Here is a 115,343-nt window from a genome sequence, read left to right on the forward strand (position 1 = left end):
TTGTAAATCAAAGAGGGAACTTTTATAATTCAAAAACGTTATCGAACCAGATAACGGATATGATAAAAAAGACCAATTTAGAATTTCTGCAGTATCGTGAAAACCCAGTAACGGCGCATACATTCCGTCATGCTTTTGCAATCATGGCAGTTGAACAAGGAAATGCAGACTTATATCATTTAATGCAAACGCTAGGGCATGAGAATATCCAAACAACAAAAATCTATTTAGAGAAGCATATGAAACGGAAGAATAATGTAGGTACTTCCTTTGCGGATATGTTGCAATAAAAATTAGTATTCTTTATCAATTATTCGTAAATAAACAAGATGTCTACTTGCTGATAATGAAATTGTCAAGTAGACATCTTGTTTATTGGATAATTTCACCTTAATTTTTGATATACTTAGCATAAGGAAAGTAGTTATGAAATACTGCGAGACAAGTTATTCGCGGAAAATGTAAGAAATATACGCTTGTTAAATTGATATAGTGAATTGTTACTATATTATTAATCATAAAGTAGGTGATTTTCGATGATGATTCTTGAAAATGTCAGTACGATAGGGGCCCTTGCTTTTTTATTTCTAATGATTTATCTTGCGACAGATCCTAAAGACGTAAGCTTGCTAACAATCCCGGCTTACTTTGGTGGAATGTGGGTCACTAACTGGCTTACTGAAAATGGATTTCAGGGTACATATATTTATACGAGTTGGTTAGTAGTCTACGTAATTATAATGATTTACCTTATCTTCGCTTCAATTCGTCTAGGCATACATAACGTAAAATATATTAAAGAAAAACTAAGAAAGCGTAGAGCTTTAAAAAAGTAACTCAAAAAGAAACCGTCCTCACAGGCTGTTTCTTTTTGAGTTATACTGAAATGCAATGTATATGCTCTGTGATGTATTATTTAACATTTGATGAGGGCTAATTATATAGTATTCAAGGATCTACACATTAAGAAATGGTCAAGAAAAATCAATAAAAGTAGAGTTTTGGCGTTCATTTCTAGAAGATATGAATGTTATATGAATTAAGGATTCGTATGTGTTTCAAATTCAATTAGTGGAATGTGGGAAAGAGAAAAAGATTTCCCCTAAAAATACTAGAAGAAAATAGTTTACCCATGCATAAATATCATAATTAGGCACATGTTATATACAAATATGATGGAGGTGCAATTATGAATATTCAAAGACACGAAAATAATACAAATGAAGTTTTTATTTCTGCCGCCGCAAGTGCTATTGAGCAAATGAAGTATGAAATTGCTCGTGAATTAGGAGTCACACTGGGGCCTGATACTTCAGCGCGTGCAAATGGCTCTGTCGGTGGAGAAATTACAAAACGCTTAGTTCGAATGGCTGAAGAACAGTTAACAGGTCAATACAGTTTACACTAAGTTAAAGCAGTAATAAAAAAAAGAATCTGTAATGCGGATTCTTTTTCCCTTTTATTTACAAAAAATAAAAAGTGCAATTGTGAATTTGAAAAAACGGACCCTCAGATTCCTTTTTAAGAGGTTTTACTAACGAGGGTAATACGATAAGTATAGAGATTTTTTTGGTTTTATAAAAATGAAATGAATAACGTTTAACGTAATGTTGGTTTATTTCGTAATTTCAAGTGCATAATATATATAGCCAATTTTAAAATTGTCATTCCTTACTATATCCCGATTGTTAGGTAAATAAAGGATTATCCTTGAAACAAATAAGTATTTCTAAGCTCTAAACTTTATAAATAAATTATTAAAGACATTTGATAATTTGAGTAGGCACTTCCTTTAATAATTCACCGTGCTATGCATATTAGGGGGTATTTGGTTTAATAGAATAGTTAAGAGCCTGTTTTTAATATATATTATACTTATAATTTATAGTTTAGTATGTTTTGTTATAATCTTCTTTTAAAATAGTGGATATTGCCAAAGTATTACTTTAAGTTAAGATTATAAGAAGAAGTTCCTTTTTTCTGAAAATAGATATTTATGCATAATTAATCATTAATATTCGAAATGGTTTTATAAATAATTAATGTATTCCTTTCCATCTACATTAATCATTTATTGCAACAGCTTTCACATCTAAAATAAGATGTTTCAACAAAGGAAAGTATAAGTATCTTTATACTGATTTTCCAATATAATCAATGTGTTAATGAAAGGAACTCTGTGTCATTTTTGCATTTCTATTAACTAATACAGCTTCAAACAAAGGACACAATTGCTACATGCCAGGTGTAATTTATTATCCATTCAAGATTCTGTTTATTCGATATTTCTGAAGATAAAAAAATATTATATTCATAAATATACAAGTTATAATGAGGGCGTCGAGAGATAATCTATTACCTCTAGAGAAAATATCAAACCTAGTTCTGGTGCAAAAATTCTAAAGACCTTGCAAGTAACTTTCTAAAATTGAACTTACTGATACGATTACTCTACGAAAGGTGTGTGATCAGAAGAGAAGTTTATTCAACTTAAAAAAGAAAGCGTTATCAAATGGATCTTATTTTGAATTAATCATTTTAATAACTCAGATTCGACTGCAATTAAAAATAACAAATTATGGGGGTGCTTATATGAATATAAATGTAGCATCTATTAAAGAAAAAAAGGTTGTTAAATACAAAAGTTGTTTTGATGTGATTGGGCCCATAATGATAGGTCCTTCAAGTTCACATACTGCAGGTGCTTTGGCTATTGGAACAGTAGCCAATAAATTATTTCAAGGTCTTCCAAAAAAAGTCGTGGTAAGGTATTATGAATCATTTGCTGAAACCCATAAAGGTCACGGAACTGATTTTGCAATTATTGCTGGGATATTAGGATTTGCTGCCGATGACAGCAAAGTGCCAGATGCTATTGAAATAGCAGAATCTAAAGGAATTGAAATTACCTTTATTGAAGAAGCAGGTGATAGTCCTGCTGGCCATCCAAATACGGCAGATGTATATTTAGAGGATGAAAATCGAAGTGTTAGAACGATGGGGATTTCGGTTGGCGGTGGATTAATTGAAATCAAACATGTTGAAATTGACGGATTTAGCTTAGACCTGCAGGGGCCATTGCCAGTTATTATTGCGATTTCTGAAAGAGCTGACTTTGAATTTGTCTTACGCAGGATCTTTAAACAATATGATGTGGAAATAAACAACTTTCATAGTTTAGAAGAAAACAGGAAATATTTATATGCATTCGCTTTGGATACGCTATTGCCTGGTAATGTCCAGGAGGAATTAGGAAATTTAAGCAATATAGCTAAGCTCATTATTCTTTAGTTACATTAAGGAGTGAAAAAATATGTATATGGCCATAAAAGAAATTGTGGATGCAGCTAATAAAAGCCAAAAGATAATTTATGAATTAGCAATTGAACAGGAAATTGAACAAACTAAATCTACTTATGAAGAAGTTTGGAGTAAAATGGAACGAAATTTAGCGACTATGCAAAATGCTATAAATAAAAGTATCGAGGGCGACGGTGTATTTTCTCCAACTGGTTTAACCGGAGGTGATGCTGTTAAAATTAAAAACTATCGAGAAAATAGGAAAACCCTTTCTGGAGATTTGATGGTGTTAGGGATCCAAAGTGCTATCGGTGTTAATGAAGTAAATGCTGCATTAGGAGCTATTTGTGCAACTCCAACAGCAGGTGCGAGTGGGACGATTCCGGGAGTCCTATTTAGTATTAAAGATACGTTGCAGTTAAGTCATGAAGATATGATTCATTTTCTATTTACTTCAGCGTTATTTGGAACGATAGTCGCAAACAACGCTTGTATTTCAGGAGCGTACGGAGGATGTCAAGCTGAAGTAGGCAGTGCCTCAGCGATGGCGGCTGCAGCTGCGGTAGAAGCTGCAGGTGGAACGCCACAGCAATCTTCTGTAGCTTTTTCGATTGCATTACAAAATTTACTCGGTTTAGTTTGTGATCCGGTCGCTGGTTTGGTAGAAATTCCTTGTGTAAAGAGAAACGCCATTGGAACGGCAAATGCTTTAGCAGCAGCGGACATAGCATTAGCCGGCGTAAAAAATATCATCAATTCTGACGAAGTTATTGAAGCGATGTATAGAGTTGGAAGACAGATGCCTCGCGAATTAAGAGAGACAGGTTTAGGCGGAATTGCGGCTACACCTACAGGGATTGCCATTAAAAATAAGATCTTTGGAGAGAAACAATCAAATCAATAAACAGTTGTCGGATATATTGTGAAATAGTTAACAATCCTAGTCTCTATTGTTCACCTAAGGATATCTGTACATTGAGAGTCACTCTCACTATGATGTACTGCTAAATAATTTGTATATTTTGTAAGTACAAATAAACCTGTCAGTTTGATAACTAGCTAATTTATCGATTTTAATTAACTGAATACACTATGTGGTGCACATTGTAAGCAATTCATTTTTCAAGACCAATTTATATTCCTAAGCCCTAAAAAGAGACGTAAGAATAGAACACAAGGAGGAATTATTATATGAATGGGAATACTGCAAAAAACATAGAATTTCAAGCTGAAAATACTGCAGTAAAAAATGATAAATATCCAGACCCTAAAAAGTGGCATAAACAGGATACTACCTGGGCATTGAGCCTCTTTGGAACAGCAATTGGAGCAGGAGTACTCTTTTTACCGATTAATGCCGGTTCAGGTGGTTTATTATCATTACTGTTAATTACATTACTTGCATATCCAGTTATGTATTACTCACATAGGGCACTTGCTAAAATGATATACGCTTCTAATTCTGCTGATGAGGGGATTACAGGTACAATAAGAGAGTATTTCGGAAATAAGGCAAGTATCATTTTTAACATAGTATATTTCGTCTCAATTTATACGATCGTGCTGATGTATTCGGTTGCACTTACAAATACTGCAAGTAGTTTTATTGTGCATCAATTGCACATGCCGGAGCCTCCAAGGGCCATTTTATCACTTGTATTAGTACTCGGTCTTATCGCTATACTAAATTTTGGTCAAGATATTACTGTAAAGATAATGAGCATGCTAGTATACCCTTTCATTGTTTCTCTACTTTTTATCGCAATATCTTTAATTCCACAGTGGAATACGTCAATGCTTAGCTTTTCAGCTGTTTCTACTGCTTCAACAGGAACAGGATATTTGGGAACGATATTGATGATTCTACCAATCATCGTATTCTCATTTAACCATTCCCCTATGATTTCGTCATTCGTTATGAAACAGAGAGCTACGTATGGAATAGACGCTACTGATGCCAAGTGTGCTCAAATACAAAAAGTTTGTTATATCATGACATTCGCTGTTGTTATGTTCTTTGTTTGGAGCAGTACTTTAAGCTTGACTCCAGATGATCTTAAGGTGGCAAAAGAACAGAACTTATCAATCCTTTCATATCTTGCTAATGAGCTTAATTCGCCAGTAATCACTATTGCAGCTCCAATCATCGCGTTTATGGCTATTACAAAGTCTTTCCTTGGCCATTATATAGGAGCGTATGAGGTAATGCGTGACATGATTATCAAGTCCGGTAAAAAACGTGGGAAAGATTTAGGAGAGAAAACAGTTAAGACAATGATTCTTACTTTTGTCGTATTAACATGCTGGTATGTTGCTTATACAAATCCAAGTATTCTTGGAATTATTGATGCCCTTAGCGGTCCGTTAGTTGCTGCTATCTTATGCCTATTACCAATGTATGCAATTCGTAAAGTGCCTGTACTAGCTAAATATAGAGGGAAAATGAGCAATGTATTTGTCATTGTTATAGGGATACTTACTGTTCTTGCAAGTATTAAGTCATTATTCTAGGTCACTATTGTTGGTTCTCATGCAAAAATAATGGGATATGAATAAGGACGAAAGATTCCTAGAGGAATTGCAATTTATATTGTTGAATCAAAGAGATCATGGTTTTGGACAAACTTCTCACCTTGGAGAGTTTGTCCTTTTTTGATTATATGGGGCACCACGAGCATTTTGGAAAAACCCCACGCTAAGCAAAAAATAAAATAAGCCATCCATTTGGACAGCTCATTTACATAATTATCGTTACAGGAAGTTATCAAAGTTATTCAATTAAACCAACTATATCAAGAAAAATTATAGTAGTTATCATTGCGATAACTGCTATAAGGGGTACCGTCAGGAAAATGCGGATTTACAACGCTAAGCAAATTCCAATATTAAAAACCCCAACTTCTCCGTAAATTTATAGAGAAAATTGGGGTTTGTATTACTTCATTAAAGCTCCCTTTTCTTGAATAAGGCTGATAGTAAAACCATCTTCAAAAGTCCTTTTCAATACGAAAATATATACAAATTAGTTAATCCAATGAGAAGGTCGATGTATATGAGAAGGTAATGATGTCTTTACATCACCTTTAGCCGAATTAATCTGCATTTGGGTCAAAAACATACTGGTGGACAGATTTGCACCACTAAAATTAACATCTCGCAAATCCGCACCAATAAAATTCACTGCCCTTAAGTCCGTATTTCTCATGTCCGCGGCAATCAAATAGGCTCCCCTAAAATCAGTTGCTCTTAAATCTTTTCCCTTTAACTTTTTACCCATCAAATCTGCTCTCGCATGATTAAACTCTTTAATTTTTCGAAGACTAGGTATTTTATCGATTGTATTTCTTCTGACAAAATCACTTGCTGAAGTAAGCAGTTCATTTAAAGAAAATCGATACATCACCAAATCAAGTGACAATAAATTATCTGCGTCCAACTCCGTTAAATCCTGCAATTCCTTTAACTGTTTTCTCAATTTATCAGCTAAATCATCCGGTATATTGTAAGACAGAGCTTCTGCCACGTACGCTATCATTTCATGTATTTGCTCCATGATGGGAAACACTTGAAACATTTTCTTCCCGATGTCAGGGTTTTCTCGCCAACTCTGACCGTTAAAAGTAACTTGAGAAACGACTTGTCCAGCACCCAAACAATCAAATACTGTACAGCCTTTGAATCCTTTCGCCCTCAACTGACTATGAATTTGGCAACTATAATCAGACTGCAAATTCATACAAGGAGTGCCTGCCGATTTGTTAATCGGAAAATCACTTGATGCTACAATATTAAGTGCTGTGCAGCAAAGTCCAAAGCACTTCGTACAATCAGCTGTTAAATTTTCTCTAATATTTTTAGCTGTTTTATTATCCATTTTCTACCTTCTATCCTTTAGTTAAAAAACTTTTTAATTTATTATATAAGACTTGAAGAATATGCTCCTTTAATGGAATAAGGAATGACTATTTGTTCCCTTCCGATAGCTTTCTATATAATGAAGCCCTGGATACATTTGTAATTTCGCAAATTTGATTTACAGTCATTTCTCCCTCTTTATATAGCTTTACGGCATAATTCATTCCTGCGTGATTTTTATGATATTTCTTTAACCGGCCTTTAAACTTTCCTTCTTTCTTAGCCAGATCAATCCCTTCACGTTGACGCATGCGGATAAGATCTCGCTCTAATTGGTTAACACCAGCCATTACTGTAATTAAGAATTGGCTGTATGGATTATCCTCTGATAAATCTAGCCATGAATCCTTGATTGATTTTAAGCTTGCCTTTTTACTTCGTATTATATCAATCAATTCAAATAAATCCTGCGTACTTCGAGTGATCCGAGTTAGATCTGTAACATAAACAATGTCATCTTTCCGTAAATCCTCTAACATTTTTTGAAGGTGCTCACGCTCCTTTGTTGCTCCAGAAACTTTTTCTTCAAAAATAATATCCATTCCTATTTCGTTTAATTGCTGAAATTGCCTTGAAGGATTTTGGCTAGTCGAACTGACACGTATATAGCCGATTTTTCGCAAAATATCACCTCTTTTTTGAGACAAGTCTTATGAGACACTCTTAACTATGATTTTATCATTCTACTGCACTTGTATCAATAGAGTACATCCTATTGAGAAGGTAGACATGCAATTATGCATATTTGTATTTTTTATTTTAATAGTAATAAAATCTAATATATAATTAAATGGTTTTTCACGAATTGATAAGGAGATGCGAGTATGAAGAAAATCATAGGACTTATATTATCATTATTTTAATTATTTTCTACCTATGCACCAATGTTTACAGAGGAAGCCGAAGTTTTAAATAAGTGCTGATTTTGAAATTATATCTTTAACAATTGAATAGGAGGTCTATTGTGAATACAATTAAAAAATTATTTTTGAGTTCTATGGTATGTATTTTATTATTCAGTACATTAGGAACAGCTTATGCAGAACAAAATAATCAAGAAACTACATTATCCTTTATCGATGTGCCAAAAACAAATTGGGCGTATAAAGAAATGATGTACATGGCTGAAAATAAAATCATTACTGGTTATGGGAATGGATATTTTGGTGCCACGGATCAAATCACACGCGAACATCTTGCAGCCTTTTTATATAGGTGCTTAAAACCGCAAGACAGTGCCAATAACCCATTTGTAGATATTAGTGAGAGCAATTTCAAAAAAGAAATTTTGGCTCTTACAGCACGGGGGATTTTCAGCGTAAATGCTGAGAAAAAATTCAATCCGAAAAATAATATGACACGTGCTGAAATGGCCACTGTGCTAGTAAAAACATTTGATTTAAAGCCGCAAGGAAATTTTGAATTTACGGATATGAAGGATCACTGGGCCAACGAATATGTCAACATATTAGCTGGTAACAAAATAACAAGTGGTACAGGTGACGGCAATTTTAATCCAAATGGAATTGTCACAAGAGAGCAATTTTCTATGTTCTTATATAGGGCGATTATGACAGTATCAGGTATAAAAAATAATGAAGCGGTTGGCTGGGTTGTAGAGGGAGAAAAGAAATACTATTATGATAAACCAGGCGTGAAACATACCGGATTATTGCGTTCAGGGGATGATACATATCTCTTCGATAAAAATGGTAATCTAGCGGCGGGATGGAATACTGTAGACGGAAAGGACTACTATTTTGATAAGGTAAGTGGGGCCGCAGAAAAAGGATGGTTCTCTCAAACTACCCATTGGTATTATGCAGACGATAACGGTGTTATTCAAAAAGGCGATGTAACCTACAGAGGAAAACAATTCCAATTTGACAGAACAGGTAAAATGGTAAAAGGGTGGATAACGATCCAATCCCTTGACCAAAATATCTATAAATCAAGAACAGTTGTAAGAGGATTTGACCCTATAAAAATTGGAGACGATGAAATTCTTGAAGTGGTAGGGGAAGACGGTCCTCTATGGTTTAAGGTGAACTATAATGGTCAAACATACGTTGTGCAAAAATTATTTGCAGTCGTATTTGATCAATCCTTATCTAATAAAATAGATACGATTCGTCAAGATATTGGAGATTTAAAAACTTCTGCTGAGTTGGTAAAAAAATATTCCGAACGCTTTAAAAAAGCAAAAGAAACTAAAAATGATGATGTGGCTATAGTTGAATCAAGTGAACTCGCGCAAAGTATCTCAGAATTACTAACGACACTAAAACAATCTGATTTAAAAAATACAGTAGATAAGATTTACGAAAAAGAAGCTGATCCAGCTGTAAAAGAAAAATACAATTCTACCATCGCAACTTTAGAGATGATGAATGAGGATTTTGGAAAAATCCACAAATTAATGCTACTAAAAGATAGCATTATGGTGATAGATAAAGTGAATCAGGATTCAGGTAATATTATTCAACAAATTCAAAATGGTAAAGACTTAGCACAACAAGATAAGATCAAGCTTCAAAATTATGCTAACGATATGACGGCGTATAAAAAGCAAATGGTCGAATGGTATGCAGATGCTTTGACCGCTGTAACTGAACTCACGATAGCGCTGATTGACCAAACGAATTTTTACTGGCTTACAATCAATGATACATTTGTTGAACCAGCAGAAAAATGGGTTGGCACATTACCAAAAGGTGAAATCAGTAAATTTGCAGATGGTGTTCGAGACTACGGACAGCAAGTTACAGCTATGCATGAAGGGTTTAAAAGCAGATTACCTGAATATAAACAAATGGCTTCTGATTTACGTGTTGTAAATCAAAGTTTCCTTAAATTTGGTGATTCTGTACAGAAGGCTGGGGCATCACTTCATAAACAAGCCGTAATGGCTGATGAACTAATTAATAGTGTCTCAACGCATGTTGCAGAAGCCCAACAAACATTCCCAACACTACATACAGATATAATGTCTGGATTAGATGCTGCCAATAACATTATGGACTCTGCTAATAAGATTGCGAGTTATAAAATTGATGTACCTGCAGCATCCAAAAACATTGGAAATATTGAATTGAATAATGCACTACTTGATTTAGGTGCTGACCCATCTAGAGTATATGATCGTAAGAATGATGGAGATTTATCATTCATATTGGGTCTTTCACCTATGATTGGTACAGCAAAAGAAATTGGACAACTCATAAAAGGGGAAGACTTAGTAACAGGTCAAAAATATGGTCCAGACGATTATGTATGGGGGACACTGGCCGTCGTATCTGGTGGTACAACACGAGTTGTTGGTAAAGTTTTTGGGAAGGTTGCCGATCTTGAGAAAAAGGCTAAGAATCTCGGTAATGTAACAAAAAATGTATCTGAAGGTTCTTTCGATGTAGCAGCCTTTGATAAAAAAATTGCAAAAATGAATATAAATGAAAAAGCTGCTGAAATAAAAATAGCCTCAAAAGGCATTGCAAATCAAAACGGTTGGGAAAAGAGCAATAAATTAAGCAAACTTAATAAAAGAGACGTATATGTTGATTCAAAAACAAAAAATCTTTATGCTTTAGATACACAACATGGAAGATTTGAAGTACTTAATAGGAATGGAAAACACCAGGGGGAAGTAGATTTCAATTTAAACTCAACAAAACCTGCGGATAAATCTGGGGGACATGATTTGAGAATGGGTTAAGAAAGGATTTATTTATGAAAGAATTAGTAAAAAAAACAATACAACGTTTTTATATAAATGGTGACGCAAATGAATATTTATTTAGGTGCGAAAAAAGAATTGAATTACCAAAAGAATTAACTGTATTTATTAATAATGCACGCATTCAAACAACACCTTTCTACAATGATGATATTTGGCCAGCGGAAAAAATTATATTCAAATTTGAACCTTATAAAAAAGATAATTTACAAGTAAAATACAGCAGTACTTTATTAATTTCAAAATTGGTGCCCGTGTTTTACTTACAACATGAATTTTCAGTTGACTGTCCTGATGATACGTCACTCATGTCCACTTTAGATGGAGATAGCACACAGGCCTATACGATTCAACAATTGGAATTCGAACAACAAGTCATTCAATCTTTAACATCGAAAAATTATACAGAACTATCCTATGCAGAAGTAAATGAGGTTATTATGGATCTCAAATTCCCAGAGGGTGTAACTTTCTTTGGCCCTCAGGTGACTGTAGAATATGCTCTTTTTCATGATGTTTTAGATATTTGTCCAGATTAATGAAATTTTAAATAGTAAAAAGTCGTAGGTAATAGTTCCTACGACTTTTATTAGGGGTCCTGCCGACAAAACGCGGAAATTATACGCTAAGCAACTTCTAGCAAAGAAAAAACCGATTTCCTGTACGCTAAGGAAATCGGTTTTTAGCTTAGTGATGAATTTATAGTTGTTTTCTTAACCTGGGGCCAAACAGCTACTTTGGTATAAATTGTGGTTTCAAAATATGGATGCCCTTATAGAGTATATAGCTAGTAGTAGAGCGAAATTATGCTATTATCTTTTTAGCCATTCGATAATTAGTTAATTTAATGCCCTTACGTTCTATAATTTGTGAACAGATTACTTGGTACCCTTTGTGTTTAAAGAATGACTTGGCAGTAATACTGGCCTCTGTGATAATCTCTAAAAAGTTTAATCTTTTTGCCTCTAACTCAAGCATATCAACAAAAGCTGAAGCTATACCTTTCCCTTGATAATCTTTATGAACATAAAGCCTATCAGGGGTTCAGCCGCATGCCCATCAACTTAAGAGTGTAAACAAACTGAACTCTTGTTCAGGAGGGTTAAAACATTCTGAAAATAGAAGTATATTCTTAAAAATGCGCATACCAAATAAACCCTAACGGGTTTCACTTTTTTAATTATGCAATTTTCTTTTGTTTTCTCAATCCATTATACTCATAGACAACACCCATAATATCAAAGACTGTCTTCTTCTCATATCTGTGAGATTTCCGTCCATTCTTCTGTAGAAGATGGAACAGGCGGATTAAAATCTTTGTTATTTCTCGGGTGTTTTGCTGTATAGCTTGATAAAGAATGTATAAATGGTCTTGAATCATTCCAATGGCTTTATATTCGCTTAATTCTCTTTTCTTCTTTTGTAAAATTAATTGTCTCATCTTAAACATAGTAGAAGAACATAGAAAAATAGCGATGAGTTTTCCATAAATGTGGCATTCTAATCGCTCTCGTTTGATATTGTGCCAATTATGAATTTGAAATAAGGATTTCCAAGTTTTAAAGATAATTTCAATTTGCCAGCGGAGGGAATAAAAATCATGTATTTGTTCCATCGGAACCCATTCCAAAGGTGTATTGGTAACATAAATGTTCATACCAGCCAATCGTTTGCTTTTCTCTGAGTACGTAATACCCTTTTTACTTTCCGTATACACTTGTTTTTTCTTACGTTCTCGAAGTTGTTTTTCAGTTAATCGATATATAATAACTCGTGTAAATAGTTTTTTATCCTTTCCAATATAAGCATCTGTTATTTCATAGACCTGTCCTGGTTCTAAGGTATTCATAATGTGTTCTAAATCAACTTTGATGTACTGAGACTGTTTTTTTACTGTCCCATTTCGAAAGTATTCAGGAAACTCATTTTTGATATACACCATATTATTTAGTTTAAGCCGCGATATATAATACACGCCTCGTTGGTCCATTTGATCTAAATCGTCCAGTGAATAATAGCCTAAATCCCGAATACATAGATCGCCAGGCCGTAATGTCGCTAAACATTCTGTTCCAAAGGTCTTATCATTATTCTTCCCCGGTTCAACTTGAAAATTTAAAAACTGTCCGCTATGTAAATCATATTCTAATTGAATCTTTATACCCGCTGTTTGTGCACAACCACCTGATCCAGGATACACACTAGCTAAATGTTTTGGCACTTGAAAAATCGTCGCATCTAAAATACGAATCCGTTGAAAATAGGTGATTGAAGAGCTTGGAATCACTGATGTTTCATAAATTTTATTTTTTAATAATGCAGAGAAAATATGTTTTAACAAGCAAACAGCTTTTTTATTGAAACGTTTATTGAGCCCTTCTGGACTCATAAGAGTTCCTGTAATAGCATGAAGTTGGCTACATAGCCGCACTAAAGAATCACTCGCTACTCGTTGACTTATCCAGACACAAATAGTAGCTAAATCGTGACCTGAAAACTTACGCTTTCGTTGTACAAAAGCTAGTTCTCTAGCAAGCTTTTCTAAAAATGAAGGAGTAAGATGTTGATGTAAAGCTTCAGCAAATAATTGTAGTTCATCTTGAATCGAAAGATTCATAAAAAACGCCATCCTTTCTGCATATTTCTACAAAAATAATAGCGTTTTTTTGATTATAGGGAGACAAATTTATCTTAACTCGATGTGCATGTTGTCATACCTCAATAAGATATACATATTTATTTATGATAAAATAACAAGAGAATGAACATTTGGTTGATTTACAAAATTGTAACAATATATGAGCGGAGGTTATACGAGAGAAATGGAACAACAGTATATAAAAGGGATACCATTTTGTAGTTTGGAGTATAAACAGATAGTAAATTTATTAAAAGATTGGCTACCTGAAAAAACAGATAAACCTAGATTTGTTGTTACGGCTAATCCTGAAATCGTGATGTTTGCTCAACAGACCTCGTTTGAATCAGTGCAGTTTAAAAATATTCTATTATCTGCAGATTTAATAACAGCTGATGGAATAGGTGTTATACTTGGTTCCAAAATTTTAAATGGAAAGTTGAAAGAACGAGCTACAGGTGCAGATTTAACTCATGATTTAATAAATCAATGTAATCAAAATCGATATCGAGTGTTTCTTTTTGGGGCTGCGCCAGAAAATAATGAGAAAGCAATAAAAAATTTAAAAACGTCCTTTCCTCATGCTATTTTCCAAGGACATCATGGCTTTGTAAATCAAGAACAGATGGAAGAGGTCAGCGCTCAAATACAACAGTTTCAACCAAATTTATTACTAGTAGGATTAGGATCTCCAAAGCAAGAAATATTTATTTATGAAAATCTTCAAGAATTAAACGTACCTTTGTCTATCGGGATTGGGGGTATGATTGATATCTGGTCAGGTATGGTAAAAAGAGCACCTAAAGTTATGAGGAATACAGGAACAGAATGGTTATATAGATTGATAACACAGCCTAAGAGGATAAAAAGACAGCTTGTACTTCCAAAGTTTTTGTTATCAGTTAGTGCAGAGAGGCTTAAAAAAACAACTAATTAATTTCTTTTAATTGGGTCACCATACATGTCTATCTCCCGAAAAGAGGGAATAAGAAAAAAGTAACCTTTCTTAAAAAGAAAGGTTGCTTTTTTCTTAGATTGTTTAGAAAGAATAACGTTTTTTTGTACTTAGGGGTAGTAAAAATTCTTAAGTTGATGGGCATGTGGTGGGACCCCATCGCTATCAAGCTAAGCTTATGCAAAGTCAATTTTAGGCGAGATTGTTTCTTTTTCTAAAGGGCAAGTGTAGGTGATTGAAAGATTTGCATACGAAATAAACCCTAACGGGTTTCACTTTTTTGAATTAAGCGGCTTGATTATCAGACATGGTACAATTGTAAACGACACCTAATATATCAAAGACCGTTTTTTTCTCATATCGATGAGATTTCCGCCCGTTTTGCTGTAGGAGATTGAACAGGCGGAGTAACACCTTTGATAGCTCTTGGGTGTTTTTTTGTATAGTTTGGAATAGAAGAAGAAAATAGTCTTTAATCATATATATGGCTTTATACTCACTAAGCTCTCGTTTTTTCTTCATGAGGAGCAATTGGCGCATTTGAAACATGATAGAAGAACAGAGTAGAATGGCAATCAATTGGCCATATAAATGGCACTCCAATCGTTCTGATTTTATCTTTTTACAATGATGGATTTGAAAGAATGACTTCCACGTTTTAAATAAAATTTCGATTTGCCAACGCAAAGAATACCAGTCATGTACCTGTCCCATCGGGACAATATCTGTAGAAGTGTTTGTCATATATACATTGATACCACTGAGTCGTTTACTACGAGGAGAATACTTCATTCCTTTCTTTTTTTCTCTTACAGCTTGATCTTGTAATCGTTTTTGTTGCTGTTGTTTTGTTAATCGATGGACAATTACACGAGCTGACACTTTATCAATCATTCCTACATAAGCATTAGCTATTTCCCATGTTTGTCCTGGCTGAAGGGAGTTCATTACCGTCTCCATATCTAACTGTATATACTCTGTACCTTTCTTAATTCTTCCATCTTGAAAATAATCAGGGTTAGGATTTTTTTGATACATACGTGTATTCGACTTGATACGAGAAATATAGTAGGCCTCTTGATCTTGTATATATTGAAGGTCTTTTAAATGAAAATAACCTAAATCTCGGATACATAAATCATTCGCTGCCACAGTTGGGGCACACAGAGAGCCGTAAGTGCGATCATGTTGTTTACCTGGACCTGTATGAATATGTAGGAACTGTCCGCTTAACAAATCATACTCAAGCTGAATTTTTATCCCAGCTGTATGGCTGCATCCTCCTGCACCTGGATAAACCGATGAAAATACATCCGGGAGTTGAAATGCAGTTGAATCTAAGATACGAATACGCTTGAAAATAGAAGTATATGGAGAAGAAATTAGCTTAGCTGAAGATAACTTTTGGTTTAGAAGTTTGGCTAAAACTTGTTGTAGAAACTGGACGGCTGCGGCGTTAAATCTTTGATTTAGTCCTTCAGGACTGATGAGTACTTCTGTTGATACTTCTAAACAACTACATAACTGGGTTAAGGAAGTTTTTGCTACACTTTGGCTTAGCCATACGCATAAAGCTACTAACTCTTGTGCTTGATACTTACTTGTTCGCTGTACAAATCCAACATCTCTAGCTAGATTCTGTAAGGTATTTGGGGATAAAAGACTCTTTATCTCCTGTGCAAATAATTGTAAGTCGTCAAATACAGAATTAGACATACAAAAAACGCCATCCTTTCCTATAATTCTACAGTAAGAATAACGTCTTTTTTGCTTAATGAATAGTGTGAAACCTTAGCTTTATGGTAATGTGACCGTACCTCATGTAGTCACAGTTTTTATTTGTATTAAGACATTCGAAATGATTTGCCACGTAAAGCTGCTATGTAGCAAATAATAACTACTAAGCATAGGCTAACCATCACCAAATACAATTGTGGTGCAAAATGGATAATCAACCAGCCACCAAGCACTGGGCCTAAGAAGCCACCTAAGTTTTGAAATTGCATAAAACCAAGATATGTTGCTTTTTGATGCGCGGGTGCAATCATTTCGACTATAGCACTCGTCATTGGGAAAACAAAAATTTCACCAAGTGAGAACACAACCATACCGACAATAAAAAGTGTCCAATTATCAGCGAAGTGGAAGATTAACATACCAAGTGCTAATAGTCCGCCCCCGAAAATAAGACTTGTTTTGATTGCTACTTTTTCGCTTAAAATGCCGAGTGGCAATTGAAGAATTACGATTGTTGCAGCATTAATCACAATTAGAACTGAATATAATGCTACTCCGTCTGCCATAGTTAAATTAAGCAATTGTGGCATTGTTGCCTCTGTTTGCATATATACGAAATTGCAAATAACACTCGCAATAATGAGCAACATAAGTGTGCTATCTTGTAAAAGAACACGCATCAAGTCGCCAATATCTTGCGTAACATTGACCGTATTCTGCTCCTCTATACGTCGTAAAGTGATGACTAAGAAAATCGCATACAATAAGTACATCGTTGCAGTAATAAGGAATGGAAAACTTATTGATGATGCTTTTGAAATGACAATACCGAGCAAAAGGCCGATCACAGCTGATAAATTGATGGCAGTATATCGAATTGAAAATAGGCGACGACGCCTATCTTCGTCAGTATAGTCAATCATCAAAGCTTGTGAAGCTGGTTCAAAAAATGCACGACAGATACCGTTGAGAGCATTGCATAGAACGAATATCCAAACAGAGTTTGCGAATGCAAAGCCATAAAAGACTATACTCCAACAGAACATCGATATGATGATAATTTTTTTTCGGCCAAACCGGTCAGTAAAGAAACCACCGAAGAAGCCACCAAATGTCGCAGTCAATTGTGAAATACCGACTGCTAAACCAATCATAATTGGTGAGGCATGTAAATCATTTTGTAAATAAAGTGCTAAAAATGGTATCGTCATAAAGCTAGCTGTGCGGGCGAAGGTCGTACCACCGAGCAGCTGCCAGACGAGGGGGTGAAAATAATCCATAATAAAAACCTCCTGTATTAACATGCGTTTGCTTATGCTAGTATGAAGTGTGGAGTTAGTCTATAGTCAAGAGGAGTTTTTAACTTGGAGAGAAAAAACCTTAAAACCTTAAGTACAGGAGAATTTGCTAGTTATTTTGGGGTGAAAAAAGACACCTTGTTTTATTATGATAGAATTAATCTTTTTAAACCTGCCGGTAAACTTCCCAATGGTTATCGATATTATACCTACGATCAAATTAATACATTCTCAACACTCCAATCTCTTCGGAAAGTGGGAGTTTCGATTGAGGAACTAAAAGAATATCTTAATTCTCCCAACACTTACAAACTTGTTGAAATGGCAAAACAGCAGACAGTTCTGGTGGAAGAAGAAATTGAGAAATTAATTCAAATTCGTCGTTTCTTTAAGGGTATTATTTCAATGGAAGAAGAAAGAAAAAACGTTGAAGTTGGGAAGGTTTATATCCAAAAGACACAGAAAAAATCTATTTTCTTAAGCGATGTAAATTCGAAAAATAGCATGACCGATTTCGATTGGGTAAAACATTTTAGCAAGCAAATAGGCTTGTTTGTTCCTGCTCCTATTGGATCTGTGATAACAAGAGAGAGCCTGATTCAAGAAAGATATGAGGAGGTAGATCACTTATTTTGTTATAGTGATTTAGAAACAGGTCAATCAAAACCAGGAGGAATTTATGTCATATATTATCACCAAGGATCTTATAAAGATATTGAATCCGCATACCACAATATCACGGAATTTATCAAATCAGAGGGCTATGTTATTGAAGGAAATGCCTATGAAGATTACTTCTACAATCCATTAAGAACTAATAATAAGGAGGAATATCTTACTAAAATTAGTATACAGGTAACAAAGTGTTTAAAGAGTTAAAGCTATAATGTTATCTTTGTTTAGTAAAAATTAAAAATAGGAAAAACAATTGCAGCGAGTACTTTTAAAAAAAGTGATAAAAAGAGAATCGAACTTTATGTTTAGTAGGGCATACCCCATCATCAAGTTGAAATTTTAAAATACCCCCAAAACGAGAAAATTGTACGTTTTAATCTGGAGACGTCAATTTTCTCATTTTCGGGTATTTGCTTTTCTTAGCTTGATGGTGATGTGGCGGCACCCCATCGCTATCAAGATAACAAGGACGAGTTACCCCAAAACGATAAAAACGATTAACATGTAAAAAATTCGTTCTGGGGGTATTATGATATCTTAACTTGATGGGCATGTGGTGGGACCCCAATTAAGGGATACACATTATGATGAAGCAATATTTAATTGATATATATAATAAGTGAAGCATCCAGAGGGATGCTTTTTCTTTTGGCATAGAAATCCCCTTGTTGACTATATTTTAAATATAATTAACAAATACGATACGTGAAATTTTATATAGTGTGTAGAGATGAGATTACATTTAATAAACTTAGGGAAGAATGGCATATTAGGGTATGAATTAAATGTATTTACTTTTATACAAATGGAGGAGTGTTATGAACGCAGTTTTTAAAGAGTTTAAGCAGTCCTTAAACGTATTAAGTGCTGCCAACACATATTTAGATTGCTTAGTGCAAAATAAAACGTATCTGCAGCTTCTAATACTTATCATATTTTGTATTATTTCAGTTTACATACCTTTCCCTTCATTTACGCTTAATTATATAAATGAATTAGATATACTGATGCAATACATAATTAAATCAGTTTATTTTTCTTTTCCTATTTCATTAGTTTTTCTATTTATTATGTGGGATCAAAGATTTTTGTTTTCTAAAAAAATCACTTTCCAGCAGCTAAAAATTTCTTTCTTCAGTGCTTTCATTATTTATGCTATTATGTTGTTATTTTTAGCCGTACTAATATCTTTTACAACATTCAAAGGAACATCTAATCCCATTGGGAATGAAGGGATTACTAATATGCTTCACAAAACGCCTGGGATTGCAATTCAATTAATCGGAGAGAACATTATGTTTGTATCTATATTGTTCTTTTGGCACAAGATCATACGCTCCTTCATAATAAGCCCCATTACTTCAATTACAGCCTCTTTAATATTGTCTGGAAGCTCATTTGGAGTACTCCATCTTTCTACGTATAATTATAATTGGGTACAATGTTTAACTATCATTGGTATACCAGCTATCGCGCAAATGATTTTCTTTCTAATATTTAAAAATATTCATATGGGATACATACTTCACTTCAATTACAATTTAATCATTATACTTTTTAACTATATAGCTTTTATTTAAAATAATTTACCACTAAAAATAAAAGAAAAGGTACCCCTGCTGCAAGGTACCTTTTCTAAGGGGTATAACTCATTAGCTAAGCGGCCGTTGGTCAAACCGCCTAGACTATTACATGAGTTATGTTTATATTATACATTAATCATATCAAAAATATTATCATTAGTGAAATTAACATTCATTATTTTTTAATTTTAAAGCTGCCACCATAATAATAATTTTCTCCAAGTTTCATAACAGCTACATATGATCCTGGCGTATAAACTGATGTAATAGGTGTTACAAATCTACCATAATTATGCTCAGTACCAGTATCATAAATTGTTTTATATCTTTGCATATTTACTACTTCATTCTCATCTTCACTTAATCGATATATCTTTACAATACCTGTATCTTTACCACCTGTATAAATTGTAATGTCAAAAGTATCTCCATGCTTCAAATCACCAACAGCTAATTCTTGTAGAAAGTCTGCATTATGATGGAGTAAAAAATAGTTTTGCCATTGCCAGTCATCGAAAACTGGTGATGCTTTCTGTATAAATTGAGATTCAGCAGAAGCAGGGGTAATGCTTCCAACAGTATAGGAAAATACACTTCCTCCAATAGTTAATGCTCCAATAATAGCTACTTTCCCTAAAAGTTTCATTTTTAAGCCTCCTAGTTTATTAAGAACTTTAAAATCTTACTCATGAAAAACAGCTGTCTAATCATTAGATGGTAATATTTTCTATTTAGATTTTAACATATACAGATTTTCCTGCCAATCAATCGATAAAAAAGAATTTTTAACTAGTGTTTCATATTTATTTATCCTGAAATGAAAAACCACCTTTTAAAAGAACGTTAGTTCGTATATAATATACACAGAACAAACGTTCTTTTGAAGGGGATGTATTAATTATGTATGACTATTCCCTTTTAACTAACCGCAAAATTTGTTTCGTTGACCTTAAGGGTTTTTACGCATCAGTTAGTTGCGTTAAGACCCTCGATACACAAAACTTGCTGTAGTGGGGGATGTTAATCGTAGCGGTTCAATTGTACTTGCGGCAACTCCACCATTAAAAGCATTAGGTGTCAAAAAAATGGATAGGAGCTGGGAACTACCTAAAAGATCAGATATTATAGTCGTTAACCCTAATATGGAAACTTATATTAAATGTTCTAATTACATAACCAGTTTAGCATTACAATATGTAGCACCTGAGGATTTTTTTCAATATAGCATCGATGAATTTGCATTAGAATTGGATTTATCACTACATTTATTTGCTTCAACACCTTATGAATTCGCTGTTAATTTTCAAAAAGAAATATATAGTAAAACAAGACTAGAATGTACAATCGGTATAGGACCAAACATACTCATGAGTAAGCTAGCACTTGACCTGGAGTCGAAAAAAAATGAAACTGGGATCGCACAATGGGGATACGAAGATATTCCAACTAAGCTATGGCCTATACGCCCTTTAAGTAAATTTTGGGGAATTTCACATAAAACAGAAGCTAAATTAAATCAAAAAGGGATATATACAATAGGTGACTTAGCGAATTATCCTCTTCATTATCTAAAAAAATCATTTGGCAAAATGGGGGAAGAGTACCATTTACATAGTAATGGCATAGATTTTAGTTGGATATCTGAGAAATACGTACCTGCAACGACTTCAGTTGGTAAGAGCCAAATTCTATTACGTAATTATAATATAGATGAATTCTCAATTATATTATTAGAGCATATTGAAGAAGTTTGTTATCGTCTCCGTAGACAAAATAAACTTGCTCAAACGATACAGTTTTCAGTAGGGTACAGTGCAGAATATGGAGGGGGCATACGAAAAAGGCATACAATGAATAGAGCAACTAATTTGACCATGGATATATATAACATCTGTAAATACTATTTACACGCACTGTATACTGGTGAGCCAATTCGATCAGTTAGTATTTCACTATCAAATTTACTAAATGAGGGAGAGGAGCAGATTTCATTATTTGATAACATTGTACAACGTGAAAAAGAAGTTAAACTAACAAAGGCAATGGATGAAATTAGAGATCGCTTCGGAAAGAACAGTATACTAAGGGGAATATCATATACAAGCTCAGCTACGGCTAGATATCGAAATACACTACTGGGGGGCCATAAAGCATGATGAATTCAAAGATACCTAAAGGACGATTAATGGTCAAGTGGCAGGCATTTGCGGCAAAGATATGCTTCCTCTATACAAATAGATAGATACATCCACTATTCCTAACAGCAAGAAATATCTATTTTAACAGTTATTATTTGTTAGCAGACTTAATTTACGCTCATTTGTTTCAATAAAGAGTGAATCGTATCATCAAGACAGGTATATTAAAAAGACCATTTCATTAATGAAATGGCCTTTTTAATAAAACATCTGTCAGGATAACTCTTTTGAATCAGTCATATGTTAAATAAACCAACTAGTTAAAAATAGGTGTTCAATATATACGGATTGAATCCTAGAATGTATTTATTCCTTTACTTATTCTCACTTATCTCTTTATTCACCATTTCTATCAGCTGCATTGGAATGTTAAAATGATTTTGTGCGAGATGAAGTTCGGTTAGCTCCTCTTCTTCACTTGATTTTAATTCGCGTACTTCGTGATGAAGAGCTTCCATTTTCAAATCTAATTCGGTCGCAACTATAGCGGCTTCTTTTAATTCTGACGTGAGTCTTTCAGGAACTGTATTGTTATATTTATAGTAGATTTTGTGTTCCAAACTTGCCCAAAAGTCCATGGCAATCGTCCTGATTTGTATCTCTACATAAACTCTTTCTTCTCTGTCTGACATATATACTGGTACTTTCACGATTAAGTGTAGGCTTTGATAACCGTTTGATTTTGGCTCTTTTATATAATCCTTACATTCAATAACCTCAATATCCTTTTGATTGCAAAGCATCTCACTCAGACGGTAAATATCCGATCTAAATGAACACGTAATTCGAATACCTGCAATATCTTTCACTTGATCCTTTATTGCTAGAAAAGATAACTCGATGTTTTTTCTTAATACTTTATTAAAAATACCTTCGGGAGATTTTAAGCGTGAAGTTGTATGTTCGATTGGATTGTAATCGTGAATATGCTGAAACTCCTCTTTTAAAATATTTATTTTCGTATTCATTTCATCCAAAGCAAATTTATAGGCCAGCATAAACCTTCTCAATTTCGCTTTTATTGCATTCAATTTATTTATCTGGATGGGTTTATTCATAGTTATATTCATTCCTTTCGTTCACGGCACAAAACGGAAGGGGATTCGTTCGCTTTGTGCGTTTTTTTATATTCCTAAATTACAGAGATACCAGAAAACTACAAATCATGTGGAGGTGAGTGGTCGCCCTGTTGCAGGATGATCACATAGTTATATGAGTAGATTACTTTCCTATGCACAAATAAATCGCTTAGAGCACTGCAGATTTATCTTTGATAAACAACTCGTTTGTAGCTGGGCAATCAGCCTCTACTGACTATCTCAGTACATCATACAAAGGAGTCTCGGTATGGCTTTAAAAAGGAAACTTCCTGAACTGGAACCTGTGATTGAGGGGCACCTAGCTTTGTATAAAAAATCCGCCGCGCATCTAGTAAACCGTGAAACCACAATAAAACAAGTTGCTAAAGATTTTAGACTTTCTCCACTCTTTCGTAACTTGAAGCTTACATACTAACAATTATCTTTATCTCAAATACGTGAGATTATGCTATTAATGGGATAAAGCCGAGATACGTGTAAAAACAGGTCATATTCTTACTTTTATTATTCCTTACTGAAATTTTCCAGGAACTTTCTGGCCAATGAGGACATGTAACGGTCCTTAATCCAGATTGCCGCGATCCTGGTCTGGAGGGAAGGACTGTTGATTTCCTTATAGATCATACTACTGTGGTTCGCCAGCTCAAACGCGGATTTCGGGATAATTCCGATTCCGAGGCCGGCATTGGCCCATAGTAGGGTGGTACGTGCATCATCATTTTTACAGAATAGGTTTGGCTCGAAGCCGGCTTTCTGACAAGTCTCGCGAATCAGCTGTTCGAATCGGCGGTAAATGACCAGAGGACGCTCGTGCAGCTCTTCGATTTGGATTGCATCCCGCCCGCTGCTCCAATCCAGCTCCGGGGTCATCACGGCGATCATTGGCTCGTTTTCCGCACATTTGTATCCCATCCCCGCATTATGAAAGGGAGTTCTGACGATTCCCAGTTCGATTACCCCACTCTGTAGCAATTCAATGACCCTGAACGTGTTTCCTTCATGGATTTCAAATTTGATCCCGGTGTAAGCTTTGTGAAATTCGGATAATCTATCCTTTAATAACGTTGCTCCGGAGGAGGAAACCGTTCCAATTGCCAATGTTCCCTTCAATCCTTTGGCAAAGTCACTGACCTCTCTTGACGTCGAATCTGTTAAATCTACAATTTGCTGCGCTCTGCGGCGCAGAATCTCCCCGGCGTCCGTGAGTCGGATACTGCGCGCACCGCGCTCTACCAGCTTTACGCCAAGCTCCTCCTCCAACAGCTTAAGCTGCTGGCTGAGCGGGGGTTGAGCCATTTGCAGTTTTTTGGCGGCCGAGGTAATCTGTCCTTCTTCCGCAATCATCAGGAAGTATTTCAATTGCCTAATGTCCATAAGGTTCTCCTTTTGAATTGCCATATTAATTTCATATAGATTAGATACTAATCAAATATTATTAATATGGAAGATGTTGTGTTATTTTTTAATCATATCCTGTAAATAAATTTCGTCAAACCTTTTGAATTGCATTAAATTGAATATTTTAGTCCAAGTTCAGAATGGCCGCTTTTTAGTACTGAGAAATTTGGATGAAGCTAGGCTGCGAGGAGCGGAGCGTACACAGTTTGTACGTGAGCGCCGGAATGCCCAGGTGAATTCAAGATTCGATATCGAAATCACTTCATAATCAAAAGCGACCTTTATAACAATTATGATGGGGATGATACTTTGTTTAGACTCACAACATTTTTAAAACCTTACAAGAAGGAAAGTATTCTTGGCCCTTTCTTTAAGCTGGTGGAAGCAATTTTCGAGCTTCTTCTGCCGACGATTATGGCCCTGATTGTGAACCATGGAATAGGCAGGCATGATATCGCTTATGTATGGAAGATGGGTGGTTTAATGGTCGTCATGTCGATACTGGGCTTCGGTAGCTCGCTGATTTGTCAATATTATGCAGCCCGGGCATCACAGGGGTTCGGTACAACACTACGTAATACGCTGTTCCGGCATATCTCGACGCTGTCTTATACTGAGATTGACCGCTTTGGGACACCATCATTGATCAACCGTATCACAAATGATGTCAATCAGCTCCAGATTGCAGTAGCGATGCTGATTCGGCTTGTGATTCGTGCCCCGTTCATTTGCATGGGTGCAATCATTATGTCGATGCTGCTTGATTTTAGACTATCGCTTGTTCTGATTGCGGCAACACCAGTGTTTGCTATTATTCTATATTTGATAATTACCAAAACAGCACCTATGTATCGGTTATATCAGAAGAAGTTGGACAGAATCACACTAGTATTGAGCGAAAATTTGACGGGAGTTCGCGTCATCCGTGCGTTCGCCAAGAGACAGGCCGAGAAGGTGAGATTTCGCGAAACTTCCAACGACATTACGGCCACTGCAATCCGAGTAGGGCGGGTTTCTGCGCTGCTTAATCCGGCAACGACGGTTGTTGTCAACGGGGCAATTATCGCTATTCTATGGATTGGTGGTTTCCATATTAATGCGGGGACATTATCTTCTGGCGAGGTCATCGCCTTTATTAACTACGTAACGCAAATTTTGCTCGCTTTGATCGTCGTGTCGAATCTGATTATTATTTTTACCAAGGCAGCGTCCTCAGCATCACGGATAAATGAGGTGTTCGAAACCGTTCCTTCCATCGCTGACCTTGCGCCTGAGGAGCGAAAACAGTCTGTAGCGAAAATAGAAGACAAGAAGGATGGTCCTGCTGTTACATTTAATCATGTTTCCTTCGGATATAGTACAACGAGTGAACCGGCACTGACAGATATATCGGTGGAGATAAAACATGGCGAGACTGTGGGAATTATCGGTGGTACTGGTTCAGGCAAATCTACATTTGTGAACTTGATTCCGAGATTTTATGACGCTACCTCCGGACAAATACTCGTCAACGGAATTGATGTAAGGGATTATAGTCTACATGAACTACGCGGCGAGATCGGGATCGTTCCGCAGAAGGCACTGCTCTTCACAGGGACGATTGCCGATAATATCCGTTGGGGCAACGAATTAGCTTCGGATCAAGAGGTCAAGCGGGCAGCTATCATTGCCCAGGCCGATGAATTCATAACGAAAATGCCAGAAGGCTATAACACTCTTGTGTCCAGGGGCGGACTTAATCTGTCGGGTGGGCAGAAGCAGCGCTTAACAATCGCCCGGGCAATTGTTGCCAGTCCCGATATTCTCATCCTTGATGATTCTTCGAGTGCACTTGATTTTGCCACAGATGTGGCGTTAAGAAGGTCGATCCGGGAAAACAGCCAGGGAATTACGGTATTCATCGTCTCGCAGCGGGTTAGCACCGTGCAGCAGGCGGATAAAATCATAGTCATCGAAGACGGACGGATTGCTGGCATCGGCACCCACGCTGAACTCAAGCGAGATTGTAGTGTCTATCAAGAGATTTGCCGCTCACAGTTCTCTAATGAGGAGGTAGGACAACAATGAACATGAAGCAAACATGGGGAAGACTACTAATTTATACAGGAAAATATAAAAGGTATACAATCTGGGCCTTCATTAGTGCGATTATTAGCGTAGCTTCCAGCTTGATCGGTCCATTTATGATTGGGATTACGATCGACCATATGGTCGGCAAGGATGCTGTTGAGTTCGCGGACATATTCAGACTGCTTATCCAGCTTAGTCTGGTGTATCTCATCGGAGGCTTGTTCGGTTGGTTGTTGACATATCTTACGAATCGACTTGCTAATCAAACAGTAAATGATTTGCGCAGCGAAATGTTCGACAGGCTGAATGTACTGCCACTGAAATATCATGATAATCATCCGCAAGGGGACAGCATCAGCCGATTCGTAAACGATATGGATGCCATATCGGACGGGTTGCTGCAAGGATTCTCCACATTATTAACCGGTGTTGTTACAATCATCGGGGCGATCGCGCTCATGTTGTATACGAATCCGCTCATGACCGTCGTCGTGCTGTTATCTGCACCAGTGACTTTCTTCGTAGCGCGGTTCATCACGATGCACTCCCAGCAGTTATTTCATGATCAGGCCCGTATATTGGGTGGGCTGAATGGCTATGTCGAGGAGATGATCGGCGGGCAGAAGGTTGTTCAGGCCTTCCGTTATGAAGACCACTCTTTTGCGGAGTTTACAGCGCAAAATGATGAATTGTATCACACCGGGGTAAAATCACAATTTGTCAGCTCTCTGTCGAATCCATCCACCCGTTTCGTGAACAATGTTACCTTCTCAATCATCGCATTAATTGGGAGTATTATGGTCATTATGTCTAGAATATCGGTCGGGGGACTATCGAGCTTCCTGATTTATGCCAATCTGTTCGCTAAACCGTTCAACGAGATTACCGGAATAATTACACAGTTGCAATCAGCTACGGCCTCGGCACAACGTATCTTCCAGGTACTTGATGAATCGGCGGAGTCATCGGACGCTGAAGATGCAGTTCATATCTCAGCTAAGCAGGGGACGATTACATTCCATCATGTGAAGTTCGCTTACCAGCCTGACCGTCCCCTTATTACCGATTTGAACCTAGTTGTCGAACCAAGCACACGTGTCGCAATTGTGGGACAGACCGGTGCTGGCAAGACAACGCTAGTGAATCTGTTAATGCGATTCTATGATGTTGATTCCGGCGAGATTATGATAGACGGTATTAACATTAACGACATGGCCCGTGACAGCTTACGCCATACCTTTGGGATGGTGCTACAGGATACTTGGTTGTTTGGCGGGACAATTCATGACAATATCGCCTACGGGAAACCGAATGCTAGCCAGGAGGAGGTTATCGCTGCCGCTAAGGCAGCTAACGCCCACAGTTTCATCAAGCGGCTGCCGAAGGGCTATAATACAGTAATCAACGGTTTCGGCGACAGCTTGTCCCAGGGACAGAAACAGCTCTTGACGATCGCTCGGGTTATGCTGGTTGATTCGCCTATGCTAATTCTCGACGAAGCGACGAGCAGCATCGATACGCTGACGGAGATACGTATCCAGGCGGCGTTCCTGAAGATGATGGAAGGCAGAACGAGCTTCGTCATCGCCCACCGTCTGTCGACGATCCGTGAGGCCGATATGATTCTCTACATGAAGGACGGGGATGTTGTCGAGAGTGGCAGTCATGAACAGCTGCTGGAGCGCGGCGGGTACTACGCTAATCTGTATAACAGCCAATTCGCGGCTGTTAATGGTTAGTAGACCACCATTCCAAAAGTGCGCACAATGCGTGGAAAGGGTCTTGGCCTAACTAATCTCCACCATTTAATAACTATATTTATCATATGTGTTAGAAGATAGTGCAACATCAAAAATTACCCCTGATACAGTATAGTCATATTGTATCAGGGTTTGTATTATTTTATAAAAAACATAATATTCAGTTGAATAAACTTTGTTTTAATGAGTGATAAGAGTAATCAATATGTCTCTTTAAATTTCTCATTATTGTCATTGGCTCCTGAAGAAAAATAAGATTCCAATTGTGTTATGTTTGCTATTACTAATTCAAGTGTAAATAAATACATAAACTAAAAACTTCAATATGAAATCCTAACTGAACCGCTTATAGAAATTGCATAAAGTAAAAGAATTTGGTTTTTTATGGGTACCGCCACATCGATATCAAGCTAAGACTTTAAAGTACCCCCTAAACGATAATTTTGTGTTTTTTACAGCGCCGAAGTTCATTTTTATCGTTTTGGGGCAACCTTTTCTGTTAGGTTGATAGATATGGGAGGCTAAGTCATAAATGTTTTAAAAAGAGCTCGTTCTATCTTTTCTGTACGAGAAACAAGATGAATTGACCTCGTATTGTGGAAATCTTTGATGGGTACAGAACAAAGAGATAAATGACCTATGTCTTCTGAAATTGTTCGAAACACGCTCTTACTTTATTTAATTGATTCATTCTTTTATAAAAAAGTCTGTTCATTTCTATGATCCCTCTTCCATTAAAGCACCCTATAAATGAAAATTACTCTTTATGTTTTGTTAGACCTTCTGATAAACATTCGATCATCTTTTTCATCATCTTCGAAAAAGTCGGTTCTCCAATCTCTTGACGATGTAATGGAATAAGTATGGTTGTCCGAAAAAGGCCAATAAGTACTTCGGGATCATCTTCTGTAACACCTTTTTCCTGTAAAAATTTCACAAACTCTAAAGAACTATTTAAATCTTCCTTTGCATGTTTATCTAGAAGTTCCTTAGGAAGTCTTTTCACAATTCGATCATATTCACCTCTTTGATAAAGACTTTGTAAAAATGAATTTTGTTCTATAGTTTTAAAAGATAATTCAAAGAAACGAATTAAAAGTTCTTTTGGCGGTAGAGACTCACACATAATTTCTGAAATAATTGTACTTTTTATTTCTTCCTCTTTTCGCAATACTGCGTAAAACAATTCTTCTTTTGATGAATAATATGAATAAAAAGAACCCTTTGCGATTCCACATGCATTTACTATGTCATCAATACTAGTTTTAGAGAATCCATATTGAATAAACAGTTCTTTACTCTTAACGAGAAGATTTTCATGTATCTGTTTTCTCTGCTCAGATGAAATTCTTGCCATAATGTATCCCCACCTATTTTTATTTGACTATTTATAGACATTTAGTCAAATATCTGATAGGTTTATTTTATTGAATTATTTGTATTTTGTAAATACATAAATGTTAGCTGTGATAAAAGGTCAAATTATACCAAATAAAGGGGAGAAGACATGGCAAAAAAAAATAATATATTAATTCATGGATTTGTTGCACCGGGATTTGAACTGGTAAAGGATGAGTTCATTAGAAACTTTAGTGAGAGAGGGGAAGTTGGAGCGGGCTTTTCTGTATACATTAATAATGAAGCAGTCGTTGATTTATGGGGTGGATATCGAGATCGACAAACTCGTGCGGAATGGGAAAAAGATACACTTGTTCAAGTGTTTTCAGCTACAAAAGGTTTTGCTGCATTGGCTTTAAGTTTAGCGCATTCGAGAGGTTACATTAACTATGATGAGAAAGTGTGTTCATATTGGCCTGAGTTTGCTCAGAATGGAAAAGACAAAATAACCGTTAGACAGCTCTTAGCACATCAAGCTGGCTTGTCACCTCTCAATGAACTTAAAATTGATATGTTAGAAGACTTAGATACCTCTCGTCTATCAAATTTCCTTGCTGCAAGCAAACCTGCTTGGGAGGTTGGGAAAATTCAAGGCTATCATGCCTGGACAATTGGAACCTTAATTGGAGAACTGATTAAAAGAACAGACCCTAAACATAGGACCCTAAAAGATTTCTTTCAAGAAGAAATCGCAGAACCACTAAAAGCAGAGTTTTATATTGGTCTTCCTAAAGATATTTCTGAAGAGAAAATAACAACTATTGAAGGAATAAATCACCCCATTCAATTACTTAAGGGGATGACAAAGTTACCTATAAAAATGTTACTTAGTTTTCTTAATACAAAGTCATTAGTAGCTAGAAGTTTAGTAGATCCAAAAAAATTCGTAGCAAATGATAATTTTAATCATCGTCCTATTTTATCTATAGAATTCCCTTCTGGAAATGGTGTGGGGCAAGTAAGAGCAATGGCAAAAATTTATGGTGCTTTTGCTAGTGGTGCAAAAACTCTCGGATTAAGGGAAGAAACAATAAATGAATTAAGGAAAAGGGCTATCCCTCCGACATCAGGGTATTATGATCATGTGAATTGTATAAACATAGCCTATTCTTTGGGATTTTGGAAACACTTTTCAGATATGAAATTCGGGCGAAGTGAAAGCTCTTTTGGTCACCCAGGCGCAGGAGGATCATTCTGTTTTGCCGATCCAGATGAAAAGTTAGGTTATGCTTACGCGATGAACAAACATGGATTTGGCATGGCCAATGAACCAAGAGAACTTGCACTAAGAAAGGCTTTATACAGTTGTCTATGAAAAAATTAAAGATACGTGAAAATAGTTAGGGATATTTTCATTTTGTATAGTTTTTTGGCTATGAATAGTGGAGTAAATATTAAGTATAAAGCGAGCCATCTTTTTTCTTAAAATGTGGGCGGTACGCCTTATAATAAAACCTATAATATTATTATTTTTCGACGTACTGATAAAATGAAACATCATAAAGAATATGTAGCAATGATAGAGGAGAGTATGATGTACCCAATTGGACAAGTAGCTAAATTTTTAGGTGTATCCAGAGATACCTTAAAATTTTATGAAGAAAAGGAATTAGTAAAGCCTAAACAAAATATTGAGAATGGGTATAGAAAATATAATCATTTTGATATATATGATATAACAACAGTAAATTTCTATAGAGAAATTGATATTGAAATTAAAAAAATCCAGGAATTAAGAAAAAGTAAGAGTATAGAGGGAATAAAATCATTATTAGAAGAGAAAGAACAAGATGTTTTAGAGGAAATAGAATATAAAAAGCTTCTTTTAAAAAAGCTTCAGGTAGTAAAAGAAGATTGCGAAAAAATTAAACAATTCTTAGGAGAATACACAGTAAAAGAAATGAAGCCTTTAGAAATAAAAGGGGAAATAGAACATTTTACTGCGTATGATGAATATGAAACTCTAAAAAAGAACACAGACAGCTTAAAAAAAGCAGTTACTCTAACATCATTAAGGAGAGTGATAAGTTTCAATGAAGTGGGTATTATAGAAGATAAATTTATAATTGTAAGAAAAGTAGAAGACTTTGATAAAGAAATAAAAGGTGAAATTCTATCTCATCCAAAATGTATTTATACAGTTATTGAAGATGGAAGATGGTCAACTGATGGGAAAAGTATTGATCATAACGTAGAAGCTAGTTTAAGAAAAGTAGCAATAGAAAAAGGGTATGAACTGTTGGGGCTAGTTTATATAAATCTATTACTTACCACTTATGAAGATGGACTTGAACGTATATTTTTAGAAATTTATGCACCTATAAAATAATGCAGATATGTATTGACCTGTGAGTAACCCCTAGGTTTAAGCTGAAGGTATTAGTAAATATGAGCGTCAATATATTTACGAAATACTTAGTTTGAAGCGGGGATTATGCATGAATAGAGAAAAGAAACTAAAAAAACCAGTAACAAGTTTTATTCTATTAACCAATATCATTTTTTTGCCACTTTTTTTTCTTGTAGGGGTCATAAGCATGTTAGGATTTCCTGCATGGGTCTTTGATGTAATGTTCTGTATATCATCTTGGTCCTCAACCTTTGCTTTTGCAGCGCTATTTAAAAAAATCTATCCTGAGCAGAGTTTTATACAATTTGTAAAATATAAATTCAAGAATAAACTTAAATTTTCTGTGATTCTTACCGTGAGTATGATTCAAGCCTTCATATTTTTGATGATTTTGTTTCTCGTATCTAATAATAGTGAAGTAGACTCTATTTTTACTATATCTTCATGGGGAATACTGATCTATTTCTTTTTTAAAAATTTTCTTGCAGGGCCACTAGGAGAAGAAATAGGGTGGAGAGGTTTCGCTCAAATTGAGCTTCAAAAGAAACATTCGCCTTTAAAGGCTTCGATAATCATAGGATTTTGGTGGGGGATGTGGCATCTACCTATATGGTTTACTACAGGGTTTGTGGGCATTGATTTAATCAAATATATTCTATTCTTTATGATTTCAATCATATCCATTAAGATCGTCATGACAGCATTTTATAACTTGAATCAGAATTTAATCATCCCAATCATCATCCATCAATTCTTTAATTTTTTTATTGGCATAATAAATGGAAACTTAATAGATTTAATCATGTATAACGCAATTTTTTATTTAGCAGTAGCAGTTTTAATCATCATTATAAATCCAAAGAAAGTATTGTATGGAAATATACCTTAAGTTGATGGGCATGTGGTGCTACCCCATCACTATCAAGCTAAGCTTATGCAAAGTCAATTTTAGGTGAGATTGTTTCTTTTTTCTAAAGGGCAAGTGTAGGTGATTGAAAGATTTGCATACGAAATAAACCCTAACGGGTTTCACTTTTTTGAATTAAGCGGCTTGATTATCAGACATGGTACAATTGTAAACGACACCTAATATATCAAAGACTGTTTTCTTCTCATATCGATGAGATTTTCTCCCGTTTTGCTGTAAGAGGTTGAACAGGCGAATTAAAATCTTTGATAGCTCTTGGGTGTCTTTCTGTATAGCTTGGAAAAGAAGAAGAAAATAATCTTTAATCATATATATGGCCTTATATTCACTCAGTTCTCGTTTCTTCTTCATAAGAAGTAATTGCCGCATTTGAAACATGGTAGAAGAACAGAGTAGAATGGCAATCAGTTGTCCATACAAATGGCATTCCAATCGTTCTCGTTTTATCTTTTTACAATGATGAATATGAAAAAATGATTTCCATGTTTTAAATAAAATCTCGATTTGCCAACGTCAAGAATACCAATCATGTACTTGTCCCATCGGGACAATATCTGTAGGGGTGTTTGTCATATATACATTGATACCACTGAGTCGTTTACTACGAGAAGAATACTTCATTCCTTTCTTTTTCTCTCGAACAGCTTGATCTTGTAGACGTTTTTTTTGTTGTTCTTCTGTAAGTCGATGAACAATCACACGAGTTGGTACTTTATCAGTCATTCCTACATAAGCGTTGGATATTTCACATGTTTGTCCTGGTTGAAGAGAGTTCATTAAGATCTCCATATCTATCTGTATATACTCTGTACCTTTCTTGATTCTTCCATCTTGAAAATAATCGGGATTGGGATTTTTTTGATAAATACGTGTATTCGACTTGATACGAGAGATATAGTAAGCCTTTTTATCTTGTATATGTTGAAGATCTTTCAAATGAAAATAACCTAAATCTCGGATACATAAAATCATTCGCTGTTACAGTTGGGGCACACAGAGAACCGTAGGTTCGATCATGTTGTTTACCTGGACCTGTATGAATATGTAGGAACTGTCCACTTAATAGATCATACTCAAGTTGGATCTTTATCCCCGCCGTATGGCTGCATCCTCCTGCACCCGGATAAATGAATGCAAAGGGATCTGGAAGTTGAAATGCAGTTGAGTCTAAAATACGAATACGCTTGAAAACAGAAGTATATGGAGAAGAAATCGGCATAGACGAGACCAATTTTTGGTTTAGTAGTTCAGCTAATATGTGTTGTAAAAATTGGACGGCCGCTTTATTAAATCGTTGATTCAGTCCCTCAGGACTGATGAGCACTTCCGTTGATGCTTCCAAACAGCTAGATAACTGAGTTAAAGAAGTCGTAGCGACATTTTGGCTCACCCATACACATAAAGCGACTAAATCCTTGGCTTGATACTTACTGGTTCGTTGTACAAAACCAACATCTCTAGCAAGATCTCGTAAGATATTTGGAGATAAAAAGCTTTGAATCTCTTGAGCAAATAGTTGTAGTTCATCAGATACAGAAATAGACATACAAAAACGCCATCCTTTCCTATGATTCTACAGAAAGAATAGCGCATTTTTTCATTTTAGAGGGTATTTGTATTGTTTATTTTGATTGACCCTTAAGAACACATTGTTAGTTAGTATTTTAAAAGCTGGTTTCTAAGAGACCAGTCTTCACTATTATTTCACTCCAATTCTGCAGCCACTTCATCCATTACAAGTTTCATTAGGTATAAAAATGTTGCTTCCTATGCAAATTTCTCCCTATACTATTCTTTCGATTTTCGTAACTAATATTTTTTTCGATAATAAATATGTAAAAGGTATCGCAGTCAGTGATGCTAGGAAAGGTGAAATTATTTCATTTAAACCTACTAAGTCAACTAAAATATAAATGCCGATAGTTGTAACTGCAATATTAACAGCATATGTTAATGGGAATTGTAAAAATTTCTTTAAAGTCGGTTTTGTTTTGTAAGTAAAGTACGTATTCAGAAAAAAAGAACCTATTATGCCTATTACAGTAGCAATAATATGTGCTGATAAATAATTTAACCCTATTAATTGGCTTAATAAAAGATAGAATATGTAATAATTCAGGGTATTTGTGCATCCCACTAAAATAAAACGAAGCACTTGTTTATTAAACACTTTCAATTTAATCTTCTCCCTATCTACAATTTAATTAGTCCTTTATAAACTCAATATACTAATACACACTGAGAAATATCCAGGGCTATAATTAAAAACAAACTTTTTGATTTTCCTTTATTTTCTAGATACTATTATATACTAAATGGTTAAATTAGGTACATTCCAAATTTAATTTTCCAATATACAGGAAAAACTCTACAATAGGAGGCAGTTTCGTAGGAGGGTTTTATAAATCATTGAGAAGTTACACACAGACAGCCAACTTTTTTTATTACAAGACAGTCTAAAAATTTCGTTCTGGGGGTTGCAATAAATCTTTAGCTTGATAGCGATGTGGTGCGACCCCATGCCCATCAAGCTAAGGTTGGGTATTCCATGAACTTCCGTTCTTGTTACCTACATGCTTGATATTTTGTTTATTTGTTTTTAAAAATACGCATTCCAAATAAACCTTAATAAGGTGTATTTTTAAAAGTTATGCAATTTTCTTATTTAGATTGGATATAGTGCACTGATAAACAACGCCTAAAATATCAAAAACTGTCTTTTTCTCATATCGATGGGATTTCCGTCCGTTTTTCTGTAAGAGGTCAAACAGACGAAGAAAAATTTTTGATACTTCTTGAGTGTCTTGTTGTATAGCTTCATATACTAAGTACAGATGATCTTGAATCATATAAATTGCTTTATATTCACTTAATTCTTTTTGTTTTTTCTGTAGTAACAGCTGTCGCATTTTGAACATAGTGGAGGAACAAAGAAAAATAGCGATTAACTGTCCATAAAGATGACATTCTAGACGCTCTCGCTTAATATTGTGACAATGATTGATACCAAAAAGAGATTTCCATGTTTTAAATACAATCTCTATTTGCCAACGTAGAGAGTAAATCTCGTGAACATGTTCCATCGGAACAATTTCCCATGGGATGTTGGTAATATAAACATTGATTTCTGTTAAACGTTTACTTTTTTCAGAGTATGTAACCCCTTTTTTCTTTTCAACATAAGTTTGCTGTTTCCTACGTTTATGAACTTGAGTTGATGTGAGTCTATATATTACAACCCGTGAGGGTAATTTTTGTTGTCCAACATAGGCATTCTGAATTTCATAAGTATCTCCTGGTTTTATCTGATGCATGACATGTTCAAGGTCAAGTAAAGCATATAAAGATTGCTTTTTTACTGTCCCATCCCGAAAGAATTCTGGAGATTCATTTTTCACATATACTCTATTATTTAATTTCAACCGTGAAACATAGAATACCCCTCGTTGATCCATCTGATCTAAATCTTTTAGAGAAAAGTATCCTAAATCTCGGATACATAAATCTCCTGGTCGTAAGGTATCCAAACATTCTGTACCAAAGGTTTTATCATTATTTTTACCTGGTTCCATTTGAAAATTGAGGAATTTCCCACTATGTAAATCATACTCTAGTTGAATCTTAATACCAGCTGTCTGTGCACATCCTCCTGAACCAGGATAAATAGAAGCTAAATGATTGGGTACTTGAAAAATAGTAGCATCTAAAATACGTATACGTTGAAAATAAGAGGTGTATTGATTTGAGATTTGAGACGAATCGTTTAATTTGCTTTTGATTAAAAGGGAAAATACACGTTGTAGAAATAAAACAGCACATCGGTTAAAACGTTGATTAAGTCCTTCTGGACTTATAAGTGTAGCTGTATTTGCATAAAGCTGACTACATAATCGAGTAAGAGAATCGCTTGCTACCTGTTGACTGATCCAGATACATAAGGCAGCCAAATCTCGTGCGCCATACTTACTTTTACGTTTTACAAAACCTGTCTCTTGTGCGAGTTGTTGAAGAATATGTGGAGATAGATATCGCTGTAGTTCTTCAGCAAACAAATGAAACTCATCTTGAATCGATAGATTCATACAAAAAACGCCATCCTTTCTGTATATTTCTACAAAAAGAATAACGCTTTCTATGAATTATGGGTATAAATTCATCTTAGGTTGATAGTAATGTATGGTGGCCCCTAATAATAAATTACTAGCCACGTCTTCTCATTAATTTTTTTACAACAAAATAGAACACAGCAAGAGCCACTGCAGTAATAGCAAAATATTTAATATAGGGTCCTGCTACTTCATTTATATTCTCCCACTTTTCACCCAGTTTCCAGCCTAAATATACAAATAATGCCGACCAAGGAATAATTGCAAGTGTAGTAAGCGTAATAAATCTAACATGTGACATTTTAGCAATACCTGCAGGTATTGAAATAGCATGGCGTACAAAAGGAATGAAACGTGCTGTAAATATTACACCAGTTCCATAACGATTGAACCATGCTTCCGCATGATCAATATGCTTTTTTTGAATGAAAATATATTTTCCATAACGCTCAAGTACTGGTCTACCTCCATAACGACCAATCCAGTATATAAATAGTTGTGCTATAACTCCACCAATTGTACCGAATACAACAGCACCGAAAAACGATATACTTCCCGATGATACTAAATATCCAGCATAAGCTAGCACAATTTCACTTGGGATTATTTCAATCATTAGTCCAAGCATAACTCCCCAATAACCAAGTCCTTCTAAAAAAACTAAGATTGAATGGATTAAATTACCTAACATCTTTACACCTACCATATACAAAATTTTTAAACATACTAAAAAAATAAAGAAATACCTTATTCCGGGTACCTCTTTATTTTACATAATATACAAATTATTCATAGTAAAATATGATAAAGATTTCTTTGTTATGTACTGGTCTTCTTTTACATAGCACCCATTATCAGTTGTAAAACAAAAAACTCATTCCTTCTAGGGTTAGTACTAATGTCCATCAAGCTAATACTTTGAAGTCTCCAAAAAACGTAAAATTTTATTATTTTATAGTTATTTATGAGAATTCAACTTATTTTTTTCGTTTTGGGGAACAACCAATTTCTTAAGTTGATGGGCATGTGGTGCTCCCCCTAGTAGGGGAAGTGTCAGTTTTTTTGTCATAGCCCGCATAGAAGCAAAAAGATTTTATCGTGAAAATGAAGAACTTGTGAGTGTAGAATTTGATGTTTTTTTTGATGCGTATGATCATTTAGATCAAGAATTAAAACAAGTTATTTCAAAAGAAGATAACAATCCTTCATTGCTACATACCAGACTTGATAAATTTCAGCAGAAAATTGAAAATGTAAATGACTTAATAAAAGTATTGGAAAATGCTCGTTAATAAATGTTTTTCTTTATTAAATAGAAATTACGCATTAAAAACACCTTAGAGATAATGCGTATTGCGAATGTGAGAATGGTGTGCAGATTGGTTACGAATAGAATTACTGATACTTTTTACGAGAGAGCACTTACTGAGGAGTGCTCTCTTTTTATTAATCAAATAACAAGAAAAAAAGAAATTCAAAAGAGCATTGCTACTGAGATTTTATATTCACTGTTGGATACCGGTGTACCTGTATACCTTATGTCAGCTACATGTGATTCAGCTTGGTCCTTCCATGTCACTCAAAAATCCAATCAAAAAAAGAGGGTGAAGGCATTTTTTATTGAAGTTTGTTTATATTAGCTTTTTAATCTGTTAGGGGGGATCATAAAGTAGAATATTAATCTCTTTGATAATTTTAATTTTCCTTATAGAACATGGCATGCTGTATTAAAAAATCTTAATTTTGAAGGGAGAATTAATAAATATGAGCACGAAAAAGAAAATAGGGAATAAGTTATTACTTGTCAGTGCCATTTGTGCAATAACTATTCCTTCAGTTTCATATGCGGAGGAAGTAATTTCACCTAAAAATTTCGCGAGTTCTTCAAGTTTGTATGAGGGACGGAATATGGATGTATTGAAATCAAGCTTATATCCTGGTACATATAAAAATCCATTCTATCACCAATTTATTTCGACATTAAAGGAAACAAACACAAATATAAAAAAAATAGGCAATACTGACGATGAAAACCCTGTTATAGCTACTACCCTTTCATTTATCCGTTATCTGGATACAGAAGATTATAAATCTGCAATTGATTTAACTTCTCGATCATTACAGAAAATAATATCCGAAGAATGGCTGAAGAGCTATTGGAAGGGACTCCCTGTGCAATTACAAGCAGGTACTTTTATGGGAATTGGAGAGGTAACACAAAAAGAGACAAATTCCGTTCATACAAATGTAGAGATTAAATTAGCCTTTGAACAATTTACAGTACCTTTACTAATTAGACTAGATCCATCTGGAAAAATAGATGATTTTCAACTTAGCATGTCGTATAGTCCTGTTGCAGAGCGTCCATCATATAGTAAGCCTGAATCATTCATTGATAAAGAAGTAGTAGTTGGAAGTGGTGCGTTTCCATTACCAGGAACATTGTCTGTTCCGAAGGGAAAGGGTCCTTTCCCAGCAGTTATTCTTGTGCAAGGATCTGGAGCAACCGATCAGGATGAAACAGCGTTTGCTTTAAAACCATTTCGCGATTTGGCTGAAGGTCTTGCCTCGAAAGGAATTGCTGTCCTTCGCTATAATAAACGAACTTATGAACATGGATTGAAAACACAGTCCAGTCCTTTTTATACAGTTGATAAAGAGACAACAGATGATGCTCTTCTTGTGACTCATTTTCTTCAAAATGAACCTATGATAGATAAGAATCAAATTTATATTCTTGGTCATAGTCAAGGTGGAATGATGCTTCCGAAAATGATTGAAAAAGACCAAAATCAAAATATTGCTGGGGCAATCGTGATGGGAGGACCAGCCCGTACGATCCAAGATGTTGTTTTAGATCAATTTGAGTATCTTTTTTCCGTTGGAGCAATGAAACCGGATGAATATAAATTTTACAAATCGCAATTTGAATTATTAAATGATCCCAATTTCTCTAGTCAGAATCCTCCAAAAGATTTTTATTTAGGATCAGCAGTATTTTGGGATTCTATTCGTAAAATTAAAGCAGCAGAAATGTCAAAAGAACAAAAGACACCGCTTCTTATTATTCAAGGAGAAAGAGACTATCAAGTTCAATCAAAAATCGAAATTCCTCTTTGGAAAGAACAATTAAAAGAGCGAGATAACGTTGATTATCGACTATATCCAAAGTTAAATCACTTCTTTACAGAAGGAGATGGGGAGTTAAGTAAACCGGATGAATATTATAGTCCTGCTAATATCCCTGAGTATGTTATAAATGATATTGCTGCTTGGGTGCAAGGAAGATCGAAATAAAATTAGCAACCATATTTTTTAATAGAGGTCACGATACATGCCTATTAACTTAAGAATAGAAATTAAATGGTTTTTGTTCAAAGAAACTAAATAAAGGGGTGTTCTTTATGTGTACCAGTTTGACATTACAGACCAAAAGCGGTCAGCATCTTTTTGCAAGAACGATGGATTTTACATTAGATTTCAATCAAGAAGTAATAATAGTTCCTCGAAGTTATCAATGGAACAATATAACTGGTGAAACCATCGAGGCGAAACAAGCTGTTGTAGGGATGGGGATTAACCATCAAGGAAGGATCATCCTGGCGGACGGAGTAAATGAATCAGGTATGACATGTGCAACACTCTATTTTCCAGGATTCGCAAGTTATAGTAACAGTATAGATGAAAATCAAACGAATCTGGCTCCATTTGATTTTGTGGCATGGAGTCTCACACAATTCAATTCTGTCGAAGAATTAAAGAACTCTGTAGATAGTATTTCCTTTTTGGATGTACCATTACCTGTTTTAGGGGTTACTCCACCGCTACATTGGATTTTAGCGGATAAATGGGGAGATTGTATTGTACTAGAGCCGACAACTGAAGGAATAAAAATATATGATAATCCTCTTGGGGTAATGACCAATAGTCCTGAGTTTAACTGGCATCTACAAAATTTAAGACAATATATCGGTCTTAAATCGCAGCCATATGCGCCAACACAATGGGGGGATGTACTATTAAGTGCTTTTGGACAAGGTTCTGGTTCGATGGGGCTCCCTGGGGATTTCACCCCACCATCAAGGTTTGTTCGGGCAGCGTATGGCAAACAAAATATTCAAGGTATAGATAACGAAGAAGAGGGCATATCGGCCATTTTTCATATCTTATCAAATTGTGAGGTTCCAAAAGGTGGAGTAATAACGGAAGAAGGTACATTAGATAATACCATTTATACAAGCGCAATGTGTATGGAGTCTGGTACATATTATTACCATACCTATGATTGTAGGCAAATTATAGCTATTCATTTATTTCATGAAAATTTAGATACAGATGAAATTAAAACTTATCCGTTCCAGCGGAAACATAAGATATTTTATGAAAACTAATCGGATTTGGAATAACATAAAAAAAGAAAACTTAATTAAGTTTTCTTTTTTTTATAGGCGATACGACAATACAAAAGTGGTCCAATGAAATTCAATATAAGAAAAATAACAAGTCAATATATTTCTAATCATTTTAGGTGAAGGGTATGTGATTGAGATGAATAATACATATAATGAAAAGACACATACATCGATTAAACAATCATTTAATAAGTTTTCACCAAAAGCTCCTGCCTTTTATGGTATTAAAATTAATATTCATACAGTTAAAAATCTAATTAGAAATTATTTGAACATAGATTGCTCAATGAGGTTAAATTTTATAATCTCCAAAAAATAGAATTATATAAAAAATTACATATTGTAATTATTAAACCTAATTTTATTGAAAATTGAAATATTAAGCAATATTCCTATTGCTATTAAATTGACCATTAAAGAACTTCCACCAAAACTAACAAATGGAAATGGGGTACCAGTAAGAGGGAATAGTCCCGTAATACCACCTAAATTTACAATGGATTGCATACCAATCATACATCCTATACCAATTGCTATAAAACTTCCGAATGGATCTACACATAGTTGTGCAATTTTTAAGGAACGAAGAACGATAGTTAAAACCCCTGCCAATACAATAAATACACCAATAAACCCTAGTTCTTCAGAAACTATTGCCATTATAAAATCAGTATGTGGTTCTGGAAGATAACCGGTTTTTTGAATGCTATTTCCGAATCCACGTCCAGTAATTCCTCCAGAGCCAATGGCAATAAAAGAATTTACAAGCTGATATCCTTTTCCTTGCGCATCAACAAAGGGATTGAGAATTGTAGTAATACGTGTCTTTTGGACTTCTGACAAGCTAAATTGAATTAAAAAGTATAAAAAAGGTAACCAAAAAATAGAACTGATTATAATTCTTTTAATTAATAGATTTACATTTATTCCAGAGCAAAGAAATATGCTAAAACCTATACCTAATATTAAAAGTGCAGATCCTAAGTTTGGCTGTTTATAGATTAGAAAAAAAATTGCAGCTAAAAAAAATAAAAGTTTTCCGCTACCACTCCAAATCTTTTTAGCTTGTTCTTGTCGTAATGCAAAAAAACGGGCTGTTACAAGTATTGTTCCTAATTTAAGAAATTCAGCTGGCTGTATTCCAAAGATCCATGATTGAGCATTATTTACCACTTTTCCTTTCCACAAAACCATAATTAATAAAAAAATTCCCCCAACCATAATACAGATAGAGACTATTCGTTTTTTCCATATTTCATATGGGAGAATAGCACAAACTATTAACCCTATTGTTCCTAAAAATAGCTTTGTTAATTGAGAATCAACAAAATGCCTACTGTTATAACCGTAATGTTGAACAGCAACAATGGAGCTCGCGCTATACATCATGATAATACCTAAAGTACATGTTATGAATAGAGGGAGGAGCAATAGATAATCGAGTTTTAATATTTTTTTCATTTTAATATCCTCCTGATTTACATTAACACTTAATATTACATTTGCTAATGAGTAGAAACTTGTTCTCATCAACTACTAAATAGTATTTTTGTTTTGAAAGATTCTATCGCTTACACCCAGTTTTCTTACGCAAAAATCCCCCCTAGTTACATACTAGGGGGGATTTAAATTGGCATGACTAAATAAAGCTTTCCTCCCCCTAGTAGAGCTTTGGCACTATACAACGTAAAGTAATGGAAATTGATTACTTAGCTATCTTAAGAAGAGCCTTAATCCGACAATTCCTGTTCTACCCATTGGCGTCTTTCGACATTTTTGGGCAATAGCCTGTGTTTGTATAGGAGCCTCACCTAACAGGTTTAGCAATATAAATTTTATGTATTTGTTTCGTGTAGCCAGCATAAATATTTTTTTTTTGCTTGTCAAGTAAGCATATTGCTAATTTTATATTTTTTACTGTTTTATGAATTTTGAGAAATAATAGGAGGAAATGTATTTAATCATCTCGTATAGATACATATTTTCAGCCTGTAGTGTATAATTTGATTGAGTAGTTTAACCATATAAATTTGATAAACAGTAAAGAAGATTTTAATCATAAAATAAGATTTTTGAAGAATGTTCTTTTGAAGTACGGTATGACTAATGATTCAACTCCTGCTATAAAGTTACAAATTGATCATAAACAATAAGTTTCCTATACGAAATTTCATATATTTTATAACGTTTCTTCGAACTAATTGTATTTAAATTTTATATCTTTTAAGTTGAATTTCAAATTTACAATAGAATTGAATTACATTTCTCTAAAAAAGAATGTATTATAAATCGAATCGAAAGTTAGTTGACAAATATTAAATTCTGGTTTAAATTTTGAAGTAATTCAATAATCTTTGTTAGGTGAGGCTCCTGTATAGAGAAACGCTGCTGCCCAAAAATGTCGAGAGACGCCAATGGGTCAACAGGAACGGTCGGATTAAGGCCCTTTTTAATGTAGCTGGTTATAAAAACCTATGCTATACAGTGCTAAAACTCAACGAGGGAGTGGTATACGATTTGATAGAAAGGCACCTCTGGGATTTTTGCAGAGCTGTCTTAATAATCATTTATTTGTATTGTAAAAAACCTTTACTCCTTTTTGAGTAAAGGTTTTTTTGTTTAATGTTATTTATTTTTATCTTGTCTATATTCAAAAAGGAGGTAGTTCTAAATAATAAATTGATTGCAATGTAACTATTAATGCTCTAATAAAAATTTTAGACAGATAAAATAACACAAAACCACTCATGAAACTCTAGAGTCTCCCTTAGCAATATAAGGAGGAGTTAACATGAAGAAATTATTAAATGAATTACTTGTAACCCAAAATAATTTGGATGCAGAGAAAGTTTTACGTCATCCGTCGTATGATGTTGCGCAAGAAGTAAAACGGTTTTCAATTGAAGATCAAGTCATATTACTAGATAAGATTCCTGTATTAAAAAGCTCAAAAATCCTTCAACATTTGAGTACAGAAGAAAAATATAATATCTTAATTCACTTATCTGAAAACAAAGCTAAAAAGTTACTAGATTTACAACCGATTGATGAAACAGTAGATCTACTTCTAGCGGTTCATCCGGAAAAACAAGCTAAATTAATGGCGTATTTAAATAAAATTACAAAACATAATGTAAAAAAATTAATGGCTTTCAAACCTGAAACGGCAGGAAGTCTTGTCACAAGTGATTTTGTTGCAGTTAGAGGGAATTGGTCAGTAAAAATGACATTGAAGTACATTAGGGAACATTCTGAAAATGTAGAATCAATATCTTATATCTATGTTCTTGATAGTCATGGTTATCTTAAGGGAATCGTTTCCATACATGAGTTATTACTAGCAGCAGATGAAGAGATATTATCTACTATCATGATTCAAGAGGTAATTTCAGTACACGCTGAAGTTGATCAGCAAGAAGTTGTAAAAAAGCTACTGAATTATAATTTAGCAGCATTACCCGTAACAACAGCGAAAAATGAAATGATTGGTATTATAACATTTGATGACGTAATGAATGTTATGGAAGCAGAAGCTACAGAAGATATCCAAAAGTTAGGCGGAAGTGAACCGTTAAATCAATCTTACTTTGAATCTAGTATTTGGAGCATTTTCTTCAAACGTCTACCATGGTTATTGCTTCTTTTTGTTGCTGAAGCATATACAGGTACAGTACTAAAGTATTTTGAAGACGAAATTGAAACAGTAGTTGCCTTAGCTTTCTTTGTACCGTTATTAGTAGGTACTGGAGGAAATACAGGAACACAGGTTGTAGCAACAATTACTCGTGCAATCGGTATTGGAGAGGTGAAATTTAAAGACATTTTCCGTGTAATGAAAAAGGAACTTGCAATTGGCATGCTTCTCGGACTTGCACTTGGGGTAGCTGGGCTCACTCGTGCTTATATGCTAGGAGTTGGAACAGAAGTTGCACAAGTTGTAGCAATCACTTTATTATTTATTGTTATTTGGGCCTCTATTGTTGCAGCTGTTTTACCCTTGATTCTGAGAAAATTAAAATTAGATCCTGCAGTCGTTTCTGGTCCATTTATTACAACATTTGTTGACGGAACAGGATTAGTAATTTATTTCATGGTTGCAAAAACGTTATTAAATTTGTAAATATACACTGAAATAAATACGAAATGTAGAATAAGTATTTTGCTTTGCTTGCAAAGACATAGTGGGGAACTCGGGAATGAGGGAAACAAACACTTTTGTCTTTAGGAAAATAATATCTTAAAGGATTCATTGAATGTAATTAATGCCGGAGGAGAAACCTATGAAACATCTAAGAAAAATCTTCAAACGAATTTTGCTTCTTTTTTCTATTTTCATGCTTATTGGCATAGGAATATTATTTGGTACTAACTATGGCCGAGATCTTCGTGTAACAATTGCTGGGAGTATACTAACTTCTCAGCATCCACAATATGCGAAATATACATTCCTATCCCAAAAGGAACTAGATAAACTGCAAGATAGAATTAATCATCCAAAATGGTCAAATAGTGATGAGGCTATTTATAAAAAAATAGCAGGAAAAAGATTAGAAGAATTAAAAAATCAGCCATTAGAAATTGATGTAGAAACAATTAAAAGTAATAAAGATAGTCGTTTTCTTTTCGAAGGAAAGTTAATTACCATTAGCAATCCCTTCAATGTTAAACTTGTTAGCCATCAAGGAACACAAGGAGCTAACAGGGGAGAAAAAATTAGTGTAATGGCAAAACGTAATCATGCACTTGTTGCTGTGAATGCAAGTGGATTTGCTGATGAGACAGGAAGAGGTGGAGGAAATGTTGCAACTGGAATAGTAATAGAAAATGGAAAAGCTATTGATACAAATATAGATAAAAATACCCCTACAATTATTACCGGTTTAACAAAGTTTGGACAAATGATAACAGGAAATTATTCTACCCAACAACTTTTGGATAAACAAGTCGTTTCAGCAGCAGGATTTATGCCACAGTTAATTGTAAATGGAGAAAAAATGATCACAGAAGGAGACGGTGGTTGGGGTTCTGCTCCACGAAGTATTATGGCTCAAAAAGAAGATGGCACAATAATGTTTCTAGTGATAGATGGTAGACAAACACATAGCATAGGAGCCACGTTAAAAGAGTGTCAAGATATTCTATATGAAAAAGGAGCAATAAATGCAATGGCAATGGATGGAGGTTCTTCTGCTACGCTATATTTAGGAGGAAAGGTTATAAATTCACCTTCTACATTATCACATGAAGATCGTTATTTACCAAATACTTGGGTGGTAACAGCAAACCAAAAACAAAAAATAAAGATGACAATAGATGGGAAAAAAATAGATACTAAAAAATCAGATGAATTTGATGCAAATATTTCAACTGATTTATGAATTCTTAAATAAATGAAGGATTAATTAAAGTTTAAAAACTAACATACAAAGAGTGTAATTAAAGAAAAGCGTAAAGAGATACTCAATTATATGGAAAATCTCCAAGAAGTTAAAAGAAGGATAAATAATGTATACAGTTTACACTCATATTCAATTATATGCTTTTAATCTTATAGTATTTGCTACAGCTATGTGAAATGGACAACCTGTAAAAATAATTGTTGTGATCAGATGAGTAAAGATTAATGCGCAGAATGAATTAGTAATCATACCTGAAAACATTTCATCAAACATCAAAGCAACACATTAGTCGCTTTGATGTTTGTAATGATAAAAGGGTGATAAAAAACATAAACAATAGGTGTATCAAGCAAAGGGATAATACACCCTAAAACTACATTGTTAAACAACATGCGTCGTCGTGTAGTATATCTTATTTATCTTTAATTATTTTAGGTCAGTATTACATCTTATAGATCGTTTTTTCTATGATTTCCTAATTTCCAACTCTCGTCTTTTTATTCAATCATAATTACTATTTTAAGGATGTTAAAGTAACTCCAATACTAAACGTAAAAGGAATAATAAAAGCATGGCATTTTGTGTCACTCTTTTTACACTTCATAACAAATAAGGATAAAAGAACAAAGTAAGTTATGCTTTAAACCTTTACTGATGGGAGAAAATGTTTGTATAGACCCACACACTTATTATTGGGTAATGTATGAAAGAAATTAAAATGATGAGACATAGACTTATAACTACACAATTGAATTAAACAATAATATTTTGAAACAAGAGTAAAGTTAAGGTGGGGATAACTATGAATGCTAACCAAAAAACGTCCTTATTGGCAGCATGGATTAGTGTAATTAGCAATATATTTCTGACTCTCATCAAAATTATAGTCGGTTTACTTTTCAAAAGTCAGGTATTATTAGCCGACGGGATTCATAATGCTGCCGATGTTGTAGCATCCTTAGCCTCATTGGGATCAATGAAAATTTCAAACCAGCCAGCTGATGAAGATCATCCTTATGGACATGGTAAAGCAGAAGTTATATCATCAGGAATTGTAGCTGTGATTTTAATTTTAGCGGCTTTATTTATGGCTTATGAATCAATAAAGTCATTATTTGAACCAGCGACAGAACCCCATATAATTGCTTTTATAGCAGCGATTATTTCATTAATATGGAAGCAAATTTTATATGTATACACAATACGAATTGGTCGAAAAACAAGCAGCAAAGGGCTTATAGCAACTGCTTATGATCATCTTGCTGATGTTTATGCCTCAATTGCAGCTGTAATTGGAATTGGTATTGCTTTGATAAACAATATCTATTCCATTCCATATGCAGCATATGGGGATCCTTTAGCTGGTATTATCGTTTCCTTTTTCGTATTAAAGTTAGCGATTAGTATGGGGAAAGAATCAATATATATATTAATGGAAGGTGGTATTCATACCGAGAAATGTAGTGAATATAAGAGAATAATTCAGGCCCATCCTTTTGTAAAAAGAATTGATAGAATGCGCGCACGTGATCATGGTCACTATGTATTAATTGATATTAGAATTAGTGTCCCGGCACATTTAAGCATCCAGCATGGACATGATATTTGTAGGGATATAAAAACTACTATTATAAATCAGAACCCAGAAATATATGAAGTACTAATTCATTTAAACCCATGGTATGAGGAGAAGTAGGTTTATTTAATTATAGATAGATATAAGTAAGTAGTTAAACCGTCCTTTTTAGATATTGGAGAATTGGTCGACTTGTATAATGTCCATAATTAAAAAACATTTATAGTTATGAGTACAATACATCTCAAATACATTATTTATAGAAGAAAAAACGTCCTATTAAAATATAGGACGTTTTTATCTATGATTTACTAATTTCCCAACCTTCGCGTATTTGGGGTTCAGCCGAGATACGTGTAAAAATGGGTCAAAGACTGGATTTTATTTCCATCATTGATTTTTCAGCTGAAAATAACTACCTCACGTTAAACAAAAAGCCAATTTCCTGTACGCTAAGGAAATTGGCTTTTTGCTCAGCTAGTTATTTAGGTTATCTCCAATCCAATGATATAAATTCATATTCTTGAAAAGAAAAATCAGAGATTCATCACAAGTTATTAGTTTTTAATTAGTAAGAAAATCATTAATGAAGAAACACTTTTGCTTATAGGGGTACCGCCACATCGCTATCAAGCTAACAAAATAAAATCCCCCCTAAAATGAAAAAATACGCTATTCTTTCTGTAGAATCATAGGAAAGGATGGCGTTTTTGTATGTCTATTTCTGTATCTGATGAATTACAACTATTTGCTCAAGAAATTCAAAACTTCTTATCTCCAAATTTCTTACGAGATCTTGCTAGAAATGTTGGTTTTGTGCAAAGAACCAGTAAGTACCAAGCAAAAGATTTAGTCGCTTTATGTGTATGGATCAGTCAAAAAGTCGCTAAAACCTCTTTAACTCATTTATGTAGCTGTTTAGAAGCATCAACAGAAGTGCTCATCAGTCCCCAAGGACTGAATCAACGATTTAATGCCACAGCCGTGCAATTCCTACAACAAGTGTTAGCCGAACTTCTCAACCAAAAGTTATCTTCAACTAAGATGCTCACTTCTCCATACGCTTCTATTTTCAAACGTATTCGTATCCTAGATTCAACTGCCTTTCAACTTCCCGATGTATTTTCATCTGTTTATCCAGGTGCAGGAGGATGCAGCCATACAGCTGGGGTGAAGATTCAGCTTGAGTATGATTTATTAAGTGGACAGTTCCTACATATTCATACAGGCCCAGGTAAACAACATGATCGAACCTATGGTTCTCTATGTGCCCCAACTGTGGCAGCGAATGATTTATGTATCCGTGATTTAGGTTATTTTCACTTGAAAGATCTTCAACATATACAAGATAAAAAGGCTTACTATATCTCTCGTATTAAATCAAATACACGTATTTATCAAAAAAATCCCACTCCTGATTATTTTCAAGATGGAAGAATCAAGAAAGGTACAGAGTATATACAGATAGATATGGAGGTCTTAATGAACTCTCTTCAACCAGGACAAACATGTGAAATATCCAACGCTTATGTAGGAATGACTGATAAAGTACCAACCCGTGTGATTGTTCATCGACTAACCAAAGAACAACAACAAAAACGATTACAAGATCAAACTGTAAGAGAAAAAAAGAAAGGAATGAAGTATTCTACTCGTAGTAAACGACTCAGTGGCATCAATGTATATATGACAAACACACCTACAGACATTGTCCCGATGGGACAAGTACATGATTGGTATTCTTTACGCTGGCAAATCGAAATTTTATTTAAAACGTGGAAGTCATTCTTTCAAATTCATCAGTGTAAAAAAATAAAACCAGAAAGATGGGAGTGCCATTTGTATGGACAATTGATTGCCATTCTACTCTGTTCTTCTATCATGTTTCAAATGCGTCAATTACTTCTTATGAAAAAGAAACGAGAACTGAGTGAGTATAAGGTCATATATATGATTAGAGATTATTTTCTTCTTCTTTTCCAAGCTATACAGAAAGACACCCAAGAACTATCAAAGGTTCTATATCGCCTATTCAATCTTCTACAGCAAAACGGGCGAAAATCTCATCGATATGAGAAGAAAACAGTCTTTGATATATTAGGTGTCGTTTACAATTGTACCATGTCTGATAATCAAGCGGCTTAATTCAAAAAAGGAAACCCGTTAGGGTTTATTTCGTATGCAAATCTTTAAAGCACCTACATATAGACTTTCGAAAAAAAGAAACAATCTCGCCTATCATTGACGTTACATGAGCTTAGCTTGATAGCGATGGGGTACCGCCACATGCCCATCAAGCTAAGAAATTCATTGTTCCCCAAAACGAAAAAAATGACCTAAATTCTCATAAATAATGGTTGTAGTTATATAAAATTTTTGTTTTAGGGATACCTCAAAGTGTTAGCTTAATAAGAATAATCCTTAGCCTCCTTTAGATAAAAAAGGGGCTTTTTTACATATAAAATCACATGGGTCTTGATTGAAACTGAACTACCAATAACATTTGAAATAAAATCCCTTTTAATAACTAATGTAGATATATTAGCGAAATATATGAGAGCAACCGCTCAAAAGTAAAATGGTGATTTAAGTTAGCAAAAAGTACTCATCTGAGTACTTTTTCGCTCCATTTACGATGATATAAAGGGGGTTGTAATATACGTATTAATATTTCTTGTTGCTGAATATGTTTAAAAGAGATCGTTCTGCAATTCACAGAATGGTTAAATGAAAATACTTTTATATACGATTAATTTTAGTAATCATTCAACTTGGAAGATGTTAAAATATACCTATATATCTTAGGATATGAAAAAAGGCGGTAATTTATAGATAGTGGGATATACCATTCGAAATTAAGTATATGTATGGAGGGATAGTTTGAAAATATTAAAAGTACTTTACCGTATTTTACTGATAGTATTTCCGGTATTTCTATTAATTTTTTCTATATTGAATCTCAGTGCAAGAGCCTTTGGTCAACCAGCTAACTTTGATTACTATTTAATATGGGTATTAATTTTTTTACTTTTAATAGGGTATATTGTTCAGTTCTTTTCAAAATATAGAATAGTTGGATTTATAATTATTTTGGTTTCACCCATAATAATTATAAGTTGCTCGGTCTTTTTTCATCAATATTAGGGGTCCCGCCCCATCGCTATCAAGCTAATATTTTATAGTACCCCCAAAACGAAAAAAACGACTTTGTATTAAAGTTGCAAACAATTTTTGCTCTGCAGTATTTTTCTTTTTTTAGTTGTTAGATGCGAATCATATGTCTTAATAGTTTTTTTATTATAAAAAAATTCAGATATTTACATAGATACCAATAGGTGATATTATATAAAAAATAAATGTGATGAAGAGAAGAGTAAATAAAGTGAATTCTATACAGAGAACCCTGGTAGCTGAAAAAGGGTTAGAATTTCTTTATTGAAGCAAGCCTCAGAGCAGCACGTCGGAACCTTTTAGGAGGGGGTGATGTGACGGGAGCTCCCGTTATAGAGCTAAGGTATAAGCATTTTTAAATGCCGTACCTGATAAGGTTAATATGGCGACATATTAATAAACTAGGGTGGCACCGCGATGATAAATCTCGTCCCTAAGACTTCAAGTCTTGGGGGTGGGATTTTTTTATTTTGTTTTAAGTGTTGCATTCTATCTGATTATATTTTAGGAGGAATTCAATTGATTTTTAAAAAAACATTGGAAACTTGGCGGTATCCATCTATCTTATTGTTTAGTATTGGTGTTTCAAGTGTTGGAAGTTGGGTTTACTTTATTGCTCTAAACCTAATCGTTCTTAACATAACAGAATCGGCAATTGCTGTCTCTGGTTTATATATTATTAGGGCTTTATCAACATTGTTTACTAATATTTGGTCAGGAAGTCTTGTAGATCGTTCAAATAAAAAATATCTCATGATAGCACTAGGTATCTTTCAGACTGTGCTAATTGCATTATTACCTTTCTTCTCTTCTTTAGGGCTTATATATGCTATGGTCTTTCTTATTACAATAGCGAGCTCTATGTACCACTCAACATCGGTAACTTATATTACAAAGTTAATACCAATAGGACAAAGAAAACGTTTCAACTCTTTACGTAGCCTACTTGATTCCGGAGCATTTTTGACTGGACCAGCAATAGCGGGAATGATGTTTACAATTGGTACACCTAATATGGCTATTTATATCAATGCTGGAGCTTTATTTTTATCTGCATTAATTACAGTAGGAATGCCTAATGTTGAATCCTCTGCACAGTTAGAAAAAACATCAGATACAACAAAATTATCTCTTAGGTTATTAATAGATGATTGGAAGCTTGTTATTGGATTTAGCCGTAAGTTTCTATATGTCATGATAATATATCTTTTATTTAGTGCGATGGTAGTCATGATGACAGCTACAGATTCGTTGGAAGCTGCTTTTGCAACTAGGATACTTTCTTTATCTGAAGGTGAATATGGAATTTTAGTCAGCATTGCTGGAGCAGGAGTATTGGTAGGTTCTTTATCTAATGCAATAATTAATGAAAAAATACCTATCTCATGGCTTATGGGTATGGGTTCCTTAATAACTGCAGTAGGTTATATGATTTTTACATCTTCTAATACCTTTTTTATAGCATCTGTAGGGGTTTTTGTTTTATCATTTGCTACTGCCTTTTCTAATACCGGTTTTTACACATTTTATCAAAACAATATACCTGTTGATGTGATGGGCAGAGTTGTCAGTATTTACGGGTTTATTGAGGCTTTTTTAATTATTACAGTTACTGTAATCTTTGGTGTTTTTTCAGAGCTTATATCTATACGATTTGTTGTAGTTTCAGGAGCATTTTTAATGTTTTTGATATCTATCATACTATTTATTTGCAGTGTTCAACCATCAAAAGCAAAATTCTATTCTAATTCAACTGAGCTTAAAGATTCGTTTCAATAAATTCCTTGTTTAATAAATAAAATTAAATAATAGTGATGAAATAAAAAGGATCCTTACTGAAAGATTCTTTTTATTACCGATAACGAAGGTCATGTAAACATAGTTAAATAACAGAATCAATTATTAAACGGCTATATAAAGTACTGCTATAAAGCTAAAGTTTTGCACTATCCATAAAACTAAAAAGACGTTATCCTTTCTGTAGAATCATAGGAAAGGATGGCGTTTTTATGTCTGTTTCTGTGTCTGAAGAATTACAACTATTTGCTCAAGAGATTCAAAGCTTTTTATCTCCAAATACCTTACGGGATCTTGCTAGAGATGTTGGTTTTGTACAACGAACCAGTAAGTACCAAGCAAAAGATTTAGTAGCTTTATGTGTATGGTTGCAAGATACTCAAAAGCTGCTCGATTATTAAAAACATATGTGAAAGAAAACAATCTTAAATTAGTAAGAGCAAACTTTTTATGGAAAAAAATAGAATTAATGACTATCGTCCAACAACAGGTGTCATTAGTGAAATTATTCACTCCTTGGATCTTATGCAGTGGATAAATTTCGATTCTCAATTAAACATAAAAAACATTCAAGGAGTGTAATCAGATTAATCGATATCTGGTGATGCCGTTCCAGACAGTGTTTCCATTGTAGGCGAAATTAATGGAGCAATAGTTACTGGGTACAGTAGCTTTGTGAATTTATTTAGAAGAAGAGAGTTAGACTTTGTATTTATTGATAATGATGACCGCTTAGTTTTTTCACAACTTGCTTTTGATACACCAAACTGGTATGAAGATTCTCTAAGTATTTGGACAGAAACTGATAATCAAAAAGAGATAGTATTGGATTTTAATTATCTAGATGAAGATTATGTTGGTGATAGAAAGTTAGAAAGAATCATTAATGTTGTAAGAGATATTACTGACTATGTGATGTTAGAACAAGAACCTTCTTATGGATTTCCAAATTTAAAAGCTGCGATGTGCTTACAAGAATTACTCAATAAAATTGATTCTTGTAAACTGGACTTTTATACGGTGACATATAACCATTCAGATAATCGGGTTTTATTAAGCGAGCAAAGTGGATTTGGAAGATTAGGATAAAAAATAGCAAGGAACTATATCGAGTTCCTTGCTATTTTTATAAATTCTTGTACATAGTGCTCCTGTGTAGGAGTATCCATAGTTGGAATTGGATGTGAAATGTATATGTTTCTATAGTGCCTATCTGGAAGTTTGTGAATTTGTATATGCTCAAAAGATTTTAAAAATAATTTTGGTCCTATAGAAATTCCTATTCCTAAATTAACCATTTTCACAATTGTATTGCAGTCACTTATGTGTGAATGGATATTTGGTACTAAGTTATGCTTATTTAAAAAGTTTTCAACTTGTTTTCGATAAGGTGCAGCTGGCATAATGATAGAATTTTTTTGAAAGAAATCACTTAATAAACTATCATTCTGATAAATTTCTACACCGTTGGGAGCTGCTATGACTAATTCATCTTCTAAGAAAGGAATGGATACTAAATTTGGATTTTCGGTAATGGTAAATCCAAGGTCTATAACTCTATTTAATGCCCAATCTTCAATTTCATCATATGTGCCCTCAAAAATAACAAGTTCAATAAAAGGATATAAGCTATTAAAATTTTTAATTATTTGGGGCAAAATATGGTTTTTGATACTTGTAAACGTTCCAATTGTAAGTGTTTTGGGCAATCTTGACGGATCAGAAAAATCAGTTTTCACTAACTTTCGATTTATTGTAAGTATCTCATTAATATACTCATACGCCTTTGCTCCATTAGGGGTTAATGTAATGCTACGTCCATTTCTTGTGAACAAAGAAGTTCCTAATTCTTTTTCTAAGTTAGAAATTGCATGACTCACTGCTGATTGAGTCATATTTGAAATTTCAGAGGCTTTAGTAAAACTTCCTGTTTTGATTACTGCTTCAAAAATTTCATACTTAATGATACTCATGAGTTGTTTTCATCCCTTGCATTAATATTATTCATTTTATTTAATTACCCCTATTTTGTATACTAATATTAACATATTAAAGCAAAAAGAGTAACACTTACCCCCCTGGATTTATTTAACCAAATCTGCAGATTTTTTAATTTTAATAGCGTTATTTACAGGGGATTTTTAACTCAATTAGTAATCTAGAAATCCTAAATAGTGATTAAACTTAATATTGATATTTTATATTTTCGAAATTAATTATTTTAGTTACAAAATTAAGACTTTCGAAAAGCAAACTATTACAAATACTGTGCTTATAGAGGTTTATTTTAGAAATTCTCTTATTTTTAAATATGTAAAGGTGGTTTATTTATGAAAAAAGTTCTATTTTTGGCGATTGGTATGTTTGCCTTAGGATTTGATGCCTATATTATTGCAGGGCTTGTTCCTGGAATAAGTGAGACTTATCAAAAAAGTGCTTCCCAGGTGGGACAAGCTGTAAGTATATTCACACTATGTTACGCAATATCTGCTCCATTATTTGCGTCCCTCTTAGCAGGAAAACCTATTAAAAAAGTTTTATTAATTTCCATAGTAATCTTTGGGCTTGCTAATGCATTGACAGCCATAGCTCCAAATTTTTCTATTTTCTTGGTATCAAGAGCAATTGCTGGTATCGGAGCAGGCTTATTTTCACCATTGGCGGTAGCAGGATCTACCATGTTAGTTCCAGTCGAAAAAAAAGGTCGGGCATTAGGATTAACAATAGGTGGTATGAGTATGGGAACTGTATTGGGTGTTCCTATAGGTCTTTATATTGCCAATCAATTTGATTGGCAGTTAGCAATGTGGTTTGTAGTTGTACTTAGTGTTGTTGCTGCTTTAAGTATTCTTAAGTTTCTACCTCAGGTTCCAGTTACAGCACCACCTGCTATGAAAGAAAGGCTTGCAATGTTCTTAGATAAAAGAGTAACAGTAACTGTATTAATAACATTCTTTGCAAGTATCGCGAGTTTAGGTTTATATACGTATTTATCACCTTTAATTCATGACCTAACCGATTCAAACGAGCTAACAGTTTATTTGTGGGCATGGGGATTAGGCGGATTATTTGGTAGTGTATTAATTGGATACTTAATTGATTACTTTAAAAAACCGAAAACATTAATGGCAATGATTTTAATTATTTTGACATGTTCTGTAATATGCATTCCGTTAATGATTAATCTCTCTATAATAAAGTACTTACCATTCTTCATCTGGGGAGCTATGGGATGGGCATCTGGCGCACCTCAACAACACATTTTACTATCTTATCAACCTAAACACGGTAGTGCCGCGGTTGCTCTAAATAGTTCTATTAACTATTTAGGGAGTGCAGTAGGAGCTACACTAGGTGGAGTAGTTATATCTTTGGGAATGGGAACTATAGCATTAATATACTTCGCAATCCTTTCGATGGCTATCTCTTTAATCCTTCAATTTTATAGCATGAGAAAAAACGCTTTTGGTGTAGTAAAAGCTAAAAAAGCAGTTTGATTATGATTATATGAATTTCCTTGATTTTAAAGGGAAATTAAAGCATTATTCTTATAAAAAAACGTCCTTAAGTATTACTCAAATTTTCGATAAAGCCTATTCGGATTTCCAATTTGAATAGGTTTTATCATTGATAAACTAAAGTTGTAAAAGAGGCATGAATTTTTACATTTCCATTATGGATAGCACCCCATCGCTATCAAGCTAATAAAAAGAAATGCCCCCTAGAATGAAAAAATACGCTATTCTTTCTGTAGAATCATAGGAAAGGATGGCGTTTTTTATGTCTGTTTCTGTGTCTGACGAATTACAACTATTTGCTCAAGAGATTCAAAGTTTTTTATCTCCAAATACCTTACGGGATCTTGCTAGAGATGTTGGTTTTGTACAACGAACCAGTAAGTACCAAGCAAAAGATTTAGTCGCTTTATGTGTATGGGTGAGCCAAAATGTAGCTATGACTTCTTTAACTCAGTTATCTAGCTGTTTAGAAGCATCAACAGCAGTGCTTATCAGTCCTGAAGGACTGAATCAACGATTTAATAAGGCGGCCGTCCAACTTTTACAACACATACTAGCTGAACTACTAAACCAAAAACTGATCTCATCTATGCCGATTTCTTCTCCATATACTTTTGTTTTCAAGCGTATTCGTATTTTAGATTCAACTGCATTTCAACTCCCGGATGTATTTTCATCGGTTTATCCAGGTGCAGGAGGATGCAGCCATACAGCTGGGATAAAAATTCAACTTGAGTATGATTTGTTAAGTGGACAGTTCCTACATATTCATACAGGTCCAGGTAAACAACATGATCGCACTTACGGCTCTCTGTGTGCCCCAACTGTGACAGCGAATGATTTATGTATCCGAGATTTAGGTTATTTTCATTTAAAAGACCTTCAATATATACAAGATAACGAGGCCTACTATATCTCTCGTATCAAGTCAAATACACGTATGTATCAAAAAAATCCTAACCCTGATTATTTTCAAGATGGAAGAATTAAGAAAGGTACAGAGTATATACAGATAGATATGGAGACGTTAATGAACTCCCTTCAACCAGGACAAACATGTGAAATAGCTGATGCTTATGTAGGAATGATTGATAAAGTGCCAGCTCGTGTAATTGTTCATCGATTAACAAAACAACAGCAACAAAAACGATTACAAGATCAAGCTGTAAGAGAAAAAAAGAAAGGAATGAAGTATTCTCCTCGTAGTAAACGACTCAGTGGTATCAATGTATATATGACAAACACCCCTACAGATATTGTCCCGATGGGACAGGTACATGACTGGTATTCTTTGCGTTGGCAAATCGAAATTTTATTTAAAACGTGGAAGTCATTCTTTCAAATCCATCATTGTAAAAAGATAAAACCAGAACGATTGGAGTGCCATTTATATGGTCAATTGATTGCCATTCTACTCTGTTCTTCTATCATGTTTCAAATGCGCCAATTGCTCCTCATGAAGAAAAAACGAGAGCTTAGTGAGTATAAAGCCATATATATGATTAAAGACTATTTTCTTCTTCTATTCCAAACTATACAAAAAAACACCCAAGAGCTATCAAAGGTGTTACTTCGCCTGTTCAATCTCCTACAGCAAAACGGGCGGAAATCTCATCGATATGAGAAAAAAACGGTCTTTGATATATTAGGTGTCGTTTACAATTGTACCATGTCTGATAATCAAGCCGCTTAATTCAAAAAAGTGAAACCCGTTAGGGTTTATTTCGTATGCAAATCTTTCAATCACCTACACTTGCCCTTTAGAAAAAAGAAACAATCTCGCCTAAAATTGACTTTGCATAAGCTTAGCTTGATAGTGATGGGGTACCGCCACATGCCCATCAACCTAAGAAATTCTTTTCTCCCCATAACGAAAAAATAATCCCAATTCTTATAAATAGTGGTATTTTTATATTTGAAAAATTTAAGCCCAAGTACAAAAAACTAGGGGATTCATAATGTATAATTTCATACATTCAAATAAAAAGTTATTGCTCAATATATCGAAACGATATATAATTTAGATATAAAGTTGAGGTGACAAAATGCTTGAATATATCATATTAGGTTTGTTACATGAGGAATCGATGAGCGGCTATGACTTGAAGAAGAATATCGATCACTCTATCGGTTTTTTCTACAAGTCCAGTTTTGGTAGTCTATATCCCGCACTTAAAAGGCTCGAGGAAAAAGAATGGGTAAGTGTAAAAAATGTGAAGGGTGATAGTAAAAACAAAAAAAATTATACGATACAGAATGCAGGAAAAGTTGCACTTTTCAAATGGCTTGAGCAGCCTTTACAAACTACTAAAAATGAACACTTAGTAAAAATATTCTTTATTGATTATCTAGAGAAAGACAAACGCTCGAATCTTTTAAAAGAATTTTATTATCATTTAAAAAATCAAAAGTCTAAGCTTCAACAAGTCGAGGAAATTGTTGCAGTACAAACGTCTCAGTCAAGTAATTCTGAAGAATTTTACCATCGTTCTTCACTCCTCGATTATGGCGTTCGTCATTTAGAAATGGAGATAAGCTGGCTAGAATATCTTATGAAAAGAAAAAACAATACATGTAAGTAACATCTTTAGTTAATGGAGGTTCAAATGAAGACAATTTTGTTCGAGAAACGTCCCTTTCTTGAAATGGTGATTTTTGTAGTCGCTATGTTAGTCAGTACTTTTTTTATTCCACAAATAAAAGGATTAGTATTCATACTACCGATTGTATATTTTTTAATAGAGAGAATGGCTAGAAAAAGGACAAGGGAAAGTATTGGATTTAATCGAAAAAATATCTTGAGCGATTTGAAACATTCTTGGCCACTTGTAATATTGGTTGGCGTGATTTTACAAGTGATTTATTTCCTTTTGTATAAAAATATATTTCCAGAAGTGTTAGATCATGTATTAGAAAGAGCTGATTTCATTGAAGCAATTAATGGGAATTTACTTTTCACTTTACTAATATTAGCTTTAGGAGAAGAAATTACTTTTAGAGGTTTAGTGCAAGGAAGACTTAACTGGCTTATAAAACCTGTTTATTCGATTTTATTATCATCTATCATTTTCACATTGATGCATATATCTATTGGGAATTTTATTGTGGTTTTAATAGATTTAATAACAGTATTCATAGATAGTATGATTTTTGGGGTTATTTTCTATAAAACGAAGAATATCTATATTTCTTGGATAGCTCATGCATCTGCCAATATCGTTGCTGTTTTACTTATGATGACTATTTAAATTAAAAAAATCCATTCTATATTCATTAAGCTGAGATAAATTTGTATTCAAATTACGAAAAAAACGCTATTCTTTTTGTAGAATTATACAGGAAGGATGGCGTTTTTGTATGAATTTATCGATTTTAGATGAACTAGAATTGTTTTCTAAAGAACTACAACGATATATGTCACCGTATGCTTTGGAACAGTTAGCTAGAGAGATAGGATTTGTTCAACGAAAAAGTAAATACCGCGCACAGGATTTTGTGGCTCTATGTGTTTGGTTAAGCCAAAATATAGCAAATACTTCATTGACACAACTATGTAGCCGATTAGAAGTTAACACAGGTATTTCTATGAGCCCAGAAGGACTCAATCAACGCTTTAATTCCCAAGCTGTACAGTTGTTACAACAAATATTAGCCTCTTTACTCCATCAACAATTTTGTTTATCTAGCCAAATTCCAACATCGTATACAAACTATTTTCGTCGGATTCGTGTATTGGATTCTACACATTTTCAGGTTCCAGATAAATTTGCCTCTACATATCAAGGTTCAGGAGGTAGTGGTCAAAGTGCTGGTGTGAAAATTCAATTAGAGTACGATTTACTAAGTGGTCAATTTCTACATGTTCATGTAGGATCGGGAAAACACAATGATAAAACGTATGGATCCACTTGCCTAACGTCTCTTCAACCACACGATGTATGTATACGTGATTTAGGATACTTCGACTTAAAAGATCTACATATTATAAGCGAGTGTGATGCTTATTTTATTTCACGATTAAAGCTCAATACTCGTATATATCAAAAGAATAGGGAACCTGAATACTTTCACAATGGAACGATAAAAAAGCATTCTGAGTACATTCAACTAGATATGGAGCAATTTATTGACCAATTACAGTCTGGTGAAACATATGAGATTCCTGAGATTTATATCGGAATGTATCAAAAACTTCCTGCAAGACTTATCTTATATAAATTAACTGAAACACAAATGAAACGTAGGCAAAAAGATTTAGCATCTAAAGAACATAAGAAACAAATCACCTATAAAGAACGCAGTAAGCGGCTTAGTGCAATAAACTTTTACATTACGAATATCCCTTCGGAATATCTACCAAAGGAACAAGTATACGATTTTTACTCCTTACGATGGCAAATTGAATTGATATTTAAAACATGGAAATCATTTTTTCGTATTCATCATTGTAATTCTGTAAAATTAGAACGGCTAGAGTGTCATTTATATGGGCAATTAATTAGTATCCTTCTTTGTTCCTCCACTATGTTTCAAATGCGTCACTTACTCCTCGTCAAAAAGAAACGAGAATTAAGTGAATATAAAGCGGTCTATATCATTAAAGATTACTACCTACTTATATATCAATCTCTACAACAAAACACCCAGGAACTATCAAAGACCTTCCTTCGTTTGTTCAATCTCTTGCATAAAAATGGGCGGAAGTCTCATCGATATGAGAAGAAAACAGTCTTTGATATATTGGGTGTCGTGTACAATTATTTCGTTACTCACAATCATGTAGCTTAATTAAAAAAATGAAACCCGTTAGGGTTTATTTGGTATGCAGATTTTTAGAAAGCTGATATCAACTCTTTAGAAAATAGAAAAAATCTAGTTGACGGACTTTTACTTAATCTTAGCTTGATGGCGATGGGGGATACCCCTATTTAATCAAGTTATCTAGTAAATTAGCTCCTTACCTTATTAAGTGAAACGAAAGTAGAATAAATAAAACATTTAAGAAATTTTTTTAAATAATAGTTTTAATAGATAACTGATGTACTTCTTCTATAAACTATAAAAGGGGGGTCTTCCACATCACTATCAAACTAAGACTTAGGAAATTTTCAGGGGAGTGGTGTAGATTATTTAAGAATTTACATACATCATAAATCCTAATGGGGTTTGTTTTTTTCAATTAAGCCGCTCGATCTTTAGAAATGGTACAATTGTAATTGACACCTAATATATCAAAGACTGTTTTTTCTCTTATTGATGAAATCAAATTGGTTGAAAGCGCAGGTTACCTATTAGAAAAGGAAAAAAGGATCATATAAGGAATTGTTGTACTGCACTGATAAATTATACCTGTTTTTAAAAAGAACATAGAATTTATGCTTAAATTATTAAAGAGCGCAAATGTCGAGCTGCTCTATAAAAGTTATATTGCAAATGGCTCTTCATAGTAAAGGAGGATTAATAAATGAGAAAAATAACGAAAGTATCATTGATTTTAATTTTTTGTATAGCGATCGGTGTTTTAACAGGTTTTAAAGTTGGGGATTACCTCGGGAATCACAAAGAGGAGGAAATGATCAACTCGGTTAAAGGGGAAAAAGTCGAAGTGGCAGTGGAAGCTGAAAAACGCATAAATGATACAATGCTCAAAATGACTAATCAAAAGGTGTTATCCGATAAGAAAGAGGGCTTTATCAAAATGAGTGCCGAGAATATTCAAGAAGTAAAAGAGGCAATCACTAAAAGCACTCCAATGTATGTAAAGCATTTAGGAGAGTATCGTATGATCATCGATCGATGGGAACACGGGGATTTTTCTCAAATAGTTAAAGAGCATAATATGTTGAGTAAGTGGAAAGATGGGAACGACGGTAAAGCATATAAAGAGGCTACGCCAGAGCAAGAAAAGGAGTATCTCTTGAAACAAGCAAAAGCTGAATTAAATAAATAATCTACAACAAACAAAGGGTGAAAAAATCGCTCTTTGTTTGTTTTTAGTGTTTATAGGTGAAATGTTGCAAATTTCATTTTCGTTTGAAATTTATTTAAAATATAAGCTGTCCATATACCAAATTCTTAGAGATTAAAAGAGGAACATTAGTTGTTCCTCTTTTTATTTTAAACAACAAGAAAGCAGAATAGCCAATGACAAACACAAATAGAGAGATAGGTCGGATTTAATATTTTATATTTATACACATTTATATGTATATTTTATTTGTATAGATTATAAACCAATAAAAATATATACCTTTCTGTAAGAAGGCTACATTCTTCTCTATTTACCTATGCATATATTTTAACTAATTTATTATGAAATGTATGTTGATTTAAAGTGTTTTATTCAAAATGTATAATTAGAGTTTTTATGGAGTCAAGATCGTTGTTTGTTATTCTTTTCTAAATTCACATAATTTTCAAATATATAAAGGTCATATATTAATATTTTTTGTATACTATAATCAACCCGTGGTTATAGTGTTTGCTCCGATTCAAATTATGAGATAGTTTGTTTTAACTTTTTTACATTATTTAAAAAAGAACTTGTAGGGATTCCTACAAGTTCTTTTTGTCCTTCGGATTGACGAATAGTAAGTGTTATTGGGGATACCGCTAACATTTCGAGAGTCGTCATATTTTCTTATGACAAAATGCTGTAGAAAGCTTAAGAATTCTTAAGAACTTTTGCCCCTTTTTCTTAAGGTTTGGACTCTAGAGTATGATTATAAGTTCAAACCTGTGGGATGATTAGGTATGAAAACAATTCGCTTTCTTATTTCTGTATATAATGCACTAAAAATCAGTTGGTGCAGCCATTCCAATTTTAAGGTTTCTTGGAGACAAAATAATTGAAGGAATTGATTTGAAGAAAGTAAATTACATTGTCAAATATGGACTGAGTACAGGTGTATTCACAGAAAAATTAATTAAAAGAAGAAATCTCAAGACAATTATTTTATTAGTGGAAAATAATATGGAATTTTATTTTTTTACTAAAAGCAAAAGTTAAAGAAAAAGGGAACTTATTTATTGTATATGGATCAGTAGTAAATATTGAACAATATATTAGGGAGAACGATATTACGTATATACATTATGTTATTTCTTGTCTTCCGTTTGCAAGCTTAAGAAAAAGAGAAGATAGAAATGTCTCACCTGCTCATGTCTTTAGCTGTTTAATACGAGAAAAAATATGGAGGAATCATATGGAGTCAAAAATTCTTATTGTCGATGATGATAAAGAGATTAGAAATCTTATCTCTGTTTATTTGGAAAATGAAGGTCTGAAAACTCAAAAGGCAGAAGATGCTATGGAAGCTTTACAACTGCTAGAAGAAAAGGAGTTTGATCTTATAATATTAGATATTATGATGCCTAATATGGATGGTATTGAAGCATGTATGAAGATCAGGGAAGACCGCAATATTCCTATCATTATGCTATCTGCAAAATCTGAGGATATAGACAAAATTCACGGTCTAGCCTCTGGTGCAGACGATTATTTATCAAAACCGTTTAATCCATTGGAATTAATCGCTAGGGTAAAATCCCAATTAAGAAGGTTTAAAAAATACAATACGTCAATAAATCATAATAAAAGCATCCTAGAAATTGGTGATTTAACCGTGAATACAGATACACGTCAAGTATGGGTAAGGGGAAAGGAAACAAGGCTAACTCCAAAAGAGTTTGATATACTCGAACTACTTGCCGGTAACAAAGGGATTGTCCTGAGTGTTGCAAAAATATATGAAGCCGTTTGGAAAGAGGTTTTTTATAAATCAGATAATACCGTCATGGTGCATATTACAAAAATAAGAGACAAAATCGAAGAGGATTCTAAACATCCCATTTATATTAAAACTGTTTGGGGAATTGGGTATAAAATATGAAGAGGGTTAGTTTTAGAAATAAAATAATTATAAAACTTCTTGTTGCAGTTGCAGTTAGTTTTTTTGCTTCGTTTGGTTTAACAATCCTCAATTTTCTATACATCATAGTACCATTATTTATAAAATACGACCGTTTGGGTATGTTTGCATTCTATTTCGCAATATTCTTCTTAATCGCGTTCGCAATCTTTACTTTTATAATAATTTTTTTGATATTGGTTCGAAAGAAAATAGTATATTTGAAGCTCATTTCTGATAATGTGAATGATATTGCCAATGGAAAACTGGGTTTGACAATTGGGATTAAGGGGAAGGACGAATTGACCCAACTTGCTCAAAATATAAATTATATGTCTAAGGAATTGGAGCATACATTTGAACAGGAAAGGCGATTGGAACGTACCAAAAATGAACTTATAACCAATGTATCTCATGACTTACGCACACCGTTGACATCTATTATCGGCTATGTAGATTTATTAAAAAGAGGGCAATACGACAGTAAAACACAATTACAGGAGTATCTCGAAACCACATATTTAAAATCACAGAGATTGAAATATCTAATAGATGAACTATTTGAGTATACCCGTTTATCAGGCATCGATACTAAGTTAAACTTTAATGAAGTTGATTTATCAGGTTTGTTAGAACAAATAGTTGGAGAATACATTCCTATATTTGAAAAGGAAAGTTTAATCGTTCAAAAATCAATCACGGAAGAAACAATACCTATCTTCATAGATATAGAAAAAATGGTACGTGTTTATGAAAACCTGTTTATGAATGCGATAAAGTACAGCATGAAACCATCCGAATTATCAATAAGTCTTGAACTAATAGGTAACAAAGCAATTTTAAAAGTATCAAATAAAGTCGAGAAGCCACCTGTTAGCGATCCAAATAAATTGTTTGAAAGGTTTTTCAGGGGAGATAAGGCAAGAAAAGATGACCAGGGAAATGGTCTAGGACTTGCTATCTCAAAAAGAATTGTTGAACTTCATCATGGTAATATACATGCAGAGTATAAAGACGGCTGGATGTCCTTTATTGTTGAACATCCAATCAAATAGAATGGCTTATGGAATTACAGGTTCCATAAGCTTTTTTTTATAAAACCTTAAGAATTCTTAAGGTTTTTACGGGGTGTTTTCTAATTTTCATAGTTTATCATGTATATATTGAAAGCGATGAGGTGAGTGAAGTAGATAAAGAAGAGAGTTTTCATTTTAGCTTTAAGGTGGATGCAACATGAAAATTTTATTAAAAGCAAATAAGAATAGCAGCTTATTTTAAAGAAATGAAAAAACAAACGTAGGAGGATATATATGACAAAACCAGTTGTAGATGTGAAAAACGTCCAAAAAGTGTACGGTAAAAAAGGTGAGAATCACTCACACGCGTTAAAAGGTGTTTCATTCTCAATTCAAGAGGGTGAGTTTGTCGGAATTATGGGACCTTCTGGTTCTGGTAAAACGACATTATTAAATGTAATTTCAACGTTAGATAAAGCAACGGGCGGCGTTGTTGAAATTGCAGGAACGGATATTACGAAAATGAAACAAGGTGAGCTTTCTGATTTCCGTTCACAAAAGTTAGGATTCATTTTCCAAGACTTTAACTTATTAGAGAACTTATCTATTTACGAAAACATCGCTCTTCCACTTTCACTTCAAGGTGTTTCATCACGAAATATTGGACCGAAAGTAGAAAAAGTAGCTGATATGTTAGGCATTTCAGCAATACTTCAAAAGTATCCATCTGAAGTATCTGGTGGACAGAAGCAACGTTCAGCAGCAGCACGTGCGTTAGTGCATGAACCAGCAATTATTTTAGGGGACGAGCCAACAGGATCGCTTGATTCTAAAAATGCAACGAGTTTACTGGATGCGATGACAAACTTAAATAAAGAGCAAGGGGTATCTATTATGATGGTTACTCATGATCCATATAGTGCAAGTTACTGTCAGCGTATTTTATTCATTCAAGATGGTGAGCTATATAAAGAAATTCATCGCGGTGGTACACGTGATGAATTTTATAAAAAAATTTTAGACGTGCTTGCAGACTTAGGCACACAAAAAGCGTAAGGAAGGAAGTTCAATCATGTTATTTAAGCTTTCCATGTCAGGCCTAAAAAGTAAGTTGCAAGATTACATTGTCTTACTTGTTGGTCTTATTGTCTCTATTTCAACTTTTTATATGTTTCAAACATTAGCACTCAATAAGGCGTTCCTTGAATCTAACTCTTCTATTGGGGATATTGTGTCTGTATTTAAAATTGGGTCCTTTTTGTTAGCGTTTATCACATTTTTTTATATTTTATATGCAAACTCGTTCTTATCATCTCTTCGCCAAAAAGAATTTGGTATGTATATGATGTTAGGAGCAAAAAAGCATAAAGTTACCTTACTTATGTTTATCGAAACAATTATATTAGGTGCCGCATCTCTTGTGATTGGAATTACAGTTGGTGTAGGGCTCGCAGAAGGTATCGGTCAGCTATTAATGAAACAACTCGAGTTTGCTGGCGAAGGTTATAAAGCATTTTATCTGCCATCTATAGCTATTACTTGCGTCTTCTTCTTTGCACTATTTGTATTATCGGCAATTATAAATAGTATTAAATTATCTCGTATTTCTGTACTGCAACTTGTACATGCAGATGAACAAACAGAACGTGTCGCCATAAAAGGAAAAATGACAGTTGTAGTTGCAATCCTTGGTGTGATTTTATTGGGTATTGGTTATGCATCACTAATCTATATGAAATATGCAAACCCGCTAATGGGTCTGGGATTAATGGCCGTTGGATTAATCACAGCAACCGTTGGTACTTACATGTTATTTGGATCACTTCTCCCAGTTATGATTAACAAGTTAAAGAGTAATAAAAAACGTAGTGAAAAAGGCCTCAATGCTTTTACTTTTGCACAATTAAATTTCCGCATTAATGGCCTAACAAATGTGCTTGCCACGGTAGCAATCTTAGTGGCTCTTGGCACTGGCGGAATTGCGTGTGGTATGGCATTTAAAAACAACGTAATAAAAATAGTTAATGGTAGTGAAATTTACGATTCAGTCGTTCATAATCCAACAGCTGAAGAAAAGAAAATTTTGAATACTATCTTATTTACAGAGAAGCTTGAATATCATTACAAAATAGAAGGTCAGTCGATTTATTATTTAAAAGAGGATTTAGAGAAAAATCGTCCTTTAGTATTGAAAAATAAAAATGAAAGAGCAGAGTTTGGGAAAACAAAGAGAGTTTCAGAAGAGTTGCCAATTGGTGCAAACGTGAAGAAGACACCGCAACAATGGAGCGACGCTTTCCAAACAATCCAGCCAAAGTATATATATCCTGATCATAAAATAAAAATTGTAGACAAAAACATGTATCATAGTATAAAGGGTCCAGAAAGTACTATGTTTATGGGGAAAACAGATGATTTTAAATCATATTTAAAAGAATGGAAACAACTTGACGAATTACAGTTAGCTAAATATACAAATATGAAACCTGAAGAACTGAAGAGTAAATATCAAATGTATAATTCTCTTCATGGTATGTTAAGTGGATTGATGTTCATGGGCTTCTTCGTCGGAATTGCGTACTTAGCAATGATGGCAAGTTGCTTGATGTTTAAAGTTCTGTCTGGTGCATTCAAAGATTGTACACGTTATCAAATGCTTCGTAAAATCGGTGTTCGCCAAGAGTTATTAGCACAATCAATTTATAAGGAGTTATTCTTTGTATTCTTAGTCCCAGCAATTGTGGGTATTGTTCACGTATTAGTTGGTATGAACATGTTCAGCGTTCTTTTGCCTGATCCGTACAATCGTATTTGGGTACCAATTATTATTTTTGTAGTAATTTACTTGATTTACTATTTTACTACAGTTCAATTGTATAAAAGAATTGTACTTCCAAAAGAAAATTAGTTTTACAAAACATACAAAATGTTAAACTTATAAAACCCAGTGATATCAGTATGTGTGCATGAAATCACTGGGTTTTTATTTGGATATTTAATGGTGTATTTTACAAATTATAAAAAGATATAAACTTAGTTTTACTTTTTAAATATTATCCGTCCTAAAAAATGACCAATGTTTATAAAGGTACAAATTTTAAAACATGTTTAATGTTCATATTTTGAAAATGAATTTTACAAAAATATGAACTAAATTACATACTCAAAACTCTACAAATGAAGTGATTAATACAAAGGAAATCAATAAATTCTATAGAATATTTTATTAGATCATTACATTTTATACTAATAGATATAAGGGAGATAATTGATAATACGTTTAAAAATGAGTTTGATAAGATAAAATCAAAAACCACTTCAATTATTTTAACAAACGGTGTTACAGCATCTGAGCGCAGGATTGCTACAAAAGACCCTAATGACCCAAATGATTTAACTCCTGAAAGCACTTTGGAGGAGGCAATTAAAATAGGATTTAACACAACAGAAAAAGAAGGACTTCTGTATTGGGTAGATGATAACTTGGATAATGAAGTGCCGATTCATGAAACAGTTGTTAAAATCTCTTATGATGAAGAAACAGCTAATGAAATCCAAACACAATTAATCAACTTGAATGATAATCGAGTTTACAACGTCACACTTAAATCAGGTATGACGATTACAATTACAGCAAAGAATTAATAATAGAATTAAAAACGTATAATCCATATTTGATTTATTGATGTGGATGCAAAAAATACATATTTTTAATTAGGAATCCTTATTATGAAAAGGATTCTTTTTTTGTCCCAAAAGGTACAATTTGTAACAGTTAAATAATTTAAAAATTATTTAACTGTTACAAATTCATTTATTAATCTAGCTCTACCTTCTTTGGGATATGCATGTTTTTCTAGAAAATCTTGATGCCACGTTCTATCTTGTATACTTAAATCTTCTATTTTGTATCCCAAATAGTTGTTCAATTTATCTCGGTTCAATTCAATTTCATAAACTAGCCCTTTATATGGAATATTAATTAAGACATTTTCCAAAAATGGAAATTGACGTAATAAACGAGCGCTTTCTTGAGTTAGTATTTTATTAATCCTGTCACCTGTTCCGAAGTATTCTTCATAGGTTTTAGCGTCATTACCTGGATTTTTATTTAACATGGCATATTCATTAAAAGAATCAACGTACTGAATAGCTACATTTTTAGATTTTTCGCTTATACATACTTCCTTTACAAATGGACCTCCTTGAATATTCTTAATGTATGAACATAAAGCTGGATGGTTTTGTGTAGCATCTATCACCCACGTTTTCCCAATTTTTTTTGATACTACTTCACCCTTTGCACAAAGATTTTTTATGTATCCAGGTGATAATCCCCATAAAACCGCTGCATCTTCAACCCCAATTACTTTATCTAGATTCATCTAATCACTCCAATTAAATGCGTCATCGCATGTATTTTCTTATACATTAACATGCGATGACGCATTTGTAAATACTCTTAAAGAAATTTATTGAATCTTGGATAATTTGTTTTTCATTTTATACCATTTCAAGAAAATAAATTGCAGAGATACATCTATATTAATCAAATAATCTTTTTATAAATTCTCTATACCGCATACCAAAAGGTACGCCTTTTAAAGTAGTTATATTTCTATCAAAATCAATGTGTCGAAAGGTTCGAGATAACATTTTGAAGGACTTCAAAAATACATAGACCTTTTGAATCATATATGAATTGTTGGGGGGAAAGTTTTCCTTCAAGATAATGTAACCCTCATAATCCATCAAAAACATTATATTTATATTAATAAATTAACGGAAATGATGGTATAGGTCATTAGGTAAGAAGGGGAGCATCTTGCACAAGATTAAATGTGGCTAGTTCTGTAAATCTATAAAATTTTAGTTTAGAGTTTCTTGTCCCAACCAATATCTAAGATCTCATGAACAATCGTTGATAAATAGCCATTATCATAAATTTTGTAGGTACTTTCATGTCTCAATAACTGGACATGAAAGTCTAAACCTTTTGAACATAGGACAAGAAGGTCTAAACTACTTAGCCAGTAATAATATAATATTTGAAAGTGAATTTTTGAATGTTAATTTACTTTCATTTTAATATAAAAGTGCTATACAAAATCCATAAAATAATTAAGTATTTATTTTATTTAAGATTGAAGTCTTATCGGTATAATTACTGCAGTAGAGGCTATGAAAAATAGGATTACGTGTTCTTTTATAAACTTGCCAACCAGTATGAAGAAGCAAAAAAGGGGAAACCTATTGAATAATTAATGATAATTTAGGGGGTACCAAATGGAGCATAACAAAAAGGCAGCAATTGGGGATTACGTTCAATTTTCATATCGTAAAAATCCTAACTTGCAATTAACGGGATTTGTAGTGAGTGTTCTGCAGAATACAATTGTTGTAGATGTTTCACAAATAATGAAAATTGAAGTAGATGATGTTAGGCAAGTAGTAAAACATGGTACTATAAAAAGGTGGTACATACGCAAATAAAAAATAATGTTCATAACTCTTATACGGCTGCCTTAACAAACTTTTCTTTTGTACGTAATTCAATAACTACTTGTAGTAATTTCTTGACTGGGTTTATATAAATATCGTATGTATAATTGCGAATAAATGAGTTGTAGGTATTGGCTTCTTTAAACAAACTTATTTGTTTAAAAATCATGTTCTAATGAAGTGTAGTAACTCTTTTACCTTCAGGTATAATCTTATATGTATCACAAAAACTACGTTTATTTTTCACAAATTTCACACAAATTATTGGTATTCTCTTCTATAGTGATAACTAATAGCTTTGAGAGAAGGGAACTGTATATGAAGAAGATTTGTTCTCCTCTTCTGTTATTTTTATTTTTTTGTTTTCCAGGAGTAAGTATTCATGCGGAGTCTACATTACAATCAAAAATTGACGCGGCTTCCCCATATGAAACAATTACATTAGAGAATAGAGCTTATAATGAAACAATTAAAATATCGAAACCGCTTACAATACAAGGAGATAAAAATACTAAAATAATCTCTTGTGGTAAAGATCCTGTCATTACAATAAATAAGGAAAACATTATCCTTAAAGATTTGAAAATAGAACAATGTAATGATAATACTGATCAGCCAGCAATATTTGTAGAGGGAGATAAGCACTACATCAGTGGATTGGAAGTTCATACGTCATATATAGGGATTAAGTTAGAAAATGCTAGGGATATAAAGATTGAGAATAGTATGATCGTTGGACAAAGACGGGCTAATGGAATTGATTTATGGCAATCCAATCGCAATCTTATTGAGAACATCAAAATCCAAAATGCCCGTGATGGTATTTATTTGGAACAAAGCGACAATAATACAATAAAGGCAAATACAATCTGGCAGTCTCGTTATGGCATTCATCTTATGTATTCTGATAGGACAGTTGTTGAAAAAAATATATCAAAAGAAAATACAACAGGTGCTATGATTATGGGAACAAAGGAAACATCTGTAGTAGGAAATCGCTTTATTTACAATAAAAGTAATGTTCATGCACAAGGCTTATTACTATATGATGCGACAAAAACAAAAGTTTTACAAAATGAAATTGCTAATAATAGAGTAGGGGTTTATGTAGAAAAGGCAGATCACAATACTATTATAGATAACTCAATTTCTAATAATTTTATCGGTTTACAATTTAAAGATGCCAGTGCAAATGAATTTACTCAAAATGTAATGATGGGGAATGTTAATGAATCGCAAGCTACACAAAGCAGGGAAAACAATATCTATAATAATTATTGGGACGCTTCTTTAAAAGTAGATGCAGACGGTTCAGGTACTAGTAATATTCCATACAAAGCAGATGCCTATTTTCTTCTGTTAACACAAGATATTCCAGAATATCAGTTGTTCTTTCAATCACCAGGGATGCGTATTTTACAAAGTTTCATAAAAATTCCAGATCAATCTTTATTGCTAGATAAAGAGCCTAGCATGAGGCCAAAAGGTGTTCCGCAAAAAGGTGAGGGGATGGCATTTCACTCTAACATTTTGATTGTAAGTGTAAGTATGTTACTAATGGGAAGTATATTGTTTATTTTAGGGAGGAAAAATTGATGAGAGTTAAGTATATGTTATTTGCTATTTGTTTATGTATGGTATTTGCCATAGTAGGATGTGGTAACAAAGAAACAAAACCGGTTGCTATTAATGAAAAAAATGATAAGTGTGATATTTGTAATATGGCAGTAATGGATAATCAATTTGCAACTGAGGTTATTTTAGAAAATGGAAAAGCTCTAAAATTTGATGATATTGGTTGTATGTATAAATGGATGGATGAACATAAAAATGAAAAAACACAAGAGAAATTTGTAAGAGATTACAATACAAAAGATTGGGTTGCAGTGGATAAAGCTACATATATATATGACAAATCAATTAAGACGCCAATGGCTTATAATGTAATTTCTTTTAAAGAAAAGAAAGATGCAGACAGCTTCGTAGAAAAACATACTGGGAAAATCCTTTCTTCTAAAGAGCTTGCAGAACATAAATGGGAAATGAATAAAGAGATGATGGGAAAAGAAAAGAAAGATCATGGTAGTGGACATTCTCACTAATAAGTGATTATTACTATGAAAAATTAGTGAGAAAAAGACAACCAACTATGGTTGTCTTTTTCAGTAGAGAGGTGAATAGCTATGTGGAATATATTATATTCAGAATGGCGTAGTGCAGCAAGGGGTAAACTTGCATACATGTTTTTGTTTCTTTGGATAACTATATTTTCTTTAATATTTGTTATGGAAAGAAATACCCCGTCTTTAGTAGGTTATACAAATGTGACGGGGACAATGGTAAACCTTATTTTATATATTGTACCCTTACTTATGTTAATTATAGGAGCATTTTCTATCGCAGGCGAAGTGGAAAATGGGAAATGGAGACTTTTATGTACGTATCCTTTAAAGAGTACCTCATATGTAATAGGTAAAATAATCGGTCAATTTATAGCGCAAACAGCTATTTTTTCAATGAGTTTTGGAGTAAGTATAATCATTGGGTTAGTAAGCGGTAGTAATTTTGATATATTTTGGGTGGTAGCAACGTATATCTTCTCTGTTTTATTAATTTTTTTATTTTTATTACTGGGAATAACAATCGGTTCTTTTTCTATAACTAGGTGGCAAGCTTTAGCCATAAGTATCGTAGTTTGGTTCTTTCTTATTATGATGTGGCCAACGGCTTTAATTAGTGTTCTTAATTTTGTTCCATATTCAATGATTGCACCATTAATAAAAATGTTATTGTTTTGCAACCCAGCAGAATTCCTTCGAATTATATTTGTAATTCAATTAGGTGGTGGAGCAATATTTGGGCAAGTATATGATCAATTGGTAATGATTTTTCAAAGTAAAGCTGTTATTTGGATTCTACTAATATACTGCATTATCTATACAATCGTGTTCTTGTTTGTGGCGGGGTGGCAAATGGAGAGGAGAAGAAAAAAATGACAGTATTAAATCTCAAAGAAGTATGTAAAAGATATAAAAAGAAAATAGCATTATCTCCAATCTCATTTCAAAGTAAACAAGGAGAGTGTATCGTATTATGCGGTGGAAATGGAGCTGGGAAAAGTACGCTCCTTGATATAATTGCTGGAATTACAACACCTACAACTGGTACCGTTCAATTAGGGAATATAGAATTACAGAAAGATAGAAAACAGTATGTGAGTGAAATAGGTTATATGCCAGATGATTTTCATGCACAGCAAGATATGACAGTTCAAGAATTTTTATTCTTTTATGCTGCTTTTCGAAATATAGGAAAAGAAAAAGTACAGGCAGTTATTAAATCAATAGGCTTAAATGAGAAAAAAAATGAACGGTTACATAGATTATCTAAAGGGATGAGACAGAGGCTATTATTTGGGCAGGCGTACCTTGGAAATCCTAAAATTTTGATATTAGACGAACCGACAAATGGCCTGGATCCGTATTGGGTAGATGAATTTTTAACAATATTAAAGACTTTAAAAAGAGATGGTACCATGATTATTTTTTCCACACATATGATGGATGTAGCTGCTGAAATTGGTGACCGGATACTCTTTATGAAAGAAGGAAAAGTCATACAGGAAATTAAAAATGATGGAGATTTAGAAAATTTAACGATAACATTACTACAAATGCATAGAAGATAAATACATTAGGAAACAGCTGCTTTCAGTATAGTAGCTGTTTTATTTTTACTTGTATCTCTAATTCTTTGAGGAATTTTTGTAGAAAGACAGGAAACTGGATACTAATTTTATAGCGTGCAATATCGAATTACCAATAAAAATGATTCGTTTAGTATCCATTTTCTTGTCCTAAAACAATGATAGGAATAGAAGTATCTACTTTCTTGTATAAAAAGTTTCCATTTTCTTGTCTTTCTACAATGTCGTTGTACAATAGGAGGGGAGCTTAACCTACAATCCTTCCAAGTGTTCGTTAAATTCCGATTTAACGTAAACAACAATTGTAGGAATCTAAAATTTTCATTTATCTAATCTAACTAGAGAGAGTTTTTATATACCAATTAGATTAGAATTTAAACTATGTATTTTTTATATAATAAAATTAAAGATGAAATGAATAATACATAACATTTAAAACCACTAACAGCAGGGAAAATAATAAAAGTTCAGCAATTTTGCATTGCTGAACTTTTATTATTTATTTTTTTTTCCTATTCTGCCTAAGCTATCTTTAATAGTTGTTTCTCCAAGCTGTGTGTATAATAAGGCCGTATCTTGGCTGGTATGCCCAAGTTGCTGCATCACTTGTAATGAGTCTTTTTCCTCCATATATAATTTATTTGCCAGTGTATGTCTTAATTTATGAGGAGACATTTTTTTACCATAAGCCTTAGTATATTTTTCTACTATATCTTGGATAGCCCTAACCGAAAGAGGCTGTGCAGTATGTTTATACTTCGATAGAAACACATTTTTTAATTCCTTCCCTGGAGCATATTTGTTATTTCTAATTTCCATATACTTTTCAAGATCATTCAATGCAATTGGGGTAATCCATACAGAATCTTCTTTGTTTCCTTTTCGTATTACATCAATTAGTCTTTCTTTTAAGTTTATATCTTCCATACGAAGATCGGCCAATTCACTTACACGAATACCACTACCAAGAAAGAGAGAGAGAATAGCTACATCACGATCTTTATCTCTTAGGAAATAGAACAATTGATGTTTTGTTAAAGCTTTTTCATGTTCAAACTTAACATAATTTAAAAATTCTTGATCGTCATCATTATGGAATATTTTAGATCTCATACGCTTCGCACGGGCGTTTAATGTTTCTTTATCTTTATGTATTTCAATTTTAGCCATTACATTTCTATAAAAATAGCATTCTCCATCTTCATCTTCTGAAAGGGAAGTAAGATACTTAAATAAAGATTTTAAAGCTGAAATTTTTCTGTTAACAGAGGAATTTTGCATGTTTTGTTGTAGTTTTAGAAATCTCATAAAGTTCTCAATATCTTTTTTCCTTAAATTCTCCAAATCAGAGAAGGATATGTCTTTAATGGACTTAAATTCAATAATTTGTTCAGATAATAGCCAATTAAAGAAGACTCTAAAATCATATACATAATTCAGTAGGGTGGAGGGAGAGGCATCATGCAATTCTTTGTACTCCACAAATTCTTCTATGTAAAATGGCATTTCATTTAAATTTTCGTATAATTTCTTACGATGTACGGATTTTTGACGTTGTTTGCTGTAATCCATAAAAATCACCTCATATATACTATAACAGAAAAATGATACGAACACAAGTTCGCGTTAAATTCAATTTTTACACGAACTTATTTACATAATTAAATTATGTAATACTAAAATTCACTCGAAATTGAATGGGAAAGTGTAATTATTCTAATAAAAGTTATAGATAACCAAGTGATAAATTCATATTTGGCGATAAAAATTATATATGTATATAAAATAAAACGATTTTCAAATATAAGTTCTAACAAAATGAATACATGAACACAGTTTAAAAATCATTATAAAATGTGAATTGGTTAATTTAATCAAGGTTAATCAGGAGTTAGTTAGATCAACACAAGAAAAGCTCTTATAAATTAAAATGTAATTCACTATAAAAATTGTTTATGAGTAATTCAGCATTTGATTATTCTTATATAAAACATCAATTATATGGCGTATACCAATATACTAAGATTCATGCACTTGGGCTTGAAATCCCTAGATACTGTATTTGATTTTTATATAACCGTATTATTCTGCGTAAAATTGGTATTTCGTGCGAAGTTGTAGAGTGTTTATTTTATGTTCATCCAACAAAATGCATCATGCACCTTTCATCAGTATGAATATCTTTTAGTTGCAGATACATTCACCTATACATTTTAGTATTGATTACATGGTTGTTTATAGGGTATAGCTAGCATATAAATACATGTTAAAAAAATTTCAATGCAATACGGGTAACTTTAACCACTTAAGACTAAATAGGTTGTGCTTTACCCAAAACTTAATTGTTTTTATATTGAAAAAGAATGTTTCCTATAGTCCTGGAAAAAGTATTCTTTATTATACTTTGTTTATGTGAACATACAGTGATTTTTAATTCTAATATAGATTTTAAAATATAACTTCGCAATTTCTCCTTCCGTCTCAATAAGATAAGAATTCTTTTCATTTTGAGACGGATTTTACTCCTTTTTTTCAAATATCTATAATATCTCTTATGTAAACTAAATATAAGTAAGTAAACAATTTTTCTTTTTGAATGTGCTTCCGTATTTTCTATTGTGGTAATCCACACAGATCGTTTCTAGATTATCTATATCTAATACAAGTGTTGAATGTTGTTCGAGTTCTTTTATATGATGGATAACGAGTTGCATCTTCTTATGCTTCTGTTGTTTGGCTTTGTATTCATTCATAAAGCTTCCCCCTCCAACTAAGCAATATCAAATGTTAGAATGATAATCCATAAAGATGTTAAACAAGTGATAAATACTAATGATACAAAACAAGCAGTCTTTTCTATCACATTATTAGATCCCTTCAGTCTATTCATTGGACTTAGAAACGTGAATAAACTTTGACCAATTTTGTTTTTCCACTCGTGGTTAGTGTTGTGTCTTCTATTTTTAGCAAATGGCTTGATAATCGCCCAGATAATTATAAACACCGTAAAAAACGCTATAACTTACTCCAATAGGTCGCGCTCCCTTCAGGATAACTAACTGGTACGTTGGCATTTTTTGTATACTTAATAAATAGCAAAAAAAGCAAGTCTGCTGGAACAGGCTTGCTTTCTGATAGAGCTCTGACAACTCAAAAACCATTTCTCTATATTATTTAAAAATAGTAATTTATGAAAATTATTGCACTCACTTAATAGAGAAATTAAAGTCATGAACCCTTACATAAATATTTTAATGATTACTATAATCAATCATAAGAATTAAAACAACGCTATATAGCACTAATTGAATTATTTTTAATGTACGTAATTTCATAATGCATCCCTTAAGGTACTGAATCAAAATATCCACTTAATTAACGAAGATTGTATTTTTTACTTTCCAGTCTTCAAGTTTAATGCTAACCCAAAAACCATAGATACCTAGTGTAATAACTGTTAGAAGTAGCCATTTAATCCAGTTACCAAACAAGCCAACTGCTGAACCGTTAAATTTCATTCTATGCCCATCAACCACAGTATGGTTAATTTTCCAACCATAAACCATACACAACGCCCACGGATAGCAAATACCAAGCGTGAACACTGTAATAAGCGCTCCCAAGATACTCCAACCAATGAAGCTTAAAAGTCCACCATCAAAGAAAGACTGACGCCCCCATTTTGATTCTTGTCCATAGTTACTTCCTGCATTAACGTTTATGTTAATATTTTCTGCCATAAAACACACTCCTTTGCCAGTTTATCGTGATTAGCGCACGTATTTTATTCAATATAACCTTACATATTTTAGCACAAAAATGTTACTCCCATAAATTTTTTAAACGTTTAGTTATTTCATTGGTTCTGGTGCAAATAAAGGATACATTCCAAAAAACAATGAGGATTCCTACCGGAATCGTTCTTTACGCTGTTAATCCAAATAATTGATGAATGAATTGTTTTTGATTTTGAACAGACTGATCCTGTAAATCAATCTGTTCTTTTTTTATCATATGCATGGCTTCTACTCCTGCAAGAATAAATGTAGCTGTGCGAAAAGATTTAAGTCCTAACATAGAGCGTATACGTTTTTTAATGAAACGATGGTCTTGCTCTACGATGTTATTTAGATATTTTATCTGCCTGATTTGAATGCCTAACGGCATTTTTTTCTCTTTCTTCAGCCCGCTGATAGCAATGGGATAGGCGGGATTTTTATCAACTGTGATTGCACGAGGTTTTGAAACATGAAAAGACCGCAAAGCCTTCTTGAAGAATCGCTTTGCAGCCTTATGGTTTCTAGATTTACTGAGATAAAAATCAATCGTGTTCCCTTGAGAATCAACGGCACGATATAGGTACATCCATTGTCCTTTTACTTTTATGTACGTTTCATCTACTCTCCAGGAGTCATTCGTTTGTTTGAGATGACGTCGAATTCGCTTATCTAACTCCGGCCCATATTGATGGACCCACCGCATAATCGTTGTATGAGCCAAGGATCGTCCTCTTTCCTCCATCATTTCTACCAAATCACGAAAACTAAGATTGTACCGTAGGTACCAACGTACAGTTAATAGAATAATATCTGGCTGATAGTGCTTCCATTTAAACAAAGTTTCCTTTTTCATACTGATCACACACCCTTTTGTAGAGTAATAGTATCAGTATGTCCAAGATTTACAGATTCATTGCACAAGTGTTATACTTTTTGCACCAGAACCGATTAAAAGAACTTGTAGGAATCCCTACAAGTTCTTTTTTAGAGTCCTACTATCAGTATGTCCAAGTTTAGGAGATTACTTGCAAGAGCTGCACCAGAACCAAATCATTTAACACCAACAGCATCAAATGCTTTGGTTACAGAGGTAACCTCAGCTGATTGTGTTCCATATAAATCTGCGGCTGACTGTACAAGGGCTTGTCTTGTCTGAGAGAATGTTGCCGATTCTGTGAGATATTGAGTATTTGCGCGATAAAAGATTTTACCCATTTTATCTTTACCAATACCGTTCACAGTTACTCCATAATGAGTACCACCCTCTGCAACAAGATACGCCGCTTTATTGATAATCCCACTATTTGTGTGTACTAATTTGCTTTGATTCGTTCCTGTATAACGTTTAGAATAATGGTCTGGATCACCGTATTGTGTTGGATCACTCATAGAACGAAGGGCTTGTCCCGATTGGAAGAATAAATCTTCTCCGATTAGATAATCGGGATTAGAGTTATTATAATATTCGATTAATGTTCCGAAAATATCTGACATTGATTCATTAAGTGCGCCAGATTCATTTTGATAAATTAAGTTGGATGATGATTCTGTTACTGCATGTGTTAGTTCATGACCAACAGCATCAATTGCGGCTGTAAATGAACGTGTTGATCCATCTCCATCTCCATAAACCATTTGTTTTAGGTCTGGATCCCAAAATGCGTTTTCATACTGTTTTCCAAAATGAACAGATGAAACAATTTTGGCCCCATTTCCGTCATAGGAATCTCTTCCCTGAACGTTTTTATAATAATCATATACAATTCCGGCATAAGTATGAGCATCCACAGCTGCCTGTGCATTTTTGCTTGTAAAACTGTTAGTGCTATTACTTAAAAGGACACCTGGGAGAAACGAAGTGTCATCATCACTTCCTTGATTTTGTGCATCATACGTATAAATTCCCTTTCCACGGGTCTGATCTACTAAATAATAAGTATTATTAGATTGTAAGAGATTCAAATTTTTTGTATTTCCAAATGAATCTTTTCCTGTTCCTGTTGTTGTTGTCCCAATAATATTTTTTGGGGTGCTTGCTGCATGTAAAACTTCAATATGATCTAAGATTTTTCCAGTCTCTGCTTCGACAAAATAATCATGGTTACCTGGTTGTGGAGATAAAAATCCTAAATGAACATGATATGCATAGGATACTGTGTCATTTTTTGCATATACTACAAGTTCAGATGTCGGTTTTACATCATAGTTTGGTTTAAAACTTAGTTCTTTTTCAGCAATAGACACTGCCTCATCAGCAGAGACTTTTTGATTTGGTTGTTGTAATTTTTTATCTAAATCAGGAATTACGGTTCCAGAAAAAACAGTTAATACTCCCTTATTATCAACATGTGCAACTTGTGTAGATCCCCATACTGAAACACCGCTATATGTTTGTTGTAATCGAACAACTTTTGCACCTAACTTGTCATCTTCTTGTTTCTTTACAGTGAATGATTCTTTAGCACTTTTTGTACCTAGTTTATATTTGTCCTTATTTTCATCAACATATCGAAATACTACATCCTCAGTTTTTGTTGAAGATGGTGTAGTCAGCTGTCCAGAAATAAACTCTGGAGACTTGATGACCTCATTATACTTCTCTGTAGACAGCACATTACTTGATGTAGCGGCATAGCTAGGTGTCGGTAAACTAATTGATGTAGCAATAACACCAGCCGACAATAAAACTGCTAGACTTTGTTTCTTTGTTTTCATATTTTCTTCTCCCTTGTTTTTACATCCTGTTCTAGACAGAATTTTTGTATTTTTTGAAAATTATATTTTTATATATAGATTCTGTAAAGGTAGGGGATTGTAATAAATGGGAAATAATTCATATTTTTTATACCTGTTTACTTATAATTTGGGTTGTACAGGACCTTAAAGTGCTGAGTTTTCTAGGTTTTCATAATCACTATGCAATTTTGCATAGTGTATAAATTTTAATTGGGAATCGTTGCCCATCCTCCGAAAAAGGGGTCACCATACATGCCCATCAAGTTAAAATTTATAAGAATAACCCCTTACCACTTCAAAAGTAAGGGGTTATTCTATTGCTGTTGTATAGTATAAATAAAGTTATTTTTTTTGTTTTATTTTAGAAATTCCAAATCCAATAGTAATGCCAATCACCATCCCCAGAGCAAGGTTATTAATAAGCAACCCGAAAGTTGTCCCCAAACACATTCCTATAGAAATTCCAATTACCGTTTTTGCATGACTTTGTATATTTTTATCCAAAAAGGTAAACTTCCCTTCATCAGAATTATGAATGTTAAATGAATGCCATATTTATAATGTCGTGAAGATAAATAAACACAATATTTTAATTATATAATAGTATTTTATCATTTTGAATGTATACTTTTATTTCTATTTTGAGGATACCAGGAGAATTAGAATAAAGTTAGTGTTTTTAGGTGTGTGAAAGTAAACTAATGACTAAAAGTTTACTTTCGATATTTGAAACATTTACAACTAAATTTGTAATAAATTTCTCAATATAGATATACTTGATAAGTACGGTTCTAATATTCGAAATTAACAAAAAACAAACTATAATATAAATATGATGGTTATCCTTTTGTTTACTCCTTGTGCTAAAGATAAGATTGTGTTCGCCGATCTTATCTTTTTTTATTTGTGGATTTTTGATACAAAAAAGGAATCCTTAATAGCTTAAGGATTCTGCAACAGGAAATAACAAAAATATAAATAATAAAAAGGATTACCTATATTATAGTATATATATTCATTTGAAATTCAGCTCTGTCTTGGGTAGCACTTAATACCTTTTCTTCATATATAATGCCCATTCCAATTCCCTTCATTTGTTGTAATTGTCTCTTTGGGTTCTGATTAACAAAACTTACTCGAACATAACCTATTTTTCTCATATTCTACTCTCCTATTTTGAAACAAGTCATATGGGATACCTTGAAGTATCGTTATAACAGGTTCAATAAACCATCCTAATAGGGTTTATCTAATTGGGATGGTTCTATTTTAATACTCAAATGGAAAGATAGACATTAAATCTACCTCTTTAGTTTCTTCTTTAGAATTAGTTGCGACTTCGTTATGTTCAAAAGAAATACTCATTAGTATTGCAAATACTACTAAATTTCCTATAAGAATTTTCCGCATGGCCTTCTCTCCTCACATTTCTTTCTTTTAAATATAGCAAGGGGGAATATTGGGGTTCAGTCGAGATACGTGTAAAACTAGCTCATAGTGATACATTGTTTTCCAAGAGACTTTTTTTGAGTGTATTATGTAACATTCAGGAGCAATCCTGTCCGTTTTGTACAATCCCTTCTATTGGTTGTCCTATTTGTACAATCGGTCCGTTTTGTACAATCTTAGCACCTTCATATAATTTATCTGCATAATTTTTAAGGTCCTGCCAGCTATCCTTCGCTATCTTCAGATCTATTTTTAATAAAGCAATCCTGTCTGGATTAATCTTGTCAACATTTTTGAGCAATGAGTTATATTTTGATCCTATTGTATGCCACTGATTCGATATATTTTGTAGCGCATCAATAGCTGTATCAATTGTTGCAGTCATATGTTCCGTTTTATTTTTGGCATCTGTCAAAATAACTAATTCTGCCTCTGCTCCAGAAATTCTGGACTTCAATTGTTCTATTTCTTGCTGTGCAGATGCGATATTATTGTCAGCAGTGACAATCAATGGTATACCAACTGGGGGCATAAATACAGATAAAGCTATATAGCCACCACGTTTATCATAGTTTTCTTTAATTGTATTATTATAATTATTGATTTGTTGTTGTAGAAGTGGAATACCGGCGTTCGTACTTTCTAAAATAGAGATCAATTGATTTGAATCAGCTTTAAAACTTCTTGTATCTTCGGCCATTTTATTTCGGAATGTTTTCAACTTTTCTAGTAGTCCATCCACTTCTTGACTATCTTTCAAAATATTATTATATAAATTCTCCAGTTCATTTTTAAATGTCATTGTATCTTTTTGATCCAAAGCAGCTAGTAATTGATTATAACTCGCTTGAAAGGTATCATTATAACTTACAATATTCTGATTCGTTTTCATCATATGAGGCTTTAGATCATCAAACCAATATATTGCATTCGTTTGCGCATCATTTTGATGCTGAATCATGTTTGCCTGTAAATCACGATTTATGGAACTTATTTTACTTAAATCTGTCAGTTGTTGATTAATGATTGTTAGAGCATATGAATCAATTGTAAGGATACTTGCCCCCATTTTCTCCATTACTTCTTTATATTTATCAGGACCAAGAGAATAGCTCTTACTATCTTCTTGCTGTTGGGACACACTATTTTTCACAGTTTGTTCTGCTGCAAAAGTATGAAGTGGGATTACATTACTCGCTGCCATTCCAGTAATGATCGTTGATAAAATAACTTTCTTATACATTTTTTTATTCACCCTTTTTCATCTATTCTCTCAAATATATTACGTATTTTATTAAATCCATAAGCTTCTATTCTTTACTTCAAATGAATTACGATTATTGCAAATAAAATAACATATTAAAATAGAGGTTTTCATACTTTCTTATTTTATAATCTTTATCAAGTTTCATAACTATATAGGAAATCTCCTGCTCAAACTTGAACAGGAGACTCATATTATGTGTTCTTCAAAAGGGAAAGTCAGTATATTATATTTTTCATTACTTCGGAAATTTCTTGAAGTAATACTATTTTTTCTCTTCTACGAATTTAATCTCATTATTTTGAATATTTTCAGCATACTTGTTAACCTGTTCCCAGCTACGTTTAGCTATATTCAGATCTGCTTTTAATAAAGTAAGCTTGTCTGGGTTAATTCTGTCAACATTGTCATTCAATGATTTATATTTTGCCCCCATTGTCTGCCACTGATTCTTTACATTTTCAAGAGCAGTAATAGCTGCATCAATTGTTGCTGTTAAATTATTAGTATTATTTTTCAAGACCGTTAACTTACCTACCTGTTGTTGCGCAGTTGAAATGTTTTTTGATAGGTTTATAATCTCATCTTGTGCTGTCTTTATCTGCTGCTGCGATGTAGTAACCCCGTATATCCCGCCGCCTAATGCACCTGCACCAATAGGCGCAAAGATAATTGTAGCAGTTAAGTATGCACCGAGAGCAGTTGCAACCGACGATGCAATATAAACTTTATTATTCTCATCAATTAATGTTTGATTTGCTTCGATTTGTTTCTGCATCAATGGAATTCCAGCGTCTTGACCAGATAAAATATCTGTGATTTTGTTAGTATCAGTTTTTAAATTTTGTGTATCCAGTTCTAATTTGCCGCGAAAGACTTTCAAATCTTGCACTAACCTGCCCACTGCACCTTTATTCTCTGAAATACTTTCATCTAAACTTGTAAGCACAGCTTTTAGCGTTTCTTTGTCATTATTATTTGCAGCTTCTACCAAAACATCATAATAATTTTGAAATTGTGTATTATAATTGATAATATTTTGATTCGTCTGGATTATTTGCGGTTTCAAACCATCTAACCATTGTTTTGCATTTGTTTTAGAAGCATCGTGGTTGTCCTTAATGCTTTTTTGTAAATCATTGTTAATTACAGTTAAACCATCAAAATTAACATTTGCTTGTTTAACAATAGTTAAAGCATACAGGTCCATTACCAACATATTGGATCCAGTTTTCTCTAGCGCATCTTTAAGCCCTTCTGGTCCAAGTGAATACTCAGGGTAGTTATTTTCTGCATCAGCATAAATAGGTGCTGGTTTTGTTGTATTTTCCGCTGCTGAGGCATATGATGGCGTAATGCTACCCGCTGCGATTGTTGCAATTAATGTAGATAAAGCCATTACTTTATAAGGTTTTTTCATAATATTTATATCTCCTTATATTATATTATTAAGATTTTTTCTTCATTCTACTATTTTGCCTCTGTTACTTTTATGTTTGTAACACTATTTTCATATTCCGTTGTTTGTTTATTCAATTCATCCGTAAACGTTTTGAGTTCTTTTAATTGTGCTTGTAATGCATTAGAATCTATTTTCGCATCAGTACTAAGACTTCTCTTCATTTGAATCATTGTGTCATTAAAGATGTCCCAACTACTTACTAGCTTGTCAAAACTCTCAATTTGCTTTTTAACTACTCTTGTAAAGTTATTTAACTGTAGATCAATAAGTGTCATTTGAGTTGCTTGTACTTCAATTTTTGATAATTTTTGTAGCAATAGAATTTTTTGTTGTTGCTTCTGACGAGCATCATTATTCAGTTTTGTTACTTCATCATTTTGGACTTGTCCAACTTGGTTATAAATCACTTCCAAGTTAGACGTGTCTAAAGTATGATCCTTACCTGCGTCTATCCAAATATCAATAACCGACTTTCCAATATTTATAGAACCTTTTACATTTTCTTTTGGTAGAGCTAGAAGTTTTGTATAATCATCTTGAATGTTTTCCTCAAGTTGTCTAATTTCCGTTCTTGATTTTTCAATTTCTCCGCCTGAACTCTTATAACCTTCAATCGCTCTGCTAACTTTACTAGAAAAACTCTTACTATCTTCAACCAATTCATTTTTATAATTGTTTAAGTCTACTGAATCTCCTTTCATATCATACTGAATTGCTTGCATTTGATCTTGAAGTGCATTAAAAGTACTTACAAAGTCTTCTTTTGCTTGCGAATCGTCATTCATTTTTTCAGCTAGTTCAACCAATATATCATAATAATTTGTAAATCTTGTCCCAAAATCCTGCATGTCTTGATTTACATTGAATAGTTTTGGATTATATGTATCCAGCCAGTCTTGAACATGGTTTCTTGCAGTACCTTGATCAGTTGTTATTCCAGGTATAGCAGTTACTTCAAGGTTCGGTTGCTTTAATATGATTAGCCCATATCCTTGAATTAGTGGCGTCTGTGATCCTAATGTCTTAATCGAATCTGATAATCTATTCATAGCAACTTGATTTTGACTACTTGTTAGTTGTGAATAAGTTGTTTTACTTTCTGCAAAAGTATTTACAGGTAAGAAGCAACTTGTAGATACTGCTGTAACTAATAACCCTGCGACTAACGTTTTTTTCATGGTAATTCCTCCTATTAATTGGTGTTTGTCGGTAAGATTCCTACAGGATTACAAAAATGATATTATACTGTACATTGCTTATACTTTTATTGCGAAATAAAATCACTTTTGCTATGTAGAAACTTAAAACCAATTTTGTACAAATATGATACTTTAGTGATTCGAGATCCCCTTTTAAAATAACTGAATATTAAGCAAGTTCAAATCAACATAATGTTACTTGCAACTTTACTAAACTCCTATTTAGTGTAATTTGCTCCTTTCTTAGTGGTCGTACCAGTTATGTTATTTATTAAAACATTAAATTTCCGATGCGTATATAGTAAGATTTTGTCGTAAATAGTAGAATTTTATCTTATGTATTTGATGATTTTATTGTTACATACTTAATATGAGTGATAGGATATTATACTAATAAAATTAATGATGGATTCTATTGTAGTAATTTATAATGATTATAACTTAATATATCCAATGAAAAACTAACTATATTAATTCAAAGGAATTAGTTTTTATTTTAGAAAAATACTTATAGAATAATTTAATGGTATTACTTATACTTTTTTACCTTTATTTAGGTATGCATAATTGCATGAAATGTGGATATATCAAGTAATATATGTTATATTATTAAGTTTTATGGAATAATTCCCGATATTACTATTAATAAATACTTAATTTATCGCGCTCTTTGATTTACTATATTATTCAGAAACATCTTTATATAGTCATAAAAACCCTCTGAAATACAATTCATCCCAACCACCTCAATACTTAACATGAAGATAATAAAATGGATTCTTATCGATCCGTTATAACAAGAAGTTTTAAAACATGAAAAGGCCGCAAAGCTTTCTTGAAAAAGCGCTTTGCAGCCTTCTGGTTTCTTGTTTTGCTTAGAAAAAAATGGTTTGTGTTTCCTTTCAAATTAACACCATGATATATATCCATTGCTCTTTTACTTTGATATATGTTTCATGGACTCTTCAAGAGTCATTGGTTTGAGGTAAAATCAGATTCATTTGTCCAATTCAGAACCATACTGATGAACGCTACGCATAATAGGTGTATAAGAAATGGATAAACCCCGTTTCTCCATCATTTTCACCAAATTACGTACCCTTTCTAGAGTAATAGAAACAATATGCCCAAGTTTTAGAGCTTACTTACACGTATATTAAAGTTTTTGCACCAGAAACAGATACCAAGCTTATATTACAGTATATTTTTCACGATACTGTCTAGGAGTCATGTTTGTAATTTTTTTAAAAACCCTTATAAAATAACTTTGGTCATGAAAGTTAAGCGAAGTGCAAATATCTAATAATGGATATGTAGTTAGTGTTAATAATTTTTTTGCCTCTTCTATTCGTTCCCTTTGAATATATTCACTTAAAGGAATTCCCACTTCTTTTTTAAATAATTTAGATAAGTAAGTAGGGGTAATCGCCAAATGATCAGCGAGTTTATTGAGAGATATTTCATTGTAAACATTTTTTCTAATATGATTCAGGCATGCAGTAATCGTTTTTGAATAATTTTGAGCATTGTATTCTTTCACACAATCTGCAAAAGTACGTAAAGCGTCTCCTGACAATCGCTTTACAGAGTCTACGTTATCTAGTTGTTCCATGGTTTGTATATATAAAAGACTAAGAGAAAAAGCAATATCTGATGGAAGGTTACCATCTATCGCATATCGAGTAGCTAGAGTAATCGCAATAATTCCAAGAATCTTTTGGTTTCTGAGTGGATCTACTGCTAAAACAATCCCATCACCTTCTTTTGGAATTGCATACATATATTGTAATAACTTTTCTTTATTTCCTTCTTTGATTGCTAAAAAATAATTATGTACTAATGCCATGTTGTGAGTTTCAGGATTATTTTGTCGGCGTTTTAAAATATATAAATCAGGTTTCACAATTTTATTGGGAACTTCCTCTAGCAATTTATTTTTTTCTAAAACGATATCTACATCTAATTTTTCATTGAAAATCATGTAATGTAATAAGATTCCGATATCAATTAAAGTAGTTTTTTTAATCTCGGGTAGGCACTGATAATAGGCTAGTCTTTCTTGAATTTTATTACTTGAGTTAAATTCTTTCCGAATTTTAAAGGTTATATCACCTGAGCCCTTTGGATGTATAGTGGGACCGATTATAATAGTCCCTTTTACATAATCATGATTTGCTATATGAATTAGGACGAAATTTTCAAGATAACTGTTACATCTGAAAAGTGGGAAGTTATTGGGATCATTTCCTTGATAAATGTCACTAAGATGTTCTTCTTTAGAAGAATAAAATGGACTACAAACATCATCAGAAATAGAATGATATAAGATTTTTTTGTCTGTAGATAAAATGTGAACAGGTACATTAAAGGCTTTATGTGCGAGATCACACAAGTGTTGTATGTCGATGGGATTATTCATTACCTTCTCCTTTTAATTGGATTAAATGATAAATTTTTAAATTGTTCTTTTATAGATTAATAAATTATTTGCCGTCAGGTATAACTCACGACAAAATATTACTATAAAATATCAAATAGTACAATTCTCGACAAAATATCACTATATTTTTTGTGAGAATCATATATTATTTATTTGTAATTAGTATCTAAATATCGAAATAGACAGGAAAAGAGTGAAAGACACTTTATCTGCGTGGAAAGAAATAGATCTATTTCTTGTAATTTTCTAAACGACAGTGAAATGAGCGGAGATCGTTTCTTGATTCTACAAGATCCAATCATAGAATCCGATAAAACAGTGAAGAACCTACAAAATACAAATACAGAAATAGGGGATGAACTGGCGTATACGATTCGAATAAGAAATACGCTTCTTGCTAAATTTAGCCATTGCGGATACATTTCCAGAAGGATTGTAATATGTCCCAGGCACATTACAGTTAGATGGCTAAACAGTGACAGATGCAGTCGACACAGACAAGGGTGAATTTGATGCAGGAAAAGCAAACGGTAAGTTTGGAGATGTGACAAATACAGAGTGGCATACAGTGGTATTCCATGCGAGGGCCAAGCTGGAAAAAAGATTCAAAATACAGCGAAAGTCACAGGAGAGACTGTACCACCGCAAGAACCCACAGCCAAAACTTCAATTCAATCACTTGGACAAATTGAGATTAAAAAAGTGGATGCTGCTGGTTCAAAAGTAAAGCTGAAAAAATGCTGTGTTCCGAATTTTAGACAAAGATGGTAAAGAGATTGCGAAATTAACAACAGATGTAAATGATAAGGCTATTTCTGAACCACTATGCTTCAGAAAGTACACAGTGGAAGAAATTCAAGCACCAAATGGATATATGTTATTTAGAAGATCCAATTGAGGTAGAGGTCTCATCATCAGTACAAAACATAAAAATAAAAAACACAAAAACGAATGGAATATTCAAAATACTGGCGGTATAGTACCAACTATTTTTATCTAATTGGCACTATATTAATGGTCGCAACATTGGTATTATTTTTCCGCAAAAGAACAAGAAATGAATAGATTTCAAAATGAATAGAAATAGCAAATGAGGCAAGACATATGAAAAAGATTTTTAATATGTTGTTAATCTTTGTATTAACAGTCTCTATGCTACCCAGCTTTATTACAGCATCAAATAACATATTATTAATTTTCTGAGTACAATGGTTGTTAATTAACAAAAAGCAACGCCTCTAATTAATAGGTGCTGTAATATAAATCCAAAGTAAAAGTAGACATTAGACACTTAGTGCACAATAAATTGACCTCAAATTTGTTTATTCTATAACAAAAGAAATGTCACTTAGGAATTATTGCTTTAAATCCATTTTTATATTAGGCATTCTTTGTATGGCACTTTTTATAGATAAATATATATGGCTACTTGAATCTTTCCCTTTATTTTTGATTAATAATCAGATTACCTATAAATGAAATTGTATTATATTAAATTGGCTTAAGTATTATGAACTTAAAATTACGAACAAAAACAAAAGGACGTTTAGCCACCTTTTTATCTCTCGTATAGGATTTTTTTCAATCAACACTTAATGGTATTACCCTGAGTAATCAAAAACCTTACAAAGGAATCTGAGAGGTCGTTTTTTGGATTCATGATCATTTTTTTGAATTTCATGTGAATAAAAGGAAAACGCATTCATTTTTATTTGGATACTTTTTTTACATCTTTAACTTAGTGTAATCTATATTGTCCTGTTAACTGTTCCTCAGCCATTCTTGAACATGATCTCTTGCATTACGTTGATCAGTTGTTATTCCAGGTATAGCATTTACTTCAATGTCTGGTTGCTTTAATATGATTAGCCCATATCCTTGAATTAATGGCGTCTGTGATCCTAATGTCCTAATCGAATTTGATAACCTATTCATAGCAGCTTCATTTAGACTATTTGTTTGTTGTGAATAATTTGTCTTACTTTCTGCAAAAGTATTTACAGGTGACAAGCAACTTATAGATACTGCTGTAACTAATAACCCTGTGACTAACGTTTTTTCATGGTAATTCCTCCTATTAATTAGTGGTTTTTGATAAAATAGTTGGACTAAATTTTAAAGGTTTAATTGGTTCTGTTGCAACTTTACTAAACTTCTATTAGTGTGCCCTTCGCCTTTCTTTGTGTTCGTACCAGTTGTGTTTATATTTAACTAGATTGTAAAAATTTCAGTATAATTTAATATCATTACTCACAATATTTCCTTTTATTCAGATGTACAAAATTACATATTTATCTATAACAAAAAATAACAAATAAAAACATTTCTAAAAAACATGTCGTTATTTGTTGTTTTATATCCTAAGATGTATAGCGTAATATAAAGATTTAATAAGGAGTGGTTTAATGTCAGTTCTAAAAAACAGTAAAATTGGTACGAAATTAAATGCATTAATGATTACAGCGAGTATTGCATGTATTATTTTATCCCTTATAGGGGTAATAGCATTAATGAAAGCAGACAAAAATTCTGAAAGTATGTATGAAGACATGCTACTTCCAATTCAACGTGTAAAGACTGTGGAATCTAATTTCTATGATGCTAATGTTAATTTTATGGAACTCATGGTTACAACAGATGAAAATAGAAACAAAGAGTTAGCAAATAATCTGTCTAAAATACGTGAAGAAAATGACAAGTTAATAAAAAGTTTAGAATCAACGTTAAGCTCCCAACAAGAAAAGGAATTATATGAAAATTTCAAAGCAAATTTCGGCGAGTTAAGACCGAAAATGAAAGAAGCACAAAATTTATCAATGCAAAACAAAAACGAAGAGGCTTATGCTTATTATTTAAAAGAAGTTAAGCCTGCTATGCAAAAATCAATTAATTCTATTCAAGAATTCGCTAATTCTAATAGAAACCAAGCAGAACAATTACAGGAACAAAATGCTAGCAGCGCCAAAACTGCAATAATGATTTATATTCTTATTTCAGTTTTGGGGACTGCAATTATTATATGTATTGGGTATGTCATTAAAACAGCTATTCATCGTCCAATTACTTTATTACAGCATGATATAAAACAAGTAGCAGATGGAAATTTAGTAATACGTACTTCCTATCAAGCAAATGATGAATTAGGAGTTATTGTTACTTCTTTTAATAACATGTTAGATAATTTACAACATTTAATTGAGAAAATACAAGTAACGACATACGAAGTTACCTCCTCTACTGACAGTATGTTGCAGAATACAAAACAGGCATCTAAAATATCTAACGAAGCTGTTCTAACAATTAATGAAGTAAATAAACAAATAGAAGGACAAGTTACTAATATTCATGAAAGTTCAAAAGCAATGAATGACCTAACAAATGGAGTTCAATCAGTAGCTGAATCAGCATTAACTGTTGCTGAAGTATCTGTCGCTACAACAGATCGTGTAAATAATGGTAGTAAAGTAATCAAGCAATCTATTACTCAAATGAATAATGTGCATGCAGTTGTTGAAGAAACATCTACGGTGATAGAACGTCTTATTATGCGTACACAGCATATAGATAAAGCTTTAGACGCGATTACAAATATTGCGGAACAAACAAATCTGCTTGCTTTAAATGCTGCAATCGAAGCGGCACGTGCAGGAGAAAATGGAAAAGGATTTGCAGTTGTTGCAGCTGAAGTGAGAGATTTAGCTGAACAATCCAAACAATCCGCAAATGAAATAAATGATTTAATTAAATCGATTCAGCAAGATACAAAAGATACTGTTCAAATCATGAGAAAAGGACACGAAGAAGCTACCCAAGGAAGAAATGCTGCTAATGAAGCAGACGAAGCCTTTTCAACAATCATGAAAGACATTCATAAGATAACGCGTCAAATCCAAGAAGTATCAGCTACAACAGAAGAAATGTCTGCTGGAACTGAAGAAATTAACGCTTCACTATCAGTAGTATCAGAAACTTCTGCAAGAGTAGCGATAGATACAAATCAAACCGTACAAGCCATTCAAACGCAAGCATCAGCCATTACAGAAATAACAAATCAAGCCATGCAAATAAAGAATAAAAATACAGAATTAGAAGGATTAATTTCACGATTTAAAATTAAAGAATAAAAAAATAAAAGGGAGGAACAATTACTTAAAGCTTGATTGACATGTGGTTTCGCCCCATCGCTAACAGGCAATCAAATCAACAAATCAAAATACTCCTAAAACAAAAAAGAGATGAAGACAATAATAAAAAAGCTTATCATAAAGTACTAAAGGATAAGCTTTTTTGTCTATACTTATTGAATTTTATTGGATTTATTCCATGCCAATTTAATAATAAAATATTGAATACCAAACAAGATAGTAACAATATGAAACAGTTCGTAGATTCCCTGTATACAAAGAAGAGAGGACGTCCAGCTATGGAAAACACAAATACAATATCAAAATTAAATCATGAGATTGTTGAAGGGTCAATAGAGGCATTAAAAGAAGAAAATGAACGTTTGCGTATGGAAAATGATTATTTAAAGAAGTTAAAGGCCTTTGTTCAAAAAAAGAAGAAACTACCGAACAAGACAAAGCAAAAGTAATTCTTGCTAGGGTTTTTCCTATATATCTTTGTTTACTTGAGAAACGTAGATACGTTATAATAATCTCTTATTACATTTAAAGAGGTGCAAAAAATGAATAAAACCGAATTAACAAAAATGGTAGCAGAAAAAGCAGAACTTACACAAAAAGATGCTGCTGTAGCAACACAAGCTGTATTAGGTGCTATAACAAATGCGCTTGCAAATGAAGAGAAAGTACAAATTCTTGGTTTTGGTACATTTGAAGTACGTGAAAGATCTGCACGTACAGGACGTAATCCACAAACAGGTGAGGAAATGCAAATCGCTGCATCTAAAGTCCCTGCTTTTAAAGCCGGAAAAGAATTAAAAGCAGCAGTGAAATAATTATACATAGTGAAAAAGAATCTGATATTCATATCAGATTCTTTTTCTTTAGTAACATATTATACTTTCTTATCGTGTCTGTTTAGCCAGGCTTTAGAAACTTCTTGTTCCCCAGATACTTCAATCTTAACTTCGCCATCTTCTTTGTATATCCGTTCAATGATTGGTACCGTCACCATTTGTTTTTCTTTTTGTGTTCGAAAAGTATCCAAGTTGATAATAGTCATGTTGCACTCTCCTTTAATGATTTCTAAAAAAAAGGCACCCGTATGAGTGCCCTTCCCCTAACTTGAACTACCATTTACTTTTAAGAAACATCGCTTAAAGAAAATAATATCATATTTGTTAATTTTTGAGAATGATGATTATTAACTGTTTGATTAAAAAATGTTTTAGACTATAGAGAAAAGTATTAGACTATTAAAAAATAGTTTTAGACTGAAAATATGCTTTCTGTACTTGAAGAAGAATGTGTTGGACGACTGGTGGGGTTCGAAGGATTGCAGAGTATAAGAAAACCGCCTGTGATGGCGGTCAATTTTTAACGTAGTAATGGAGTTCATGTAATTATCTAAAAAGTGCATCTTAACGAGGCTCATTAAAATATGTTGTTTTAATTTAACGCTTTTATGATGTTATCTACAAATATTTTATCGATTTCATGTCCTTGGTTTGTTTGCTCTGAATCCATAATTATTCCTTGTGATTTCTCTTTGTCAATCCACAAATAGTATGTTTGAATTGTTCCGCTTAAAAAGTGAACATTTACTTTGAAATTTGGCTTTTGTGTACTAGATGCATTTGAAGGTGTATCAAAGTTTGTAGTTTCGATAGCACTTACGAATGCTCCAACATCAAATTGCTTTACGAATATGTAGGTCTTATCCCCCACAACTTCAATAGATTCAACTGATTTATTTTCTATGGAGTTTACTCCTTCACCATCCTTCGCTGTATAAAGAAGTATAATACCATCTTCTGACTGTGCGCAATCTCTGAGCATATATACTAGACCATGCGTTTCTTGTGGAGTAACTAGTTTATTACATATATCTTTTCTATAGTTAGATTTGTACTTGTAAGTAAAAGTGAATTTTTCGTCTTTATAAGTTACAGTTTGTAAAGTTGGTACTTTTGCTTCCTCATCAGTTAAATAATTCTTAATTTGTATTTCATCATTTTTCTTATCTTTTACATTTTGAGAAAATATATCAAATCGTTCTAGGTTTCTAGATTTTTCTTTAGGTATATGTATAATAATCTCATTTTTGTTCGCGACAGTTGATGATTTCTCACTGCCATCGCCACAAGCAGATAAGGAAGCGAGTGATAAACATAATGCTCCAACAATTAATGTTTTCTTCAAATTGAGTTCCCCCCTAAAATATATTAATAATTTAATTATAGCAATATTACACTGTATTTCCTAAAAAACTTAGCGCTTCGAATAGGTTATAGAATACATATTTCTATATCATAATAAATCACAAAAAATGTGAGTTTGGGTAAATAGAGAAGAATGGTGCATTCTTACTTATTAATTAGCATTTAAATCGGAATATAATTTACTATTTTTCGATGAATTTATAGTTGTAATGAAATATAATTTTCCAATTAATCTCAAACTAGAAAAGTGTACCTTTTGTAGTATATAAAAAGAAGAATCCAAAATGGACTCTTCTTTTATAAATTTAAATGGGTAAGATTTAGATATGTCAGAGCATTCCTCAAATCATTCTGCAAGTAAATCCCAGAGTGGCACCTCATTCCCTAAATCGTTTCCGTACCCCAATTACAGCAAATATTTTACTGTCCGTAAGGCGTACTCGATTATTACGCTATCGTCCCTCCGTTTTTTTGAATTTAGGTCAAATTTTTAACTAAATAAATTGTGCCAATAGTTGGTTAAATTTCTCGCGTTCTTCCCAGAAAAGGCCATGACCACTATATTGAAACGGAACAAGCTGTGAATTTCTTATTTTTTCATTTAGTTCTTGAGCTTGTGCAAAGGGAATAACTTTGTCATGAATGCCGTGAACGATTAAAGTAGGAACATTAATTTTCGGAAGATCCGCATGTAGCTTCTCATCTCTTAATGTAGTTATAATAGCAGCTGTCGACCAACTTGCTGCTTGTAGTCCCATTTGCAAAAACCAGTCCGAAAATGGTTTAGTTATATACTGAAAGAAAAAGCCATCTGTTACGTCCTGCATCATTTTAGGTCGATCATTTAAGGTTTCTTTAAGATAGTTATTAGCAGTTTCTGCGGTAAATCCAGTTGGAGCGGCTGCATCAATAAGAACAAGCTTTGATACCCTAAAACCATTGTGACGAGACATATATCGAATTGCGATAGACCCACCGGTAGAGTGACCCACAAGAGTAAAATTGTTTATTTGAAGTGTAGCAACTACTGTGCGGATATCATCTGCAAGTCTGTTAAAAGTATAGCCGCTCATTGGTTTATCCGAATTGCCAAATCCCCTCCAGTCTATACCAATACAGCGATAGCCCATAGTAGGAAGAATATTAAACTGATATTCAAACTGTTTATGGCTTAACGGCCAGCCATGTAAAAATACGAGGGTCTTATTTCCCCCAGGGTTAATATCTTCTACATATAAATTCACACCTGACTCTACGGTAACAAAGTATCCCATGAAGATTCCTCCCTAGTTAATATAGTTACAACAATAGATATTCATTTTGGTTAACATGAATGAGTACCAATTCAAGTTATAGGCCAGGGAATCGAAACGGGACGGGCTTTATTGAACTAAACGTGTGTTCGAAAAGGTTTACCTTTTGAAAGGAATAAAACAAAAAGGAACCGGCTATGGTTCCTTTTTGTTTTGCATAATTTTTTATGAAATAACTCATTTTCTTAAAAAATATTTTTCAACGTCTTTGAAAATTGAAATTAGATCTTGAAATTGGCTTGATGACTGTAATTGTTCTTTGATTACTTTGTAGAAAGTATTTTTCATCAGTTCAAATATTGAATAAATTGCCCACTAATTATTTCTCTATTTGCCCATCTGGAATAGGTCTCTTTTATTATTATTGATAACGTTCGTGAACTACTCGCCACTTAGCAAAGCTTGAAGTGGGAGCTTCTCAGTTCCACGACGAAAGTACCCTTTCGTCTCCCTGAGCGTTACTTCGGGGTGTTCCACCCCTAGATGTCCAACGCTTGGACGCTCTTTTGGTACGGTTGATATTTTACGCAGGAACCGAATGGCTTGGTTTTCGCACTCTATTTTCTTCCTGCAACCTCATATATCAAGTTATCAAAGAACTTCATATAGCTAGTTTATCAAAAGTTTTGGCTATGCCAAACCGAAATTCATCTCTCACCTACCGTTGGGCTACGCCCTTCACACGCTTGAGGAAGGAGAATTCTTTCGGGGAATTAGTTAAAATTAGCTTCTCTTTAACAATCTTTTTTCTCTGATGATTTATGTTTTACTCTATAAGAGAGAGCGGTAACTTGTTGGGAATATTTAAAACCTTTTTCAGATTTTTCGGAAACCCATTTTGAAACAGGTCTTAGTAAACTATTTATGCTGACAATAAGAATGGTTCCTGTTATAGCTATAAGTAAATAGCCGCTACCTGCTAATGTTCCTACAGCCGCAGAACACCATAAGGTTGCTGCGGTATCCAGTCCTCGAACTGTCAATCCATCTTTCATAATAACTCCAGCACCTAAAAAACCAATCCCGCTTACAATTTGAGAAGCTATTCTTGTAGGTGTATTATCAGTTGGAGTGAGTACACTTAATAGTACAAAAAGTGCAGCACCAACGGAAACAAGTACATTTGTACGTAATCCAGCAATGCAATTGTGCCATTGACGTTCTAAACCAATTATTGCTCCAACAAGTATTGCTACAAGTAACCTGAGTAGAATGTCTAGTTCCATATTTCTGTCTCCTTAATTTCCATCCTTAATGATCATCATGCTCTAAATTGACTTGTTGTAATGGAATCACCTTTGTTTTTTTTATAATTTTATAGCCGAACCAAAATACAAGAAACAGCAGTAAACCAATATAAGTAGCAAGTACTTCATACCAATCGACATGTGACCCTATAAAGACTGAATAATTCTGTCCTAAAATAATAATATTACATATTACAAAAGCTAAAATAGGACCGAAAGGATACCACTTTGCTTGATACGGGAGCTTATTTAAATTCTTTCCTTGATGTAAAAAAGCCTGACGAAAACGATAATGGCTTATAGCAATCCCTAACCATGCAATAAATCCACAAAGTCCCGAAGCATTCAAAAGCCATATAAATGCTTGCCCTTCTCCAAATAAAGAAGCTGCAAACGCTACGATTGCCACAGCCGTTGTCATAAGTAATGCATTAATAGGAACACCTTGTTTATTTACTTTTTTTAAGCACTTTGGAGCTTTCCCTTCTCTTGCCATTACCCATAACATTCGGGTTGCAACATACATTCCAGAATTACCAGCTGATAGAACAGATACCAAGATAACTGCATTCATAAGAGAAGCCGCAAATGCGAATCCAATTTTCTCAAATACTAGTGTGAAAGGACTCTTTGTAATATTACTAATATCATTGTTAACTAGATTCGGATCTGTGTAGGGAACTATGACTCCAATTACACAAATGGTAAGTATGTAAAATAAGAGAATTCTCCAAAAGATTTGCCGCACAGCTTTTGGAATATGCTTTTCAGGAGCTTTACTTTCTCCAGCTACAATTCCGACCATTTCTGTACCTTGAAAGGAAAACCCCGCAATCATAAACACACTAAAAATAGAAAGAAAACCTCCATGAAAGGGTGCATCTCCAATTGTTAGATTGTGAAATCCAATGGGATTTCCTTTGAAAATTCCAACTATCGTGGCTATTCCTAACATAATAAACACGACTATAGTAATAACTTTTACAAGTGAAAGCCAAAACTCCATTTCTCCATAATGTTTCACTGAAAGAATATTAATTCCAAACATAAACAGGATGAATAACGCACTCCAAAGAATAGATGGACTGTATGGAAACCAATATTTCATAAGAATAGCTCCTGATGAAATTTCAACTGCAAGAGTAATAGTCCAGCTAAACCAGTAATTCCAACCAATCGCAAAACCAAATGCAGGATCTACAAATTTAGAAGCATACGTACTAAAAGAACCAGATGTAGGCATATACGCTGCCATCTCTCCCAAGCTGGTCATCAACAGGTAAACAATACACCCCATCAACAAATAAGCTATAATTGCTCCACCAGGTCCTGCTGTATGAATCGTATTTCCGCTTGCTATAAATAACCCAGTCCCAATGCTTCCACCTATAGAAATCATTGTTAAATGTCTCATCCCTAATTCTCTTCTTAATTCAGAAGGCTGGGAATTAGAAGGGAAAGAAAAAAGTGGATTTTTCGTTTTTATGGGTGTCTCTTTCAAGTGCCTCATCCTTTTTTTGAATTATTTTCCAGAAAAAGAGTATAAAAAAAGACACCAAAGTTCACCCAGTGTTTTTAAAAGTCACCATAGTATCCCCTCTCGAAACGCTTACGAGGTTAGCTGTCGGATTCGGGCCTTGAGAGTAGCCCTACCTTCATTTAAGAAGGATTCACCCCAAGTGCAATCGCACAAAATTTGGTTCCCCCGCTCCATATGGATTCAGCGAATAGTGATATGAATTTATGTACAATATATTACTCCTATGCCCTCTTGTTTGTAAACAAGAAAATAAACGTTTTTTCAGGGGTGGATTTTTCGCGCTGTACACTTTATTTATAATTTGAATTCTTAAATTAAGTTACATACTTTAAAAAAAGTGAGAATTACAAGTATAGTAATGCATGAAGAAGAGTTTGAATTAAATAAAAATACTGTGCCACATTTTTATCATTTTAGCCAAGAAGACTCCTTCCTCAAGGAACGTGAAGGGCCACAGCCTAGTGAGTAGGTGGGAGATGAATTGGCTTCGGACAAGGGATGGCAAGAGCCCTCTTAATTGTTCGACAGGTAGTAAAGTGTTACTTGACAAATTGTCATGATCATTTCACTATATGTCGAATGTACGTTCGGTGTATAATAGTTATATATTGAAATGGAGGTGAAACTTATGATTATCAATAAAGCATATAAATTTCGTATATATCCAAATAAAGCACAAGCAACTCTAATCAATAAAACGATTGGTTGTTCTCGTTTTGTATTCAATCATTTCCTATCTCTATGGGATAATGCATACAAGGAAACAGGAAAAGGTTTGACATATGGTACATGCTCTGCCAAACTCCCTGCCATGAAGAAAGAGTTTGTTTGGCTAAAAGAAGTGGATAGTATTGCGATTCAGTCGTCTGTTCGCAACCTTGCGGATGCTTATACACGCTTTTTCAAAAAACAAAACAGCTCCCCGTGTTTCAAATCTAAGAAGAACAACGTACAATCTTATACCACAAAACAAACAAATGAAAACATTGCTGTTGTAGGCAACAAAATGAAATTGCCAAAACTAGGTCTTGTTCGATTTGCCAAAAGTCGTGAAGTAAAGGGACGTATTTTAAATGCTACGGTTAGAAGGAACCCTTCTGGTAGATACTTTGTGTCATTGTTAGTGGAAACAGAAGTGCAAGAACTCCCGAAAACCCTTTCTTACATTGGAATGGATGTAGGGCTAAAAGACTTCGCGATTTTGTCAGATGGAACAACCTATAAAAACCCGAAGTTTTTTCGATCGTTAGAAGAGAAGTTGGCAAAAGTACAGCGTGTTCTTTCTAGAAGAATGAAAGGATCTTCTCGCTGGAATAAACAAAGAATTAAGGTAGCTAGAATTCATGAATATATAATAAATTCTAGAAAAGATTACTTGGACAAAATCTCAACTGAAATCATCAAAAACCACGATGTTATTGGTATAGAAGATTTGCAAGTATCGAATATGTTAAAAAATCATAAGTTAGCAAAAGCAATTAGTGAGGTATCATGGTCACAGTTTCGAACCATGTTGGAATATAAAGCAAAATGGTACGGCAAACAAGTCATTGTCGTATCGAAAACATTTGCTTCAAGCCAATTATGTTCTTGTTGTGGATATCAAAACAAAGACGTTAAAAATCTAAACCTACGTAAATGGGAATGCCCTTCTTGTAGTACACATCATGATAGGGATATTAACGCAAGTATCAATCTAAAGAATGAAGCGATAAGACTTCTAACCGCAAGGACTGCGGAGATAGCCTAATAAATTAGAGTTCGATAGAACTCTTTACTTAGGAATCCCCCACTTCTAAACGAAGTGAAAGTGGGGGTAGTTCAATGAGTCTATTATCTACTATCGTTTTACAATTTGAATGGCTACGACTTAGCCTAATGATTGCTGGAATTTTGTTTTTACTTTACATGGGATACGTTATTTGGAGGTCTGAGTCAACTACAAATAAAACGAATAAAGCATTACCAATCCGTCAACAAATCATCTTTGCTTTATCGGTTTCTTTATTAAACCCACATGCCCTCTTAGATATAGTTGGTGTTATTGGGACAAGTGCATTAAAATATGTCGGAACGGAACAAGTTATTTTTACAATCACATGTATTACAGTATCTTGGATTTGGTTCTTTGGATTAACGCTCGCAGGTACAGTCATGAAGAAACTAGATGGTACAGGAGGTTTAATGAACATATTCAACAAATGCTCCGCCCTATTTATCTGGGGAACTGCCATTTATCTTTTTATTGGATTAACATAACGTACAGGGAACCGGTTAAAGTGTTTGGCCTTATAGTATAAAATACGATTCCGCTAGGAATCTACTAGTATCCGTGTTCTTCTTCATATATTTGGGCCAGAACCATAAATATATATGATTTTAATTAAAAAAGAGGGTATTATGGTGAGGAAAAATAGGATAGGTACATTTATATCGATTTTAATACCGGTTTTATTGATTGTATTCAATGTTAACTTTATATACAAACTTACTCTAACTGTACTTCCAGGACTCTCTATTTTTTTACCTATATTTCTTTGTCCAATTGGATTTCTCTTAGCCATTTTGTCTCATATAGTAGATAAAAATACTGGAGCAAAGATCGGGATAATATTAAATGTGGTAGTATTTTTGATTCCTTTTATTTGGATGATATATTGCTCATACGACCATCATGCGCTAGATTCATCAGTATAGTCTTGAATTAAATGAGAGAGTATGGCGTCAGTTTAAACCAACCAATGATTCTTGGTGATTTGATGAGACGTATGTGAAAGTTAGAGGTCAATGGATGTAAATAGATACTTTCGTTTTAGTATCAGTAATAGTATATAAAATATCAAAACTGAAAGAATGTTAAAGGTGAAAAATGAAAAAAATAATAGCAATCGTATCGATTTTTTTGGTGGGAATTATTGCGTGGAGTATTGCTGATAAAGAAGATTCATTTGGTATTAAAAGCTGGATGACATCAGAATATTATGTTCAAATTAATGGAGATGGGCAAGAAAAAACGACTGAAGTTGATGATGGTACAAAAGTTAAAGACACTTGGTATACATTGAAAGCGTATAATGCATATGGGAATGAAAAAATTACGGGTGAATGCATATCTCCGTGTTGAAGTAGGTGGGAAATATAAAGATGAAGCTTATTATGGAATTGATAGATATGAAGAAGTAAAACCTGAAGATATACCTAAAAAAGCAAAAGAAAAGTTGGATAAAAAAAACTAATTACATAGAGGTCACCATACAGTGGTCTGCCCCCCATTTGTCAATTCAAATGGGGCAGACCTATTTTTTTCGTTAGCTTGATAGCGATGGGGCATGTACACACCCCACATTTTTATGTTCTTTCTTACTTTTCAAAATAAGCCGCACCAAAGTTTTCATTAAATCTCTTACACCATATAGAAACCGAACCATATGTACTTATATCTATCCCTTCAGGAATTTCATAGTTTTGGTCTCCTTTGTTTCCCTTTAACTTTCCTAATTCAATATACCGATGGTTGTTAACGTCTTCATTATCTTTCAAACGATTCGTAGGAACTAATACAACTCGAACATCTGGCCCGTTAGAAGTTGAAAAATTGGAAAGTCGTAAAATACGTTTTCCATTCGCTAATTGATGGATTGTTGCTGTTCCAGTTGTTTCATGGACACCATTTTGAAACTGACCTTCACTTATTACTCGTTCTTGTTGTTGTTTTGTTTCGTTTGATTGTATTTCTGTTTGTGGCAATGCTTCATTCACTTGCTTATCAATAAATAATTTCTCGGGGCGGAACAGAGACCATAAAATTCCTCCGACAATTATAAAACCTCCTATAATCAATACATGTTTTCTTTTCATAAAATAAAAAACCTCCTGTAACATACTGTATAGTAGTATGTTAACAAGGAAGTCTTTCATTTCTATAATATAAGTATTACAAAAGTCTTTCAGCGGTCTTATTTTTTTCTGATGTGATGGGAAGAGTAAACCAAAATTCACTTCCCTGTTTGCCATCTAAGCGATTTCTCACACCAATTTCTCCTTTATGCATTTCAATCAATGATTTTGCAATGGCTAATCCGAGTCCGGATCCACCAGATTGTGAACTTCTTGATTTATCCGTTCTAAAAAAACGCTCAAATATGCGTAATTGGTCATTTGGAGTAATTCCTTCTCCTTCATCGCGCAAAATGAATTGGACTTGTTGCTTTTTTTTATTTTCCTTTACAATCAATTCGATTGTTCCAGAAACAGGGGAATACCGAATCGCATTATCTAACAAATTACTGATGACCCGTGCTATTTTACACGGCATAATTAAAAGTCGAGGTAATGTATCAGGAACCTGCAATTGTAAATCGATCTGTTTGTTTGCTAATAAGAAAGAATGTGACTCTAGTACATCTAAAAGAATTTTGTCCATATGTGTAAAACTTGGATGAAAATCTACTTGTCCAATTTCTAACTTTGAAAGGTCAAATAAGTCATTAATTAATCCACTTAATCGATTTATTTCTTTTAAGGTCGTCTCTAAGTACTGCTTTCTCGTTTCAGGATCTTCAATTAAGTTATCTTGTAATGCTTCTATCATCAATTGTATGCTAGCCATAGGCGTTCGTAAGTCGTGTGAAATATTCGTAATCAGCTCCTTACGTGCCTTTTCCCCTTCTTCTAACTTAGTAAACCCTTCTTCTAAATTTTTAGCCATCCGTTGAAAGGCTGTTGTTAATTCTTTAAACTCCCGTGGTTCTTTTCCAATTATGTACATCGTTTCAAATTGTCTATCGCTAAATTGTTTCGTTAGTTCAATTAAATTTTGAATGGACCTCATGATAGGGCGTGTCATTAACCAGTAAATAAATGTTGAAATAATCAGTCCGACAACCGCAATTACTGTTAATAGCCGTGTTTGTTCTGGTTCAAGTAACATTTGCGTTTCACTATACCATATAGCAATTACCAAGATACTGGTACTTAATAAATTCATCAATAACAATTGAATACGTAAACTCATGTTTCATTTCCTCCATTTGGCTCAAAGCGATATCCTATTCCCCAAACCGTATGAATCCAACGATTCTTTGTCGTATGCTTTTCCAGCTTGTCACGTAAACGACTCACTAACACGGTTACTGTGTTTGTACCCCCTTCATGTTCAAAATCCCAAATAAGTTCAAGAAGTTGCGAACGGGAAAACACTTGTTTTGGATGCTGTGCCATGACATAAAGTACCTCGAATTCTTTCACAGTTAATTCCACGTTATTTTCACAAACGAGTACACACCTTGTCTTTGGATAAATTTTTAAATCTGGAAATTCTATCACTTCTGATAGATATTCTTTTGCTTGTATCGTTACCTGGCTGCCTCTTCTTAATATAATTTGAACCCTTAATACTAATTCACGAGGTGAAAATGGTTTTGTTACATAATCATCTGCACCCATTGTTAAGCCTAAAATCCGATTTCTTTCCTCTCCCTTAGCAGTTAACATAATAATAGGAACATTGGATTGTTGACGAATTTCCTCGCATAATTCCCATCCATCTTTTTTGGGCATCATCAAATCTAAAATAATCAAATCTGGTTGATATTGATGAAATACATCCCAGCCTTCCATTCCATTGATAGCTGTATATACTTCATATCCTTCTCTCTCTAGGTACCGTTTGCATACTTCTCGAATGTTTTCTTCATCTTCTACGATTAAAATTCTTTTTTTCATATATAATCCTCTCTTCTTTTTTACCAATCACAAAAGAAATGTTTCTCTTATTTACTTTAATCTAATAAATCTATGGAATCTGGATATACAGTTGCTATAACTGACAGTACTGCTAGGTTAGAATCCATTGCCCTGGTCTTATATTCACTAAAAATTATTAAAAGTGATTCTATAATACAGATGGTCATTTTAACATTTTGCTACTTGTATGACTAGATAAGTTCTGTTTATGTACCATCCTAAAAGAATAATTACGGGGGGGGGGGTGTTTAGTTTGTGGCGCATGGAATAGAGGTAACAATTGTATAGAAAGATTTGTTATATTTAAAAGCCTATATATGTACCTCCTATCCATATGGACAGGAGGTACATATATAGCATCATTCTCTACTTAATACTTTCTAACTTCCGCTGATGATTCATACCTGGTGAAGTTGTATTCTCAAGTTTTAAGATAAACTCAGCAGAAATAATTAGGTTGAGGGATTTCATTTGGAAAATCATATTTATAAAAAATAGACTATCTTTGGATCATTAATAACCTTTGTGTCCATGACTGTCAAATTTATAAGTCTTTCCATTAAGTTCAACTGTAGCGTTTTGATAAATTGAGCCATCTTCTTTGGCATAATAAGTAAAGTATCCGAAATAAGGGAAATGGTACCCACCACCAACATTGAACCATCCTTTCTTAGCTGCTCCAGAATCATCGAAATAATACCATTTACCATTGATTTCTTGCCAACCCGTTTGCATTTTACCCTTATTGTCATAATAGTAAAGCTTACCTTCTATTTGGTGCAACCCTGTCAGCAGAGCTTGTCCGTCATTATTAAAATAGTAAGTTTTTCCGTCAATGGTTTGATGGCCATCGAAAGTAGAGTGTTTGCCTTTTTCGAAATGATAATTTTTCCCATCGATTACCTTCCAACCTGAATAGGCAGCTCCATCCTCTAAGCTATAATATTGGATTGATAGGGGGGAACCAAGTTTTACACTGACTCCTGGATTTATTACAGAACCTGTTAGCTCGAAGGCCACTTGTTTGCCGTTAAGAGTTACAGTAGTTGGAGTACTTAGTGCTTTTCCATTCAGATCGGTAGCTCTTTCAAGTACGCCTTTGTCGGAAAAGTGAAGAATGACATGTTGATCATCTAGACGCAGTTGATTTTTATTAACACTGAAATCTTTAAAGTAGTAAAGCTTACCTTCTATTTCTTGCAGACCTTCTTTAACAAACGCTCCAGAAGCATCAGAATATTGCTCACCTTTCCAGGCTGATCGTTGCAGAACACCAGAATCATTGAAGTGATAGTTCTTACCCTCAATCTGTGCATTAGATGAATTTGGCAACGCCATCTCGTTAGATGCCGGATTAAAATGATACGTATTGCCCTTAATTTCCTGCCAACCCTTCAAGAGAACTCCTGAAGCATCTGTATAATAGTAGCTGTTACTTCGGTTTACCCAACTATTCGTTATCAATTTTCCAGAGGAATCGTATGCTGTCCATATAGAGGTATCACTTTTATCATGTTCGAACTTTACTCCTTCATATTTCTGTTTCTCATGTTCTTTACCAGGGTACCAGTCGATTAACCAGTTGTTAACTTCATCATTGTTTATTGTAGTGAAACTAATTTCAGATTTGTAACTCCAATCTGTACCGAATTTATGACCATAAGCATTACCAGCCAGACGTACTCCATTCTTGTTTACCAAATGAAACTGCCATTTATTATTATATGAAGCGGGGGCTGAGACAAGTTCAAACAATTCATCAGCACCAAACGAATCTGAATATTGGATCCCTCTATTGTCTTCTCTCCCTGAAAGATATTTTGACCCTGCTTTCACCAATACTTTATTGGTCCCTTTTTTATAGGGGATAATTTTATAAGGTTCACCGTGATTTAGTATACTATCTGGTAGTGTAATAGGTGTCTCTAGGGTATTGGTAATCTCAGCAAATACATTAGTTGATCGGTCATTAAAATCTGCTTGAGCTTTAGGATTATTCGTAACATAATTAGAAAGAACTTCTCTGTTCACTGGATGTGAAGTCAAAGTTGCCACCTTCTTTTGTTCTTCTGTTAAATAAGAAAAACGGTCCACCCCTAACCCTTTAAAACCATCTAGAGAATCTGCTCCAAATTTCTTCTTATAAAATTCGTCAACAAGTACTTTATTTTCACCGGATGTTTTTTCTACGTATACGGTGGTAACTTGATTAAGTGCAACTCCAGTTTTCCCTTCGTTCAATTGTGCTTGTGTAATGTAAAGAAGATCGTGCTCTGATACAGATTCTGCGAAGGGTTTCAAATCTACAATTGTACCGGGTTCTGTAATCTTAAGCTGTTGCCCCGATTTTAAGTCTTTCATCTCACTTTTTCCATCTGGGTAGAGTACTTTAATCGTTCTAGTGAAATTGGAATCTCCTTTTGTATGATGCACAGAAATATTAAATTCCCCAGATTTAAAGTTAGGAGCTCTGTAAGATACATTCTCTGCATAGGGGCCAGTGTAATTAGATAAGTCAGGATCCCCTACAGATATCCCAAGCTTTTCATAAACATCAGCCACTATACCTAATGAAGTAATAGTCACATCCAACACCGTGGCTAAACCTGCGCTAGCTTTGTTCTCTGCAACAGGGGCTAAAGAAAAAAGAATACCTAATGCCGCTGTGGCAGGAATTAATTTCCTTCCAATTCTAATCGTTTTAAAGTCTTTTTTCATTTTTGTTTTCCTCCATATTTCCTATATGTTTTTGAACATCTACTAGTAATAAAAATTATTGAGAGCATATCCTCTAGTAAGATTGACTTCATCATATCCAACAATTCTTTCATTTCTCTTTCACAAATGTTACAAAAGTCTTTCACGAATCTATTTTTTATTTTATGTATATAATATGTTACGAACAAAAATGATACCTCGTTTTTGTAAAAAATATACAAATTTAATTACAATGCTCTTTAAAGGTGGTCATTAAAAATAAACGTTTATAAAGGTGTATCTTTTGAAACAATTTTACAGAGGTATCATAGTTTCTTTTTATCACTAGATATTTGAAAATAAAAACTATTCATAAATATAAACTTTTACAGATATCCCCTTCTTAGTTTATTTAAATTTTGTATTCGAGTTTCATATTTGAAAAGATTTTCTCAATATGGATATTATGGTTATTTTCATTGTAAATATTCTAAATAAAAAGTTATTAATCTATAATTATTGAGTATCATCAGGATTAGAAAAATGAATAAAAAAATAAGTAGAGGAAGGTTGTGTAATATGGAATTAAAGGTGAACGATATCGAAATTGCGAGCAATGATAAAGGATATTCTCATGATTCTAGTATTGGGTATTCGAATCCAAACTGGATGAATAAAATGCCAGGCACTCTTAAAATAAGTGAGCTGTCTATACCTGGAACCCATAATTCCATGTCACGATATGGTGGTGGTGGCCTGTATCCAGATGACTATATTAAAACGCAAACAATGGATGTAAACACACAATTAAATTCTGGTATTCGATATTTGGATATTCGTTTACGTAAAGAATCGAACGCTCTCTTAAAGGCTTATCATGGATCTGTTAATCAAAATGCAATTTTTAGTAGTGATATTTTAGATAAAATCACTGCATTTTTAAGAACAAATCCAGGAGAGACAATATTTATGCGCGTGAAAAATGAATGTAATGGTCCTGGTACTGGAAAATGTACAGACGCTAGCACAACAAAAACGTGGGCGCAAATTTTTGAAGATAACTATTATAACAACGCTAGCTATAGTAATTATTTTTGGAAAGGCGCATCCAATAATCCGACGCTAAATGAAGTGAAAGGCAAAATTGTAGTAATGTCAGATTTTCCGACAGACGGAAAAAGATTTGGTATTCCTTATAATACTCTAAATAAGCAAGACCAATTTGATGTAGATGATAGCGCAGATGCCATGTATGCGAAATGGACTGCCGTAGGAAATCATTTGAAAGCTGCTAATGCAAGCGACAAACAGTCTATCTATTTAAATTATTTAAGTGGTAACGGAGCATGGAGATTTATTTCAATGGGAGCTGCACCTTATTTTGTAGCAAGTGGGTATCGAGGTAGTGGTACAAATGAAAGTATGAAAATGATTACGGAACATAGAACAGATAAATGGCCCGATTATCCACGTGGATACTATGGTCAGGTGTTTTATGGTGGAACAAATCTATTAACGACTCAATATATCCAACAGTGGCCTATTCGTCATACCGGAATTATTGCAGCTGATTTCCCTGGAAAGGGCTTAATTGATCGTGTTATTCGCTTGAATGAAAGGCACAATAGTGGAGATGTTCGCTACATAACACCAAAAGGATCTTCAGGCTTACGTGTTGGATTCGGTGGGGATGCATATTTACGTAATAGTTATGTGGTGTATCGAAACGGTACCTATATTGGTCACGTCGATAGTGGAAGTCCTTATTATAGTTATTGGGATAAAACGGATGTGGGACACGATCTTAGATTTGAAGGTTTAGCTCTATTTACGGGTGATAAGATTGACGTTTATGTAAAGAATGGTGGTAGTTCAACACTAATTAAAAGTCAAACGCTAACTGTAGATGAACAGGAAGGCGAAGAAGTAAGAATACCTGATGGCAAATATAGCATTGTCTCTGCTTTAAACAATAGCAGTGAAGTGGCTATGCAGACATCACTTTCAAATAATAGGTACAATGTAGTTCTATGGGGGCATACGAACAGGGAACTAAATGGACAATGGGATTTGGTATATGATTCCAATAAAAAAGCATATCAACTTAAAAGTGCATGGAAAATAGATGAAGCATTAACTTGGACGCAAGATTCAATCAACGTGTACACTTCACCGTCTATGGGGACATATGATGGAGCCTATTGGATATTAAAACGAGCTGGGAATGGATACTTGTATTTAGAAAACAAGGCCAGTAAGACGGTATTAGACGTAACTGGTGGAGGAACTGCAAATGGCACGAACATTAATGTGTGGGGACAGGTTCAAGGGGCGCAAAACCAAAAATTTAAGTTGATTCAACGAACAGAAAAATTAGAAGCACAAATTGATTCTTTGTACAGACCACAACCCGGTCAAAAGAATAGATCCAGTGGTAATTTCTCATTAGGGCATCTTGCTGACGGCACAAGAGTTCAAGTATCGATAGAAGGTCCTGGTGCATCAGTACTTAACTTCAGAGTGATGCGTGATAAATCTGGTGATACAGACCCTACAATTTGGTCGAATGTTAAACATGGTTCTATCGTAACGATTCCTTCAGGTGCAAATAAAAATAACCTGTATATTGCTAATCCAGGTGGGTATTCAGGGAATGGGACTTTTAAAGCAAAATTCCAAACTTTACAAAATTAACTAATAGGGGTCACCATACATGCCCATCAAGCTAAGGTTTTTAAGTACCCCCTAAATGAAAATTTTCTTTCTCTATAGCTAGTTACTTTGAGAAGTCAGCGCATTTTTTCGTTTTAGGGGTGTTTTTCTTTTCTTAAGTTGATGGGCATGTGGCGGTACCCCATGGCTATCAACCTAAAATTTTATAATACCCCCAAAACGAGAAAATTGGCATCTCCAGGTGAAAATATACATTTTTTGTTTTGGGGCAACTAGTTTCATTAGCTTGATGGGCATATTGGTGGAACCCCGAAATGGACATTTGAATAGATAATGCCTTCCTTAAAATAACCTTAATTAAAACATAGTTTTGATAATATATGGAAAATAAATGGTACAATTTTCTGGTATAACCTAAATAAAATTTATTTTAGAAAAGGGGTAGAAGGGAAATGTTCCAGAAGTTCAAGTTTTATTTAATGAGCATTTTAATTAGTTCAATGTTAGGCGGAATTATTATAGGTGCTAATTTCTTGGTCCATAACATATATAATTTAGTTGCAGGTAAAGAATATCATTTTAATATGTGGTCTTCTATTATTATATTTAGTGTTGTATTTATTTCGGGTTTCTCGTATGCGTTGAAGAAGGGGCCAGATATATTTGTTAATGATTAAACCAATAGCAATTATTGTAGGCGCTGCCGTGATCTGGGTGGCGTCTTGTTTGTTGTTAAGGAAAGATAACAAAACTAAATTTCCTTAAAATGAAAAAAAACGCCATCCTTTCCTATGATTCTACAGAAAGAATAGCGTATTTGTTCTTTTTATGGATACATTTTTTTAGCTCGATGGCGATGTGGTGTTACCTCAAATATAATTATTTTATTTGAAGGTCTCTTTTAAATTTTTTTCAAATCTTTTCATAGGTTGATATACAAGGACGTGTAGTGATAAACCTATCACCGCAGTAATGTTTAAAATAATACTTATAAACATTAAAGACCATTCTATAACTGGAGAAAAGTATCCGTTCGTACTTAATGTAGAAGAACTTACACCTAGTATTAAAATCACTATTAGTAAAGGTAAGTTTTTAACCAATTTGAATCCCCCTTTAAACACAATATCTTTATATTATTATATCACACACTAGGTTATGTAATTAATATAAGATAGTTATCTATGGGAATTTAACATATTTTTTCATTTGGGGGGTAACCTATTTATTAGCTTGATAGCGATGTGGCGGTACCCCTTACTGTAAAGAGATAATAAAGTTATTGAATTTTGTTATGAAATATATAAAAGCCTTGCACATTTTATTGTACTAAGGCTCTTTAAAGTTGTTTAATTTCTATCCATTTAATTGCATTTGCACTCAAAAATTAATAATAAAGTTATTTAATCCTTATTGAACTAAAGCACCTGTTAGTTGAATAATAACAAAATGAACTGACAGGCAACAGATATGGAAATTGGGTTGAAAAAGATATTGATTGTATTTACTTGCTTGATTCGCAAACCGAATTGCTCCTAATTAGCCAGTCTTTGATTAGTTCTTGTACTATTTTACGTTTTTCTATTTGAAGCATATGACCCGCTTCTATTTCCCATGATTTCCTTATTGTACACAACACTACCAGATGAATTCTGTACTTTAATACTTGCATACGTATTATTAAAGTAAGAATGTGGTACACCTGCTTCTAACTTCACCTGCATTTTCTCTGTTTCCCTATTATAATCTACTTTTGCGATTTCTCTATCACTATAACCTTTTAAAGTCCAACCAAATTGATTTCCGTCTAAAACCGTTGTTTCTGGCATTTTTTCTACTTTCTTCAGACCTTCTTTTGTAACCTGATACCTTGCTGTCTTTCCAATTGTTTCATTTTTTTTATTTTCAAGATTGGTTAAAGTAGCTCGTGTCTTTTCCTTTTGTGCGTCTCCTTCTATATGAGTAAATTCAATGTAATCCCCCACTTTTACGGGAACTGTTTGAGTTCCAACATTTTGTTGTCTATTACCCACGATTTTTTTATTGTACACAACAATACCCGATGAGTTCTGGACTTTAATACTTGCATACGTACTGTTAAAGTAGGAATGTGGTATGCCAGCTTCCAATTTTATCTTCATCTCTTCTGCCTTCTTGTTATAATCTACTTTTGCGAATTCTCGATCACTATATCCTTTTAAGGACCAAGCAAATTGATTTCCGTCTAATAGTTCATTAATAGGTTCTGTTGAATTGGAATCCCCTTGAACTTTTTTAATTAATAAATCTATGCATCTATAAGTCAATGGAGCCTTATCTTTTAGCTCTTGCTTGGATGATTCGCTGAAATAATAATATGTAAAACATTCCGCAAAATATTCTTCCTTATTTTCGTAATATTTACCCGGGAAAAACTTCTGTCTCTCTTGACTAAAAGGAATATTAAACAAATCAGTATGACTTATATTTAAAAAAGCCACTCGATCAATTGCATGCGCTATTTCATGAAGTTCTAAATTAATGGAACCATGCCCCTTTCCTCTTTCACTAAAACCTATTCTAGCCATTACAGGTTTTCCACCAATATCAGATCCCACACCTGGTACATCATCCCAGGTCAATTGTTTTCCTTCGGCATTGGTATGTCCTTCCCATCCTCGTGGAATTAATCCCTTTAGGTCCCTGTACTCGTCAGACTCAGTGATAGGATAATTAACAAGTTTTACATATGTTCCGTCTGCCACTAATTTATCAAGTATGCCGCTTTTTATTTTTTTTATTCTATCAACCATATGTTGTGCCTCTTGATATTCTTCCACATTATTTCCTCTTATATCAATATGAATAAGCCTTTCATTTTTAGTCTGTTGTTCTTTTATAAACTCAAGGTTGTTTAAAGTTTCGGCTGCAAGGGGATGGTTTGTAAGGGAAATAGACAGAATAAATATCAATAATATCAAAATTGTATTTTTTTTCATATAAATCCTCCCGTTATATGATTTTTAATAACCCTTTGATTAAATAGGGATATTTCAAAAACAAAATTGATAGTGATTGAAGAAATAAGCATTCCTTTTAAAAGCCTCATTTCATGATTCCAATAATTCTGGGTTAATTTTATTTTCCATACTGGCTTGCCTTTTTATATTGTATGTATTGAAGGTCTTTTAAATGAAAACAACCTAAATCTCGGATACATAAATCATTTGCTGTTACAGTTGGGACACACAGAGAGCCGTAAGTGCGATCATGTTGTTTACCTGGACCTGTATGAATATGTAGGAACTGTCCACCTGGATAAACCGATGAAAATACATCTGGGAGTTGAAATGCAGTTGAATCTAAAATACGAGTATGCTTGAAAACAGAAGTGTATGGAGAAGAAATCGGCATAGATGCGGCCAATTTTTTGCTAAGTAGTTCGGCTAGTAGGGGGTGTAAAAGTAGGACGGCCGCCTTATTAAACCGTTGATTCAGTCCCTCAGGACTTGATGAGTGCTTCGATTGATGCGACTTACTTTAAAAACGGACTCAAGTTCATTTAGTGAATAATTACCATCCTCCTATTCTTTCAATATGTTAAATTTATCCTCCGTAGAGTAAACTTTTTTAGACATTAACAAAACTCTCCTTCAAGCAAACAGATTTTTATTTTTTTTCTGTCTACCTAAAGGAAAGCATATCAGTTTAGAAAGAATAACGTTTTCTTGGTACTTAGGGGTATTGTTGATGGGCATGTATGGTGCTCCTATCAGTATATCCAAGTTTGATAAACCATTTTTATATGTTTCAAAGTTTTTACATCAGAACCCATATTAGTTTAGCTTTTTTTTGCACCTATAACTTGGACATCATCAAATAATACATTAGATGTTCCATTTGACGTTAGAATCCCAACATGAGTGTTTGCTAAATCCCTACTTGTAATAAATTCTAGTTGTATTTCTTGATAGCCTGCTTTCCCCTTAAGCTCGACTGTTTTTGTTATTCGCTCATGTTTCAAATTATCTGTGAATATCGTTACCTTTTGTCTCTCATTTCCATCATTGGAATTCAATTTCACTTTTATACTCAAGGTATATTTAGAGAATGGTAATACTTGATCTTGAATATAAGTCCAAGTATCTCCATTTGTGCCAATCATACCAGCTTTCCCTGTGATACCTCCATTTACAATACCACCTAGGTTAATCCAATTTAACCGTTGATCGTCAAAATTATCCCGCGCTATCACTTGATCCCGTTCCACAGGTTCTAATTCAATTTGATCTAAGGAGAATTTACCTTGTGAATTTTCCAATTTC

The 115,343-nt window shown here is 33.5% G+C and carries 85 protein-coding genes, 16 pseudogenes, 3 riboswitches and 1 other annotated feature (2 of these 105 cut by a window edge); of the genes and pseudogenes, 56 read left to right on the forward strand and 45 right to left on the reverse strand.

The features are described from left to right. The 6 genes from ABH955_RS19680 to ABH955_RS19705 form a co-directional block, all read left to right on the forward strand. On the forward strand, positions 1–290 hold the 3' portion of the coding sequence (locus ABH955_RS19680) for a tyrosine-type recombinase/integrase (RefSeq protein WP_404458050.1). The gene continues 883 nt to the left of window position 1, outside the view; only the last 290 of its 1,173 coding nucleotides appear in the window; its start codon lies off the left edge, out of view; it ends in the stop codon at positions 288–290. Between the two features lie 249 nt (positions 291–539). Beyond that, complete coding sequence (locus ABH955_RS19685) at positions 540–836, forward strand: hypothetical protein (protein ID WP_193653251.1); 297 nt, start codon at positions 540–542, stop codon at positions 834–836. 353 nt (positions 837–1,189) lie between these two features. Continuing rightward, positions 1,190–1,408, forward strand: a complete 219-nt coding sequence (locus tag ABH955_RS19690; RefSeq protein ID WP_377867422.1) for an alpha/beta-type small acid-soluble spore protein — start codon at positions 1,190–1,192, stop codon at positions 1,406–1,408. 1,184 nt (positions 1,409–2,592) lie between these two features. Continuing rightward, entirely contained in the window at positions 2,593–3,291 is a 699-nt protein-coding gene (gene sdaAB / locus ABH955_RS19695; protein WP_404458053.1) for an L-serine ammonia-lyase, iron-sulfur-dependent subunit beta, read from the forward strand. 22 nt (positions 3,292–3,313) lie between these two features. Beyond that, on the forward strand, positions 3,314–4,204 hold the full coding sequence (gene sdaAA / locus ABH955_RS19700) for an L-serine ammonia-lyase, iron-sulfur-dependent, subunit alpha (RefSeq protein WP_404491540.1): 891 nt from the start codon (positions 3,314–3,316) through the stop codon (positions 4,202–4,204). 287 nt (positions 4,205–4,491) lie between these two features. Further along, the gene (locus ABH955_RS19705; RefSeq protein ID WP_404458059.1) at positions 4,492–5,811 is read left to right on the forward strand and encodes an aromatic amino acid transport family protein; all 1,320 of its coding nucleotides are present in this window, start codon (positions 4,492–4,494) and stop codon (positions 5,809–5,811) included. 511 nt (positions 5,812–6,322) lie between these two features. Here ABH955_RS19705 and ABH955_RS19710 read toward each other — a convergent pair. Further along, complete coding sequence (locus ABH955_RS19710; protein ID WP_098358446.1) at positions 6,323–7,174, reverse strand: pentapeptide repeat-containing protein; 852 nt, start codon at positions 7,172–7,174, stop codon at positions 6,323–6,325. An 88-nt stretch (positions 7,175–7,262) separates the two neighbouring features. Continuing rightward, complete coding sequence (locus ABH955_RS19715) at positions 7,263–7,838, reverse strand: recombinase family protein (protein ID WP_048516953.1); 576 nt, start codon at positions 7,836–7,838, stop codon at positions 7,263–7,265. Positions 7,839–8,179: 341 nt separating this feature from the next. Between ABH955_RS19715 and ABH955_RS19720 the strand changes: the two genes are divergently transcribed. Both ABH955_RS19720 and ABH955_RS19725 read left to right on the forward strand, forming a co-directional pair. Beyond that, complete coding sequence (locus ABH955_RS19720) at positions 8,180–10,927, forward strand: S-layer homology domain-containing protein (RefSeq protein ID WP_404491542.1); 2,748 nt, start codon at positions 8,180–8,182, stop codon at positions 10,925–10,927. A gap of 14 nt (positions 10,928–10,941) precedes the next feature. Then, a complete protein-coding gene (locus ABH955_RS19725) occupies positions 10,942–11,487 on the forward strand; it encodes a hypothetical protein (protein WP_404491544.1) in 546 nt (181 codons plus the stop codon). A 265-nt stretch (positions 11,488–11,752) separates the two neighbouring features. Here ABH955_RS19725 and ABH955_RS19730 read toward each other — a convergent pair. Next, a pseudogene (locus ABH955_RS19730) lies at positions 11,753–11,986 on the reverse strand (GNAT family N-acetyltransferase); the annotation flags it as partial. Positions 11,987–12,128: 142 nt separating this feature from the next. Beyond that, on the reverse strand, positions 12,129–13,565 hold the full coding sequence (locus ABH955_RS19735; RefSeq protein ID WP_404458074.1) for an IS4 family transposase: 1,437 nt from the start codon (positions 13,563–13,565) through the stop codon (positions 12,129–12,131). Between the two features lie 205 nt (positions 13,566–13,770). Here ABH955_RS19735 and ABH955_RS19740 point away from each other — a divergent pair, with 205 nt between their 5' ends. After that, positions 13,771–14,523 carry a WecB/TagA/CpsF family glycosyltransferase gene (locus tag ABH955_RS19740; RefSeq protein WP_404491545.1) on the forward strand — a complete coding sequence of 251 codons (753 nt, stop codon included), beginning with the start codon at positions 13,771–13,773 and terminating at the stop codon, positions 14,521–14,523. A gap of 303 nt (positions 14,524–14,826) precedes the next feature. Here the strand turns inward: ABH955_RS19740 and ABH955_RS19745 are convergent, their stop codons facing one another. Both ABH955_RS19745 and ABH955_RS19750 read right to left on the reverse strand, forming a co-directional pair. After that, a complete protein-coding gene (locus tag ABH955_RS19745; RefSeq protein WP_404491546.1) occupies positions 14,827–16,257 on the reverse strand; it encodes an IS4 family transposase in 1,431 nt (476 codons plus the stop codon). Between the two features lie 128 nt (positions 16,258–16,385). Continuing rightward, the gene (locus ABH955_RS19750; protein WP_000384374.1) at positions 16,386–17,558 is read right to left on the reverse strand and encodes an MDR family MFS transporter; all 1,173 of its coding nucleotides are present in this window, start codon (positions 17,556–17,558) and stop codon (positions 16,386–16,388) included. An 84-nt stretch (positions 17,559–17,642) separates the two neighbouring features. Between ABH955_RS19750 and ABH955_RS19755 the strand changes: the two genes are divergently transcribed. Continuing rightward, positions 17,643–18,455 (forward strand): MerR family transcriptional regulator, encoded by an 813-nt coding sequence (locus ABH955_RS19755; RefSeq protein WP_000440177.1) that lies wholly within the window; start codon positions 17,643–17,645, stop codon positions 18,453–18,455. Positions 18,456–19,069: 614 nt separating this feature from the next. After that, positions 19,070–19,831, forward strand: coding sequence for a hypothetical protein (locus ABH955_RS19760; protein WP_404457122.1), 762 nt, complete (start codon positions 19,070–19,072; stop codon positions 19,829–19,831). 178 nt (positions 19,832–20,009) lie between these two features. Here ABH955_RS19760 and ABH955_RS19765 read toward each other — a convergent pair whose 3' ends face one another. Then, the gene (locus ABH955_RS19765) at positions 20,010–20,480 is read right to left on the reverse strand and encodes a DUF5065 family protein (RefSeq protein ID WP_404491547.1); all 471 of its coding nucleotides are present in this window, start codon (positions 20,478–20,480) and stop codon (positions 20,010–20,012) included. Between the two features lie 254 nt (positions 20,481–20,734). Between ABH955_RS19765 and ABH955_RS19770 the strand changes: the two are divergent. Then, positions 20,735–21,990 (forward strand): annotated as a pseudogene (locus tag ABH955_RS19770) (Y-family DNA polymerase). A gap of 356 nt (positions 21,991–22,346) precedes the next feature. Here ABH955_RS19770 and ABH955_RS19775 read toward each other — a convergent pair. After that, positions 22,347–23,030: a GTP pyrophosphokinase gene (locus tag ABH955_RS19775; RefSeq protein ID WP_113770574.1), complete on the reverse strand. Its 684-nt coding sequence runs from the start codon at positions 23,028–23,030 to the stop codon at positions 22,347–22,349. Between the two features lie 606 nt (positions 23,031–23,636). Continuing rightward, positions 23,637–24,506 (reverse strand): LysR family transcriptional regulator, encoded by an 870-nt coding sequence (locus ABH955_RS19780; protein WP_404449804.1) that lies wholly within the window; start codon positions 24,504–24,506, stop codon positions 23,637–23,639. A 333-nt stretch (positions 24,507–24,839) separates the two neighbouring features. On the opposite strand from ABH955_RS19780, the gene ABH955_RS19785 reads away from it, so the two are divergent. Together ABH955_RS19785 and ABH955_RS19790 are read left to right on the forward strand one after the other, a co-directional pair. Further along, entirely contained in the window at positions 24,840–26,597 is a 1,758-nt protein-coding gene (locus ABH955_RS19785) for an ABC transporter ATP-binding protein (RefSeq protein ID WP_404491548.1), read from the forward strand. Continuing rightward, positions 26,594–28,339 (forward strand): ABC transporter ATP-binding protein, encoded by a 1,746-nt coding sequence (locus tag ABH955_RS19790; RefSeq protein WP_404457117.1) that lies wholly within the window; start codon positions 26,594–26,596, stop codon positions 28,337–28,339. The genes ABH955_RS19785 and ABH955_RS19790 overlap by 4 nt, the downstream gene beginning before the upstream one ends. Before the next feature lie 778 nt (positions 28,340–29,117). Here the strand turns inward: ABH955_RS19790 and ABH955_RS19795 are convergent. Further along, positions 29,118–29,717 carry a TetR/AcrR family transcriptional regulator gene (locus ABH955_RS19795; protein WP_404449798.1) on the reverse strand — a complete coding sequence of 200 codons (600 nt, stop codon included), beginning with the start codon at positions 29,715–29,717 and terminating at the stop codon, positions 29,118–29,120. A gap of 150 nt (positions 29,718–29,867) precedes the next feature. Here ABH955_RS19795 and ABH955_RS19800 point away from each other — a divergent pair, with 150 nt between their 5' ends. The 3 genes from ABH955_RS19800 to ABH955_RS19810 all read left to right on the forward strand — a co-directional run bounded on the left by ABH955_RS19800 (position 29,868) and on the right by ABH955_RS19810 (position 32,997). Continuing rightward, entirely contained in the window at positions 29,868–31,073 is a 1,206-nt protein-coding gene (locus tag ABH955_RS19800) for a serine hydrolase domain-containing protein (protein WP_404457115.1), read from the forward strand. Positions 31,074–31,292: 219 nt separating this feature from the next. Beyond that, positions 31,293–32,087, forward strand: coding sequence for a MerR family transcriptional regulator (locus ABH955_RS19805; protein ID WP_404449808.1), 795 nt, complete (start codon positions 31,293–31,295; stop codon positions 32,085–32,087). A gap of 109 nt (positions 32,088–32,196) precedes the next feature. Next, positions 32,197–32,997 (forward strand): CPBP family intramembrane glutamic endopeptidase, encoded by an 801-nt coding sequence (locus ABH955_RS19810; protein ID WP_404449794.1) that lies wholly within the window; start codon positions 32,197–32,199, stop codon positions 32,995–32,997. Positions 32,998–33,150: 153 nt separating this feature from the next. On the opposite strand, the pseudogene ABH955_RS19815 reads toward ABH955_RS19810, so the two are convergent. From ABH955_RS19815 to uptA, 4 genes and pseudogenes are all read right to left on the reverse strand, one after another. Continuing rightward, positions 33,151–34,582, reverse strand: a pseudogene (locus ABH955_RS19815) (IS4 family transposase). A gap of 237 nt (positions 34,583–34,819) precedes the next feature. Beyond that, positions 34,820–35,212 carry a GtrA family protein gene (locus tag ABH955_RS19820; protein WP_088039022.1) on the reverse strand — a complete coding sequence of 131 codons (393 nt, stop codon included), beginning with the start codon at positions 35,210–35,212 and terminating at the stop codon, positions 34,820–34,822. A gap of 472 nt (positions 35,213–35,684) precedes the next feature. Next, positions 35,685–37,118 carry an IS4 family transposase gene (locus ABH955_RS19825; protein ID WP_404457114.1) on the reverse strand — a complete coding sequence of 478 codons (1,434 nt, stop codon included), beginning with the start codon at positions 37,116–37,118 and terminating at the stop codon, positions 35,685–35,687. Positions 37,119–37,236: 118 nt separating this feature from the next. Continuing rightward, positions 37,237–37,833 (reverse strand): undecaprenyl phosphate transporter UptA, encoded by a 597-nt coding sequence (gene uptA, locus ABH955_RS19830; protein ID WP_003203054.1) that lies wholly within the window; start codon positions 37,831–37,833, stop codon positions 37,237–37,239. 382 nt (positions 37,834–38,215) lie between these two features. Here uptA and ABH955_RS19835 point away from each other — a divergent pair. From ABH955_RS19835 to ABH955_RS19850, 4 genes and pseudogenes are all read left to right on the forward strand, one after another. Further along, positions 38,216–38,434: pseudogene (locus ABH955_RS19835) on the forward strand (hypothetical protein); the annotation flags it as partial. Between the two features lie 472 nt (positions 38,435–38,906). Further along, positions 38,907–40,439 carry an alpha/beta hydrolase gene (locus tag ABH955_RS19840; protein ID WP_404449788.1) on the forward strand — a complete coding sequence of 511 codons (1,533 nt, stop codon included), beginning with the start codon at positions 38,907–38,909 and terminating at the stop codon, positions 40,437–40,439. Positions 40,440–40,546: 107 nt separating this feature from the next. Then, positions 40,547–41,533 carry a choloylglycine hydrolase family protein gene (locus ABH955_RS19845; RefSeq protein WP_404491549.1) on the forward strand — a complete coding sequence of 329 codons (987 nt, stop codon included), beginning with the start codon at positions 40,547–40,549 and terminating at the stop codon, positions 41,531–41,533. A 157-nt stretch (positions 41,534–41,690) separates the two neighbouring features. Continuing rightward, positions 41,691–41,771: pseudogene (locus ABH955_RS19850) on the forward strand (serine hydrolase); the annotation flags it as partial. 116 nt (positions 41,772–41,887) lie between these two features. Here the strand turns inward: ABH955_RS19850 and ABH955_RS19855 are convergent. Next, positions 41,888–43,015, reverse strand: a complete 1,128-nt coding sequence (locus ABH955_RS19855; RefSeq protein WP_404449784.1) for an FtsW/RodA/SpoVE family cell cycle protein — start codon at positions 43,013–43,015, stop codon at positions 41,888–41,890. A gap of 188 nt (positions 43,016–43,203) precedes the next feature. Then, positions 43,204–43,380, reverse strand: a riboswitch (M-box (ykoK) riboswitch). Between the two features lie 520 nt (positions 43,381–43,900). Continuing rightward, a riboswitch (M-box (ykoK) riboswitch) is annotated at positions 43,901–44,068 on the forward strand. A gap of 277 nt (positions 44,069–44,345) precedes the next feature. Here ABH955_RS19855 and mgtE point away from each other — a divergent pair. The 7 genes and pseudogenes from mgtE to ABH955_RS19890 all read left to right on the forward strand — a co-directional run bounded on the left by mgtE (position 44,346) and on the right by ABH955_RS19890 (position 54,586). After that, positions 44,346–45,674 carry a magnesium transporter gene (mgtE, locus tag ABH955_RS19860; RefSeq protein ID WP_404449782.1) on the forward strand — a complete coding sequence of 443 codons (1,329 nt, stop codon included), beginning with the start codon at positions 44,346–44,348 and terminating at the stop codon, positions 45,672–45,674. Positions 45,675–45,834: 160 nt separating this feature from the next. Then, positions 45,835–46,932: a phosphodiester glycosidase family protein gene (locus tag ABH955_RS19865; protein ID WP_078205576.1), complete on the forward strand. Its 1,098-nt coding sequence runs from the start codon at positions 45,835–45,837 to the stop codon at positions 46,930–46,932. An 823-nt stretch (positions 46,933–47,755) separates the two neighbouring features. After that, on the forward strand, positions 47,756–48,649 hold the full coding sequence (locus tag ABH955_RS19870; protein WP_404457110.1) for a cation diffusion facilitator family transporter: 894 nt from the start codon (positions 47,756–47,758) through the stop codon (positions 48,647–48,649). A 594-nt stretch (positions 48,650–49,243) separates the two neighbouring features. After that, the gene (locus ABH955_RS19875; protein ID WP_404457108.1) at positions 49,244–50,674 is read left to right on the forward strand and encodes an IS4 family transposase; all 1,431 of its coding nucleotides are present in this window, start codon (positions 49,244–49,246) and stop codon (positions 50,672–50,674) included. 1,207 nt (positions 50,675–51,881) lie between these two features. Then, positions 51,882–52,138, forward strand: a binding site (T-box leader). An 81-nt stretch (positions 52,139–52,219) separates the two neighbouring features. Continuing rightward, a complete protein-coding gene (locus ABH955_RS19880) occupies positions 52,220–53,479 on the forward strand; it encodes an MFS transporter (RefSeq protein WP_404457106.1) in 1,260 nt (419 codons plus the stop codon). Between the two features lie 230 nt (positions 53,480–53,709). Beyond that, positions 53,710–53,868, forward strand: a pseudogene (locus ABH955_RS19885) (IS4 family transposase); the annotation flags it as partial. Positions 53,869–54,172: 304 nt separating this feature from the next. Next, the gene (locus tag ABH955_RS19890) at positions 54,173–54,586 is read left to right on the forward strand and encodes an oxidoreductase (protein WP_404457104.1); all 414 of its coding nucleotides are present in this window, start codon (positions 54,173–54,175) and stop codon (positions 54,584–54,586) included. Positions 54,587–54,600: 14 nt separating this feature from the next. On the opposite strand, the gene ABH955_RS19895 is transcribed toward ABH955_RS19890, so the two are convergent. Next, entirely contained in the window at positions 54,601–55,470 is an 870-nt protein-coding gene (locus ABH955_RS19895) for a LysR substrate-binding domain-containing protein (RefSeq protein ID WP_107888416.1), read from the reverse strand. Between the two features lie 357 nt (positions 55,471–55,827). Here ABH955_RS19895 and ABH955_RS19900 point away from each other — a divergent pair, with 357 nt between their 5' ends. The 11 genes from ABH955_RS19900 (at position 55,828) to ABH955_RS19950 (ending at position 69,586) form a co-directional block, all read left to right on the forward strand. Then, positions 55,828–56,994, forward strand: a complete 1,167-nt coding sequence (locus ABH955_RS19900; RefSeq protein WP_002169810.1) for an MFS transporter — start codon at positions 55,828–55,830, stop codon at positions 56,992–56,994. 283 nt (positions 56,995–57,277) lie between these two features. After that, positions 57,278–58,708 carry an IS4 family transposase gene (locus ABH955_RS19905; protein ID WP_404457101.1) on the forward strand — a complete coding sequence of 477 codons (1,431 nt, stop codon included), beginning with the start codon at positions 57,278–57,280 and terminating at the stop codon, positions 58,706–58,708. A gap of 352 nt (positions 58,709–59,060) precedes the next feature. Further along, the gene (locus tag ABH955_RS19910; RefSeq protein WP_016093795.1) at positions 59,061–59,597 is read left to right on the forward strand and encodes a PadR family transcriptional regulator; all 537 of its coding nucleotides are present in this window, start codon (positions 59,061–59,063) and stop codon (positions 59,595–59,597) included. Between the two features lie 24 nt (positions 59,598–59,621). After that, positions 59,622–60,263, forward strand: coding sequence for a CPBP family intramembrane glutamic endopeptidase (locus ABH955_RS19915; RefSeq protein WP_016093796.1), 642 nt, complete (start codon positions 59,622–59,624; stop codon positions 60,261–60,263). 109 nt (positions 60,264–60,372) lie between these two features. Then, the gene (locus ABH955_RS19920) at positions 60,373–61,803 is read left to right on the forward strand and encodes an IS4 family transposase (protein ID WP_404457099.1); all 1,431 of its coding nucleotides are present in this window, start codon (positions 60,373–60,375) and stop codon (positions 61,801–61,803) included. A 676-nt stretch (positions 61,804–62,479) separates the two neighbouring features. Beyond that, positions 62,480–62,965 carry a DUF6241 domain-containing protein gene (locus tag ABH955_RS19925; RefSeq protein ID WP_002130387.1) on the forward strand — a complete coding sequence of 162 codons (486 nt, stop codon included), beginning with the start codon at positions 62,480–62,482 and terminating at the stop codon, positions 62,963–62,965. 1,255 nt (positions 62,966–64,220) lie between these two features. Beyond that, complete coding sequence (locus ABH955_RS19930; RefSeq protein WP_404457097.1) at positions 64,221–64,907, forward strand: response regulator transcription factor; 687 nt, start codon at positions 64,221–64,223, stop codon at positions 64,905–64,907. Further along, positions 64,904–65,980, forward strand: coding sequence for a HAMP domain-containing sensor histidine kinase (locus ABH955_RS19935; protein WP_113937236.1), 1,077 nt, complete (start codon positions 64,904–64,906; stop codon positions 65,978–65,980). Before ABH955_RS19930 ends, ABH955_RS19935 begins: the two co-directional genes overlap by 4 nt. Before the next feature lie 255 nt (positions 65,981–66,235). Beyond that, complete coding sequence (locus ABH955_RS19940) at positions 66,236–66,997, forward strand: ABC transporter ATP-binding protein (protein ID WP_269481746.1); 762 nt, start codon at positions 66,236–66,238, stop codon at positions 66,995–66,997. 16 nt (positions 66,998–67,013) lie between these two features. After that, a complete protein-coding gene (locus ABH955_RS19945; protein WP_404491550.1) occupies positions 67,014–68,849 on the forward strand; it encodes an FtsX-like permease family protein in 1,836 nt (611 codons plus the stop codon). A 392-nt stretch (positions 68,850–69,241) separates the two neighbouring features. Beyond that, positions 69,242–69,586 carry a hypothetical protein gene (locus tag ABH955_RS19950; RefSeq protein WP_404491612.1) on the forward strand — a complete coding sequence of 115 codons (345 nt, stop codon included), beginning with the start codon at positions 69,242–69,244 and terminating at the stop codon, positions 69,584–69,586. A 146-nt stretch (positions 69,587–69,732) separates the two neighbouring features. Here the strand turns inward: ABH955_RS19950 and ABH955_RS19955 are convergent, their stop codons facing one another. Next, positions 69,733–70,326 carry a hypothetical protein gene (locus ABH955_RS19955; protein ID WP_404457092.1) on the reverse strand — a complete coding sequence of 198 codons (594 nt, stop codon included), beginning with the start codon at positions 70,324–70,326 and terminating at the stop codon, positions 69,733–69,735. Positions 70,327–71,227: 901 nt separating this feature from the next. On the opposite strand from ABH955_RS19955, the pseudogene ABH955_RS19960 reads away from it, so the two are divergent. The 5 genes and pseudogenes from ABH955_RS19960 to ABH955_RS19980 all read left to right on the forward strand — a co-directional run. Next, positions 71,228–71,445, forward strand: a pseudogene (locus ABH955_RS19960) (DUF2187 family protein); the annotation flags it as partial. Positions 71,446–71,761: 316 nt separating this feature from the next. Then, positions 71,762–73,039: a right-handed parallel beta-helix repeat-containing protein gene (locus ABH955_RS19965; protein ID WP_404457090.1), complete on the forward strand. Its 1,278-nt coding sequence runs from the start codon at positions 71,762–71,764 to the stop codon at positions 73,037–73,039. Beyond that, positions 73,039–73,545, forward strand: a complete 507-nt coding sequence (locus ABH955_RS19970; protein WP_404457088.1) for a nitrous oxide reductase accessory protein NosL — start codon at positions 73,039–73,041, stop codon at positions 73,543–73,545. The genes ABH955_RS19965 and ABH955_RS19970 overlap by 1 nt, the downstream gene beginning before the upstream one ends. Positions 73,546–73,626: 81 nt before the next feature. Next, positions 73,627–74,439, forward strand: coding sequence for an ABC transporter permease (locus ABH955_RS19975; RefSeq protein ID WP_002167251.1), 813 nt, complete (start codon positions 73,627–73,629; stop codon positions 74,437–74,439). Beyond that, positions 74,436–75,131 carry an ABC transporter ATP-binding protein gene (locus tag ABH955_RS19980; protein WP_016119309.1) on the forward strand — a complete coding sequence of 232 codons (696 nt, stop codon included), beginning with the start codon at positions 74,436–74,438 and terminating at the stop codon, positions 75,129–75,131. Before ABH955_RS19975 ends, ABH955_RS19980 begins: the two co-directional genes overlap by 4 nt. 513 nt (positions 75,132–75,644) lie before the next feature. Here the strand turns inward: ABH955_RS19980 and xerS are convergent. The 13 genes and pseudogenes from xerS to ABH955_RS20045 all read right to left on the reverse strand — a co-directional run bounded on the left by xerS (position 75,645) and on the right by ABH955_RS20045 (position 89,457). Beyond that, complete coding sequence (gene xerS / locus ABH955_RS19985) at positions 75,645–76,721, reverse strand: tyrosine recombinase XerS (protein ID WP_404457086.1); 1,077 nt, start codon at positions 76,719–76,721, stop codon at positions 75,645–75,647. Positions 76,722–77,710: 989 nt separating this feature from the next. Then, positions 77,711–77,899: pseudogene (locus ABH955_RS19990) on the reverse strand (HNH endonuclease); the annotation flags it as partial. Between the two features lie 621 nt (positions 77,900–78,520). Beyond that, complete coding sequence (locus tag ABH955_RS19995; protein ID WP_404457085.1) at positions 78,521–78,889, reverse strand: DUF898 family protein; 369 nt, start codon at positions 78,887–78,889, stop codon at positions 78,521–78,523. Positions 78,890–79,073: 184 nt separating this feature from the next. Beyond that, positions 79,074–79,781 (reverse strand): IS6 family transposase, encoded by a 708-nt coding sequence (locus ABH955_RS20000; RefSeq protein ID WP_404491551.1) that lies wholly within the window; start codon positions 79,779–79,781, stop codon positions 79,074–79,076. 197 nt (positions 79,782–79,978) lie between these two features. Continuing rightward, positions 79,979–81,643, reverse strand: coding sequence for a M4 family metallopeptidase (locus ABH955_RS20005; RefSeq protein ID WP_404457083.1), 1,665 nt, complete (start codon positions 81,641–81,643; stop codon positions 79,979–79,981). Positions 81,644–82,006: 363 nt separating this feature from the next. Next, positions 82,007–82,168, reverse strand: a complete 162-nt coding sequence (locus ABH955_RS20010; RefSeq protein WP_198285756.1) for a glycine zipper domain-containing protein — start codon at positions 82,166–82,168, stop codon at positions 82,007–82,009. Between the two features lie 515 nt (positions 82,169–82,683). After that, positions 82,684–82,824: pseudogene (locus ABH955_RS20015) on the reverse strand (recombinase family protein); the annotation flags it as partial. A 109-nt stretch (positions 82,825–82,933) separates the two neighbouring features. Further along, positions 82,934–83,074: a hypothetical protein gene (locus tag ABH955_RS20020; protein ID WP_404449107.1), complete on the reverse strand. Its 141-nt coding sequence runs from the start codon at positions 83,072–83,074 to the stop codon at positions 82,934–82,936. Between the two features lie 136 nt (positions 83,075–83,210). Then, positions 83,211–84,368, reverse strand: a complete 1,158-nt coding sequence (gene nheC / locus ABH955_RS20025) for a non-hemolytic enterotoxin subunit C (RefSeq protein ID WP_404457081.1) — start codon at positions 84,366–84,368, stop codon at positions 83,211–83,213. 274 nt (positions 84,369–84,642) lie between these two features. Next, positions 84,643–85,797: a non-hemolytic enterotoxin subunit B gene (gene nheB, locus ABH955_RS20030; protein WP_149191242.1), complete on the reverse strand. Its 1,155-nt coding sequence runs from the start codon at positions 85,795–85,797 to the stop codon at positions 84,643–84,645. Positions 85,798–85,847: 50 nt separating this feature from the next. Further along, positions 85,848–87,017: a non-hemolytic enterotoxin subunit A gene (gene nheA / locus ABH955_RS20035; protein ID WP_002203998.1), complete on the reverse strand. Its 1,170-nt coding sequence runs from the start codon at positions 87,015–87,017 to the stop codon at positions 85,848–85,850. Between the two features lie 788 nt (positions 87,018–87,805). Further along, positions 87,806–88,134: pseudogene (locus ABH955_RS20040) on the reverse strand (DDE-type integrase/transposase/recombinase); the annotation flags it as partial. A gap of 93 nt (positions 88,135–88,227) precedes the next feature. Beyond that, on the reverse strand, positions 88,228–89,457 hold the full coding sequence (locus ABH955_RS20045; protein WP_404449102.1) for a helix-turn-helix domain-containing protein: 1,230 nt from the start codon (positions 89,455–89,457) through the stop codon (positions 88,228–88,230). 579 nt (positions 89,458–90,036) lie between these two features. On the opposite strand from ABH955_RS20045, the gene ABH955_RS20050 reads away from it, so the two are divergent. The 3 genes from ABH955_RS20050 to ABH955_RS20060 are packed head-to-tail and all read left to right on the forward strand — an operon-like array spanning position 90,037 to position 90,543. Next, positions 90,037–90,249 carry a hypothetical protein gene (locus ABH955_RS20050; RefSeq protein ID WP_404457075.1) on the forward strand — a complete coding sequence of 71 codons (213 nt, stop codon included), beginning with the start codon at positions 90,037–90,039 and terminating at the stop codon, positions 90,247–90,249. Beyond that, entirely contained in the window at positions 90,221–90,376 is a 156-nt protein-coding gene (locus ABH955_RS20055) for an MSCRAMM family protein (RefSeq protein ID WP_404457074.1), read from the forward strand. Before ABH955_RS20050 ends, ABH955_RS20055 begins: the two co-directional genes overlap by 29 nt. A 53-nt stretch (positions 90,377–90,429) precedes the next feature. Beyond that, the gene (locus ABH955_RS20060) at positions 90,430–90,543 is read left to right on the forward strand and encodes an LPXTG cell wall anchor domain-containing protein (protein ID WP_404449098.1); all 114 of its coding nucleotides are present in this window, start codon (positions 90,430–90,432) and stop codon (positions 90,541–90,543) included. Between the two features lie 708 nt (positions 90,544–91,251). Here the strand turns inward: ABH955_RS20060 and ABH955_RS20065 are convergent. Next, positions 91,252–91,560, reverse strand: a pseudogene (locus ABH955_RS20065) (HBL/NHE enterotoxin family protein); the annotation flags it as partial. Positions 91,561–91,883: 323 nt separating this feature from the next. Here ABH955_RS20065 and ABH955_RS20070 point away from each other — a divergent pair. From ABH955_RS20070 to ABH955_RS20080, 3 genes and pseudogenes are all read left to right on the forward strand, one after another. Next, a complete protein-coding gene (locus ABH955_RS20070; RefSeq protein ID WP_404491553.1) occupies positions 91,884–93,602 on the forward strand; it encodes a methyl-accepting chemotaxis protein in 1,719 nt (572 codons plus the stop codon). A 260-nt stretch (positions 93,603–93,862) separates the two neighbouring features. Then, positions 93,863–94,074, forward strand: a pseudogene (locus ABH955_RS20075) (IS3 family transposase); the annotation flags it as partial. Between the two features lie 91 nt (positions 94,075–94,165). Further along, on the forward strand, positions 94,166–94,438 hold the full coding sequence (locus ABH955_RS20080) for an HU family DNA-binding protein (protein WP_404449094.1): 273 nt from the start codon (positions 94,166–94,168) through the stop codon (positions 94,436–94,438). Positions 94,439–94,497: 59 nt separating this feature from the next. On the opposite strand, the gene ABH955_RS20085 is transcribed toward ABH955_RS20080, so the two are convergent. The 5 genes from ABH955_RS20085 to ABH955_RS20105 all read right to left on the reverse strand — a co-directional run bounded on the left by ABH955_RS20085 (position 94,498) and on the right by ABH955_RS20105 (position 99,885). Continuing rightward, positions 94,498–94,665, reverse strand: a complete 168-nt coding sequence (locus ABH955_RS20085; protein ID WP_186317327.1) for a hypothetical protein — start codon at positions 94,663–94,665, stop codon at positions 94,498–94,500. Positions 94,666–95,051: 386 nt separating this feature from the next. Further along, positions 95,052–95,804, reverse strand: coding sequence for a YhfM domain-containing protein (locus ABH955_RS20090; protein ID WP_404491554.1), 753 nt, complete (start codon positions 95,802–95,804; stop codon positions 95,052–95,054). Positions 95,805–96,318: 514 nt separating this feature from the next. Beyond that, a complete protein-coding gene (locus ABH955_RS20095) occupies positions 96,319–97,098 on the reverse strand; it encodes an alpha/beta fold hydrolase (RefSeq protein ID WP_404457070.1) in 780 nt (259 codons plus the stop codon). A 773-nt stretch (positions 97,099–97,871) separates the two neighbouring features. After that, positions 97,872–98,363, reverse strand: a complete 492-nt coding sequence (locus tag ABH955_RS20100; protein ID WP_016127973.1) for an MgtC/SapB family protein — start codon at positions 98,361–98,363, stop codon at positions 97,872–97,874. A 25-nt stretch (positions 98,364–98,388) separates the two neighbouring features. After that, a complete protein-coding gene (locus ABH955_RS20105; protein WP_404491555.1) occupies positions 98,389–99,885 on the reverse strand; it encodes an amino acid permease in 1,497 nt (498 codons plus the stop codon). Positions 99,886–99,974: 89 nt separating this feature from the next. Further along, positions 99,975–100,120: riboswitch (cyclic di-AMP (ydaO/yuaA leader) on the reverse strand. Positions 100,121–100,552: 432 nt separating this feature from the next. Between ABH955_RS20105 and tnpB the strand changes: the two genes are divergently transcribed. From tnpB to ABH955_RS20125, 4 genes and pseudogenes are all read left to right on the forward strand, one after another. Continuing rightward, positions 100,553–101,674, forward strand: a complete 1,122-nt coding sequence (gene tnpB, locus ABH955_RS20110; protein ID WP_404457067.1) for an IS200/IS605 family element RNA-guided endonuclease TnpB — start codon at positions 100,553–100,555, stop codon at positions 101,672–101,674. Between the two features lie 83 nt (positions 101,675–101,757). Further along, positions 101,758–102,183 (forward strand): annotated as a pseudogene (locus ABH955_RS20115) (LysE/ArgO family amino acid transporter); the annotation flags it as partial. Positions 102,184–102,324: 141 nt separating this feature from the next. Then, on the forward strand, positions 102,325–102,621 hold the full coding sequence (locus ABH955_RS20120) for a hypothetical protein (protein WP_404457066.1): 297 nt from the start codon (positions 102,325–102,327) through the stop codon (positions 102,619–102,621). A 172-nt stretch (positions 102,622–102,793) separates the two neighbouring features. After that, on the forward strand, positions 102,794–103,048 hold the full coding sequence (locus tag ABH955_RS20125) for a DUF1093 domain-containing protein (protein ID WP_149191234.1): 255 nt from the start codon (positions 102,794–102,796) through the stop codon (positions 103,046–103,048). 236 nt (positions 103,049–103,284) lie between these two features. Here the strand turns inward: ABH955_RS20125 and ABH955_RS20130 are convergent, their stop codons facing one another. The 4 genes from ABH955_RS20130 to ABH955_RS20145 form a co-directional block, all read right to left on the reverse strand. Then, positions 103,285–103,782: a DM13 domain-containing protein gene (locus tag ABH955_RS20130; protein ID WP_201053799.1), complete on the reverse strand. Its 498-nt coding sequence runs from the start codon at positions 103,780–103,782 to the stop codon at positions 103,285–103,287. Positions 103,783–103,858: 76 nt separating this feature from the next. Further along, entirely contained in the window at positions 103,859–104,938 is a 1,080-nt protein-coding gene (locus tag ABH955_RS20135) for a sensor histidine kinase (protein WP_033728918.1), read from the reverse strand. Beyond that, positions 104,935–105,648, reverse strand: a complete 714-nt coding sequence (locus ABH955_RS20140) for a response regulator transcription factor (RefSeq protein ID WP_404449079.1) — start codon at positions 105,646–105,648, stop codon at positions 104,935–104,937. Before ABH955_RS20140 ends, ABH955_RS20135 begins: the two co-directional genes overlap by 4 nt. Positions 105,649–106,182: 534 nt before the next feature. Continuing rightward, entirely contained in the window at positions 106,183–108,387 is a 2,205-nt protein-coding gene (locus ABH955_RS20145; protein ID WP_404457065.1) for an N-acetylmuramoyl-L-alanine amidase family protein, read from the reverse strand. A gap of 558 nt (positions 108,388–108,945) precedes the next feature. Here ABH955_RS20145 and ABH955_RS20150 point away from each other — a divergent pair. Then, positions 108,946–111,060, forward strand: a complete 2,115-nt coding sequence (locus ABH955_RS20150) for a phosphatidylinositol-specific phospholipase C domain-containing protein (RefSeq protein WP_404449074.1) — start codon at positions 108,946–108,948, stop codon at positions 111,058–111,060. A gap of 431 nt (positions 111,061–111,491) precedes the next feature. Further along, complete coding sequence (locus ABH955_RS20155; RefSeq protein WP_000486589.1) at positions 111,492–111,716, forward strand: hypothetical protein; 225 nt, start codon at positions 111,492–111,494, stop codon at positions 111,714–111,716. Between the two features lie 207 nt (positions 111,717–111,923). Here ABH955_RS20155 and ABH955_RS20160 read toward each other — a convergent pair whose 3' ends face one another. The 5 genes and pseudogenes from ABH955_RS20160 to ABH955_RS20180 form a co-directional block, all read right to left on the reverse strand. Then, entirely contained in the window at positions 111,924–112,142 is a 219-nt protein-coding gene (locus ABH955_RS20160) for a hypothetical protein (RefSeq protein ID WP_404449072.1), read from the reverse strand. 401 nt (positions 112,143–112,543) lie between these two features. Next, positions 112,544–112,642: pseudogene (locus ABH955_RS20165) on the reverse strand (alpha/beta fold hydrolase); the annotation flags it as partial. A 1-nt stretch (position 112,643) separates the two neighbouring features. Further along, positions 112,644–114,017: pseudogene (locus tag ABH955_RS20170) on the reverse strand (anthrax toxin lethal factor-related metalloendopeptidase); the annotation flags it as partial. 157 nt (positions 114,018–114,174) lie between these two features. Further along, positions 114,175–114,528: pseudogene (locus tag ABH955_RS20175) on the reverse strand (IS4 family transposase); the annotation flags it as partial. Between the two features lie 331 nt (positions 114,529–114,859). Next, a protein-coding gene (locus tag ABH955_RS20180; RefSeq protein ID WP_404457064.1) for an insecticidal delta-endotoxin Cry8Ea1 family protein crosses the window boundary here: on the reverse strand, positions 114,860–115,343 show its final stretch. It continues 1,946 nt past the right edge of the window; the window shows 484 of its 2,430 coding nt (coding positions 1,947–2,430); its start codon lies beyond the right edge, outside the window; its stop codon occupies positions 114,860–114,862.

It is taken from the genome of Bacillus sp. RC240, assembly GCF_044907945.1.
GTDB lineage: Bacteria > Bacillota > Bacilli > Bacillales > Bacillaceae_G > Bacillus_A > Bacillus_A mycoides.

What these genes read in the sequence shown, in the direction of transcription:
- ABH955_RS19840 (WP_404449788.1), top strand. Translation starts at nt 38,907, where the DNA reads ATGAGCACGAAAAAGAAAATAGGGAATAAGTTATTACTTGTCAGTGCC.
- ABH955_RS19900 (WP_002169810.1), top strand. Translation starts at nt 55,828, where the DNA reads ATGAAAAAAGTTCTATTTTTGGCGATTGGTATGTTTGCCTTAGGATTT.
- ABH955_RS19735 (WP_404458074.1), bottom strand. Translation starts at nt 13,565, where the DNA reads ATGAATCTTTCGATTCAAGATGAACTACAATTATTTGCTGAAGCTTTA.
- sdaAA (WP_404491540.1), top strand. Translation starts at nt 3,314, where the DNA reads ATGTATATGGCCATAAAAGAAATTGTGGATGCAGCTAATAAAAGCCAA.
- mgtE (WP_404449782.1), top strand. Translation starts at nt 44,346, where the DNA reads ATGAAGAAATTATTAAATGAATTACTTGTAACCCAAAATAATTTGGAT.
- ABH955_RS20095 (WP_404457070.1), bottom strand. Translation starts at nt 97,098, where the DNA reads ATGGGATACTTTGTTACCGTAGAGTCAGGTGTGAATTTATATGTAGAA.
- ABH955_RS20060 (WP_404449098.1), top strand. Translation starts at nt 90,430, where the DNA reads ATGGAATATTCAAAATACTGGCGGTATAGTACCAACTATTTTTATCTA.
- nheA (WP_002203998.1), bottom strand. Translation starts at nt 87,017, where the DNA reads ATGAAAAAAACGTTAGTCGCAGGGTTATTAGTTACAGCAGTATCTACA.
- ABH955_RS20145 (WP_404457065.1), bottom strand. Translation starts at nt 108,387, where the DNA reads ATGAAAAAAGACTTTAAAACGATTAGAATTGGAAGGAAATTAATTCCT.
- ABH955_RS19795 (WP_404449798.1), bottom strand. Translation starts at nt 29,717, where the DNA reads ATGGCAAGAATTTCATCTGAGCAGAGAAAACAGATACATGAAAATCTT.
- ABH955_RS20085 (WP_186317327.1), bottom strand. Translation starts at nt 94,665, where the DNA reads ATGACTATTATCAACTTGGATACTTTTCGAACACAAAAAGAAAAACAA.
- ABH955_RS19915 (WP_016093796.1), top strand. Translation starts at nt 59,622, where the DNA reads ATGAAGACAATTTTGTTCGAGAAACGTCCCTTTCTTGAAATGGTGATT.
- ABH955_RS19945 (WP_404491550.1), top strand. Translation starts at nt 67,014, where the DNA reads ATGTTATTTAAGCTTTCCATGTCAGGCCTAAAAAGTAAGTTGCAAGAT.
- ABH955_RS19805 (WP_404449808.1), top strand. Translation starts at nt 31,293, where the DNA reads ATGTACCCAATTGGACAAGTAGCTAAATTTTTAGGTGTATCCAGAGAT.
- ABH955_RS19980 (WP_016119309.1), top strand. Translation starts at nt 74,436, where the DNA reads ATGACAGTATTAAATCTCAAAGAAGTATGTAAAAGATATAAAAAGAAA.
- ABH955_RS19740 (WP_404491545.1), top strand. Translation starts at nt 13,771, where the DNA reads ATGGAACAACAGTATATAAAAGGGATACCATTTTGTAGTTTGGAGTAT.
- ABH955_RS19995 (WP_404457085.1), bottom strand. Translation starts at nt 78,889, where the DNA reads ATGGCAGAAAATATTAACATAAACGTTAATGCAGGAAGTAACTATGGA.
- ABH955_RS19935 (WP_113937236.1), top strand. Translation starts at nt 64,904, where the DNA reads ATGAAGAGGGTTAGTTTTAGAAATAAAATAATTATAAAACTTCTTGTT.
- ABH955_RS19745 (WP_404491546.1), bottom strand. Translation starts at nt 16,257, where the DNA reads ATGTCTAATTCTGTATTTGACGACTTACAATTATTTGCACAGGAGATA.
- ABH955_RS19800 (WP_404457115.1), top strand. Translation starts at nt 29,868, where the DNA reads ATGGCAAAAAAAAATAATATATTAATTCATGGATTTGTTGCACCGGGA.
- ABH955_RS20155 (WP_000486589.1), top strand. Translation starts at nt 111,492, where the DNA reads ATGTTCCAGAAGTTCAAGTTTTATTTAATGAGCATTTTAATTAGTTCA.
- uptA (WP_003203054.1), bottom strand. Translation starts at nt 37,833, where the DNA reads ATGTTAGGTAATTTAATCCATTCAATCTTAGTTTTTTTAGAAGGACTT.
- ABH955_RS19750 (WP_000384374.1), bottom strand. Translation starts at nt 17,558, where the DNA reads ATGGATTATTTTCACCCCCTCGTCTGGCAGCTGCTCGGTGGTACGACC.
- ABH955_RS20000 (WP_404491551.1), bottom strand. Translation starts at nt 79,781, where the DNA reads ATGAAAAAGGAAACTTTGTTTAAATGGAAGCACTATCAGCCAGATATT.
- tnpB (WP_404457067.1), top strand. Translation starts at nt 100,553, where the DNA reads ATGATTATCAATAAAGCATATAAATTTCGTATATATCCAAATAAAGCA.
- ABH955_RS19865 (WP_078205576.1), top strand. Translation starts at nt 45,835, where the DNA reads ATGAAACATCTAAGAAAAATCTTCAAACGAATTTTGCTTCTTTTTTCT.
- ABH955_RS19875 (WP_404457108.1), top strand. Translation starts at nt 49,244, where the DNA reads ATGTCTATTTCTGTATCTGATGAATTACAACTATTTGCTCAAGAAATT.
- ABH955_RS19975 (WP_002167251.1), top strand. Translation starts at nt 73,627, where the DNA reads ATGTGGAATATATTATATTCAGAATGGCGTAGTGCAGCAAGGGGTAAA.
- ABH955_RS20100 (WP_016127973.1), bottom strand. Translation starts at nt 98,363, where the DNA reads ATGGAACTAGACATTCTACTCAGGTTACTTGTAGCAATACTTGTTGGA.
- ABH955_RS20045 (WP_404449102.1), bottom strand. Translation starts at nt 89,457, where the DNA reads ATGAATAATCCCATCGACATACAACACTTGTGTGATCTCGCACATAAA.
- ABH955_RS19790 (WP_404457117.1), top strand. Translation starts at nt 26,594, where the DNA reads ATGAACATGAAGCAAACATGGGGAAGACTACTAATTTATACAGGAAAA.
- ABH955_RS19765 (WP_404491547.1), bottom strand. Translation starts at nt 20,480, where the DNA reads ATGAAACTTTTAGGGAAAGTAGCTATTATTGGAGCATTAACTATTGGA.
- ABH955_RS19705 (WP_404458059.1), top strand. Translation starts at nt 4,492, where the DNA reads ATGAATGGGAATACTGCAAAAAACATAGAATTTCAAGCTGAAAATACT.
- ABH955_RS19905 (WP_404457101.1), top strand. Translation starts at nt 57,278, where the DNA reads ATGTCTGTTTCTGTGTCTGACGAATTACAACTATTTGCTCAAGAGATT.
- ABH955_RS19970 (WP_404457088.1), top strand. Translation starts at nt 73,039, where the DNA reads ATGAGAGTTAAGTATATGTTATTTGCTATTTGTTTATGTATGGTATTT.
- ABH955_RS19930 (WP_404457097.1), top strand. Translation starts at nt 64,221, where the DNA reads ATGGAGTCAAAAATTCTTATTGTCGATGATGATAAAGAGATTAGAAAT.
- xerS (WP_404457086.1), bottom strand. Translation starts at nt 76,721, where the DNA reads ATGGATTACAGCAAACAACGTCAAAAATCCGTACATCGTAAGAAATTA.
- ABH955_RS20120 (WP_404457066.1), top strand. Translation starts at nt 102,325, where the DNA reads ATGGTGAGGAAAAATAGGATAGGTACATTTATATCGATTTTAATACCG.
- ABH955_RS19810 (WP_404449794.1), top strand. Translation starts at nt 32,197, where the DNA reads ATGAATAGAGAAAAGAAACTAAAAAAACCAGTAACAAGTTTTATTCTA.
- ABH955_RS19965 (WP_404457090.1), top strand. Translation starts at nt 71,762, where the DNA reads ATGAAGAAGATTTGTTCTCCTCTTCTGTTATTTTTATTTTTTTGTTTT.
- ABH955_RS19940 (WP_269481746.1), top strand. Translation starts at nt 66,236, where the DNA reads ATGACAAAACCAGTTGTAGATGTGAAAAACGTCCAAAAAGTGTACGGT.
- ABH955_RS19895 (WP_107888416.1), bottom strand. Translation starts at nt 55,470, where the DNA reads ATGAGTATCATTAAGTATGAAATTTTTGAAGCAGTAATCAAAACAGGA.
- ABH955_RS20005 (WP_404457083.1), bottom strand. Translation starts at nt 81,643, where the DNA reads ATGAAAACAAAGAAACAAAGTCTAGCAGTTTTATTGTCGGCTGGTGTT.
- ABH955_RS19690 (WP_377867422.1), top strand. Translation starts at nt 1,190, where the DNA reads ATGAATATTCAAAGACACGAAAATAATACAAATGAAGTTTTTATTTCT.
- ABH955_RS19710 (WP_098358446.1), bottom strand. Translation starts at nt 7,174, where the DNA reads ATGGATAATAAAACAGCTAAAAATATTAGAGAAAATTTAACAGCTGAT.
- ABH955_RS20140 (WP_404449079.1), bottom strand. Translation starts at nt 105,648, where the DNA reads ATGAAAAAAAGAATTTTAATCGTAGAAGATGAAGAAAACATTCGAGAA.
- ABH955_RS19845 (WP_404491549.1), top strand. Translation starts at nt 40,547, where the DNA reads ATGTGTACCAGTTTGACATTACAGACCAAAAGCGGTCAGCATCTTTTT.
- nheB (WP_149191242.1), bottom strand. Translation starts at nt 85,797, where the DNA reads ATGAAAAAACCTTATAAAGTAATGGCTTTATCTACATTAATTGCAACA.
- sdaAB (WP_404458053.1), top strand. Translation starts at nt 2,593, where the DNA reads ATGAATATAAATGTAGCATCTATTAAAGAAAAAAAGGTTGTTAAATAC.
- ABH955_RS19825 (WP_404457114.1), bottom strand. Translation starts at nt 37,118, where the DNA reads ATGAATCTATCGATTCAAGATGAGTTTCATTTGTTTGCTGAAGAACTA.
- ABH955_RS20070 (WP_404491553.1), top strand. Translation starts at nt 91,884, where the DNA reads ATGTCAGTTCTAAAAAACAGTAAAATTGGTACGAAATTAAATGCATTA.
- ABH955_RS20130 (WP_201053799.1), bottom strand. Translation starts at nt 103,782, where the DNA reads ATGAAAAGAAAACATGTATTGATTATAGGAGGTTTTATAATTGTCGGA.
- ABH955_RS19870 (WP_404457110.1), top strand. Translation starts at nt 47,756, where the DNA reads ATGAATGCTAACCAAAAAACGTCCTTATTGGCAGCATGGATTAGTGTA.
- ABH955_RS19910 (WP_016093795.1), top strand. Translation starts at nt 59,061, where the DNA reads ATGCTTGAATATATCATATTAGGTTTGTTACATGAGGAATCGATGAGC.
- ABH955_RS20125 (WP_149191234.1), top strand. Translation starts at nt 102,794, where the DNA reads ATGAAAAAAATAATAGCAATCGTATCGATTTTTTTGGTGGGAATTATT.
- ABH955_RS19760 (WP_404457122.1), top strand. Translation starts at nt 19,070, where the DNA reads ATGAACGCAGTTTTTAAAGAGTTTAAGCAGTCCTTAAACGTATTAAGT.
- ABH955_RS19725 (WP_404491544.1), top strand. Translation starts at nt 10,942, where the DNA reads ATGAAAGAATTAGTAAAAAAAACAATACAACGTTTTTATATAAATGGT.
- ABH955_RS19925 (WP_002130387.1), top strand. Translation starts at nt 62,480, where the DNA reads ATGAGAAAAATAACGAAAGTATCATTGATTTTAATTTTTTGTATAGCG.
- ABH955_RS19855 (WP_404449784.1), bottom strand. Translation starts at nt 43,015, where the DNA reads ATGAAAAAAATATTAAAACTCGATTATCTATTGCTCCTCCCTCTATTC.
- ABH955_RS19955 (WP_404457092.1), bottom strand. Translation starts at nt 70,326, where the DNA reads ATGAATCTAGATAAAGTAATTGGGGTTGAAGATGCAGCGGTTTTATGG.
- ABH955_RS20150 (WP_404449074.1), top strand. Translation starts at nt 108,946, where the DNA reads ATGGAATTAAAGGTGAACGATATCGAAATTGCGAGCAATGATAAAGGA.
- ABH955_RS19920 (WP_404457099.1), top strand. Translation starts at nt 60,373, where the DNA reads ATGAATTTATCGATTTTAGATGAACTAGAATTGTTTTCTAAAGAACTA.
- ABH955_RS20020 (WP_404449107.1), bottom strand. Translation starts at nt 83,074, where the DNA reads ATGCGGAAAATTCTTATAGGAAATTTAGTAGTATTTGCAATACTAATG.
- ABH955_RS19775 (WP_113770574.1), bottom strand. Translation starts at nt 23,030, where the DNA reads ATGCTGGCCTATAAATTTGCTTTGGATGAAATGAATACGAAAATAAAT.
- ABH955_RS20135 (WP_033728918.1), bottom strand. Translation starts at nt 104,938, where the DNA reads ATGAGTTTACGTATTCAATTGTTATTGATGAATTTATTAAGTACCAGT.
- ABH955_RS19685 (WP_193653251.1), top strand. Translation starts at nt 540, where the DNA reads ATGATTCTTGAAAATGTCAGTACGATAGGGGCCCTTGCTTTTTTATTT.
- ABH955_RS20080 (WP_404449094.1), top strand. Translation starts at nt 94,166, where the DNA reads ATGAATAAAACCGAATTAACAAAAATGGTAGCAGAAAAAGCAGAACTT.
- ABH955_RS19780 (WP_404449804.1), bottom strand. Translation starts at nt 24,506, where the DNA reads ATGGACATTAGGCAATTGAAATACTTCCTGATGATTGCGGAAGAAGGA.